This window comes from Pseudoxanthomonas sp. 68-E7, assembly GCF_057773145.1.
In genome coordinates this window covers 57,672-169,295 of record NZ_JBYMTI010000007.1, presented here as the reverse complement: position 1 = coordinate 169,295, position 111,624 = coordinate 57,672, and the positions used below count along the sequence as shown (strand labels likewise).

The following is a 111,624-nucleotide window of genomic DNA, read 5'->3' as shown; positions in this document are numbered from 1 at the left end:
GGTGCCGTAGGTCGGGGCGGTATCGATGACGCTCGCGCCGGCGGCGAAGAACCGTTTCAACACCTCGCGCAGCGGATCCCGTTCCGCAGTACCCGTGCCGACCTCGAAACTGCCGGACGTGCCCATGCCGATGACCGGAATGCGTTCCTGCGTGCGCGGGATGAGGCGGGTATTGAGGGGGCCGGGCGGCGTGGCATCGGCGGCGGGCGCCTTGCCCGGAGCCTCCTGCGACAGGCCGGCCCGGGCCGAATCGCGGCAGGCCGCCAGGCCAATACCCGCAGCGGCCGCGGCAGTGGAAGCAAGGAATTGGCGTCGTGTGTACACCGGGGGCTCCTCCGCACTGGGCAAGAGAGCGTTATCAGTGATTGGTGCCGGGCGTGTGTAAACGAAGCGTTCAACGCCGCCCCAACGAAAGACCTAGTGACGATGCTTCGGGCCTGAAATGTGAAACGGGACGGATTCCATGGAATCCGTCCCGTCCGGTGACGCCTGTACCCGCAACCGCTCAGGCCGCGGAGAGCAGGCCCTGCGGCAATTGCATGGTGATGCAGTGCAGGCTGCCGTTCTGCCAGATCAGCGCGCGGCAGGGCACCTGCACGATTTCGCGACCCGGATAGGCGGCCGCGAGCACGTCCGCTGCCTTGGCGTCGGCCGGATCACCATAAGCCGGCATCAGCACCGCGCCATTGAGGATCAGGTAGTTGGCATACGAAGCGGCCAGCCGACGGCCGTTGTCGAGCACCGGGCGCGCCCACGGCAACGGGAACTGGCGGTACGCCTCGCCCGCGCGGGTGCGCAGGGCGGCGATGTCCGCGGCCATGGCTTGCAGCGCATCGAAGTGGGAGTCAGCCGGATCGTCGCAGGCCTGGAACACGATGGCGTCGCCCGGCGCGAAGCGGGCGAGGGTGTCGATATGGGCGTCGGTGTCGTCGCCTTCCAGATAACCGTGGTCCAGCCACAGCACCCGGTCCTGCTTCAGCCATGCCGCCAGGCGGGTGGTCAGCTCTTCCCGGCTGGCCTGCGGATGGCGCTCGTGCAGGCACTGCCAGGTGGTCAGCAGGGTGCCTTCGCCGTCGGTTTCAATCGCACCACCTTCCAAAGCAAAATCAATGCTTTGGACGAAATAGTTATGAAACAGATTCATGCCGGACAATTCGCCGACCAGGCGATCGTCGCGGCTGGCCTCGAACTTGCCGCCCCAGCCGGTGAAGCGGAAATCCAGCAGCTTGAAGCGACCGCCATCGCGCAGGCTGATCGGACCCGAGTCGCGCAACCAGGTGTCGTCATACTCGGCCGGCACGAAGCGCACGCGCTCCATGTCCACCCGCGCCGAGCGCAGGCGCGCCTCCGCGTAGGTCTGCAGGTCATCGTCGGCCACGCAGATCACCACGTCCTGGAAACGGGTGATGGCCGCCACCAGCGCCACATAGGTTTCCTCGACATCGCCCAGGCGTTCGGCCCAGTCGGTATCGGCATGCGGCCAGGCAATCAGGATCGCGGACTGGGGTTCCCACTCGGCGGGAAAGCGAAAAGCGTCGGTCATCGTACCAATCAGTTGCAAGGGTCAGCGGATGGGGGGCTTGGGCCCGATTTCGTCGGCACCGGCCTGGTTGGCGACCACGTCGATCACGCGATCGCGCTCGAAGTACACGGTAAAGGCCGGGTAGACCCAGCGATGGATCGTCGGCCACTGGCGCTTCTGGCCGCCGCGGGGTTCCAGCTTCTGCTGGGGCTCGCCGAAGCGCGCCTGCACCTGCTGGCTGCTCCAGCCACGCACCGGCGCGGCCTGGGCGGCGGTTTCCTGCACGCGATCCACCAGCAGCGTGTCGCCGGCGGAGGCATTGGCGGCCAAGCCCAGCAGCACGGACATCGGGACGACGAGGATGCGACGGTTCATGGCGGATTTCCCCGGAAAGAGGCGGCCTTTATAGCAAATGCCAAGCAACAAAAAACCGCCCGAGGGCGGTTTTCCGGGAGCTCCGTGCGGGCTGGGCCGGAAGGCTGCCCGCGATGCGGAAACTCAGCGCTGGCGCGCCTTGAAACGCGGATTGGACTTGCAGATCACGAAGACCTTACCGCGGCGGCGGACCACCTTGCAGTCGCGGTGACGGGCCTTCGCCGACTTCAGGGAGGACAGGACCTTCATGATGAAACCTCGGCGTAAAAGAATATGGGGCGAAACGAAGCCCGATATTCTAAGGGTATTTCCCCAGCCGCATCAAGTGGTTGCTGGAATCGCGGGGAAAGCGTCGCGGGAGTGGTCCGCGCGGGGCGGCATAATAGGCGGAAAACCACAGGATTCCCCATGTCCGACACCATCCCCGTCCTCACCATCGATGGCCCTTCCGGCGCCGGCAAGGGTACGGTCAGCCGCATCGTCGCCGACCGCCTGCGCTGGCACTACCTGGATTCCGGCGCGCTCTACCGTGCGGTGGGAGTGGCGGCCAGCTGGGCGGATCTGGACATTTCGGACCCCGCGGCGCTGGTCCGCTGTACCTTCGATACCCGGGTCCGCTTCCAGGACGGCCCGCAGGGCCTGCGGGTCATCGTCGACGACGTGGACGCGACCGAGGAACTGCGGCTGGAGACCACCGGCGCGCTGGCTTCGGCCATCGCCGCGATTCCGGAGGTCCGATCGGCGCTGAAGGAGCGCCAGCGGGCTTTCCGGCAGGCCCCCGGGCTGGTCGCGGACGGCCGGGACATGGGCACGGTCATCTTCCCGGACGCCTCTTACAAGGTGTTCCTGACCGCCAGCGCCGAGGAGAGGGCGGAAAGGCGCTATAAGCAGTTGAAAGACAAAGGGGTTTCGGTTACCTTAGACGGTCTGCTACGCGAGATTCTCGCCCGCGACGCCCGTGACGCGCAGCGCACGGTGGCGCCCCTGCGGCCGGCCGACGACGCCGTCCACATCGACACCACCGGCCTGGGCATCGACGAAGTCGTGGCGCGCGTACTGGCCATCGTGAGCCGTTGATCGCAATCCATCGCGGCGACTCCGGGGCCGGCACGCCGCGTAAATCCGCCAGCAGAAACAAGCTCCGTTCTCCGGTGCCTGCACCGGGGCGACGGTTTTTCCACTTCCAACTACACACGGCACTTTTTCATCAGGCGCCGAAAGGGTGGACGGGGGAACGCCGCGAGGCGCGCACCCGTCCGTGTGTCCAACCGAGTAATCAACAATGACCGAATCATTTGCCGAACTGTTTGAACAGAGCCAGACCCAACTGGCCAAGCTGAAGCCTGGCGCCATCGTCACCGGCGTCGTCGTGGAAGTCCGCAACGACGTGGTGGTGATCAACGCCGGCCTGAAGTCCGAAGGCATCGTGCCGATCGAACAGTTCCGGAACGACGCCGGCGAGATCGACGTGGGCGTGGGCGATGAAGTGAAGGTGGCCCTCGACTCGATCGAGAACGGCTTTGGCGAAACCGTCCTGTCGCGCGAGAAGGCCAAGCGCGCCATGGTGTGGGACGAACTGGAGCAGGCGCTGGAGAAGAACGAGACCATCACCGGCCGCATCAGCGGCAAGGTCAAGGGTGGTTTCACCGTCGACATCAAGGACGTCCGCGCGTTCCTGCCGGGCTCGCTGGTCGACGTCCGTCCGGTCCGCGACCCGGGCTACCTGGAAGGCAAGGAACTGGAGTTCAAGCTCATCAAGCTGGATCGCAAGCGCAACAATGTGGTCGTCTCCCGCCGTGCGGTGGTCGAGAGCGAGCATTCGGAAGAGCGCGAGCAGCTGATGGACAAGTTGCAGGAAGGCGTGGTGCTGAAGGGTGTGGTCAAGAACCTCACCGACTACGGCGCGTTCGTCGACCTGGGCGGCATCGACGGCCTGCTGCACATCACCGACATGGCGTGGAAGCGCGTGCGTCATCCGTCCGAAGTGGTCGAAGTCGGCCAGGAACTGGATGTCCGCGTGCTCAAGTACGACCGTGAGCGCAACCGCGTCTCGCTGGGCCTGAAGCAGCTGGGCGAGGATCCGTGGGACAACATCGCCCGCCGTTACCCGGCCAACAGCCGCGTGTTCGGCAAGGTCTCCAACGTCACCGATTACGGCGCGTTCGTCGAAATCGAGCCGGGCGTGGAAGGCCTGGTGCACGTGTCCGAGATGGACTGGACCAACAAGAACGTCAACCCGTCCAAGGTCGTGCAGGTCGGCGACGAAGTCGAAGTGATGGTGCTGGACGTGGACGAAGAGCGTCGCCGCATCTCGCTGGGCATGAAGCAGGTTGCCGCCAATCCGTGGGAAACCTTCGCCGCCACCCACAAGAAGAACGACAAGGTGTCGGGCCAGATCAAGTCGATCACCGACTTCGGCATCTTCATCGGCCTGGACGGCGGCATCGACGGCCTGGTGCACCTGTCCGACATCAGCTGGAACACCACCGGCGAAGACATCGTGCGCAACTTCAAGAAGGGCGACACGCTGGAAGCCGTGGTGCTGGCGGTTGATCCGGAGCGCGAGCGCATCAGCCTGGGCGTCAAGCAGCTGGAGCAGGATCCGTTCGGCCAGTACATGGCGGCGCATCCGAAGGGCTCGAAGGTCGAAGGCGTGGTGAAGGAAGTCGACGCCAAGGGCGCCGTGATCGAACTGGCCGACGGCATCGAAGGCTACGTGTCGGCTCGCGACATCGCCAACGAGCGCATCGACGACGCCAGCCAGCACCTGAAGGTCGGCGACAAGATCGAAGCCAAGTTCATCGGCATGGATCGCAAGGGCCGCACCCTGCAGCTGTCGATCAAGGCGAAGGACGAAGCCGAAATGCGCGAAGTGCTGGAGGAATACCAGTCCGCGTCGGGCGGCACCACCACGCTGGGCGCGCTGCTGCGCGCGCAGCTGGACGGCAACAAGTCCGAGTAAGCCAAGCAACTCCGTTGTAAGCAACACAAGCTTCCGACCGGCCCGGGTTCTCCACCCGGGCCGGTGCGGAACGTATCCGCCCGACAGCCTGCGCGATGACCAAATCAGAACTCATCGAAATCCTGACCCGCCGCCAGCCGCACCTGAAGGCCGAAGACGTCGATCTGGCCGTGAAGGCATTGCTGGAGATGATGGCCGGGGCGTTGGCACAGGGCGATCGCATCGAAATCCGCGGTTTTGGCAGTTTCTCGCTGCACTATCGCCCGCCCCGCATGGGGCGCAATCCCAAGACCGGCGATTCGGTTGCGCTGCCGGCCAAGCATGTTCCCCATTTCAAGCCCGGCAAGGAGCTGCGCGAACGCGTCAGCGACGTCACCCCGATCGAGGAAAGCACGGACTGAACCGGCTCCTTCCGCGAAGCCGGGAGGGGGACCGAAACCGGGGCGGGAACGCATCCTACTGCGCGCGAGGTCGTTGCTCGGCTAAGCTAGCGCTTGACTGGCAAGCGCAGGGAGCCGCCCGATGAGTACCGTCCGCCTGGTTGTCGCATTGATTTTTCTCGCCGCCGGTCTGGTGATTGGCGTGCTCAATACCCAGCCGATCGTGCTGAAACTGCTGTTCACCGAGATCCCGACCTCGTCCGGCGTCGCGATCATCCTTTCGCTGTTGTTTGGCGTGCTCATCGGCGGCCTCATCGTCATGGCGACGATGGTGCTGCCGCTGTACGCGCGCCTGCGCAAGGCGAGCAAGGCCCAGACCTCCGCTCCCTCCGTCACGCCAACTCCCGGCACGGGCCCCTGATCGATGGAATTCCTCAACGAATGGTTCTGGTTCTTCCTGTTCCTGCCCCTGGCCGCGCTCAGCGGCTGGATTATCGGCCGGCGGGGAGGGCAGCGCCATGGCGACACCCAGGTCAGCCGCCTGTCCAGCACCTATTTCCGTGGCCTGAACTACCTGCTCAACGAACAGCCTGACAAGGCCATCGAGCTGTTCCTGCACATCGCCGAACTGGACAAGGAAACCTTCGAGACCCAGGTCGCGCTGGGCCACTTGTTCCGCCGCCGGGGCGAGGTGGATCGCGCCATCCGCCTGCACCAGGGGCTTGTGCAACGCCCCGATCTCAGCGACCAGCAGAAGGTCCAGGCGCTGCTGGCGCTCGGCGAGGACTACATGCGTTCCGGCCTGCTGGATCGGGCGGAGACCGTGTTCTCCGATCTTGCCCGCATCGATCAACGTGCGCCGCAGGCGTTGAAGCACCTGATCGGCATCTACCAGGCCGAGCGCGACTGGGAAAAGGCGATCGACAACGCCATGCGCTACGAGGAAGTGACCGGCGAGGCGATGGGCAAGCTGGTCGCACAGTTCGAGTGCGAACTCGCCGAGCGTTTCCGTACCGCCAATGACGTGGCGGCCGCGCGTTCGGCCATCGCCCGCGCCTACCAGGCCGACGCCGGCTGCGTGCGCGCCGGCATTCTCGAGGGGCGGCTGGAATCGGACGCAGGCAACCATGAGGCGGCAATCCGGGCCTACGAGCGCGCCGCGCGCCATGACCCCGATTACCTGCCCGAAGTCCTGCCGGGCCTGCTCGCCAACTACGAGAAGGTCGGCGACCTGTCCGGCGCGCGCGCGTTCCTGTCGGAAATGAGCGAGCACTACCGCGGCATCGCCCCGGTCCTGGCCCTGACCAAACTGGTGGAAGGACAGGACGGGGTTGCCGCCGCGCGCGCCTACCTGGCTCGTCAGCTAAAGGATCGACCCTCGGTGCGTGGTGAAGCCGCGCTGATCGACCTCACCCTCGCCGAGGGTGCCGATCCCGCCGCCACCCTGCAGGATCTCAAGCACATCACCGACCAATTGCTGGTCCGCAATCCGAGCTACCGCTGCACCCGCTGCGGCTTCGGCGCGCGCACCCATCACTGGCAATGCCCCAGCTGCAAGGAATGGGGCAGCATCAAGCCACTGCTGAACTACGCCGTCGTCTGATGCCCGGTTTCATTCCCTGGCTGTCGCTGCACTTCCTGGTGGCGGCGATGGGCACCTGGCTGGCACGCCGGTACGCGATCCGGAGGCAATTGGTCGACCAGCCCGGCGAGCGGCGCAGCCATTCCGTCGCCACGCCACGGGGAGGCGGCATCGCCATCGTCGGAGTGCTGCTGCTGGCCGCCATCGTGCTGGGCGCGCGCGTGCCGGCCGAACGCGAACTGTTCGCGGCGTTCGGCATTGGCCTGGTGATGGTTGCCGGCGTGGGCTGGTGGGATGACCATCGGCCGCTCCCGGCCTCCTGGCGCCTGCTGGTCCACCTGCTGGCGGCCCTGGTGTTTGCCCTGGCGCTGTACCGGCAGGGGGCACCGACCTGGCAGTTGCTGGTGGCGATTGTCGCCATCCTGGTGCTTGTCAATGTCTGGAACTTCATGGACGGCATTGACGGCCTGGCCGCCAGCCAGGCTTTGCTGGTCGCGGTGGCCGCCGCGTTTTTCCTCAAGGGACCCTGGTCCTGGCTGGCCGCCGCGCTGTTTGCGGCCTGCTGCGGTTTCCTGCCGTTCAATTTCCCGCGCGCGCGGATCTTCCTGGGGGACGTGGGCAGCGGAGCCCTAGGCTTCGCGCTGGCGGTCCTGTTGAGCCTCACCCCCGGCCTAGGCGAGGTCACGTTCTGGCTGTTCCTGTTACCGCCCGCCGCCTTTCTCGTAGACGCGGGCTTCACGCTCGCAACGCGCATTCTGCGTGGCGAGCGCTGGTGGACACCGCATGTCACGCATGTCTACCAGCGCGCCGCTCGGCGTTACGGTCACAAGACCGTCACATCTTTTTATGGTTTGTTCAGTGGTGTTACGCTCTTGTTAATGTGGATGCTGTCTAATGCCGGAGCTGGGGTCGGGCTGGTCGCCACGGTCGCTTGGTATGCATTCGCACTTGCGCTCTGGAGATGGTCGCGCAAGGGATTGTCATAGAAGATCAGGGAGGAGTTGCATGCAATCTTGGCGGGACCGGACAACGGCATTCCTACCGCGCCTGCTGGTGGCGGCCCATGACCTGTTGATGGTCTGGCTGTGTTGGCAGCTGCTGCACTTCGTGCGTTATGCGATGTTGCCGCAATCTCCCGGTTACCCGCTTTGGTCCAACGAGATCGCTATTGTCGTCGCTGGCCAAGGGCTTGTGTTCTGGTGGATGGGGCTCTATCGCGGCCTTTGGCGATTCGCCAGCCTGCCGGACCTGTGGAATATCGTGAAGGCCAGCGGGCTGGGGTTCCTTGCCATCGTCATCGGCCTGTTCTTCTACAACCGCTTCGGTTCATTGCCGCGGGCGGTCCTCGCGTTCTACCCCTTCGCGCTGGTCGCGTTCCTGGGACTGCCGCGTTTGTTGTACCGGGCCTGGAAGGATCTGCAGGCCAGTCGCTCCCACGAAAACGCTTCCCGCGTGGTCGTCCTGGGCGCGGGGCGGGCAGGTGAGGCCCTGGTGCGGGAACTCCGCCGTACCGGTGTCTATCACCCGATTGCCTTCCTGGACGATGCCGTCAAGCTGCACGGCTCCAAGCTACTGGGCGTGCCGGTGCTGGGCGGCCTGGACCAGGCGGCCAGCGTCGCGCGCGAGACGGCGGCGCGGATGCTGGTCATCGCGATGCCCTCGCTGGATGCGCCCAGCATGCAGAGAGTGGTCGCCATCTGCGAGAGTACTGGCTTGCCTTTCCGGATGGTGCCCCGCCTGATCAATGTGCTCGAAGGGCACGCGATGCCCGGCGACCTCAAGGAAGTGGCCATCGAGGACCTGCTTGGCCGGAAATCGGTGACGCCAGACTGGAAACTCATCCGCGGCTGGCTGGGAGCCCGAACCGTCCTGGTGACCGGCGCGGGTGGTTCGATCGGTTCCGAGTTGTGCCGGCAATGCGCGCGTCATGGCGCCCAGCGCATCGCCTTGCTCGAAATCGACGAACTGGCCCTGATTACCATCCAGGCGGATCTGCAGCGGGCATTCCCGGATCTGGAAATCCTGCCGGTGCTCGGCAACTGTGGCGACCCGGCGGTCATCGAGCACGCCTTGGCGCTCGCAGAACCGGACGCGGTCTTCCATGCGGCGGCCTACAAGCAGGTTCCCCTCCTGGAGCAGCATTTACGCGAGGCCGTCGGCAACAACGTGCTCGCGACCGAGATGGTGACCAAGGCCTGCCGCCGCAGCGGCGTGGGGACCTTCGTCCTGATTTCCACCGACAAGGCCGTCGACCCGGTCAACGTGCTGGGCGCGACCAAGCGACTGGCCGAGATGGTCTGCCAGGCGTCCGACGATGGCCATGCCGGGGCAACCCGTTTCGTGACCGTGCGTTTCGGCAATGTGCTGGATTCGGCGGGCAGCGTGGTCCCATTGTTCCGGGAACAGATCCGCAAGGGCGGACCCGTCACGGTGACCGACCCGGAAGTGACGCGCTACTTCATGACGATTCCGGAAGCCAGCCAGCTGATCCTGCAGGCGGCGGCCGGAGCCGCGCATGCTTCCATCTACACGCTGGACATGGGCGAAGCGGTACCGATCCGGCTGTTGGCCGAGCAGATGATCCGGTTGGCGGGCAAGCAGCCCGGCCGCGATATCGCCATTGTCTATACCGGCCTGCGCCCTGGCGAAAAGCTGCATGAGAACCTGTTCCATGCGGACGAGGCCTATCGGCCCACCTCCCACTCCAAGATCATGCAGGCCGAGGCGCGTACGGTATCTGCCGATTTCATCGAACTGGCCATCCAGCGCCTGCGGGCGGCGCACGGCCGCTATGACGTCGATGAGATGCAGGAAATCCTGCGTATCGCGGTGCCCGAGTTCTCGCCGCTTGAACAATCTGTTGAACCTGCATCGGCTAACATCGTGACCTTCCCCGCTCGAGAAGCCCGAAGGACCCGATGACTGGACGCATCCGCAAGGCCGTTTTCCCCGTCGCAGGCCTGGGAACCCGTTTCCTTCCCGCCACCAAGACCGTCCCCAAGGAGATGCTGCCGATCATCGATCGGCCGCTCATCCAGTACGCCGTCGATGAGGCGATTGAAGCCGGCTGCGACACCCTGATCTTCGTCACCAATCGCTACAAGCATGCGGTGGCCGACTATTTCGACAAGGCCTACGAACTCGAGCAGAAGCTGGAACGGGCCGGCAAGCAGGAACAGTTGGAACTGGTACGCAATGTGCTGCCCGAGGGCGTGCGCGCGGTGTTCGTCACCCAGGCCGAGGCGCTGGGACTGGGCCACGCGGTGCTGTGTGCCAAGCCCATCGTGGGCAATGAGCCGTTCGCGGTGCTGCTGCCCGACGATCTCATCTGGAACCGGGGGCCGGGCGCACTGAAGCAGATGGCCGATGCCGCGGAGGCGACGGGCGCCAGCATGATCGCGGTGCAGGACGTGGCCCGCGAACAGACCGGCAGCTACGGCATCGTCGCGACGGATGCCTTCTCCGGGCGTTCCGGCCGGATCAACGCCATCGTTGAAAAGCCCAAGCCCGACGTGGCGCCGAGCACCCTTGCGGTCGTGGGGCGTTACGTACTGGACGGCAGCATCTTCGACCTGCTCGAAAAGACCACGCCGGGAGCCGGTGGTGAAATCCAGTTGACCGACGCCATTGCGACGCTGCTTGGCCAGAAGCCGGTGCACGCGTATCGATTCCAGGGCACCCGTTTCGACTGCGGTACCCACATCGGCCTGATCGAGGCGACCATCCGCTATGCGCTGGATCACGAGAAGCTGAGCGACGCGGCCCGCAATATGATGCAGGATGCGCTGAGCGAGTTGGGCGTCACCGATCTGGAATAGCGCGTCGATGGAGCATGCGCTTACCTGGGCCGAGTTCGAAAAGGTGCACCTGTGCGCGGGCACCGTCGTGCGGGTGGAGCCATTCCCGGAAGCGCGCAAACCGGCCTGGAAGCTCTGGGTGGATTTCGGGCCCCATGGCGTGCGCAAGACCAGTGCGCAGGTCCGCGCGCTCTATGAAAAGGACGACCTCGTCGGCCGCCAGATCGTGGGGGTGATCAATTTTCCTCCCAAGCAGATCGGTCCCTTCGTCTCCGAATTCCTGTTGACGGGATTTCCCACGGAGGAAGGCGTGGTCATTACCACCCTGGAGCGCCCCGTTCCCAATGGCACCCGCTTGGCCTGAAAGTCCGGGGAGCTGGAGCAGGAATGGCGCCTTGCGGCGCCATTCCTGTTGTTTTCCGGGATGCCTGTGGCGGAGTCAAAGGGACTCGAAGATGCCGGCCGCACCCATGCCCGTGCCGATGCACATGGTCACCATGCCGTACTTCTGCTGCCGGCGGCGCAGGCCATGGACGATCGTGGCGGTGCGGACGGCGCCGGTCGCACCCAGCGGATGCCCCAGCGCGATGGCGCCGCCCAGCGGATTGACCTTGGACGGGTCCAGTTCGCTGTCACGGATCACCGCCAGGGCCTGCGCGGCAAAGGCTTCGTTGAGCTCGATCCAGTCCAGCTGATCCTTGCTCAGACCCGCCTGCTTGAGCGCCTTCGGGATGGCCGCGATGGGACCGATGCCCATCACCTCGGGGCGCACGCCCGCCACGGAGAAACTGACGAAACGTGCCAGCGGAGTGAGCCCGTAATCCTTGAGCGCCTGCTCGGACGCGAGCAGCACCGCACCGGCACCGTCACTCATCTGCGAGGAATTGCCGGCGGTCACGCTGCCGCCGAACTGGCCGTTGCGGAACACCGGGCGCAGCTTGCCCAGGCCTTCCAGCGAAGTGTCGGGGCGCGGACCTTCGTCGTTCTCGACCAGCAGCTTCTTCAGGCGGATGGTATTGCCGGCAAGGTCCGGCAGATGCGACAGCACTTCATAGGGTGAGATTTCGCCCTTGAATTCACCGGCGGCGATGGCGGCCAGTGCCTTCTGGTGCGAGGCGAGGGCGAACGCATCCTGCTCCTCGCGCGAAACCTTCCATTCCTCGGCGACCTTCTCGGCGGTGATGCCCATGCCGTAGGCGATGGCGACATGGTCGTCCTTGAATACCGACGGCGACAGCGCGACCTTGTTGCCCATCATCGGCACCATGGACATCGATTCGGTACCGCCGGCCAACATCAGGTCCGCGTTGCCGAGGCGAATCTGGTCGGCGGCCATCGCGACGGCCTGCAGGCCGGACGAACAGAAGCGGTTGATGGTCTGTGCGGCAATGGTATTGGGCAGGCCGGCCAGCAGCACGCCGATGCGGGCCACGTTCATGCCTTGCTCGCCTTCCGGCATCGCACAGCCGATGATCGCGTCGTCGATGCGATTGACGTCAACGCCCGGCGCCTGCGCAATGACCGATTTCAGCACGTGCGCGAGCATGTCGTCGGGACGGGTATTTCGGAACACGCCCTTCGGGGCCTTGCCAACCGGCGTGCGGGTGGCGGCAACGATGTAGGCGTCCTGGATCTGTTTGCTCATTTGGCTTTCTCCGAAAGCCGGGAATGGGGAATCGAGAATCGGGAATCGTGAAATGGGTTTCCACGTATTCCCGTCATTCCCCTCTGCCGGCAATGTAGGTGAAGGTCCGGAGATGGGAACCGCTTTCACGATTCCCCATTCTCCATTCCCGATTCTCAGTTCCTAAGCGGCTTTCCGGTCTTCAGCATGTGCGCGATACGGGCCTGGGTCTTTTCCTGCTGGGCCAGTTCTACGAAATGCTTGCGTTCCAGGGCCAGCAGCCATTCCTCGTCGACCAGCGCGCCGCGATCCACCTCGCCGCCGCAGAGCACGGTGGCGATGCGGGTCGCGATTTCGTAGTCGTACTCGCTGATGAAGCGGCCTTCCAGCATGTTGACCAGCAGCATCTTGAAGGTCGCGATGCCGACGTCGCCGGCGACCTGTATGCGGCGTGCCGGCAGCGGTGGACGGTAGCCGCTCTCGGCCAGGGCCAGGACCTGCTGTTTGGCGATGTAGAGCTGCTCGTAGGCGTTGAATACAACCAGATCGTTCGCACGCATCAGGCCCAGTTCCTTGGCCTCGACGGCGGAAGCGGAGACCTTGGCCATGGCCACCGTCTCGAAGGTCCGCTTGAGCTCGGCGAAGACATCTCCACCCGGGCCGGCCGCCTGCGATGCGCGCACCGCGATTTCCTTGAGACCGCCACCTGCCGGCAGCAGGCCGACACCCGCCTCTACCAGGCCGATGTAGCTCTCCAGCGAGGCCACCGTGCGGGCGCTGTGCATCTGGAACTCACAGCCGCCACCCAGGGCCAGCCCGCGTACGGCCGCGACGACCGGGACCAGCGAATATTTGATGCGCTGGCTGGTGGCCTGGAAACTGGCGACCATGGCTTCGAACTCGGCGATCTTGCCGGCCTGCAGTGCGCCCAGGGCGCCAGCGAGGTCCGCGCCGGCGGAGAAGGGTTCCTTCGGTTGCCAGATCACCAGACCCTTGAACTTCTGCTCGGCGATCGCCACCGCCTGTTGCACGCCGGCCAGGACGGCATCTGAAACGGTGTTCATCTTGGTCTTGAAGCTGACCACGCCCACGCCATCGCCGTCGGTCCACAGGCGCACGCCGTCGTTCTCGAACACGGTCTCGCCCAGCGGGAAGCTCTCGCCCAGCAGCGGATCCGGGAAACGCTGGCGGCGATAGACCGGCAGGGCGGAGCGGGGCAGCTTGGCATTGCGGGCCGGGCTGTAGCTACCATCGGCGGCGTGTACGCCCTCGCGGCCGTCGAATACCCAGTCCGGCAGGGGCGCGTTGCTCATGCTATTGCCGGCGAGGATGTCGTCGGCAATCCACTGCGCAACCTGCTTCCACCCTGCCGCCTGCCAGGTCTCGAAGGGACCCAGCGACCAGCCATAGCCCCAGCGGATCGCCAGATCCACATCACGCGCGGTCTCTGCAATGTCGGCAAGGTGGACCGCGCTGTAGTGGAACAGGTCGCGGAACACGGCCCAGAGGAACCGGGCCTGCGGATGCTCGCTTTCGCGCAGGCGGGCGAACTTCTCGGCGGGGTTCTTCAGCTTGAGGATTTCGACGACTTCCGGCGCGGCCGTGCGATCGGCGGGGCGGTAGTCCTGCTTCTGCAGGTCCAGCACGACGATGTCCTTGCCGACCTTGCGGAAGATGCCGGCGCCGGCCTTCTGACCGAGGGCGCCCTTGGCTATCAACGCGTCCAGCCAGTCCGGCGACTTGAAGTAGCCATGCCACGGGTCATCCGGCAGGGTGTCGGCCATGGTCTTGATGACATGGGCCATGGTGTCCAAGCCGACCACGTCGGAAGTACGGTAGGTCGCCGACTTGGGACGGCCCACCAGCGGCCCGGTCAGGCCGTCGACCTCGTCGAAGCCCAGCCCGAACTGCTGGGTGTGGTGGATGGTGGCCAGGATCGAGAACACGCCGATGCGGTTGCCGATGAAGTTCGGGGTGTCCTTGGCGTAGACCACGCCCTTGCCCAGGGTGGAGGTCAGGAAGCTCTCCAGGCCCTCCAGCACCGCCGCATCGGTGGCCCGGGCGGGAATCAGCTCGGCCAGGTGCATGTAGCGCGGCGGATTGAAGAAATGCACGCCGCAGAAACGGTGGCGGAGCTGCTCCGGCAGCACTTCGGCCAGTTTGTTGATGCCCAGGCCGGAGGTGTTGCTGGCCAGCACCGCATGGTCGGCGACGAAGGGGGCGATCTTCTTGTACAGGTCCTGCTTCCAGTCCATCCGCTCGGCGATGGCCTCGATGATCAGGTCGCAGCCCTTCAGCTGCGCCAGCCCGGTGTCGTAGTTGGCCGGGGTGATGGCTTCGGCCAGCGCCTTGCTGGCGAGCGGGGCCGGGCTGAGCTTGCCCAGGTTGGCGATGGCTTTCAGCACGACGCCGTCGGGATGGCCGTCCTTCGCGGGCAGGTCGAACAGCACGGTGTCGACACCGGCGTTGGTCAGGTGCGCGGCGATCTGCGCACCCATCACGCCGGCACCCAGCACGGCTGCCTTGCGTACAAGCAATGGATTGGACATTTCGGGAATCCTTGGATGTCAGGGGGTTATTTGACGTGGTCGGCGCGCAGGCCGGCCTCGGCGAAACGGATGAGTTCACGGGCGGCCCGCTCACGGTGCACTGCCTCGGTGACACCATGGGGACGCTTGATCAGGCCGAAGTCCGCCATCGCGTAGGTGAGCGCGCCGGACAGGAAATCCAGCCGCCAGTACAGCTCTTCCTTGCTCAGGCCGGGAACGCAGGCGGCGATGGCCTTGCCGAACTCGCGCAGGACGTGGCCGTAGTGGTCGGACAGGAACTTGCGCAGGCCGTCGTTCTTTTCCGCATAGGCGCGGGCGATGACCCGGACGAAGGCCCCACCGCCGTGGCGATCCTGGGCCAGGGCCAGGGCGGGCTCGACGAAGGCCGCCAGGATCGGCTCCAGTTCGCCCGGATGCTGCTCCAGGGCGGCCCGCAGCTGGCCCAGCCGTTGGCCGCTCATGTCGTCCATCCGGCGCCGGAACACTTCGTTGACCAGGTTTTCCTTGGACCCGAAGTGGTAATTGACGGCGGCGATGTTGACGTCGGCCCGACTGGTGACCTGGCGCAGGGAGGTGCCGGCGAAGCCGTACTGGGCGAACAATTCCTCGGCGGCGCCGAGGATGCGTTCCTTGGTGGAGAAGTGGGGAGTGTTGCCCATGGCCGGAATCCGCTAATCAAACGCTTGTTTGATTGTCCATCCGCTTACGTATGGTTGTCATGCTGCCCTGCAGCAATTTTCGGCCGGGCAGATGCGCAATTGCCGGCGATACGTTAGAATCTCGCTACGCAATTCAGGCTAAGCCCGTGTTTCGACGCGGGTTTTTTCATGTTAACCTTGGGTCAGAAGTGGCCCGCCCAACGGAGAAATCCCCATGGCGCTGGAGCGCACCCTGTCGATCGTCAAGCCCGATGCCGTTGCCAAGAACGTCGTCGGCGAAATCTATGCCCGTTTCGAAAAGGCCGGCCTCAAGATCGTCGCCGCCAAGATGAAGCACCTGTCGCGTCGCGAAGCGGAAGGTTTCTATGCCGTCCACCGCGAGCGTCCGTTCTTCAACGCGCTGGTCGAATTCATGATCTCCGGCCCGGTTGCAATCCAGGTGCTGGAAGGCGAGAACGCAGTGCTCAAGCATCGCGAGATCCTCGGCGCCACCAACCCGAAGGAAGCCGCGCCGGGCACGATCCGCGCCGACTTCGCCGACTCCATCGACGCCAATGCGGCGCATGGTTCGGATTCGGTCGAGAACGCGAACATCGAGATCGCATACTTCTTCGCCGCCACCGAAGTGTTCTCGCGCTGAGCGGCAATGAGCAGTCACGAGCTGGCGCCGATTGAATTGAAACTGGCCGCGGACGCACAGCCCGCGGCCATCGGCGTTGGCGTGCCTGCAAGACAGAACCTGCTGGATCTGGACCGGGAGGGCATGGAACGTTTCTTCGTCGAGCAACTCGGCGAGCAGAAGTTCCGTGCCCACCAGGTGATGAAGTGGATCCATCATCGCTATGTCACCGACTTCGATCAGATGACCGATCTCGGCAAGGGCCTGCGCGCGAAGCTGCAGGAACATGCCGAGGTGGTCGTCCCCGGCGTCGTGTTCGACAAACCCTCCGCCGACGGTACCCACAAGTGGTTGCTGGGCATGGGCGTGGACGGCAAGAACGCGGTGGAAACCGTCTATATCCCGGACAAGAACCGCGGCACGCTGTGCGTGTCCTCGCAGGTTGGCTGCGGCCTCAACTGCGCGTTCTGCTCGACCGCCACCCAGGGCTTCAACCGCAACCTGACCACCGCCGAGATCATCGGCCAGGTCTGGATCACCGCGCGTCACCTGGGCAATGTGCCCGCGCAGAACCGCCGCCTCACCAATGTCGTGATGATGGGCATGGGCGAGCCTCTGCTCAATTTCGACAACGTCGTGCGCGCGATGAACATCATGCGTGACGATCTGGGCTACGGCCTGGCCAGCAAGCGGGTGACGCTGTCCACCTCGGGCCTGGTACCGATGATTGATCGGCTTTCGACCGAGACCGACGTGTCGCTGGCTGTCTCGCTGCATGCGCCGAACGACGCGCTGCGCGAACAGTTGGTGCCGCTGAACCGGAAATACCCCATCGCGGAACTGATGGCCTCCTGCGCGCGTTACCTGCGCGCCAACAAGAAGCGCGACTCGGTGACCTTCGAGTACACGCTGATGAAGGGCGTCAACGATCAGCCCGAGCATGCCCGCCAGCTGGCGCAGTTGATGCGCAAGTTCAGCAACGCGACCCAGCTCAAGGATGCCGGCAAGGTCAACCTGATTCCGTTCAATCCGTTCCCGGGCACGCGCTACGAGCGTTCCGGGGAGGAAGAGATCCGCGCGTTCCAGAAGCTGTTGCTGGACGCCCACGTGCTGACCATGGTCAGGCGCACCCGCGGCGACGATATCGACGCCGCCTGCGGCCAGCTCAAGGGGCAGGTCCTGGATCGGACCCGCCGCCAGGCCGAGTTCCGACGCCAACTGCAGGAACAGGGCATCGGCGATGCGGCGGCATAAGTCCTGGCTGCTGCTGATGGTGCTGGTGCTGGCCGCGACCGGCTGCAGCCGCCTGACTTTCATCAAACCGAAGATGGAGCGCAAGAACGGCGAGGAGATCGCGCCGACTTACCAGGTCAACGACAGTCCCGAGACCAAGCGCCGGATGGAAGCCGAGCGCACCCTGGCGCTGGCGACCCAACGCCTGCAGTCCGGCGATCTGGACGGGGCCGAGCGCGCGGTGCGGGTTGCCCAGAAAAGCGCTCCCCAGTCCGCCGATGTGCAGACCCTGCTGGCCGTGCTTGCGGACCAGCGCGGCCAGGCCAAGCTGGCCGGCGAGCACTACCGACGTGCCGCCGAACTGGCGCCCGGGCGGGGTGCCGAGCAGAACAACTACGGCGTCTGGCTCTGCGCCAACGGGTTCCCTGCCGAAGCGCTGGTGTGGTTCGACCGCGCCCTGCAGGATTCCAGCTACGAGACGCCGGCTGCGGCGCTGGCCAACGCGGGCGGTTGCGCCGCGCAAGCGGGGCAGCACGAACGGGCCGAGCGGGATCTGCGCCAGGCCCTGACCCTTGATCCCGGCAATGCCTACGCGCTGGGTTCGATGGCCGAAAGCGAGTATCGCGCCGGACGCTACTTCGAGGCCCGCGCGTTCGTCGAACGCCGGCTGGCGGCTGCACCCGCCACCGCCGACGTGCTAAAACTTGCATCACAAATCGAAGAAAGACTCGGCGACAGGGCTGCTGCCGGTCGATATGTTCAGCAACTTCGGGCGGAGTTCCCCGACGCTTCAGACGCTCAAACTGGGGGAAAGGCAGAACAATGACGGGTTCCAACTCGATTGATACGCAGCACCTGCAGGGCTGCGGCGCGTTCCTGCGGGACGCGCGTGAGAAGGCGGGTCTCAGTCTGCAGGACGTGGGAAGCCGGCTGAAAATGCCGCTCAAGGTGCTGCAGGCCCTGGAAGGGGAACAGTGGTCGCAGCTGGGGGCTCCGGTGTTCGTCCGTGGGCAGTTGCGCAGCTATGCGCGCCTGCTGAAGGTCGACATCGACCCGTTCCTGGCCCAGGCGGACCTGGCAACCGTGCGGCCGGCGGAGCTGGTCAGCCACAGCTACACGCCGCGCGCGCAGCGGATTTTCGAAAGCGCCAAGCGACGCGCCGTGTACGTGGTGATCACCGCAGTCATCGCCACGCCGATCTGGATGGCCACCCGTCCGCATCTGGCGGGCAACGGCAACCAGACCACGGCGTCCCTGGACGTGATGCCGAACAAGCCCGCCAAGGCCGGTACGCCCGGTACGGCGGCAGCCCCTGCCGAACGCGTCCCCGCGGCCCCCTATGTGGCGTCGTTGACCCCACCCATCAGCCGGGCGCCCGAAGCCGCGCTCAGCCTGGTGTTCAAGGGGGACAGCTGGGTCCAGATCGTGGCGCCGGATGGCAGCAGCGTCGAGCAGGCGCTGCTCAAGGCCGGGGACCAGCGCAGCTACCAGCCGGGCCAGGTCGGGCGGATCGTCCTGGGCAATGCGGCGGCGGTCGAGGTTCAGCAAGCCGGTAGTACGGTGGACCTGACGCCATACCGGCGCGCGAATGTTGCGCGCTTTACGGTATCCTCTGACGGTTCCCTCGTGCCGGTCGCCGACTGACCCGCCCGCGGGTTTGTCCAACCAAGATCAAGACCCCGGTCGGACGGGGCAAGAGTACGCATGGCGATTGATGATCTGCTCGACGAGCACGAACAGGGCGAACGCGTCCGCAGTTGGCTCAGGAACAATGGTGCTGGCCTGATTGGCGGCGTTGCCTTGGGCCTGGCGGTGATTTTTGGCTGGCAGTGGTGGCAGAAGAACCGCCAGCAGCAGGACGAGCAGGCCAACCTGAACTATGAGAAGGCGGTGGACGGCATTGCCGCCAACGATCTCAAGAAGGCTGAAGCCGCGGTCGCCTCGCTAGGCGGCCAGGATGGCGTCTATGCCGACCTGGCGGCGTTGCAACTGGCCAAGGCGCAGGTCGAAGCCGGGCAGCGCGACGCTGCCATCACCACGTTGCGCGCGATAAAGGCCGATTCCAGCCTGCACGCCATCGTCCAGCAACGGCTCGCGCGGCTGTTGATCGATGCCGGCAAGCAGGATGACGCACTGAAGCTGCTCGCCGATGCCAAGGACTCAACCAGTCTGGAAATCCGCGGCGATGCACTGGTCGCCGGCGGCAAGCTGGCCGAGGCCCGCGACGCCTATACCAAGGCCTTGACCGGCCTGGACGTGGCGTCGCCGCAACGGCGCCTGGTGGAACTGAAACTGACCGATGCGGGCGGTACTCCGCCGAAGAGCGGGGAGTCCGCGTGATGGCAGGGAATGCAATGAGCAAGCGGCTGCTGGCCGTGGCCGTGTTGGCGCTGGTCCTGTCGGGCTGCAGCACCATCAAGGGCTGGTTCGGCGGCAACAAGAAGGACGAGAAACCGACCGAGCCGGCCGAACTGGTCGATTTCACTCCGTCAGCGGAAGTCGCGAAGTTGTGGAGCGCCAACGCCGGCAAGGGCGAAGGTCGCCTGGGCCTGCAACAGGGGCCGGTCGTGGCCGATGGTCGCGTGTACGCGGCGGCGGTCGAAGGTGGCGTACGTGCGTTCGACCTGCAGACCGGCAAGGAAGTCTGGCACTACAAGCCCGAGAAGATGCGGGCCGGTGACGAGGCCCAACCCGATCAGGTGGCTGAGGCGCCAGCGGCCGGCGAAGAGGAAACCAAGGCAGCCAAGCGCGCCCGCAAGGAAGCCGCGAAGCTGGCCAAGAAAGCGGCCAAGCGCAAGATTGAATGGCGATTCTCCGGTGGTCCCGGCGCCGGCGACGGCCTGGTCGTGATCGGTACGCTGGACGGCCGCGTGATTGCGCTCGATGCCAGCAATGGCACCGAGAAGTGGCGCGCCAAGGTGCCCAACGAGGTCATCACGGCTCCCGCCGTCGGCCAGGGGTATGTACTGGTGCGGACCAATGATGGCCGGGTGAGCGCGTTCGATTCGGCCAGCGGTGAGCGCCGCTGGTTCTGGAACAGTGAACTGCCCAGCCTGACCGTGCGCGGCAATGCGCCGGTGACCCTGGGGCCGGGCGTGGCGTTCGTCGGCAACGACGATGGTACGGTGGCCGCGCTGTCGCTGCGCGACGGCCGCCAGGTCTGGAGCCAGACCGTGGGCGGTGGTGATGGTCGCAGCGAACTGGATCGCATGGCCGACGTCGACGGCCCGCCCGTGCTGGATGGCACGACCCTGTTCGCGACCAGCTACAAGAAGGAAACGGTCGCCATCGAGGGGCCGAGCGGACGTCCATTGTGGCAGCGCGACAACGGTGGTCCGGGTGGACTGGGCGTGACCAGCAGCTACGTCGTGGTCGCCGACCAGGGCGGCACCGTCTGGGGCCTGGATCGTTACAGCGGCAACGCCAGCTGGTCCAATCCGAAGATGCTGCGCCGTTCGCTGACCGCGCCGTCCATCCACGGCGACTACGCCGTGGTGGGTGACTTCGACGGCTACGTGCATTGGCTGAAGGTGGACAATGGCGAAGAAGCCGCGCGCGCCCGCGCCGGCGGCAAAGCCATCCGCGCCAAGCCGGTCGTGGCCGACGGCATCCTCGTCATCCAGAATGTCGAAGGCGAACTGACCGCGTTCCGCTTCAAGTAAGCGGCTGGGATGCGGCAGGGCGGCCCGGGGCGAATGCGCGCCGGGCCGTTTCCGTTTTCAATTTCCCTTTTCCGGGCCGGCTCGGCATCATGCGGGCCTGTCTGATCGGCATCGGCAAGCTGCCCGTTTGCGGGAATGACCCGCGGGCGGGACGGCCGGCTTCCCGGCTTCGATTACTGTTTCCCTTCCTCTTCCGGTTCAATCCATGCTTCCGCTCGTCGCCCTGGTGGGCCGTCCCAATGTCGGCAAATCGACGCTGTTCAACGCGCTGACCCGCAGCCGCGACGCCCTGGTCCATGACCAGCCGGGCGTGACCCGTGATCGCCACTATGGCGTGTGCCGGCCGGACGCCGACCAGTCCTTCGTGGTGGTAGATACCGGCGGTATCGCCGGGGAGGAAGAGGGACTGGCGGGCGCCACCGCCCGACAGGCGCGGGCGGCCGCCGAGGAGGCGGACCTGGTGCTGTTCATCGTCGACGGCCGGGAAGGCCCGTCGGCACTGGACGACGATATCCTGCGCTGGCTGCGCAAGGCGGCCCGGCCGACCCTGCTGGTGATCAACAAGATCGATGGCGTGGACGAGGCCGGCGCGCTGGCCGAGTTCGCCCGCTACGGCTTCGACGGCGTGATGACGATTTCCGCCGCGCACCGGCAGGGCATCGACGATCTGCTCGAACAGGTGCTGGAGCGCCTGCCGGAGGAGGGTGAGGCGGAAACGCTGGACAATGATCCCGACCGGATGCGGGTGGCGTTCGTCGGCCGGCCGAACGTGGGCAAGTCGACCCTGGTCAACCGCCTGCTGGGCGAGGAGCGCATGATTGCCTCCGAGGTACCCGGTACCACCCGTGATTCCATCGCGGTGGATCTGGAGCGCGACGGCCGCCAGTATCGGTTGGTGGACACGGCCGGCCTGCGCCGCAAGTCGCGCGTCGATGAGGCGGTCGAGAAGTTCAGCGTGGTCAAGACGCTGCAGGCGATCGAACAATGCCAGGTCGCGGTGTTGCTGCTGGATGCGACCGAGGGCGTCACCGATCAGGACGCCAGCGTGCTGGGCGCGATCCTCGACGCCGGCCGCGCGCTGGTCGTGGCGATCAACAAGTGGGACGGCCTGACCACCTATCAGCGCGACCAGGCCGAAGCGCTGCTGTCGCGCAAGCTCAGCTTCGTCGAATGGGCCGAGGCGGTGAGGATTTCGGCCAAGCACGGCTCCGGCCTGCGCGAACTGTTCCGCGCCATCCATCGCGCGCATGCCTCGGCCACCCGCGAATTCACCACCAGCGAGATCAACAAGGCGCTGGAAGTCGCCTACGAGGCCAATCCGCCGCCGAGCATCCGCGGACACGTGTCCAAGCTGCGCTACGTGCACCCAGGCGGCAGCAATCCACCGACCTTCGTCGTTCATGGCACCCGCCTGCGGGTACTGCCGGAGTCGTACAAGCGCTACCTGGAGAATTTCTTCCGCAAGCGTTTCAAGCTGGTCGGCACGCCCGTGCGGTTCGTCTTCAAGGAAGGCGCCAATCCGTACGAAGGCAAGAAGAACGAGCTCAGCGATCGCCAGATCGCGCGCAAGCGCCGGCTGATCCGGCACGTGAAGCGCAACAAGTAGGCGACCGGGGAATGCACGCGGAGATTCCCGGCCGGATCGCGATCGACGAGGCGCTGGCGATCATCCGCGCGGTAGCCGCGGAGCGTGCGCCCGCGCCCGAGCGCATCGCCCTGCGACGCGCCGAAGGCCGGATCCTGGCGGAGGACATCATCGCGCCGATCGCGTTGCCGCCGTTCGACAACAGCCGGATGGACGGATTCGCGTTGCGGCATGCCGATCTGGCGGCGTGTCCCTGGCCGCCGCGCATGCGCATCGCGGGTGCGCAGTACGCGGGCATGGATCCCGGCCGGCCGCTGGAATCGGGGTGCTGCGTCCGCATCACCACCGGCGCTGCCTTGCCGACGGGCGCGGATACGGTGGTCATCAAGGAGGATGTGCGCGAGGACGACGGCTGGATCGAACCGGGCCACCTCCCGGAGCCCGGCGCGGACATCCGCCGCGCGGGCGAGGATGTCATGGCGGGGGAGCGATTGCTCGGGGCCGGACAGGTCCTGACGCCGGCCCGCGTCAGCCTGCTGGCCGCGTTGGGCATTGCCGGAATCGCGGTCGCGCCACGTCCGACCGTCGCGGTCTTCACTACCGGTGATGAGCTTGTCGAACCCGGCATGCCGTTGCCACCGGGCCGCATCTACAACAGCAACCGTGATCTGCTGATGGGACTGCTGCGCCAGCATGGCCTGGAGCCGACGGCGTGGCCGACGCTGCCCGACGAGACCGAGCGCATCCGCAACCAACTGGAAGACGCCGCGGCGGCCTTCGACCTGGTCCTGACCTGCGGTGGCGTTTCGGCGGGAGAGAAGGACTTCCTGCCGGATTTCCTCGCCGCCCACGGCAAGGTGCATTTCTGGAAGGTGCGAATGAAGCCCGGCATGCCGGTGTTGTTCGGCCAGCGGGAGCGGGCGCTGTTCCTGTCCTTGCCCGGCAATCCAGTGTCGGTGCTGGCGACGTTCCTGGCGCTGGGCGTGCCGTTGCTGGATGGATTGCAGGGGCGGCGCGAGCCGAGGCTGCGCTGGCATGCGCGCCTGGCCGGTCCGTGGCGCAAGACCCATGGCCGCCACGAGTTCCTGCGCGGCCGCCTGCAGCCGGGCGCAGACGGCATCCTGCGGGTCGCGCCGAATGCGACGGATGCCTCCCATCGACTGCGCGGTGCCGCCGAGAGCGATGCGCTGATCGTGCTGCCGGAAGGCGAGCGCGCGTACGCTGCCGACGAAGTGGTGGAAATCCTGCCTTACTGAGGCGGCATCGGCGCCGCCAGCCGCGCCGAACTGCGCGATAATCGGCGCATGGACATCCGTGAAATCAGTCCGGCGCAGGTGCGCGAGCACCTCGCCCAGGGGGCCGTCTTCATCGACGTGCGCGAGGAACACGAACGGGTAGGCGGGCAGGCCGAAGGCGCCATCGGGCTGGCCAAGGCCGAACTACTGGCCGACCCCTCACGCCATCTTCCCGATCCGCGCCGCGCGGTCGTCCTGATCTGCCAGCGCGGGGGCCGCTCGATGGATGCGGCGAAGGCATTGCAGGCCGCCGGCTATACGGAACTGCTGTCGGTGGCCGGCGGCACCAGCCGCTGGATGGAGGAGGGACTGCCGGTGGTCAAGCCGCAGTTGGATGCGGATGCCGCCGACTTCTACGACCGTTATTCACGCCACCTGCTGCTGCCGGAAGTCGGCGTGGAAGGCCAGAAGAAGCTGCGCGCGGCACGGGTGCTGATGATTGGCGCCGGCGGCCTCGGATCGCCGGCAGGCTTTTACCTGGCTGCCGCCGGCATTGGCCACCTGCGTATCGCCGACGATGACATCGTCGATCGCAGCAACCTGCAGCGGCAGATCCTGCATACCGACGCGCGCATCGGCCTGGCCAAGGTCGATTCGGCCCGGGCCACGCTCAACGCGCTCAATCCGGGAACCCATGTGGAGACCGTGCAGGAGCGGGTGACCTCGGCCAATGTCGAGCGCCTGCTGGAAGGCGTCGACGTGGTGCTGGACGGCGCCGACAACTTTCCCGTGCGCTACCTGCTCAACGATGCCTGCGTGAAGCTGGGCAAGCCGCTGGTGTACGGGGCGGTGCAGCGATTCGAAGGGCAGGTGAGCGTGTTCGATGCGGGGCGCCATCGCGGCCAGGCGCCGTGCTACCGCTGCCTGTTCCCGGAGCCGCCCCCGCCGGAGTTCGCGCCGAACTGCGCCGAGGCCGGCGTGCTGGGCGTCCTGCCGGGCGTAGTTGGCCTGCTCCAGGCCACCGAGGTCATCAAGCTGCTGCTCGGGGCTGGAGAGCCGTTGAGCGGGCGCCTGCTGCATTTCGACGCCCTCGGCATGCGCTTCCGCGAGACCCGTTTGCGGGCCGATCCGCATTGCCCGATCTGCGCGCCGGGCGTGCCGTTTCCCGGCTACATCGACTACGCCCGGTTCTGCGGCGTCGGCGGATAGCACCCGGGTCGCAACCAGGCTGCGCGTCCAACCCGGCGGCCGCCACGACCCGTGGCGCGTCGCTGGCCCTTCGGTTATGTTCGCCCGCACATGCCCCGAGTGATCCAGGGGTGTGGCGATGGCGGCAATGCTCCCTTCCCGAGATGGAGGAACCGGATGCGTACGTTGATCCTGATTGCGGTGGGACTGGTACTGGCGGCAGCGACCCTGCATTTCGCGCCCGCTGGCAGGCGCGGCTGGCTGGCGGGTGGTTTCGCGCTCGCCTGGCTCGCGGTGGTGGCGTGGAACCTGCGCACCGGACTCTCACACGGCTATTCGTTGTCCGAGGAGTTGCCGATCCAGTTGCTGATCTACGCGGTGCCGGTCGCCCTGGCCGTGGGCTGGTGGCTGCGCACCCGGCCTCGCTGACTCCGCGCCAATGGCTGGCGGGAGCCGGCATCCGTAAAACAGGCATCGCACACAGGAGTATCCATGGAGCATCCATCGTGGCTGCGTTCCCGCGGCCAGCGGGACAGTGGCAAGGTCTCGATGACCGAACTGTTCTTCGATCTGGTGTTCGTCTTCGCGGTGACCCAGTTGTCGCATACGCTGCTGGCGCACTTGGGACTGACGGGTTTCCTGCAGACGTCGGTGCTGTTCCTGGCCATCTGGTGGTTGTGGATCTTCACGTCCTGGTGCACCAACTGGCTGGATCCGGACGCCACAGCGGTCCGCGTGCTGCTGTTCGCGCTGATGCTCGGGGGACTGGTGGTGTCATCGTCGATACCCAAGGCCTTCGGCGAAGGCGGGCTGGTTTTCGGCACGTTGTTCGCGGCGATGCAGGTCGGGCGCTCGCTGTTCATGGTGCGCGCGTTTCGCGGGCATCCGGAGCAGCGGGACAACTTCCTGCGGATCGCGCTGTGGATGCTGCTGTCCGGTGCGTTCTGGTTTTCCGGCGGCCTGCTGGAAGGGCAGCAACGGCTGACCTGCTGGCTCATCGCGCTGGGCATCGAGTACGCCGCGCCCGCGCTGTATTTCCGGGTGCCCGGCCTGGGCCGGTCCCGGAACAGCGACTGGGATGTGGACGGCGCGCACCTGGCCGAACGCTGCATGCTTTTCGTGATCATCGCGCTGGGCGAATCGCTGCTGGTCACCGGCGCGGCCTTCGCCGGCCTGGCCTGGACGCCGGTCACCCTTGCGGGTTTCCTGGCCGCGTTCCTGGGCAGCGTCGCGATGTGGTGGGTGTACTTCGATTCCGGGGCCGAACATGGCAGCCACCGCATCACCCATTCCGATGATCCCGGACGCCTGGCGCGGGTGGCCTACACCTACGCGCATCTGCTTATCGTGGCGGGGATCATCGTCTGCGCCGTGGCCGACGAACTGGTGCTGGTGCATCCGGACCACGCTTCGACGGCGGGCATGATTGCCATCCTGGGTGGCCCCGCGCTCTACCTGGCCGGCAACGCGCTGTTCAAATGGCTCATCTGGGAGCGCCGGTTCCCGCCGCTCTCGCACTTGGCCGGACTGGTCGCGCTGGCGCTGATGAGCGGGTGGATGGCGCTGGCCCATCCTTCAGCGCTTGCGCTGGGCATCGGCACGACGCTGGTGATGATCGGCGTGGCGGTGTGGGAAACGCGGGCGCTGCGCCGGGGCGGGGCGCCCGCACACGGCACGGGCGCCTGATACCGGCGATCCGGAGGGACGCGGCGTGATCCGGGCGTCGGATCGCGGCCGGTGACGCTAGACTGGCGGCATGTCCGTCGAATCCACCACCAGCGACCTGGTCAAGGTCGTCGCCCTGCTGGGCGCGGCCGTCGTCGCCGTGCCGATCTTCCGTCGCCTCGGCCTGGGCTCCGTGCTGGGCTACCTCGCCGCGGGCCTGGTCATTGGGCCGTTCGGCCTGGGCTGGTTCTCCGATGCGCAGGCCATCCTCCACGTGGCCGAGCTGGGCGTGGTGATGTTCCTGTTCGTGATCGGGCTGGAAATGCGGCCTTCGCACCTGTGGAGCCTGCGTGGCGAGATCTTCGGCCTGGGGACGCTGCAGATCCTGGCCTGCGCGGCCGCCCTGACCGGCGTGGGGCTGGCGTTCGGCTACCCGCTGCCCGTTTCCTTCATCGGCGCGATGGGATTCGTGCTGACCTCCACCGCGGTGGTCATGCAATTGCTGGGCGAGCGTGGCGACATCGCGCTGCCGCGCGGCCAGCGCATCGTCTCCATCCTGCTGTTCGAGGATCTGCTGATCGTCCCGCTGCTGGCGGTGGTCGCGCTGATGTCGCCGGACGTGGCCGCGCGTGGCGGCGAGTCGCGCTGGGTCGGCATCGGCATTGCCACGGCCTCGGTCGCGGGCCTGGTGGCCGCCGGCATCTGGCTGCTCAATCCGCTGTTCCGGATCCTGGCGGCCGCGCGTGCGCGCGAAGTGATGACCGCGGCGGCCCTGCTGGTGGTGCTCGGCGCGGCATTGCTGATGCAACTGGGCGGGCTGTCGATGGCGATGGGCGCGTTCCTGGCGGGCGTGCTGCTGTCCGAGTCCACCTTCCGCCACCAGATCGAAGCGGACATCGAACCCTTCCGCGGGATCCTGCTCGGCCTGTTCTTCCTGGGCGTGGGCATGGCCCTGGACCTGGGCGTGGTGTGGGGCCATTGGCCGCTGATCCTGAGCGCGGTGCTGGCGATGATGCTGGTGAAGGCGATCGCCATCTACGTGGTCGCCCGGGTGACCCGCACCTGCCACGCCGAGGCGCTGGATCGCGCGGTGGTCATGGCACAGGGCGGCGAATTCGCCTTCGTCCTGTTCGGCGCGGCGGCGGCGGCGCACGTCATCAATGCGGAAATCGCCGCCAACCTCACCGCCATCGTGGTGCTGTCGATGGCGCTGACGCCGCTGTTCGCCACGCTGTTCCGCCGCTTCGCGCCCAAGACCCAAGCCAACCTGGAAGGCGTGGACAAGGCCGAGGGCCTGAGCGGCAGCGTGCTGATCATCGGCTTCGGCCGTTTCGGCCAGGTGATGAGCCAATCGCTGCTGGCACGCGACGTCGACGTGACCATCATCGACAACGACATCGAGATGATCCGCAGCGCCGAGGAGTTCGGTTTCAAGATCTACTACGGCGACGGCACCCGGCTGGATGTGCTGCATGCTTCGGGCGCCGACAGCGCGCGCGCCATCGCGGTCTGCATCGATCGGCGGGAATCGGCGAGCCGGATCGTGGAACTGGCCAGGCAGGAGTTCCCGCAGGCCAAGCTGCTGGTGCGCTCCTTCGATCGCGAGCACTCGCTGGCGCTGGTTGCCGCCGGGGTCGATTTCCAGATCCGCGAAACCTTCGAGTCGGCGGTGGAGTTCGGTCAGGCCGCGCTGATCCAGCTTGGCGTGGCGGAAGACGAGGCCGCCGAGATCGCCGCGGAAGTGCGCAGGCTGGACGCGGAGCGGTTCGAACTGGAGCTCGCCGCCGGTGACGTGCGCGCCGGCATCCCGCTGATGCGTGGCAACCAGCCGTTCAAGCCGACGCCGACGCCGTTCACCCCGCCGCGCCGGGAGGCGAGGGCACTCAACGACGAGGCCGCCGAGGCCATCGGCGAGGAAGAGGAGTGAGCTTTCAGCGCCCGGATGCCGCAGGCGCTTGCAGGAACTCCGCCATCGCCGACCAGTAGCGCGGCGACAACGACAGGTCGTCATGGCCCGCCTCGGGGAAGTCGACCACCCGCGGCGGTACCGGTGCGGTCGCGATCAGGCGGTCGGTATGGCGCGGCGGCACCACCCGGTCGCGCCCAGCGCGCAGGACCAGCCATTCGCCCTGGCGTGCCCGCAGGTGGCGCGTCGACTCGTAGCGATCACGCAGCAGCCAGCGCACCGGCAACCAGGGATAGTGGGTGGATGCAACCTCGCCCAGGCTGTCGAACGGGGTGACCAGCACCAGGCGATCGACCGGACGGCGGGCGGCGACCTGCACCGCGACGCCGCTGCCGAGGCTGCGTCCCACCACCGCGATGCGGCCCTGCGGGTGGCGCCTGCGGACGTCGTCGTACAGGGCCAGCGCGTCGGCCACCAGCGAGGCTTCGTTGGGCGCACCGGGGTTCGGGCCATACCCGCGATACGGCAGCAGGTAGATGCTCCAGCCCGGCAGACTGCGGTCGAAATCGACCGCGTTGTCCTGCACACGTTCGGCATTGCCGCCGAAATAGATCAGCGCGTCCGTGCGCTGCGGGTGCAACTGCCATCCGCGCAGCATGAATCCGTCACGCCCAAGTTCGAAGTTGGTGCCCTCGGCACTGGTCCGCGTGGCCTGCGGGAAGTAGATGAAATGGCGCTGCTGCAGGTACATGCCGACGCACAGCACCAGCCAAAGCAGAAGTGGCAGCGCGGCCAGCGTCAGCCAGGGCCACATGCGCCGCCGCCCGCGCGGCTCAGCCATGCCGTTTCCGCGCGGCCTCGAAGGCGGCCAGTTGTTCGGGCGTGGCGTCTTGCTGGTGACGCGCCTTCCACTCGGCGAAGGGCATGCCGTAGATGCGTTCGCGGGCCTGCTCCCTGTCCATTGCGATGCCCTGTTCGGCGGCCGCTTCGCGGTACCAGTCGGCCAGGCAGTTGCGGCAGAAGCCGGCCAGGATCATCAGGTCGATGTTCTGTACGTCGGGACGCTGCTGGTTCAGGTGCTGGAGCAGGCGGCGGAAGGCGGCGGCCTCGAGGGCGGTGGTGTCGTTCATGGGGATACCGTGGGTGGGGTTCTTGCGGCGCAATCCACACAGGATTGCCCGAATCGGGGACAATGGCGGGACTTTACACCGCTCCGTTCCCCTCAGATCCCCGATGACTGCCCGAATCCTGGACGGCCGCCGCGTTGCCGAAAACCTGCTCGACGAACTGAAGGCGCGGGTCGACGCGCGCCTGGCCGCGGGCGGAGACCGGCCGGGCCTGGCGGTGGTGCTGGTGGGGGGCGATCCGGCATCGACGGTATACGTGCGCAACAAGCGCCGGGCCGCGGAGAAGGTCGGCATCCACGCCTATGACTACGATCTGCCGGCGGGCACCAGCGAAGCGCAACTGCTGGCGTTGATCGACCAGCTTAACGCGGATCCCAAGATCCACGGCATCCTCGTGCAATTGCCGCTGCCCGGCATCCCCGATGCCAGCCGGTTGATCGAGCGGATCGACCCGCGCAAGGACGTCGACGGCTTCCATCCCGCCAACGTCGGCCACCTGGCCCTGCGCCAGTTCGGCCTGCGCCCGTGCACGCCGCGCGGCATCACCACGCTGCTGGCCTACACCGACCGCCCGGTACGCGGCCAGAACGCCACCATCGTGGGCGTCAGCAACCATGTCGGCCGGCCAATGGCGCTGGAACTGCTGATCGCCGGCTGTACCGTGACCAGTTGCCACAAGTTCACGCCGGCCGAGGTATTGGAGGCGCGGGTCCGCGATGCCGACATCCTGGTGGTGGCGGTCGGGCGCCCGGGCCTGATTCCGGGCAACTGGGTCAAGCCGGGAGCCGTGGTCATCGACGTGGGCATCAACCGCCTGGACGACGGCCGGCTGGTCGGCGACGTGGGTTTCGACGAGGCCGCCGGGCGCGCCAGCTGGATCACGCCGGTGCCGGGCGGGGTAGGGCCGATGACCGTGGCCACGCTGATGCAGAACACCCTGGAAGCCGCGGAAGCGGCGCTGGCGGCACGCTGAATCCCGCTGGCCGCTGACATTCGGGGCCGTAACGGGCTACAATATCGCGCTTCCCCACACTCCGGGTCCGCCGATGCTGCGCATCCAGGCTGAAGCACTGACTTACGACGACGTCTCGCTCGTCCCCGCCCACTCCATCGTCCTGCCGAAAGACGTCAGCCTGGAGACGCGCCTCACGCGCGACCTCCGCCTGAACCTGCCGATTGTCTCGGCCGCCATGGATACCGTCACCGAAGCCCGCCTGGCCATCGCGATGGCGCAGCTGGGCGGCATCGGCATCATCCACAAGAACCTGACCGTCGAACAGCAGGCCGCGGAAGTGGCCAAGGTCAAGAAGTTCGAAGCCGGCGTCATCAAGGAACCTTTCACGGTCGGTCCGGAAACGACGATCGCCGAAGTGCTGAAACTGACCCGCGCCCGCAACATCTCCGGCGTGCCGGTGGTCGACGGTGGCCAACTGGTCGGCATCGTCACCAGCCGCGACATGCGCTTCGAGACCAAGCTCGACGATCCGGTCCGCCACATCATGACCAAGAAGGATCGCCTGATCACGGTGCGCGAAGGCGCCAGCGACGCCGAAGTCCTGCAGCTGTTGCACAAGCACCGCATCGAGAAGGTGCTGGTGGTCAATGATGGTTTCGAGCTGCGCGGCCTGATCACCGTCAAGGACATCCAGAAGAAGACCGACAACCCCAACGCCGCCAAGGACAGCGCTAGCCGCCTGGTCGTCGGCGCCGCGGTGGGTGTGGGCGGCGATACCGACCAGCGCGTGGAAGCGCTGGTAGCGGCCGGCGTGGACGTGGTCATCGTCGACACCGCGCATGGCCACTCGCAGGGGGTGCTGGATCGCGTGTCCTGGGTCAAGAAGCGCTTCCCGTCGCTGCAGGTGATCGGCGGCAACATCGTCACCGGCGACGCCGCGCTGGCGCTGATGGACGCCGGTGCCGACGCGGTCAAGGTCGGCGTGGGCCCGGGCTCGATCTGCACCACCCGCATGGTGGCGGGCGTGGGCGTGCCGCAGATCACCGCGGTGGACATGGTCGCCGAGGCGCTGCAGGACCGTATCCCGCTGATCGCCGATGGCGGCATCCGCTATTCCGGCGACATCGGCAAGGCGATCGCCGCCGGCGCTTCCACGGTGATGATCGGCGGCCTGTTCGCCGGCACCGAGGAAGCCCCGGGCGAAGTCGAACTGTTCCAGGGCCGCAGCTACAAGAGCTATCGTGGCATGGGCAGCCTGGGCGCTATGGAGAAGGGTTCCAAGGATCGCTATTTCCAGGATGCCTCCGACGCCGACAAGCTGGTGCCGGAAGGCATCGAGGGACGCGTGCCGTATCGCGGCCCGGTCGGCGGCATCATCCACCAACTGGTGGGCGGCCTGCGCGCGACCATGGGCTACGTGGGCTGCGCGACCATCGCGGACATGCGCAGCAAGCCGAAGTTCGTGGTGATCACCGGCGCAGGCCAGCGCGAAAGCCACGTCCACGACGTGCAGATCACCAAGGAACCGCCGAACTATCGAATGGGGTGAACCCATTCGACGGGATGTGGTGATTCGGGATTCGAGATTCGATAAAAACAGGTATCACAGCGAGGAAGTATGTCCGGCGTTTCCGAATCCCCACTCTCCGACACCCCATCCAGGCTCCACGACGACAAGATCCTCATCCTCGATTTCGGCGCGCAGTACACCCAGCTGATTGCCCGCCGCATCCGGGAGATCGGTGTCTACTGCGAGATCTGGGCCTGGGATCATGATCCCGGGGAGATCGCGAAATTCGGTGCCAAGGGCATCATCCTTTCCGGCGGCCCGGAATCCACCACGCTGCCGGGCGCGCCGAAGGCGCCGCAGCAGGTATTCGACGCCGGCCTGCCGATCCTCGGCATCTGCTACGGCATGCAGACCCTGGCCGCGCAGCTGGGCGGCGCCACCGAAGCCGCCGATGCCCGCGAGTTCGGCCATGCCGAGGTCGAACTGGTGGCACACGACGCACTGCTGGGCGGCCTGACCGACCACGATGGCGATCCGCGGATCGACGTGTGGATGAGCCACGGCGATCACGTTGCCAAGGCGCCGCCGGGCTGGACCGTCACCGCCGTCACCGACCGCATCCCGGTCGCCGCGATGGCGCTGGAGGAAAAGCGCTGGTACGGCGTGCAGTTCCATCCGGAAGTAACCCACACCAAGCAGGGCCAGACCCTGCTGCGCCGCTTCGTCGCCGAGATCTGCGGCTGCAGGACCCTGTGGACCGCTGCCAACATCATCGACGACCAGATTGCCCGCGTGCGCGAGCAGGTCGGCTCGGACGAGGTCATCCTCGGCCTGTCCGGCGGCGTGGATTCCTCGGTGGTCGCCGCGCTGCTGCACAAGGCGATCGGCGAGCAGCTGACCTGCGTGTTCGTCGATACCGGCCTGCTGCGCTGGCAGGAAGGCGACCAGGTGATGGCGATGTTCGCCGAGCACATGGGCGTGAAGATCGTGCGGGTCAACGCCGCAGAGCGCTACTTCAAGGCGCTGGAAGGCGTCAGCGATCCGGAAGCCAAACGCAAGATCATCGGCAACCTGTTCGTCGAGATCTTCGAGGAAGAGTCGAACAAGCTGAAGAACGCCAAGTGGTTGGCGCAGGGCACCATCTACCCGGACGTGATCGAGTCGGCCGGCAGCAAGACCGGCAAGGCCCATGTCATCAAGAGCCACCACAACGTCGGCGGCCTGCCCGAGCACATGAAGCTGGGCCTGGTCGAACCGCTGCGCGAGCTGTTCAAGGATGAAGTGCGCCGCCTCGGCGTCGAACTGGGGCTGCCGCGCACGATGGTCTACCGCCATCCGTTCCCGGGCCCCGGCCTGGGCGTGCGCATCCTGGGCGAGGTCAAGGCCGAATATGCGGACCTGCTGGCGCGCGCCGACGCCATCTTCATCGATGAACTGCGCAAGGCCGACTGGTACGACAAGGTCAGCCAGGCGTTCGCGGTGTTCCTGCCGGTCAAGTCGGTAGGCGTGGTCGGCGACGCCCGTGCCTACGAATGGGTCATCGCCCTGCGCGCGGTGGAAACCATCGACTTCATGACCGCCCACTGGGCGCACTTGCCTTATGACCTGTTGGGCACGGTTTCCAACAGGATTATCAATGAGTTGCGTGGTGTTTCTCGTGTTGTTTATGACATCAGCGGGAAGCCGCCCGCCACCATCGAGTGGGAATAAGGCGTTGTCTGAAGGAAGTCTTTTGAAACAATAATTTGCTGATTGTTGTTGAGAATCTTTCGAGCGGCGTCGATTGCCGCTCCGCCGGCTCGTCGTCCACATGAGACGCCAATTGGGGCGGACTTCATCAGGAGACAGACATGCGCGTACTCGTGTTCGTGAAAGCCATCGAAGGTGGCGACAAGATCGGCGAGCCCACCCCCGAGGCGCTGGAGGCCTTCGCGGCAATGGATCGGTTCACCGAGGAACTGGTCCAGGCCGGCGTCTTCGTGGCCGCCGCCGGCCTCAAGAACAACGCTGAAGCCAAGCGGCTGAGCTACGACGGCTCACGCCTGACGGTCACCGACGGACCGTTCGCCGACACCAAGGAACTGATCGCCGGCTTCTCGATCTGGGAGGTCAAGGACATGGACGAAGCCATGGCCTGGGCCAGGCGCGCGCCGATGTCCGGCCCCAGCGAGGTCGAAATCCGGCCGTTCTACGAAGCGGCGGATCTGGCCGAATTCGTGAGCCCCGAGGAACTCGCCACGCCCCGCGAGGGAGAGCGCGGGAAGCTCGGCGTGGCCTGACAGGGATTTCTTCCCCGACATGCGGGAAGTTGGCGCGCGGCGCCGGATGAGAAAAGGCAATGCCCAGGACCGCGAAAGATTCCTTCCCCCGCTCGCGGGGGAAGGTGCCGAAGCGAATGGGGGCCAGGCGGACATGTCTCTGGCAAAAAGTTTCCCCTCCCTTCTCCCGTGGACGGGAGAGGGAACCACACGTCGAATACTTCCGGCCGGCGGAGCAGGGACGTACTGCGACCGACGCCGGATGAGAAAGAGCAATGCCTGGAACCGCGAAAGATTCCTTCCCCCGCTTGCGGGGGGAAGGTGCCGAAGGCGGATGGGGGCCCGGCGGATACGCTTCCGGCGAAAAAATGCTCCTCACTACATGCAGGGGAAAGGCGATTCCAGCGAGCCGGATGGTGTCAGGACGCCTGCAGACGGTCGTACATCCGTACCAGATCAACCAGCGTCTTCGCCTGCATCTTGCGCATGATCTGGGCACGCCGCACCTTCACGGTGATCTCGCTGACCCCCAGATCCGCCGCGATCTGCTTGTTGAGCCGGCCACGCACCACGCCCCGAATCACCGCCTGTTCGCCCGTGTTGAGCGATGCCCAACGCTGGTGCAGTTCACCGATGGCGTCTTCTTCCTTGCGGCGCGCGCGGTCCTGTTCGACGCCTCGCTGGATGGCGTCCAGCAGATCCTGATCGCGGAAGGGCTTGGTCAGGAATTCGAGCGCGCCGTTCTTCATCGCCTCCACCCCCATGGCGATATCGCCGTGGCCGGTGATGAAGATCACCGGTAACGGGATGCCCAGTTCGCCCATCTGCCGGTGGAAGTCCATGCCGCTCTGGCCCGGCATGCGCACGTCCAGGATCAGGCAGCCGGGCGCGTCCTCGCGAGGGGCGGCAAGAAACTCGCCGACCGAACCGAAGGCGCGGACCCGCAAGCCGACGGACGCCAGCAGGTCTTCCACCGCGGCACGCACGGAACGGTCGTCGTCGATCAGATGGACGAGCGGCGTGGGCCCGGCAGGTGCGGAGGGACGCCGCTGGCTCACGCGCGGGACTCCGGTGGGGAAGGCAGGTCGAACTGGACGCAAGCGCCGCCTTCGTCGCGGTTGCGTGCCTGGATCCGGCCCCCGTTGGCCTCGATGATGTTCCGGCTGATGCTCAGCCCCAGGCCAAGGCCCTCGGCCTTGGTGGTCCAGAACGCCTCGAAGATCTGCCCGGCGCTCGCCGTCGCGGGTAGGCCGTTGCCGGTATCGGATACCCCGACGCGCACCTGTCCGTGATCACCGCGCGCGCTTATCACGTGCAGCCTGCGTTGGCCGGCGGGCATGTCCGACATCGCCTCGATCGCATTCAGGACCAGGTTGCCGAGTACCTGTTGAACCTGCACGCGGTCGGCGAACACCGGCGGCAGGTCATCGGCCAGATCGAGCACGACATCCACTTCGTGGCGCTCAAGTTCGGTTCGCGAGAGCGTAAGGATTTCCTCGATGGCCGGATTGATCGCGAAGGCCTGTGGCTGCAGCGATTGCCCGCGGGTCATGCCACGGACGCGGACGATGACCTCGCTGGCGCGTTGAGCGTCGTCCAGCATGCGGTCGACCGCCTGCCGGGCCTTGTCGAGATTGGGCGGCGCCTGGGCGAGCCAGCGCTGGCAGGCGTTGCCGCTGGTGACGATGGCCGCCAGCGGCTGGTTGAGCTCGTGGGCGATGGAGGCCGTGAGTTCGCCCAGGGTGGACGCGCGCGCCACCCGCAACAGCCGCGCCTGTGCCTCCTGCGCGGCCGCGCGCGCAGCCTCCATCTTCAGCGCCAGATAAGTGGTGACGACGATGGTGACGATGCCGATGGCGGAGTTGACCAGGCCGACCTGGTAGTTGCCGAAGCCGGACAGGAGGAAGCTGAGGATGGTCAGGCCGATGCAGATGCCGGCGAGCGACATCAACTGGCCGGCCGACAGTCGATGGGCGACCGCAAGAATGACCACGGTGTAGAAGCCCGCCGCCGCTACCGCATAATCGGTGGAAGTATCGGCGATGAAGATGGCCGCCATGATCGCCAGTGCGATGGCGATGCTCAGGCTCAGGCGGGATGAGGGGGGGCGCATGATCCTTGGATGTCCAGTGTCCCGGAGGCGGCGCCACGGGCGCTGCCGGCAGCGCAGGATAGCACCGTGGACCGCATGCCGATGGCCCGGTCATTCTTCGGCGCTGGCATTCCAGAACGCCTGCGATACGCCGTTCAAACGTGAGATTTCGGACATCACGACGTCCAGTTCGTCCGCCTCCACCGCGGTCGCATACAGCACCGCTTCGAGCTCGACCTCGTGGGTGCCGAAGGGCTGCTGATCGAGCGAGCGGACGGGGTAGTGCGCGGCTTCCAGCAATTCGGTGGTTCGTTGCAGCACCTCGGCCTGGACCGCGCGTCCGCAGATGACGTGGATGGCATAGGTGGCTTCGCTGAACTCCTCCTGCAGGGGACGCCGGTTGATGCGGTTGACCACCGGCCGCAGCACGGTGTTGGTGGTCAGTACGAACAGCGCCGCCATCAGCGCTTCCGGCAACAGCTTGGCACCGGCGCAGGCGCCCACCGCCGCCGAGCCCCAGAGGGTCGCCGCGGTGTTGAGGCCGGACACCTGCGCGCCTTCCTTCATGATCGCGCCCGCGCCGAGGAAACCGATCCCGGAGATGACATAGGCCATCACCTGCAGCGGTCCCGGGGTGCCGCCATGCAGCGCGTGGAAGCGTACCGCCAGGTCGACGAACACCGCCGCGCCCACCGCCACCAGGGTATTGGTGCGCAGGCCCGCGGTGCGTTGCCGCACCTGCCGTTCGAAGCCGATCACCGAGCCCAGCAGGAAGGCCGTTCCCAGGCTGATGAACGAGCTCAGGGTCGCCCCTGGGTCGAACGGGGGCAGGTTCAGGTCGAGGTTCATGAGGTTCTTCCTCGTGGACGCCGCGGGCGTCCGCTCATTGCCAGCCGAAGCGGCGGATGTAGAAACGCTTCAGCAGCGTGGTCAGGATCGCGTAGCCCAGCAGGATCGCGACCAGGAACGGCCAGTAGCCGGCGGGCAATGCCTGCAGCTTGAAGTAGCCGGCCAACGGGCTCATGGGCAGCAGCACGCCGATGAGCATGATCACGCCGGTCATCACCAGCAGCGCCGGCGCCGCCAGACTCTGCACGAACGGCAGGCGCGGCGTGCGGATCATGTGCACGATCAGGGTCTGGGTGAGCAGGCCGACCACGAACCAGCCGGACTGGAATAGGCCTTGTTCGGCCACGGTATCGGCACCGAACACGTACCACATCACCGCGAAGCAGGTGATGTCGAAGATCGAGCTGATCGGGCCGAAGAACACCATGAAGCGACCGATGTCCGCCGGATTCCATTTCAACGGCCTGCGCACGAGCTCTTCGTCCACGTTGTCGAACGGGATGGCGATCTGCGACACGTCGTACAGCAGGTTCTGCACCAGCAATTGCAGCGGCAGCATCGGCAGGAACGGCAGGAAGGCCGAGGCCACCAGTACCGAGAACACGTTGCCGAAGTTGGAACTGGCGGTCATGCGGATGTACTTGAGCATGTTGGAGAAGGTCCGGCGGCCCTGGATCACGCCTTCCTCCAGCACCATCAGGCTCTTCTCCAGCAGGATGATGTCGGCCGCTTCCTTGGCGATGTCGACCGCGCCGTCCACGCTGATGCCGATGTCGGCCGCGCGCAGCGCCGGGGCGTCGTTGATGCCGTCGCCGAGGAAGCCGACCACCTTGCCCTGGCCACGCAATGCGCGCACCAGCCGTTCCTTGTGCAGCGGGGTCAGCCGGGCGAACACGCGGTAGCGCTGGACCGCGGCGACCAGGCTGGCATCGCTCATCCGATCCAGCTGGGGTCCGGTAATCACCGCATCGCCTTCCAGGCCGACCTGCGAGCACACCCGCGCGGCCACCAGTTCGTTGTCGCCGGTCAGGACTTTCACCTCGACACCGTGATCGGCCAGCGCCCGCAGCGCCGGCGCCGCCGATTCCTTGGGCGGATCCAGGAAGGCGACATAGCCGACCAGGGTCAGATCGCATTCGTCGGCGATGGAATAGGCATCACGCGCGGGCGGGGTCTCCTTCATCGCGACCGCGACCACCCGCAGGCCCTCTTCGTTGAGTTCCTGGGTGACGCGGCGGACCCGCGCCAGCATCCTTGCATCCAGCGGCACCACGGTTTCGCCCTCGCGCACCCGGGTGCAGACCGCCAGCATCTCCTCGACGGCGCCCTTGCAGATGAGTTCGTGGTGATCCTCGCGTTCGGAGACCACTACCGACATCCGCCGGCGCTCGAAATCGAACGGGATTTCGTCGACCTTGCGATAGTCCTGCGCCAGCCGGAGTTCGGTCTGCAGTTCGACGTGTTCGAGCACCGCGCGATCCAGCAGGTTCTTCAGTCCGGTCTGGTAATGACTGTTGAGGTAGGCGAACTTGAGCACGTCCTCCGAGTCGTGCCCGAATACATCGGTATGCCGCTCCAGCGCGATCCGATCCTGGGTCAGTGTGCCGGTCTTGTCGGTGCACAGCACGTCCATCGCACCGAAGTTCTGGATTGCGTCCAGGCGCTTGACGATCACCTTGCGCCGCGCCAGCAGCACCGCGCCCTTGGCGAGGGTGGAGGTGACGATCATCGGCAGCATTTCCGGGGTCAGGCCGACCGCGACGGACAGCGCGAACAGGAAGGCTTCCATCCAGTCGCCCTTGGTGATGCCGTTGATCAACAGCACGAACGGGACCATCACCAGGGCGAACCGGATCAGCAGCCAGCTGACGCTGTTGACGCCCGCCTGGAACGCGGTGGGGGTGTGATCGCTGGCGGTGACGCGATGCGCAACCGCGCCGAAACAGGTTTCCTGGCCGGTCGCCACCACCAGCGCGGTAGCCGTGCCGGAAACGACATTCGTGCCCATGAACAGCAGGTTCGGCTGCGCGAGCAGATCGCCGTCGCCCGCCCGCGATTCGCAGAACTTCTCCACCGGCAGCGATTCGCCGGTCATCGCCGCCTGGGCGACGAACAGATCCTTGGCGGCCAGGACCCGGCAGTCGGCCGGGATCATGTCGCCGGCGGAGAGCACGATGTGATCGCCGGGCACCAGATCGCGGATGGGCACTTCCTGGTGGCTGGGCGGGCGCCGCGAATGCAGTTGCGTGCCGAAGTAGCGCTCGGCGACATCCGCCGCTTCCGTGCCCAGATCGCGGCGGATGACGGTGGCGGTATTGCCGACCAGCGCTTTCAGGCGTTCGGCCGCGCGATTTGAACGGCCCTCCTGGACGAACCGGATCAGCGTGGACAGCACCACCATGGTGCCGATGACCACGGTCGCCTTGGCATCCTCGGTGAGATAGGACACCGCGGCCAGCACGGTCAACAGCAGATTGAACGGATTGCGGTAGCACTGCCACAGGTGGCGCCACCACGGCAGCGGCTTCTCGTGATCGACCTCGTTGGGTCCGAAGCGGCCGCGGCGCGCCTCGGCTTCGGCCTGGCTCAGTCCGTCCTCGTGCGATTCCAGCCGCGCCAGCGCACCGGGCACGTCGTCCTGCGCGGCCTGCAGCAGCAGCCGGGAAGGCAGCAAGGTCGGCACGCGCGCGTCGCCACGGCCGAAGCCTGCCTCGGGCATCGCCCGGCGACCGAACAGGCCGGCTGCGCGACGGCTGCGCAGAAAGGTATCGAACCAGGTCTTGAGCAGGTTCATCGAAAACTCCTGGAGGGGCGGCGCACGGAGGGGCGCCGGAAGGCCATGCGCACGTGGCGCTCAGGCGAACGGGGCGAAGGCGTCTGCGGTGGTCGGCACGACTTCCCAGCGCACGGCGCGCACGCCGGGATGCCGGTTGAGCCGCCGGACCAGACGGGCGACCTCGGCCCGGGCGTGGTGGGGTGCCTGGATTCCGAACACGGCGCGATCGCGGCGGCGATGCACGAACAGCAGGCGCAGGTCGCATCGGGTGGCGTCACGGACGCGGGTCACCACCGTGTCGGTGGCACCAGCGGCCATGTGCAGGCTCAGGCGGAAATAAGGACGCGCCACCCGCACCGCCGTCGCACCCGCTTGCACCGCCATCACGCGGAACATCCGGCCAGATGGGGCCGTGCCCGCTCTTCGACCGCGGGGGCGGCGCGATAGAGCGGACGCACCTGCGCGCGCAGAACGGTCGGCAGGTACGGATGCACGCGCAGGCGATCCGGCATCGGCAACAGCGACAGGACGTCGGCGGCGACGCGGGGGGAACATGAAGACAACGCGCCCGCGAACGCGGTGGCGCCATGTGCGCGCAGCAGGTGCCGGAGCCCGGGAATGTCGCGGGCCAGCACACGGGCGCGCAACGCGGGATAGAGACGGAGAGGGCGGTGCATGGGGGAAGCCTCCGGTGATGACACCCGCGAGGCTCCCGGCGATCAGGCGTGGGAAAGCCTCGGCGAAGGCGCCGGGAAAGAGCGGAACATGGCGGGGAAGCGGGACGCGGGGCGTCCGGCAGGGTCGGGGTCCATGGGACCTCCTGTCGTCGGGAAGAGGATGGTGCGATCAGGGGCCGCCTGGGCCCGGTGCGCGAAGTGGATTATTCGCGTTGACGGCACGCACGCCTAGTCTCTCGTGGGGTGCCCGCGATATACCTGGGTATAGGATCCATCGTGGATATCACGGCACTCGCGCACGGCGCGGCTGGTCGCGGTTCCCCTTTCCGATTCGCATTCAGGCCCGCGTGCGGCTTCGCCCAGGGTCTCCAGGCGCGCCAGCACCAGATGGGGCAGCGATAGATGGGCCAACAGCAGGCGCATCAGGCGATGCGCCTGTTCCGGGGAGCCGGGAAATTCGCCGCTCAACTGGTAGCGGAGTGGAGCCTGCGCCAGTGGTTCCTGGCGGATTGGGCCCAGGGGAACGCGCAGGTCGTGGATGGCGCGCGCGATCAGCTTGCGCACCGGCCGCAACGCTTCGGCGGTGACGATGAGGGTCAGCCGGTGGTTCAGACCGCGCGCTGGCGTGAAGCGCGCGGGAGGCGTTCCAAAAGGCGGCAAGACGCGATGCATCGCGGTCTCCTCCGTCACAGTCGCGGGCGCTGGCCGATCGCCAGCTGGAGCGCCACCGTGGCCATCACCAGATCGTATTCGGCCTGGAGACAATCCAGTTGGGCCTCGTCGGCCGAGCGTTGCGCGTCGAGCAGTTCGAGCAGTGAGGAGGCACCATTGCGGTACGAGAGGCGGATCCCATCCAGCGCATGCTGGGCATCGGCGAGGACGCCATCGCGATAGCGGCCAACGCTTTCGCGTGCGGCAAGGAAACGGCGGTGCGCCGAGCGGACTTCCGTATCGGCCACGCGCTCGGCCTGGCGCAGCGCCAGCGCGGCCTGGGCGCGTTCGGCCTCCGCCTGCACCCGATCGCCATGGTTGCGGCGCGATAGCGGGATCGGTACGGCGATCGATATCGTCAGTTCGCGCGAACGCGGAACGGCGTCGATGGCGCCCCCTTCCGCATCGACGCCAGCGGGGAAACCGCGGGTGGAGGAGACGCCCACCGACAGCGTCGGATCCAGCCAACGATTGGCGCGGGTGAGCGCGGCGCTGTCCTCGGCCCGTTGCAGTTCGGCGCGCGCCGCGCGGATCTCGTCCCGGCCCTGCAAGGCCGCGGGCAGCAGGGTGGCCAGATCCTCGCCCTGGATGAAAGGGACGAACTCGCAGTCGTATCCGGCATCACCGAGCAGTGCGTCCACGTCGTCGCCCAGCGGAATCGACAGCGCCAGTCGCGCGGCATCGGCTTCGGCACTGGCCTGGGTCACCTCGGCCCGGAAACGGTCGCGTTCGACCCGCGATTGCAGCAGCTCGACGCCGCCGATGTCGCCGAGCCGATGGCGCGTCGTATTGGCGCGGACGGTGTCTTCCAGTGCCTGCAGGGTCTGCTCCTTGCGTGCCAGGACCGCGCGGCTGTGACAGGCATCGGCGAAGGCGGTGGCGGCATCGGCATACACCTGGTGCAACACCGTCTGCTGTTGCGCCGAGGCCACCGCGAGTTCGCTATGGGCCAGCCGCAGTCGCGCACGGCGCTTGCCGCCGGTTTCCAGCGTCCAGGCCAGCGTGGGACCGCGGCTGAGCGGGCGCGGGTGATGGGCGCGGACCTGTTCGCGGCTCATTTCCCAGGTCAGCTCCGGATCCGGACGCAGGCCGGCCATGCCGATACCGGCCTGTGCGGCTTTCATGGCCTCCTGCTGGCCGGCCAGTTCGAGGTTGTGCCGCTCGACGGCATCCAGGTACACCTCGAACCGGAGCGGCATGGCGGCGCCGGCCACGCCCGGCGCGAGCAGGCAGGCGATGGCGCCATGGGCCAGCCAGCGACGGGCAGGGCGGCGGCGAAGGGCGCATTTCATGGAGACTGCTCCGTCGGAATGGAAGGCAGGTGCGGGGAGGACGCGGAGCGTTTCCGGCGGCGCTGTCGGGCCCGTGCCTCCGCGCGCGATTCGATCCAGTGGTAGAGCGCGGGCAGCAACAGCAGGGTGAGCGCGGTGGCGGTGAGCAGGCCGCATACCACCACGGTTGCCAACGGACGCTGCACGTCGCTGCCAAGGCCGGTGGCGAGCATGGCCGGCGCCAGGCCGAACGCGGCGACGCTGGCCGTCATCAGGACCGGCCGCATCCGGCTCGACGCGCCTTCGCGAACGGCCTGGTCCAGCGGCAGGCCTTCTTCCCGGCGCAGCCGGTTGATCTGCGCCACCATCAGCACGCCGCCGAGCACGGCGACGCCGAACAGGGCGATGAAACCGACCGCGCTGGAGACATTGAGGGTCATCCCGCGCAGGTGCAGGCCCGCGAAGCCACCGATCATCGCCAGCGGCACCACGCACAGGACCAGCAGTGGCTGGCGCAGGTTGCCGAACTCGGCGAACAGGAGCAGCAGCATCAGCCCCAGCGTGAGCGGCAGGATCACCATCAACCGGGTCTCGGCGCGTTGCAGGTTCTCGAACTGGCCGCCCCATTCGATGCGGACGCGGCGTGGATCGAACTTCACGTCCCGCTCGATGGCCGGTCGCGCTTCGGCGAGGAAACCGGCGAGGTCGCGGCCGCGTGTATTGAGCCGCACGATGATGTGGCGTTCGCCCATTTCGCGCACGATCACGCTCTCTCCGGACGTGGTGGAAATCCTGGCGACATCGGCCAGCGGAATCCGCGCCCCGTTGGCCGCGCTCAGGCGCAGGTCGGCGATGGCCTGCGGATTGGCGCGGGCTTCCGGTGCGAAACGCACGGTCATGTCGTAGCTGCGCTCGCCGACATAGAGTTGGCCGATGGCGCCACCGCCGATGCCGGTGGCGATGAGTTGGGCCACGTCGGCCGCATTGATGCCGTGGCGCGCGGCGGCGGCGCGATCCAGCTCGATGCGCAGGTTGGGCAGCGGCGGCTCCACGTCGACCGCGACGTCGGCCGCGCCGGGCAATCCGCGCAGGAGCGTGGCCACGTCGCTGGCGACGCGCCGGGTTTCGTCCAGGTCCTGGCCGAAGATCTTGACCACCAGATCGCTGTGCGCCCCCGACAGCTTGTCCTGCACGCCGTCGATCATCGGTTGCATGAAACCCACGTCGTAGCCCGGCATGCGCGCATAGCGCGCGCCCAGCCGGTGAATCAGTTCCTGCTTGTCGATGCCCGACTTCCAACGGGAATAGGGGTGCAGGCCGACGCTGGCTTCGATGTGCGAAGGCGTCCAGTAGTCGGTGCCGTCGTCGTTGCGTCCGGTCTGGGTCACCACATGGGCGACTTCGGGAAACTCCAGGGTCGCCCGGCGCAGCTCGTCGGCCATCGCGCCAGCCTTGTCCAGGGTGATGCCCGGCGGCATCTGCACCTGCAGCCAGATGGATCCCTCGTCCAGGTAGGGCAGGAAATCCCGGCCGATGCCGCCGGCCAGCGCACCCAGCGCCAGCAAGGAAACCAGCACGCTGCCCGCCAGCCAGCGGGTACGGCCCAGGTTGCGCAGCAGGAAGGCGTCGTAGTGCCGGCCCAGCCAGGCCAGGACGGGATTGTGGAAGACCTTGCGCGGACGCCGGAAGGCCAGCCAGGCCAGCGCCGGGGTCAGGGTCAGCGCCACCGCCAGCGCCGCCACCAGCGCGGCGCCGATGGCGTAGGCCATGGGGGAAAACAGTTTGTACTCGATGCGCTCGAAGGCGAACAGCGGCAGATAGGCCGCGGCGATGACGCTCATGCCGAAGAAGATCGGGCGTGCGACCTGCAAGGTGGCGGCGATCGCGTCCCGTGGCGACAGCGGGCGCCGCTCCCTGGCCTCGCGCCTGCGCAGGATGTTCTCCACGACCACCACGGCGCCATCGACCAGGATGCCGAAATCGATGGCGCCCAGCGAGAGCAGGTTGGCCGGGATCCGGAAGTGGTGCATGAACACGAACGCGAGCAGGAGCGCGAGCGGGATGGTCAGCGCGACGATCAGGGCCGCGCGCGGACTGCCCAGGAACAGCAGCAGCACCAGCGAAACCACCAGCAGGCCTTCGGCCAGCGTTTTTCCCACCGTGTGCGTGGTCTGCGCGATCAGGTGGCTGCGATCCAGGTAGGGAACCAGCTTCACGTCGGCAGGCAACAGGTTCTGGTTGAGATCCTCCACGGCCGCATGGATGTGAGCCAGCGCAATCGAAGGATTGGTTTCCTTCAGCAGCAGGACGATGCCGGAGACCGTATCCGGGTTGGCGTCCTTGCCGAGGATGCCGCGGCGTTCGACATTGCCATGGGTGAGTTTGCCCAGGTTCCTGACAAGGATGGGCACGCCACCCACGCTCTTGACCACCACGTTGCCCATGTCGTCGAGCGAACGCAGCAGGCCGACGCCGCGGACCACGTAGGAGATCTCGCCGCGGTCGATCACGCTGCCGCCGCCACTCTCGTTGTTGGCGTTGAGCGCGTCGATCACCTCGGCCAGGGTCAATCCATACTGGGTCAGCCGATCGGGTTCCAGCTCCAGCATGAACTGCGTGGTCAGGCCTCCGAAATTGGTGACGTCGGCGACGCCCTGGGCCTTGCGCAGGCGGGGGATGACCGTCCAGAACTGCAGTTCGGACAACTCGCGCAGGTCGCGGGTGGAACTCTCCAGGGTGTAGCGGTAGATCTCGCCAGTCGGGGAGGTATACGGATCCAGGCCCGTGGCGGCGCCATAGGGCAAGTCCACCTCGTCGAGCCGTTCCTGCAGGCGTTGGCGCGACCAGTAGCCATCGACGCCATCCTGGAACACCACCGTAATCAGCGACAGGCCGAACAGGCTGCGGGTGCGCAGCACGTGCATCCCGGGCGTGCCCAACAGGGCGCGCTCCAGCGGGATGGTGATCTGCTGTTCGATTTCCTCGGCGGCCAGGCCCGGCACCTGGGTGACGATCTGGGACGTGGTGTCGGCGATATCCGGATAGGCTTCCACCGGCAACTGCTTCCAGCAGAAAAGCCCGTACAGCGCCGCGAAGGCGAACACCAGCCAGACGACGCCGCGGCGGCGGAAACAGATGCTGACGATGCGGTCAATCATTGAGCAGCACCCCGTTGCGGGTGACGATCCGCTCGCCCGGCTTGAGCCCGGAAACGATCTCGACGCGTTCGCCCTGCTGGAAACCGACCGTCACCGTGCGCGGTTCGAACCGGAACGGGGCCCGCTCCACGAACACCCGGGAACTCATGCCTTCCTGGATGACGGAAGTTGCCGGAACCATGAGCGAGGATTCGGCGCGTCCCTGCAACACCATCCGGCCGAACATGCCCGGACGGAGGCGGCCATCGGGATTGGCCAGGGCCACGCGCACCCGCACGCTGCGGGTTTCCGGGTCGAGCAATTCGTCGATGTAGCGCACCTGGCCGGCGAGCACCTGGCCCGGCAGCGCATCCAGGACGATGTTCGCCGGCTGGCCGACGAACAGCCGGCCAACCTCGCGCTCGGGGACGCTGGCCGTCATCCAGACCGTGGACAAATCCGCGATCGTCATCAGTGCGGCATTGATGTCGTTCCAATAGCCTCCCTGCGCGCCTTGCATCTCCACGACACGTCCGCTGATCGGCGAATGCAGGACGTAAGTCCGGCCGCTGCCGCGGTCCGCACCCAGTTGGGCAAGATGCGCGGCGGCCACCCGCGCGTCGGCTTCGGCGCTGGCCAGGCCGAGCCGCGCGGCCTCGAAGTCCTTGCGGGCCGTGACGTCGGCATCGAACAGCCGCCGTTCGCGCTCGAAATCCCGTCGCGCCTGGGCGGCGGCGGCGGCCGTCCTGGCATGTTCGGCGCGTGCGCTGGCGGCTTCGGCCGAATCCAGGGTGAAGAGCGCGTCTCCCGCCCGCACCTCGTCGCCCAGCACGCGATGGATTCGCAGCACGCGGCCTGCGACCGGAGGCGTGATGCTGACGCGCATCTCCGGTGCCGCCTCGATGGCCCCGGGCGCATTCAGTGGCCGGGAGATTTCCGACGGCTGGAAGGCCATGACGTCCAGGCGGCCCCGCAAGGGCGAGGAGGCGGGTACCTCGATGACGCCGACGTCGTGGCGGATCGGCGTGGCGGGCGTGTCGGTCGAGTTCGCGGCGCGACCGTCGCATGCGGTCTGCAATACGCAGGCGAGCAGCACGAGGGCGGGGCAGGTCCAATGGGACATGGGGATTCTCGGAGGAAAGAGGGGGAAAGGCGGCTGATCGCCTACACGGGAACCGATTCCCAGCACAGCCGGCAAACGCCGGGGCGACGTCGCAGACGACGCAGCCAATGGAGCAGTTCGCCATGACGATGGGCGGGGACATCGAGGTAGAGCACCCAGGGCACCTGCGTGCGGCGCCGACGGCAGGCATGCAGGCGCAGGCAGCGTCGATGGCTCGTCGAGCCCAACCAGCGGTCCATGATCGGCTGCAGATGGGGCTGGATGCTGAGGCTGACCCGTATCTGCCGGTATCCCCCCGCAGATGAGGGGGGCAGGCCGAAGGCGTCGGGGACAAGGGTCTTCATGTCGCCTCTCCCGTGCCTAGGACCGTTGTGCCGTCCTGCGCGGTCGAGGCCGGGGTCGACGACGATGGAGAAGCGGGGCGTCGGCGCAGCCGCCTGCGCGCGGCGAGCGGCAGGGCGAGATTGACCTGATGGCTGGATCCGACGGGCAGCCGTGCCAGGGTTTCGGCGATGAGTTGCGGCGGGCATTCGCCCAAGGAGCCGGCAAAGGCATCAACGCCATGCGCGATGAGCAGGCGCCGCAGGCGGCAGGTGCGCTGGAAGAAAATCGCCGCGCGCAGTGCGGCGTGGAAACGTGCATAGTCCATGACATGACCCCGGGGAACGCGCCCGCCGTGGCCTGTCAGGGTTCAGGCGGAGGATGGGGCGCGATGGATGGATGCGGAGATGGGGAGGCAAGGCGATTGACGAGGGCGTGGCTCAGGGTCCATGTCCGTGTCCTGGGTTCTGGAAGCTGCGATGATCGGCCGTGGATGCCGATGACGATGGGATGCCGCAAGTGGCGGAGAAATTATCGGTAGCGCGGGATCGCGAAAACAGCCTGCCTTGGCATCCGTGCCATGACTGTTGGTGTTCCCGTGCTATACACGGGGATAGGTGATCGTCCGCCCGCGTTGACGCTGGTGCGTGCCATCGCCCACGATGACGCTCCTTTCAGTCGCTGTTCCCGCCCGCCATGACAACGCCCGAAGACGACATCCGCTGGATGCAGCACGCGCTCGCACTGGCCGAGCGGGCGGAGCGCGAGGAGGACGAAATCCCGGTGGGCGCGGTGCTGGTTGGCGCCGACGGCGAGTTGCTGGGCGAAGGCTGGAACCGCAACCTGGCCGAACATGATCCCAGCGCGCACGCGGAAATCGTCGCGATGCGGCATGCCGGGAAGGCACGGGGCAATCATCGGCTGATCGGAACCACGCTGTACGTCACCCTCGAGCCATGCGCGATGTGCGCGATGGCGCTGGTGCACGCGCGGGTCGCGCGGGTGGTCTATGGCGCTTCCGATCCGAAGACCGGCGCCTGCGGCAGCGTGTTCGATTTGCTCGCCGATCCGCGTCACAACCATCGGGTCGAAGTGCAGGGCGGCGTGCTGGGGGACGAGGCGGGCCGCCGCCTGACCAATTACTTCCGCGCCAAGCGCGGGCGCCCGCTGCTGTAGAGCGGAGTCCGCTCCACGACCGCCGGCTTGCGGGAGATGGCGGTGTATCCGCAAGCAGAGCACCTTCCGCCCCGCATCCTGTCGATGGTCCCGACTGCGGCGGGCCGTTACGAACCGGCCGGGCGGCGCCGGGCGTGGCGGTGGTCCATTTCCTCGTTGATGGCGGTCACCGCCAGGGTGGATTCACGCGCCAGCAACAGGCTGGCGGCGAGCATCGCCAGGACCCCCACCGCGGCCAGCCAGGTGGGCAGGCTGCCGAGCCGGTGGTCGACGAAGGTGTCCACCGCCACCGCCAGGCTGGTGCCGACGAAACAGCTGATGGCCGCGTACAGCAGCTGGCCGGCGCGCAGGATGATCAGGCTGCGGCGGCGCTGCAGGCGGATGCGCATTTCGTAGAGCTGGCGCTCGTGCGCGTCCTCGATGTCGACCAGCTCGCGCAGCAGGGTCCGGGCACGGTCGATGATGCGGGCCAGGCGGTTGTTGGCCGACAGCAGCAGGGAGGCCGTCGCGGTCAGGAAGAACGCGGGGGCCAGCATCGCGGTCAGGACGGCGTAGTGCGCGAAATTGTTCATGGGCCGGTCGTGGTGGGCGTCTGCGTTATGATGACATCACGCGGATATCCCGCAACGCGCCGGAGATTTCCGGTTTCATCCTTCCGACGGACAGGTGCATGGCAGCCAGCAACGCGAACAACGACCGACTCATCTGGATCGACCTGGAAATGACCGGGTTGGATACGGGCCAGGACTCCATCCTGGAGATCGCCACGGTGGTCACCGATTCGCAGTTGAACGTGCTGGCCGAGGGGCCGGAACTGGCCATCGCCCATCCACTGGAGGCGCTGGAAGGCATGGACGACTGGAATCGCAACCAGCACCGCAAGTCCGGGCTGTGGCAGCGCGTCCTGGACAGCCAGGTGACGCTGGGGCAGGCCGAGGCCATGACCGTGGCCTTCCTGATCGAGTGGGTGCCGGCCAACGCCTCGCCGATGTGCGGCAATTCCATCTGCCAGGACCGGCGCTTCCTGCACCGCCTGATGCCCCGGCTGGAGAAGTATTTCCACTACCGGAATCTCGACGTCAGCACCCTGAAGGAACTGGCCCGGCGCTGGGCCCCGCCGGTACTGGAAGGCGTGCGCAAGCAGGCCGCGCACACCGCGCTCAGCGACGTGCGCGACTCGATCGAGGAACTGCGCCACTACCGCAGGCATCTGGCTGAACTGGCGGGCTGAGGCGGCGACCACCCGTCTTTTTCCATGCGGGAGCGACGTCAGTCGCGATCCGACAGATTTTCAGCGACCGACCGATCCTCGCCAGGTAGGCAATGGCGACTGACGTCGCTCCTACAGGATCGTGGGCAGGATCAGGGCGCGGGCGTCGCCGGCGGCGGCGCCACGTCACCATCGTCGGCGACGGCGCGGGTGATGAGCTGGGTCAGCGGGGTGCCGTCGGCGTTGTGGTGGTAGACGTGCAGGTCGCGCTGCGGATACGGGATGTTGAGGCCGTGGCCGATGATGTCGGTGCGCACGGCTTCGGTCAGCTGGCTGCGGGCGTCGCCGAAATCCTTGGTCTTCACCCATGCCTGCAGGGTCAGATCCACGCTGCTTTCGCTCAGCTTGCTGACCATGACCGCCGGCGCGGGATCGGCCAGCACCAGCGGATTGGCGTGGGCCAACGCCAGCAGGATGTCCTTGGCCTGCTTCAGGTCATCGTCGTAGCCCACACCGACCAGGATATCGATGCGGCGACGCGGCTTGGCGGTGAAATTGATGATCGGCGCGGTGGTGATCATGCTGTTGGGCAGCACGATCAGGCGGTTGTCGAAGGTGCGCAAGCGGGTCTGGAAGATGCGCACTTCCTCGATCACGCCCTCCAGGCCGGCGGCCTGCACGTGGTCGCCATCGCGGAACGGGCGCAACACGATCAGCATCACCCCCGAGGCGATGTTGGACAGCGAATCCTTGAGCGCCAGGCCCACGGCCAGGCCGGCGGCGCCGACCACCGCCAGCACCGAGGTGGTCGGCACGCCGATCTTCTGCAGCGCGGCGATCAGCACCACCACCATCATCACTGCGTAGCAGACATTGCGCAGGAAGCCGGCGAGGGTGGCTTCGACGCCACCCCGGGTCAGGGCGCGGTACACGATCCGGCTGATCCATTTGGACAGCCAGTAGCCCACCAGCACGATGGCGGCGGCGATGGCCCAGTTGGCGAGCACCGCCCCCCAGTCGATCGAACTCCAGTCGAACGCGCGGGGGGCGGAGGGCGTGGACGCCGCGGCGGGTGTCTTGGTCGGAAGGGTGATCAGGGCCATGCGGCCCGGATTATGACGCTTTTCGCTTTGCCAGACGCAGCCAGGTATCGACCACGGTGTCCGGATTCAGCGACACCGACTCGATGCCTTCCTGCATCAGCCATTCGGCCAGATCCGGGTGGTCGGAGGGACCCTGGCCGCAGATGCCGACGTACTTGCCCTTGGCGCGCGCGGTCTGGATGGCCATCGACAGCAGTTTCTTGACCGCCGGATTCCGCTCGTCGAACAGGTTGGCGACGATGCTGGAGTCGCGATCCAGGCCCAGGGTCAGCTGGGTCAGGTCGTTGGAGCCAATCGAGAAGCCGTCGAAGATGTCCAGGAACTCGTCGGCCAGCAGGGCATTCGAGGGAACCTCGCACATCATGATGATCTTGAGTCCGTTCTCGCCCTGCTTCAGGCCATGGCGGGCCAGCACCTCGACCACCTTGCGGCCTTCTTCCAGGGTGCGCACGAACGGAATCATCACCCACAGGTTGTCCAGGCCCATGTCGTCGCGGACCTTGCGCACCGCGCGGCATTCCAGCGCGAAGGCGGGTTCGAACGAGGGATCGACATAGCGGCTGGCGCCGCGGAAGCCGATCATCGGGTTCTCTTCGTGCGGTTCGTAGCGGGTGCCGCCGATCAGGTTGGCGTACTCGTTGGACTTGAAGTCCGACAGGCGCACGATGACCGGGTTGGGCGCGACCGAGGCGGTGATGGTGGCGATACCCTCGGCCAGGCGGTCGACGTAGAAGCTGACGGGATCGGCGTAGCCGGCCATCTTGGCGTCGATCTTGCGGCGGGTATCCAGGTCCTGGCGGTCGTATTCCAGCAGGGCCAGCGGATGCACGCCGATGTGGCTGGCGATGATCATTTCCAGGCGGGCCAGGCCGATGCCGGCGTTGGGCAACTGGCCGAAGTCGAACGCGCGCTCCGGGTTGGCCACGTTCATCATGATCTTCAGCGGCGCCGGCGGCATGTTGTCCAAGTCGGTCGTGGTGCGCTCGAAGGACAGGGCGCCGTCATAGATGAAACCGGTGTCGCCTTCGGCGCAACTGACCGTCACTTCGACGCCGTCGGCGATGCTGTCCAGCGCGTTGCCGGTGCCGACCACCGCCGGCACGCCGAGTTCGCGGGCGATGATCGCCGCGTGGCAGGTGCGGCCGCCGCGGTTGGTGACGATGGCCGAGGCACGCTTCATCACCGGTTCCCAATCCGGGTCGGTCATGTCGGCGACCAGCACGTCACCGGGCTGCACGCGGTTCATGTCGTCCAGCGAACGCACCACGCGGGCCACGCCGCTGCCGATCTTCTGGCCGATGGCGCGGCCTTCGGCGATCACTGCGCCGCGCTTCTCCAGCGCATAGCGCTCGATCTGGGTCGCCTTGGCGCGCGACTTCACGGTTTCCGGACGCGCCTGGACGATGAACAACTTGCCGCTGACGCCGTCCTTTGCCCACTCGATGTCCATCGGGCGGCCGTAATGCTGCTCGATGACCAGGGCCTGCTTGGACAGCTCCTGCACGTCGGCATCGCTGATAGAGAACCTGCCGCGCAGTTCCGTGGGCGTGTCCTCGTTGCGCACGCGCTCGCCCGGCTTGTCCGAATACACCATCCGAATCTGCTTGCTGCCCAGGGCGCGGCGCAGGATCGCCGGCTTGCCCTGCGCGAGCGTGGGCTTGTAGACGTAGAACTCGTCGGGATTCACCGCGCCCTGCACGACGTTCTCGCCCAGGCCATAGCTGGCGGTGACGAACACCACGTCGCGGAAACCGGATTCGGTGTCCAGGGTGAACAGCACGCCGGAAGAACCCACGTCCGAGCGCACCATCAGCTGCACGCCCGCCGACAGGAACACGTCCTCGTGCTTGAAGCCGTGGTGCACGCGGTAGGCGATGGCGCGGTCGTTGTACAGCGAGGCGAAGACTTCCTTCACCTTGTGGACCACGTCATCGGCACCGGTGACGTTGAGGAAGGTTTCCTGCTGGCCGGCGAAGCTAGCATCGGGCAGATCCTCGGCGGTGGCCGAGGAACGCACCGCCACCGCGACTTCTCCGCCGCCGTTTTCCGCGCACAGCTGCGCGTAGGCGGTACGGATGTCCTGGTCCAGGTCCGGCTGGAGCGGGGCGTCGATGACCCAGCCGCGGATTTCGCGACCGGCGGCGGTCAGCGCCGGCACGTCCTCGACGTCCAGGGTGGCGAGCTTGTCGAAGATCCGCTTGGACAGGTCGTTGTGGGCGATGAACGCCTTGAACGCCTCGGCGGTGGTCGCGTAACCGCCGGGGACGGAGACGCCCAGGCCGGCCAGGTGGCCGATCATTTCACCAAGCGAGGAGTTCTTGCCGCCGACGCGGGCAAGATCGGACAGGCGCAACGCATGCAGCCAGAGGATGTTCTCGTTCAAGCGTTAAGCTCCAAAGCTGACCGTGCGCCGCGCCGAGACCACCGGCCGGGCCGTGTCCGTGGGGAAAGAGGCGATATGATGCTATGCAATACCAATTGCAGACAAGCTTGATCTGAAGGGGGTTTCGTGGTGAATCCGGACCAGGGCGGCCTGGTGACCAGGCCGGTTTTCTATGTTTCCGACGGTACCGGCATCACCGCCGAAACCATCGGCCACAGCCTGCTGACCCAGTTCAGCGGGTTCCGCTTCCAGACCGACCGCATTTCCTTCGTGGATGACGAGGAAAAGGCGCGGGACGCGGCCGACCGCATCCGCCGCGCCGGGGTGGCCCTGGGCAGCCGGCCGATCGTGGTCAATTCCTGCGTGGACCCGGCGCTGAGCGTGCTGCTGGCCGAGAGCGGGGCGCTGATGCTGGACGTGTTCGCGCCGTTCATCGAGCCGCTGGAACGCGAATTGGGCACCCCCAGGCAGTCGCGGGTCGGCCAAGCGCACGGCCTGGTGGATTTCGAGACCTATCACCGCCGCATCAACGCGATGAACTTCGCGCTCACCCACGACGACGGCATCGCGCTGGAATACGAGGAGGCGGACGTCATCCTGGTCGCGGTCTCGCGCGCGGGCAAGACGCCGACCTGCGTCTACCTGGCGCTGCATTACGGCGTGCGCGCGGCCAACTATCCGCTGACCGACCAGGACCTGGAAACGGATCGGTTGCCGCCACGGCTGCGTCAGTACCGCCGCAAACTGTTCGGCCTGACCATCGATCCGGATCGCCTGCACCAGATCCGGCAGGAACGACGCCCCAATTCCCGCTACGCGCAGATGGAAACCTGCAAGCGCGAAGTCGCCGCGGCGGAGGCGATGTTCCAGGTCGAGCGCATTCCCACCCTCAGCACGACCAACAAGTCGATCGAGGAAATCTCCAGCAAGGTGCTGTCCACGCTGGGACTGCAGCGCGAGATGTTCTGAGGCAGGGAGGGGGCCGGAAGCGGCCAGGAAATCCCGTGACGGGAAACCTTAACTTAGGCTTCCCGGACGGTGCCGTCAATGCTGCCGCCGGCGCCGGCCAGCGTGTAGCATCGGACCCATGCAACCTCCCGCCACCGACCGCCAGGCCCGCATTCCCAAGCTCAGCCGCTTCGGCTGGCTGATGGCGCTGTATGCGGAAAACCATGCGCGGTTGATGCGCCTGTTCGCACCGGATCACCTGGGTGCCGGCACCTACATTTCCTCGGTCGGCGACGGCCTGGACGTACGCCTGGAAGTGATCGAGACCCACCGCTACACGGTCGAACTGCGGCTCACCTACGACCTGCGCGATCCGCTGACCGGCGAACCGGATCCATCCGCCTTCGTGCGCCTGTATCGCGACGCGCACCAGGCCGAGGCCACGCACTGCTACGTGGGCCGTCGCTGGCAGGACGTGATTGGCTTGTATCCGCCGCCGGCGGAAGTGATCAGCCATCGCATGCGGATGAATACCTTCCTCGGCAAATGGCTGGAATACCTGGCCGAGCAGGGACACGGCGTGGCGACACTGAAGGCCGTGGAGACGGCGGCGCTCGACGCAGCGTGACGATGAGGCCGATCATCCCGGCGTTCACCGGGATGATCGGGCAGGTTGCTCAGGGCAATGGCTGCGGGACGCATTGGGGCGACCAGATGTCGCGCGTGTAGCTGCGGACGCTTTGGGTATAAGTCTGTCCGTTATCCGTCTGATAGGTGTAGGTGGTAACGACGACGCGCGAACAAGGCATCGGCCCCGGGCCGAGAATCGTCGTGGTGGTGTTGATCAACATGTCTGCCTGCGCCAGAGGACTGGCAGCCAGCAGCAGGACGGCGAGCAATGGTTTCCACATGAGCGTTGGACTCCTGAGCGTTTCGGTGAAAACTCCGGACAACGGGTGAGTCAGGCTGGGGATAGTCGAACCTTGCTCCAGGCAGCCTGATCCGGAGCCGCCTCAGCACAGCATGCGGCTGCGATTCTTTTCAGTAGGAAAATACCGTGAAGAGCCGTGGGAAAATCCCTACGGCTGCTGGAGGCAAAAACAAACAGGGCCCGGTTTCCCGAGCCCTGTTTGCTTCAATCAAATTGGCGTCCCCACGGGGATTCGAACCCCGGTCGCCACCGTGAAAGGGTGGTAATTTGACTCCTCGGGTATCCGCTCCAGTTCGCGACTATCCGGCCGTATGCCTTGCTGTTGTTGACTTTTGCGTCCGCAGGTGTACGGTGGCGTCCTGAGGAGTTCGCCCCGGTATATTCCGGAAAACTCCGGAATTGAGGGCGTCGCTACCGTGGCAAGGAATCCCCGAGACCATCGTTTGGAGACCCGCGAGGCGCGACTGCGCCTGCAGCCGCGGAAGGAGCCTTATTGGCGCCAAATCGTGCCGGGGACCTTTCTGGGCTACTACCGGGGCAAGCGGGAGGCGGCCTGGATAGTCCGCCAGCGCGAGGGTGATGGGTACAGGCATCAGCGCATCGGTACCCCGGACGACCATGCCGCCGCAGACGGCCAGGTGGTCCTCAGTTACGCGCAGGCGGTGCCCCTGGCCACCACCCTGCAGGTCCAGGAGCGAGCGCCCAGGCCGCGGCACTACCGCGACGGGCTCACGCTGGACGCGGTGGTCACGGCGTACTTTGACGAGCACCTGGCCGGCAAGGGTTCGGAGACGGTCTCGCGTCAGTCCTGGGCGCGGCATGGGAGCGAGATTGGGGCGAAGCTGATCATGAGCCTGGATGCGCCGGCGCTGCGGAAGTGGCACAAGGGGCTGGCAATGAAGGCGCCGACCATCCGCGGCAAGGTCCAGCCCTTTGACCCGGCCGACCCGGAGCAGGTCCGCCGGCGCAAGGCCACGGCCAATCGCATCCTGACCATCGTGAAGGCAGCGCTCAATTACGCCTGGACCAATGACCGGCTACCGTCTGATTTGCCGACTTGGTGGGCCAAGGTGGCACCTTTCGAGTTGGGCGAAGACCCGCCCCCACGGATGCTGGAACGCGACGAAATCACCCGCCTGTTGAACGCCGCGCCCGTCGACCTGCGCGACCTGCTGACCGGCGCACTGATGACTGGCGGGCGCCGGGGAGAGTTGGTCGCGCTCCAGGTGCGCGACTACAGCCCGGACCACGGCACGGTACGCCTGTACCAGTCCAAGACGGGCAAGACGCTTCTTCAGCCCCTGACGCCTGAGGGCGCGGCGTTCTTTGACCGGGTGACGGCCGGGAAGGCGCCGACAGACGCCATCTTCACCCGGGCGGACGGCCGGGGATGGAGTCGGGATGACGTCACCAAGCCCATGGCCGCCGCGGTTGAGGCCGCCAAGCTGGAAGGCGTGAGCTTCAAGACCACGCGCGCGACCTACGGGAAGCTGCTGCTGGTGGCGACCAAGGACATTGAGATGGTGGCCCGGGCGCTCGGGCACAGCGATAGCCGCATTACGCGTAAGCACTACGCACAGTATTTGCCGAATGAGGTAGCCCAGGCTGTAGCCAAGATGCCGCGCTTGGGGGTCTTCACCGGCGACAACGTTTCCCGAATCTCGGGAAAGAAGTGGCACGCCGAGTGATTGAGGCACTCGGCGCGCCTTCCACAACCGTCAATTGAGGTGACGATCATGGCAAGCGAAATCGTACAGCAGTCCGGCTATACCCAAGGCGACATCCTGGGAAACCTTCACGCGGCCAATGGCGCAGAAGCAGCCGTTTGGTCGAACAATCGCAGCAACCGCACGAGGAACGGAATTATGGAAAATTGCGTCTATGTTCTTCCCCCCAATGGTGAGCTCGTTTTTCCCGGGAGCAAAGAGCACGAACTCCTAGCTGCCGCGCAAGGGCTAACCCGGTCTCAGCAGCGCAAGTTGCTGACATCCGCCCAGATGTTGCTTTCAGGTGAGCTCCGCGCGGCACAGATTCTGGGGTGGACCGACCAGCAGCGGCGTGAGTTCGTCGAAGGTCTGCCAGAGAGCATTGATTGAAAGTCGAGCGCCTTTCCCTAGGGATTTCGCGTCAGGATATGGAGTCCTCGAAAGAGACTCCAGACGAGCCACGCGCGCGCCAGCAGCATGAGGCCAACGTGGCGCTGCACTATCTGCTGGGGAGTGTGAGCCTCGTAGTTAGTGGGGACCTCTCAATTTCCGGTCTCAAGGACGAATTGCGAGTCTTGTTGCAAGGTGCGGGCGATTATGGCGACGAAGTGTGGAAGGAGGCCGAGCGACTTCTTTCCGATATCCAGGAAGGTTCACGTCGTCGTGGCAGGCCTAAAATTCATGGGGATTCGACCCGCTTTCGGGTTTGCATGCTCGTGCGCCACTTCTATGGCCTTGGCGTTAGCGCAGATAGTCGCGGTTCGGATGACGAGATCGCACCAATTTTTCATGCAGCGGCTACTCACATAAACAGCCACGGCCTGGGGCCGTTCTCTGCAGGAATGGTGAAAGGCATATGGGACAAAGCCAGGAAGGAAGGCTACTTCATGGCTAAGCTCACATAGCAGGGATTTTTACTCCCGTGCGCTCCCCCACCGCACCCCCGGAAGATTGACCCATCTAGCGTCCGCCCGGTTCGCTAGATGGGTGAGGCCAATCCCGGCGCACCCGAGCAATTGAGGGTGCGTCGATGCAAATCTCAAACCTTCCGCTGCGCGAGGAATGGCTCCGCGCGAAAGAGGTCCTGGCCGTACTACCTATCGGTAAGACGGCCTTTTACGCCGGCATCAAAGACGGCCTGTACCCGGCCCCGACCAAGTTCGGCACCGCCAGCCGCTGGCGGCGACAGGACATCCAGAAGATTCTGGATGAGGGTGCGCCCCGGGTGGCCGCATGAGGCCCGCCTACGATGCCCAAGCCCTTACCGGTCCGGAGAGGTTCGCCCAGAAAAGCGAAAGCCGCGGGGGCAACCGCGGCTCTCTGAGGACTGCTGTCGAGCAAGGTCCGTCTCAACAGGCTAGCGCGGCGCCTGGCGAATCACAAGAGGTGCAGGCGATTGTCCGGTGTCGACCAGGGGCTGTCCGCTGGTTCAACCTGCAGCAACGCCACATCACCTCTCAGGGCCCCACGGCAATGGCTGCCGCGCTCGCCGAGGCCTTCGGCAAGGCGGGTGGGAGATGAGTGATTCCGCAATTTCGTCAGGACAGCTCCAAGAGGTAAACCATCTCCTGGAGGTTCTTTATCAGAGCTTGGGCGAGCTCACGAAGATTGCTGATTTCCTGATTGCTGTGAATGGTGCCGTCTTGCAAGGGCGGCCGCTTACTAGCGATGAGGTTACGCGTCTTCACTTGGCAGCTGCGCGCTTGGAGGCGATGGATCTTGCTGTCGCTCCGGAGCAGCAGCCATGAGGCCGGCCCGCTACTCCCAGTCCGAGTTGCGCGCGCGGATGCGTGTCCTTGATGGACAAACCGGAAACGTAGGTAAGCCAAGGACCACAAAGGCGGCATTGAAGGTCCTGGAGGAAGAGGCCTACATCGTGCTGCAGGCCGCGCGCCAGCTAGGCGCTGGTGTGGCCTTTGGCGAGAAAGAGAGGGCTCGTCTGCGAGTGGCTCAACTGCGTCTGAGTGATGCGTGTCGGGAGATCTATGGCCGCGCGTGACGCCATCTTGCATGTTCCGGGATTCGATGAGCCCATCGAGCCGAGCACGCCAATTCTCTGTTTGCCCTTGGACGTGTTCATGGGCGTCGACTTCCCGCCCAGACGTGAGTTGCTAGCCCCTTGGTTGTTGAGTAGCTCTATCAACATGCTCACGGCATACCGAGGCGTCGGTAAGACTTGGGCCTCCCTCTCTATTGCCTTGGCCGTGGCCAGTGGAGGTCAGTTCCTTCGCTGGCGTGCCAAAGAACCGGCAAGGGTGCTCTACATCGATGGCGAAATGCCAGCCACCCAACTGCAAGGGCGTATCCGAACACTTCTGCCCATGTTTCCGCAGTTCAATCATGACAATTTCAGCCTTATCACGCCTGACATTCAGGAATGCGCGCTCCCCGACCTAGGTGATTTGAAAGGGCAAGCTGATATCACGCCTTGGACAGACAAGGCTGATCTCATCTTCGTGGACAATCTCTCGGCTTTAGTTCGCACGGGCGTTGAGAACGAGGCCGAATCCTGGACCGTAGTGGCTACATGGGCGCTGCGCATGCGCCGAGAAGGGCGGTCCGTGATGTTTGTCCACCATGCTGGAAAGAACGGGCAGCAGCGAGGCACTAGCAAACGAGAAGACCTGCTGGACACCAGCATCGTATTGACACGACCAGAAGACGCTCAGAACGGCGCCTGCTTCACTTGGGAATGGAGCAAGGCTCGAGGCCTGCACGGCAATGACCTGGACCCTCTACAGGCAGAGCTAATAACGAACGGACACGGACATCTTTCGTGGTCCTGCCGGTCCGCCGGTGACATTCGCCTGGATCAGGTGCGCCTCTTGGTCGGCGAAGGATTGACGACCAACCAAATCGCCGCGGACCTCGGCATTTCACGCTCAGCGGCCGGTCGGCTCGCCAAGCGAGCCCGGGAGACCTCTCAGGCATCCCAGCGCTACGAGGAAGAAAGCCGTGGATTCTGACCAGAAAAACCGGGGCGTCCCAGCGTCCCACCCCTTAAGGGGTGGTGGGACGTGGGACGGCAGCCATCCCGGCGTCCCGATGGGTTGGTGGGATGACGTGGGACGAATGGGAAGTGATGGAACACCTCATGAGCAACTGCCTGCAAACAACAACCAAGAACAGGAGAAGTACAGATGAATAGCTTTGCAAAACTCTTCCGCAAGACCCCGCCTACCGTCGAGGAGGCCGAGAGCGCTCTGGCGGCGGCACAGGCCGAGTACGACCAAGCCACGGCCGACGTCAACGAGGCGCTGGCCAGCTTCGGCGACCGGCTGGCCCAGACCGGCGATGGAGAAGCCCGGAAACAACTCGGTGCGGAACTGGAGGCTAAGCGTCGTGCCCAGGAACGCGCCTATGCCGTCCGGGAGTCCGTCGAGGGGCGCCTACGCGCCGCCAGGCAAGCCGAGGAGCGCTCTTTCCTGACCCAGCAGTGGGACGCCTGCGAGACCGCGCTGGCGGCCCGTGACGACGCACTGGCCCGCGTGCAGTCGCTGGCTGAGAAGCTGGCCGCGGCCATCACCGAGGCGGACGAGAAGGGCGTGGCGGTATGGAACGCCATCCCGGACGCGCTGAAGGGAAAGCACTGGCAGACCCAGCTTCCGGCGTTCACCAACAACATGCCCGCCGTCTTGGTCGAATTGGACGTGGCACACCGCCCGATGGACCCGACTTCCGACCGCAAGACGTTGCATCAGCAGGCGCAGGAATCGACGCGCGAGCTCCTGGCCTTGCGCAATCCCGCCAAGCTGGCGGCTTAAGGAGAACGACATGGCAGACCGCTACTACTCCGGCAATCTCGGCGCCGACCTCCCGCTGGATGTCACCGAAAGCGCCACCGCAACGCCCGCCGCCTTCGTGGACGTGCGGGTCACCTACACGGCCACCGGCGCGAACAAGCTCGAAGTGGCCAAGCTCCTGGACGCGGTGAAGAACCGCATCCTGGAAAGGAACTGGCCGCCCGTATGAGTATCGAGACCGTGCCGCCGCCAGTGGATGCACCCGCGTCACCGCTGGTCTTGGAAACGCCGTCGGTGGCAGGGGAGACCGTCACCGCGAGCACCGACGCCACTCCGACTTGGCCGGATTGGGCGCCTCCGCTGCCGGAGAACCTGGGCGAGCAACTGCGTCCAAACCGGCCGCCCACGTTCGAAGAGACCGTGGGCGCCATCGACACGCCGGCGCACTCGCCGCATGACTACCTGTTTCCGCCTCTGCAGGTGAAGGACGCGGACGGCATGCCAGATGGCGCCGAGATGCAAGCCATCGCCGGCATTCGGTCCGTCCTCTGGCACTCCGGCCTGCCCAAGGTGGAGGGGGATGGTTTGATGCAAGCCATCGCCGACGAGTCGGGGCGCCTGGGCGAACACATGGACCAGGCGGCGTTCGAGATGCACGAGCGCCAGTCTGACGCGGCCCTGCGCGGCATCTGGGGCGATCGTTACGACGAGTTGCGCGGGAAGCTGGAGGACCTGTTCGACGACCTGGGGCGCAAGACGCCGGGCGGCATCGAGCCGCTGCTGGAGGCCAATTGGCACGTGCTCATTTCGCCGCTGGTGATGAACCGCTTGCTGCAGCACGTGGACCGCCTGGAGCATCGGAGGCGCAAGTGAGCCGGTTTCAACCAGGCCAGAGTGGCAATCCGGACGGGCGGAAGAAGGGGACGCGCAACAAGACCAGCGCCGCGCTGGACGGGCTCATTCCGGAGGAGTCGCGCAAGGTCATTGTGGAGAAGCTGCTGGAGAAGGCGAAGGCTGGTGACGTCACCGCCGCCACCGCCATCCTGGACCGCTGCTGGCCACGCCTACGGCCAGAGGCACGCGCCATCCCCATCAATCTGGGCGACGCGGCCACGTTGGCTCAGAAGGCCGAGGCGGTCGTTGATTCCATCGCAGCAGGAGCGCTGCCGGCGGATATCGGAGGCGACATCCTGCGCGCCCTGGCGGCGATTGCGGAGCTGCACAAACTCAACGAGCTGGAACGGCGCTTGACGGCGCTGGAAGGAGACGAGAATGAAAAACCTTGAACCCCTGTTCCGGCGTGTGGAGCGCTTGGAGGAACAGCATCGAACGAAGACCGCCGACGCTCAACGCCGCAGCTTTGGCATCAGTCCGGTAGTGAACTTCTCCCGCAGCCCGGAAGAGGCCGCAGATTTCGAGCGCCGTGTCGCTGAGTGTCCGCCACATCTGCGTCCGCGGAACATCCTGCACGTGAAGATTTGGCCGGGTTCCTGGCGGCTGGCCAAGGCCAAGCCCGAGGAGACCAACCCGTGAGCAAGTCCACATGCCATCTGCTCATCGAGCAGGCGGCTGGCCGCTCCTTTACTGAACGCGAGGTGCGCACCCTCATCAAGCGCATGGACCGTCGAGCGGCACGCATCCGTGAGCGAGATCCGGCACTGGCATACAACGACTCCCTTGCGCGAGCGGCGCAAGAGTTCGCAGAGGAGGCGGAGCTACAGGCGGTGCTGAGGCAGCGCAATGTGCTGGTGGACCAGAATCGCCGGGAGGATGCCGTGGAGTACCTGCACGGCGTCTGGAAAGACGACCCCGGCCAAGGCTTGAAGGCACTCCTTGTGGGCACGCAGGATGCGCGCAAGGGCAGCCGGCAGAGCATCGGCACCAACATGAATGCCATGACCGACCAGATGTTGGGCGGCCTCATTGCCGATGTGGCCAAAGTCGACGATGCGGCCATGAAGGCGTTTTCCAGCGGCATGGAGGACGAAGGCGTTGCCCGGGTGCTCTGGGCCTTGTCCAACGATGAAGACGTGAGCCCATTCTCCGACTTGGCGGTCGGCATCGCCAAAGCCGTGCGCAAATGGCAGGAGTACAGCCGGGTGTTGGCCAACGACGCCGGTGCGTGGATTGGCAAGACGAAGGGCTACATCGTCACCACCTTCCACGACAGTCACCGCATCGCGCGGGACAGGGAGGGCTGGATGGCGGCGGCACACACCCATTTCGACCTGCAACGGATGGCCGACGAAATGGAAGTGGACATGTCAGAGATGCAGAACATGCTGTCCGGCATCTGGCAGGACTTCGCCGATGGCGTCCACATGAAACTGTGGCAGCCGCCCAAGCAGGGCCCCAAGCCCTGGGGCAACCGGGACGCCGGCCAGGACGTGTCCTGGGAGCGCGTCATCCACTTCAAGAGCGCCGACAGCTGGACGGCCTACAACCAGCGCTTCGGGGCTGGAAACCTTCGCGAGGCGGCTATCTGGGGCCTGCGGCAGCGAGCCCGAGCCACGGCGCTCCTGCAGGCTCTGGGGCCGCACTACGAAGCCAACTACGATCGGCTGGGCAAGGACATGCTAGCCCGGCTCAAGCGCAGCAAGGCGCCACCGGCGACCATCAGCCAGTTTCAACGAGACCTGGACCGCTACAAGCGTGTGTACCTGGCCGAGTTGGATGGCAGCCTGGACGCACCGGCCAATGACACGCTGGCCACCGTGAGCGGGACGATTCGCGCCATCCAGTCCATGAGCAGCCTGGGCAGCTCCACGCTGTCTTCGGTGTCGGACCTGGGCGTGATGGCCCTGGGCGCCAAGTACAACGGTCTGAATGCCTTCCAGTTCGTCCTAAGGGGCATCGGGCAATTGTTCGAGGGGATTCCCAGTGCCGAGCGGCTGGAACTGCAGGCCGACCTCGGGCTGGCGCTGAACTCCCTGACCGGGAAGCTGGCGCATGGGCGCTTCACGCCGGAGGACGATGTCCGCGGCCAGATAGGCGCCCTGCAGCACAAGTTCTTCACCTGGAACCTTCAGAACCGGTGGACGGACGCTTTCCGGGAGTCCATCGCCGAAATGCTCTCGGCGAATCTGGCTCGTCGGGTCGCGGACGGCTGGGACGCTTTGCCGGAACGCCTACGCACCACGTTGGGCTTGTATGGTTTGGACGCCGACCGCTGGGACCTGGTGCGCCAGGCGGAACTGGGCGAGGTAGAAGGCACAAAATTCCTGTCCCCCCGTGCCATCGACGGACTCTCCGATGAATCGCTCAAGGCGTATCTGGCGTCCCAGGAGCGCGGCACCAGCGCGGCGGCGGTAAAGGGGCTACGCCGCGACCTGCAGCGCCAACTGCGCGCGTACTACGCGGACCAGCGCGACTACATGATGCTGACGCCCGACGCTGGAACGCTGGGCCTGATGAAGCAGGGAACCCGAAAGGGCACCGGCCTGGGTGAGGCGGTTCGCTTCATCATGCAGTTCAAGTCTTTTCCCTTGGCCTACACTCAGAAAATCATCGGCCGTGAGTTGGCGCAGGGCGGAATCGCGGGCATCGCCCAGATGCTGGCGCTCACCACCATCACCGGCTACGCGGCCATGGCGCTCAAGGACGCCAGCCGGCTAAAGACGCAGCGCGACCCGTTGGACTTCCGCACGATCATGGCAGCGCTCCAGCAAGGTGGAGGACTGGGCCTCTACAGCGACGTGCTGTTCTCACAGATGTTGGACCGCCGATTCAAGGACGCCGCTATCTCTCTCCTGGGCCCCACCGCGTCGGACGTGAATGCCGCCTTCGGCATCATCGCCCGGGCCGCACAAGGAAAGGACGCTGGAGCGGCCTCGCTGAGATTTGTTCAGGACAACACGCCGCTGCTCAACCTCTTCTATACCAAGGTGGCCTTGGACTACCTAGTCTTCTATCAGCTCCAGGAATGGCTCAATCCGGGGAGCCTGGGGCGCATGGAGCACGAAATGCAGCAACGTACGGGGCAATCCTTCATTGCTCCGCCCTCTCAATTCGTCGACTAGGAGTTCACTATGGCTTGGGCACAGATGGTTCAGGGCATTTTCAATGGCGTGACGCAGCTCATTCAGGGCCGGCAGCAGGCTAACGAACTGCGCACGCAGGCGGACATCGAACAGTTCAACATCGATAACCAGCGCCTCAATGCGCAGCGCGTAGCCACCCAGACCAGTGCTCGCGAGGAGCAGATTCGCAGGCAGGCGCGGGTGGCTCTCGGCGCTCAGCGTGCTGCCATCGCCCAGTCCGGGACAGGGATGGGCGGGACCAATGCCGCGGTCATGGCCCAGTCCACCGCCAACGCAGAGCTGGACGCCCTCAACGTTCGCTATGCGGGAGAGCTGGACCGCCTCGGAATCCAGAACGATATCCTGATGCGAACCTTCAACAAGCAGGTCCTCCGTAAAGGCGCGAAGACCGCTATGCGCTTGCGTTGGCACAACGCTGGCGCGGCAGTGTTCGGTGCCGCGACCGCCAACGGACAGCCCAGTCCAGGGCCGACCGGCGGCTATGGGCAGGGCAGCGTGTACAGCTTCGGCAACAACCTGGACAACTTCCAGAGCATGCCGGGCGGGGCAGGGCTGGCGACGCCGTATCGAGGGTTGTCGCAGTACTCGCTCGTCAAACGCTGAGCGTTGCCTGCTTGAACTAATGGTCGGTAAGGAGAAAAATACGCCCTGGGGATGCTGAGTGATTAGCTTAAGGAGAGGCTATGGGGAAGTTTCTTTCTAGAATCGGACTGGCGCTTACGGCACTGTACGGGCTGCTGCTTTGGTTCATCTTCAATGGGCGGCTGACCGAAATACTCATCATGGCCCCGAACAATATCGGCGATTTGCTCGCCGGCGTGTTCGGGCCCCTGGCAATCCTGTGGCTCATTCTCGGCTATTTTCAGCAGGGGATTGAGTTGCGACAAAACACGGAAGCGCTGAGGCTTCAGGCTGAAGAGCTAAAGAAAAGTACGGATGCTCTGGAGTTGCAAGTAGAGGAAATGCGTCGTTCAGCGGAGCAGCAAACGCGTATGGCGCAGCTGGCAGCCGAGCAACTAGAGATGCAGAATTCTAAGAGTAAGCGGGAGGCTGCTGAAAAGGCTGCGTCTGTCTCCCCAAGATTTGAGGTCGTTAACGAACAGAAGTTCGCTCCAACGGCACCGGGAATCGGTCAGGTCGAAATCGTCAATAGTGGGGCAGGCGTAGTCGTCACCGGCGTCAAATCGAGCTTTAGGCGAGATATATTGCCAAAAATCACTGATTGGAAGACGGGAGCTGTCTTTAGGTTTGTCCCCTTTAGGGAAGATCGCCCGGCTAACTTGCCTGTTTCGATCTCCATTAGATTCACGCAGTCAAATGGCCTGTCCAAGCGACTCGTCATTTCGATGGATGACATGGGGTCGGGGAGGTTCACCACCGCGGAACTTCGCGTTGAAGAGGACTAAAAAGCTGGCTTGAGTCAGGCTAAAGACATGAATGCTCGCGCTGCGAGAAAGGCTCCTGCAGCAAATGCACTGCAGCTGACTATCCAAGCGGAAAGTGCGCCGATGTGGGCGGATACTGCAGTGCGCTTTTTCCACCTGATCTCGTCCTGCTGGTAGCCCCATTGACTCAGATAAGTCAGTCCACTGGTCAGTACTGCAGCGACTACTCCGGTAACGAATGCGGTTATGGATGGGATAAATCCTGGGATTGCGGATACATTTGAGGACGAAACGAAGTGACCAAACAGCGCCAGGATGGCAACGGACGCGCCACCATTTATCCAGAGAATGTCCTTTCGGGCGATGGTGCCCGCAGCAATGGTTGACCTAAATGCCTCTAGCGCTGATTCATGATTTAACGCCTGAGTAGATAGTGCGGCTGCATGGTCAGCTTTGTAGATTTCAATTTCCAGTTGGCCGAGGATGTTTTTTCTTGCTAGTTCCGTTTCTGGATCATGGCGGTCAGGGAGCGCTAGTAGTTCATCAAGAACTTGCAGCAGGATATCGAGCTGCATCGATTGAGAGCCATCATCCTTCGCCTTTGCAACGGTGTCACGTAGAACCTGTAGTCCATCACGGCTATCCATATGACATCCTTTAAATTTCGAGTTGGCTAAATATTAAAGGGAAGGTCTTTTTGGAGCGGGACTTGGCATACCCTTTCCTAGCTTCCCTGAAGGTTAGTAAGCCGTATATCACACTCGGATATTTGCACTAGACGCCACTGATATGAGCACCGGCGGCGCAGGCTGCGCTGACCGATGGAGTCGTCTACAATCGACCATCGGGGGCAAGGAAGGCCATGAGCGGGAAGCAGTCGCCTGGTGGGCGTTGGCAGCAAATGCGCGTCGTAGCACGTCGTGAACAGCGACGATTGGCCCGTCGTGGCCGTCGATATCATGGGGTCGACATCGACGAATTGCTCGCCAAGCACTATCCGGTGCCGAATCCGGCCTACAAGCCGGCCAAGCGGACAAAGGTCCGTGGCCGGATCATGCTAGATATGCCAGCGTGTCTGGATTGCATTACAGATGCCGATTGGTCGGAGTTGGCCCGTATCCTGGCAACGATACGCCACGAAGCGCTCAGGGGTTCCCATAGGCGCATTGTCCTGAATTTCTTTGAGGTCAAGTCCATGGCGCCGGAAGCGGCTGTCGCACTGGTGGCTGAGATTCAGCGATGCCGGGCGTTCAGTGATCCCCGGACCGTCATAACTGGTACATATCCTCAGTCGCATGATGTAGCCGCGCTCCTTTGCGACGTCGGATTCTTCAAGGCCCTCCAGGTGAGGGAACCGGCGCGCCCAAAGACCTTTACGCCTCGGACCTACGTACAAATCAGTCGTAAGAACGCAAATATTCCCAGCATTGCTGACGACCTCTTGGAGTGCTTCGAGCAGGTTTTTGACTTTGACCCCGCTGACCGGAAGCGTCTATACGTGGCGTTACAGGAGTCGATCGACAATGTTTTTGAGCACGCTTATCCGGCGGACTCAAAGGCTCCCCATTTCATAAAGGAATGGTGGCTGTTGGGTTACGCTGACCGTGACCTTGGGACAATCAGCTTCACGTTCTATGACCAAGGTGCCGGCATCCCAGCAACCATTAAGGGCCGACAACCGGATAGAATAAGGGCTGCCCTGGCCAGATGGACAGACGGTCATTGGATTAGACGGGCTATTGAACGTGGAGTGTCTCGCCACAATTCTAAGCGCCGCGGCCATGGGCTTCAGAGGCTTCGAGAGTTCGTCAATGAAATTGACGTGGAAGGTTCATTACGAGTTGTGGCAAATCGCGGCTTAACTAAGTTCACGCGAGATGGTGGATCGGTGGTTGGGACGATCACGGAGGAACTAAATGGAACGCTTGTTGTCTGGCAACTCTGTGGTATCGACGTCACCGTCCCAAATGAGTTCGATGGAGACATCCAAAATGCTGCCTAGCATTCGCTACATGGTTGCTAAGCAATTCTCCCGTACTCCAGGAGGGCGAAAGCGAGCGAATGGCGAATACTCCGGTGAGGAGTTTCGTGAGGATGTTGCGCGCGTATTGTTGGAGAAGCATTCGTTTGTAGTGTTTGATCTGTCCGGTAGCGCAGGCTACTCATCAGGCTTCCTCGATGAAGCTTTCGGTGGGCTTGTGCAGTACTTCACAGCGGATGATCTAAGGAAGCGCATGGATATTGAAGCCTCGGACGATCCTGGCGCGGTAGAGACCGCTTGGGCAAGAATTGAGGACGCTGCACGCGAAGCCGCACTTCACTGACGGGGTAAAAGTATGGCAGACGGAGGAACTCCGCTATGGCTTACTCTTGCCCTTCAAGCTGCAACGCTTGCTGGTACCCACTTTCTTACGCGAAGCCGTGAAAAGACTAAGCGGCAGGATGACATCTTGCGTGAGTGGCGAAAAAGTCAGCAAGATTTGCTCCGAGACTGTGTGGACCTTGCTCGAGACCACTACGTGAATCCCGCAATGGTTGCCGGTACACCTGTGTCAGCTGCGAAGATCATAGCTCGTCTACGGCGCTTCAGGGCGCGTTTCGGAGATGTGGACGTGGTGGATAATTCGGACATGGTGGAAGCGAATAAGCTCTTTATCCAACTGAATACTTTGATTACAGGGCCAGCTGACTTCCAAGATGCCGCACGCACGCCTAGGCACCTAGATGACGAGTTGTTTGATCGCATAGCCAGCTGCGAAGATGATCTCGTGCGCAATATGAAGAAAGCACGTAAAGCAAAACCATAGGCTCATTCCTATTGATGAGCGGTATGCGGTGGCTGGCTTTCCTCCTTCAATCGATAACAATTCCGGAAAGACTCCGGAAAAACACTTAGGGCCGCCTCTCGGCAGCCCTAAGTGCTTGATCAAATTGGCGTCCCCACGGGGATTCGAACCCCGGTCGCCACCGTGAAAGGGTGATGTCCTAGGCCTCTAGACGATGGGGACGCGTTTGAAACTTTGCCGCCTGATTTTTTCTTTCCAGACGGCCTAATGCCTGGAAAGTTGGTGGAGCCAGCCGGGATCGAACCGGCGACCTCTTGCATGCCATGCAAGCGCTCTCCCAGCTGAGCTATGGCCCCACGCGGCGGGAGAAGCGAAATTGTAGGGAGAGCGTCGGCGACTTGCAAGCATCCGTGAAAAAAAAATTTCACGGTGGCGGATTCGGGGCGCATCCGGTGGAATAGGGTGCTCGCAGAATACGGGCGGTACGCAGCATCGTGAATATTCAGTTCACCATCGCCGAGTGGGCCGCCTGGGCGCCCGGTCTGGAAACGGCCGAGGCCTGGCAGGCGTGGGCGCGCGAGCCCTTCGTTCCCATGGGCGATGGTACGCCGGCATTGAGTGAAGTCCCCGCCATGCAGCGGCGGCGCATCGACCGTTTGGGCCGGATGGCCATCCAGGCCGCTTATTGGTGCCAGCGCGCCGAGGCCGAAGGCATCCCGTTCGTGTTCGCCTCGCGACATGGCGACGTGGCGTGCTCGGTGCAACTGCTGGAAGCGCTGAGCCGGCGCGAAGCGCTGTCGCCCACCAGTTTCGGCCTGTCCGTGCACAATGCGATCGCCGCGCTGTATTCGATCGTGCGGGGGGAGCGCGGCAACTACCTGGCGCTGGCGGCGGGACAGGCCACCCCGGAAGCGGCACTGGTGGAGGCGGCCGGATTGCTCGGGGATGGGGCACCGGAAGTGCTGGTGGTGGTCTATGACGCGGCGCTGCCCGAGGTCTATGCGGATTTCGGGGACGAGCCCGACCCTTTCCATGCGTGGTGCTGGCGGGTGGCGCCGGTGGACCGGGAGGGCTTCCGGGTGTCCCTGACCTGCGGCGCGGCCTCGGAATCCGCACCCGGGGCCGTGACGGGCCTGCCGCACGGGCTGGAGGTCCTGCGTTTCCTGCTGGCCGCTGGCGGACCCCTGCGCCACCACGAGGATGCCCGGCAGTGGGAGTGGCGCCACGGTGGCTGAACGCCTGAACCACCTCTGGCGGATATTCGGGACCGGCTTGAGTTTCCTGGCCTTCGGCCTGGGCGGGCTGGCCCTGAGGCTGCTGGTGTTCCCACCCCTGCAATGGTGCGTGCGCGACCCGCGCCACCGGCGCCGGTTGGTCCGGCGAACCGTGCAGCGCAGTTTTGCCGCGCACGTGGAGCTGATGCGCCGGTTGGGCCTGCTGACCTATGAAATCCGCCACCGGGAGCGCCTGCAGCGTGACGGGCTGCTGATCCTGGCCAACCATCCCACCCTGATCGACGTCGTGTTCCTGGTCTCGCTGCTGCCGAACGCGGACTGCGTGGTGAAATCGGCGGTGGCGCGGAATCCGTTCATGCGCGGGCCGGTCCGGGCCGCGGGTTACGTATCCAACGACGATGGCGCCGGACTGGTGGAGGACTGCATCGCGGCGGTGAAGGCGGGCGGCAACCTGGTGATCTTTCCGGAGGGCACGCGGACCGTCCGCGGGCAGCCGCCGAAGCTCCAGCGCGGGGCGGCCAACATCGCCGTGCGGGGCCGTCTGGACGTAACGCCGGTAAGGTTGAGCTGTACGCCGATGACGCTGGGGAAAGGGGAGAAATGGTATCGTGTGCCCACGCGCCGATTCCATGTGGTGGTGGACGTTCAGGAAGACCTGCCAATCGCACGGTTCCTGGATGCCGCCGAACCCGGAACCGGAGGGGACGCGGCAGCCGCCAGGCGGCTCAACGACTATTTGACGAACTTTCTTTTTGTTTGACGAACTTTTCCGGAGAGAGGAAACGCGTGCAGGCACTTGAGCACGAGATCAAGGAATTGATCATCACCGCCCTGTCCCTCGAGGACATCGGCCCCGATGATATCGACACGGCGGCGCCGCTGTTCGTCGAAGGACTGGGGCTGGATTCGATCGATGCGCTCGAACTGGGCCTGGCGCTGCAGAAGCGCTATGGCGTCAGCCTGTCGGCCGACTCGCAGGAGACCCGCCGGCATTTCGCCAGCGTGCGCGCGCTGGCCGAGTTCGTGGCATCGCAGCGGGCGGCGTGACGCACGGCGCGGGGGGACAGACATGACCAAGAACGAACTATTCGATCGGATCGCCACGATCCTGCACGACACCTTCGAAATCGATACGGCGAAAATCACGCCGGAATCGCGCCTGTACGACGACCTGGACATCGACAGCATCGACGCGGTCGATCTGATCGTCCAGCTCAAGCCGTTGCTGGGTCGCAACCTTCAGCCGGACGCGTTCAAGGCCGTTCGCACGGTGCAGGACGTGGTCGACGTGCTGTATGGCCTGATCCGCGATCAAGCCGCCTGACCAAGGCGCGGCGCGCTCATGGCGAACCGGGTCCGCGCGGCAATGTTCATCGCGCTGTCGCTGGCCTATCCGCTGGTGGTCTACCTGGCGCTGGGCCGGTTCGAGCCGCGCTGGCTGGCCCTGCTGCTGATGGCGCTGGCGTTGCTGCGCGCGCTGGCCACCCGCCAGGCGGTCTGGCTGGCGGCGGCGGGCGGTGCGGCGATCCTGGCCGGCCTGACCACGGTGTTCAACGACGCCCTGCCGCTGAAGCTGTATCCGGCGCTGGTCAACGCGGTGATGCTGGTGGTGTTCGCGGTGAGCCTGCGCTTCCCGCCGCCGGTGGTGGAGCGGATCGCCCGGCTGACCGAGCCGGATCTGCCGCCGCGCGCGGTCGCCTACACCCGCCGGGTGACCCAGGTGTGGTGCGTGTTCTTCATCTTCAATGGCGCGCTGGCGCTGGCAACGGCTTTATGGACCACCGACCGCACCTGGGCCCTCTACAACGGCGGTATCGCCTATCTGCTGATGGGTGCCTTGTTCGCGGGCGAATGGCTGGTGCGCCAGCGCGTGCGGGCGGCGCACCGGCATGAATGAGTGGTTGCCGCTGGATCGCGTCGCGGTCCATGCCCACGCGGGCCGCCAGGTCGCGCCCGGGTGCGGGCATGCGGATTTCCGCGCGCGGGTGCTGGCTTGGCAGGCGGCGTTCGCCGGGGCGGACGGACGCGACTGGGCCCTCTATTTCGATGACGCGCCGGCGTTTGCCGCGGCCGTGTTCGGGGCCTGGCATGCCGGCAAGCGGGTATTCCTGTGCGCCGACAATCTGCCGGCCACGCGCGAGCGCCTCGCCGGCCAGGTGGATGGGTTCGCCGGGGACTTTCCGCAGGGCGGCCTGACGGCGGCCGCGCCGGGCACGACCCGGGCGCCGCAGCCGCTGGATGAAGCGGCCACCCGGCTGGTGGTGTTCACTTCCGGCAGTACCGGCGAACCGGTGGCGATCGAGAAGCGCCTGGACCAGCTGGCGCGGGAAGTGGAAGCACTGGAGGCGGCATTCGGCGCGGAGGCGGGTACCGCCACCGTGCACGGCACGGTTTCGCACCAGCACATCTACGGCTTGCTGTTCCGGGTGCTCTGGCCGCTGGCGTCCGGACGGCCGATCGCGCCCCGGACCTTCTTCCACGAAGACCTGCTGGCGGCCCTGGCCGGGCAACCGTCGCTGCTGGTGGCCAGTCCGGCGCATCTGAAGCGGTTGCCGCAGCAACTGGATTGGGAGGCGGCGCGGGGACCACTGCGCGCGGTGTTTTCCTCCGGCGGCGCGCTGGCGGCCGAGGCCGCGCTGGAGGCGCGCGATCGGCTGGGCGTGGCGCCGACCGAGATTTACGGCAGCAGCGAGACCGGCGGCATCGCGTGGCGACGCTGGGAAGGCGAGCAGCCGGCATGGCGTGCCTTGCCGGGCGTGGCGTGGCGCATCGAGGACGGACGCCTGCAGGTGCGCTCCCCGCATCTGGCGCGGTCCGAAGATTGGTGGACCAGCGAGGATCAGGTCATGGCCGATGGCGACGGGTTCCGTCTGCTCGGGCGCGCGGACCGGATCGTCAAGATCGAGGAGCGCCGGGTATCGCTGGATGCGCTGGAGCGCGACATCGCCAGCCACGCCGGGGTCGCCGAAGTGCGGGTCTGCGTGCTGCCCGGCGCGCGCGATGCGCTGGTGGCGGTGGTGGTACCCAACGAGGCCGGCTGGGAATTGCTGCGCGGGCAGGGACGGCGCGCGTTCTCGCAAGGCCTGTCCCAGCATCTGTCCGGCCGTCATGACGCGGTGACCCGTCCGCGGCGCTGGCGGTATGCGGCGACGCTGCCGGTCAATGCGCAGGGCAAGGTCACCGAGCGTGCGCTGACCGCCTTGTTCCGGCCGGAACGCCCGGAGCCGCATTGGCGCGTGCGCGAGGCCACGGCCGCGGAACTGGAGCTGGATCTGGAACCGGATCTGGCGGTGTTCGACGGCCACTTCCCGCAGGCGACGATCCTGCCGGGCGTGGCGCAGTTGGACTGGGCGATCCGGTTCGGCCGCGAGGCCTTCGCGCTGCCGCCGCGATTCCTGCGCATGGAAGCGCTGAAATTCCAGCGGGTGGCGCGTCCGGGCGATCGCATCCGGCTTCACCTGCAATGGGCGGTCGACAAGAACACGCTGGCGTTTCAGTACACCTCGGCGCACGGGCCGCATGCCAGCGGCCGGGTCGTGTTCGGCCCGCAGGACAGGAACTGAACGATGCCGGGCGAACGCTTGCTGGTGATCATCCCGGTGTTCGATCACGAACACGCGATCGGCGCGATGGTCGAAGGCGTGCTCGCATCCGGCCTGGATTGCCTGCTGGTGGACGACGGTTCCGGTGCCGCCTGCGCGCGGGTGCTGGATGAACTCGAAACGGCGCACGCGCCGCGGCTGCGCCTGCTGCGGCTGGCGCGAAACCAGGGCAAGGGCGGGGCGGTGATGGCGGGCTTCCAGGAAGCCGCGCGCCTGGACGTCACCCACGTCCTGCAGATCGACGCCGACGGCCAGCACGATCCGGGCGACATCCCGCGTTTCGCCGCGGCTTCGCGCCAGCATCCGGATGCGATCATCTGCGGGGTGCCCGAATACGACGAGAGCGTCCCGAAAGGGCGCCTGTATGGCCGTTACCTGACCCACCTCTGGGTCTGGATCAACACGCTGTCGTTCGCCATCCGCGATTCCATGTGCGGTTTCCGCATCTATCCGCTGGCGCCGGTGCTGGCGCTGATGGCGCAGGAGCCGATCGGACGGCGGATGGACTTCGACGTCGAGATCATCGTGCGGTTGTTCTGGCGCGGGGTGGCGGTGATCAACCTGCCGACCCGGGTGACCTATCCCAGCGACGGTGTCTCGCATTTCGATGTCTGGCGCGACAACGTGCGCATCAGCCGCATGCATGCGCGGCTGTTCTTCGGCATGTTGCGGCGCCTGCCGCGCTGGCTGCTGCGCGGCCGGACGGTGCCGGCGTGAGCGCGGCCGGACAGCCGCACTGGGCCGACATCGCCGAGTCCACCTCGGTGGCCGGCGTACGCTTCCTGTGCGGCGTGCACCGCTGGCTGGGGCGCTGGCCGTTCCGACTGTGCGCCTATCCGGTGGTGTTCTTCCACTGGCTGGGCAACGCGACCGCGCGGGGCGCCTCGCGACAGTATCTGGCCCGGCTGCATGCGCACGATCGCGGCGTGTTCGGACGCGAACCGGGCACCTGGCACAGCCTGCGTCATTTCTTCATGTTCGCCGACACCCTGCTGGACAAAATCCTGGCGATGGGCCGCCGCTATCCGGAGCAGCGGGTCATCACCCATCGCGACGTGATGATGGCGATGGTCGCGCAGCGGCGGGGTGGACTGATCATCACCGCCCATATCGGTTGCCTGGAACTGTGCCAGGCGCTGGCCGATCGGGTGCCGGGATTCCGCCTGACCGCACTCGTGCACACCGCGCACGCCGCGCGCTTCAACCGCCTGCTGGATCGGCTGGATCCGGCCAACGGCGTGCGCCTGATGCAGGTCACCGAACTCGGACCGGCGACGGCGACCGTGCTGGCCGAACGGATCGCCGACGGCGAGTTCGTCGCCATTGCCGGCGATCGCGTGCCGCTGCAGGGCGGGCGCAGCGTGCGGGTGCCGTTCCTGGGACACATGGCGCCATTTCCGATTGGCGCCTACGCGCTGGCCTCCGCGCTGGGCTGCCCGGTGTTCACGATGGCTTGCACCCATGCCGGCGATGGTTACGAGGTCCGGTTCGAGCCGTTCGCCGAATCCGTGCGCCTGCCGCGCGGCTCGCGCGATGCGGCGCTGGCGGAACACGCCGGCCGGTTCGCACAATGGCTGGAGCGCCAGTTGGCCCGCGCTCCCTACGACTGGTTCAATTTTTTTCCGTTCTGGGATCAGGTTACGCATGACGCTTCCCCCCGAGAGTGACGCCGGCGCGGTCCGGTTCGGCGATGCCCCGCTGCGCATCGAGGACGTGGGGGCGCTGGCGCGCCGCCAGCGCCAGACGCGCCTGTCCGACGACGCCGGTTTCCGCGCGCGTATCGCGCGGGGCGCCGACTTCCTGGATCGCGTGCTGCGCGAGGATGGCGTCATCTACGGTGTGACCACCGGCTACGGCGATTCCTGCACGGTCAACATTCCGCCGGAGCTGGTCGCCGAGTTGCCGCACCATCTCTACACCTATCACGGTTGCGGCCTGGGCCGTTTCCTCGATGCCGAGGAAACCCGCGCGGTGCTGGCCGCGCGGCTGGCGTCGCTGGCGCGCGGCATGTCGGGCGTCAGCCAGGGCCTGCTGGACGGTCTGGAGAACCTGTTGCGGCACGACGTGCTGCCGCTGATTCCGGCCGAAGGCTCGGTCGGCGCCAGCGGCGACCTGACGCCACTGTCCTACGTGGCGGCGGTGCTGTGCGGCGAACGCGAGGTCATCCACGCCGGCGTGCGCCGTCCGGCCGCCGAGGCGCTGGCGGAGATCGGCATGGCGCCGCTGAAGCTGCGGCCGAAGGAAGGCCTGGCCATCATGAACGGCACCGCGGTGATGACCGCGCTGGCCTGCCTGGCCTGGGAGCGGGCCGATTACCTGGGGCGGGTGGCGACCCGCCTGACCGCGTTCAATGTGCTCGCCAGCGACGGCAACGCGCACCACTTCGATGAAGTACTGTTCGACGCCAAGCCGCATCCGGGCCAGTCGCGGGTGGCGGCCCGCCTGCGCCAGGACCTGCACAGCGATCGCCCGCCCCGCAACGAGCAGCGCCTGCAGGATCGCTATTCATTGCGTTGCGCGCCGCACGTCATCGGGGTGCTGGAGGACGCGCTGCCGTTTTTCCGCCAGCTCATCGAAACCGAGCTCAACAGCGCCAACGACAACCCGCTGATCGATCCCGAGCGCGGCCAGATCCTGCATGGCGGGCATTTCTACGGCGGCCATATCGCCTTCGCGATGGACGCGATGAAGAACGCGGTCGCCAACCTGGCAGATCTGCTGGATCGGCAGCTGGCGCTGCTGGTGGATACCCGTTTCAACCATGGCCTGCCGTCGAACCTGTCCGCCGCGATCGGTCCGCGCGCGGCCATCAACCATGGCCTGAAGGCCCTGCAGATCAGCGTGTCCGCCTGGACCGCCGAAGCGTTGAAGCTGACCATGCCGGCTTCGGTGTTCTCGCGTTCGACCGAATGCCACAACCAGGACAAGGTCAGCATGGGCACGATCGCCGCGCGCGACTGCCTGCGCGTGATCACCCTGACCGAGCAGGTGGTCGCGGCGATGCTGATCGCCGCGCGCCAGGCGGTGGAACTGCGGGCGCGCGCCGGCGGCTCGGCGGCGTTCGGCGAACAGGCCGCGGCGATGTACGCGGACCTGCGCGGGCGCATCGCCCTGGTCGAGGAGGATCGCGCGCTGGATACCGAACTGCGCGCACTGTGCGACGACCTGCGCGAGCGGCGCTGGAGCCTGTATGACGGCGCCTGATCTGTCCTGCGAAGTCGCGCTGTCGCCGGCCTTCCACGACTGCGATCCCATGCAGGTGGTCTGGCATGGCAATTACTTCAAGTATCTGGAAATCGCCCGCTGCGCCCTGTTGCAGCGGCATGACTACGACTACCCGCAGATGAAGGCGTCCGGCTTCCTGTGGCCGGTGGTGGACGCGCGGGTGAAATACATCCGCCCGCTGCGCTATGCGCAGCCGCTGGTGGTGCGCGCGGAAATCATGGAGTGGGAAAACCGGCTGAAGCTGGATTACGTCATCCGCGATGCCGGGTCCGGACAGATCCTGACCCGCGCCCACACCATCCAGGTGGCGGTGGACGCGGCTTCAGGCGAGATGCTTTATGTGTGTCCTCCGGTGTTGTGGGAACGGCTGGGAGTGCGGGTCGAATGACGCGATGGTCGAGGTTCCTGTTGTTCCCCTTGCTCGCCCTGGCCGGCTGGGCCGGAATGCCGACCGCGCGCGCGGCCGACGATCTGGCGATGGTCCAGCAGCGGGTGGCGCAGGTCGAGGTGCTGCGGGGCCGGTTCGAGCAGGAGAAGCGCATCACCGGGTTCAAGAATCTGCTGCGTTCGCAGGGGAGGTTCGTGGTATCGCGCAAGCAGGGCGTGATCTGGACCACGGACAAGCCGTTCCCGTCGGAAGTGGTGATCACCCGTGATCGCATCCTCAGCCGCCAGCGCGACGGTAGCCAGCGGGTCGAAGTGGATGGACGGGAGCAGCCGGCGCTGCGTTCGGTCAACGCGATGATGTTCGCGCTGGTCAGCGGCGATGTCGGCGCGCTGTCCCCGCGCTTCGAAACCCAGGCGCAGGCGCTGCCGGACAACGGCTGGCGGTTGAGCCTGAAACCGCGTTCGGCGGCTCTGGCAAAGGCGTTCGCGCGGATCGTGCTGAGCGGGGACCGCTACGTGCGCGAGGTGCGGATCGAAGAAGCCAATGGCGACAGCACCCAACTGCGGTTTTCCGAACTGAAGGACGTCCCGGCCACGCTGAGTACGGACGAGGCGCGCCGTTTTGATTGAAGGCCTGGACGCGCGCGATCGCCGCTGGCGTTCCGGTTGGCGCTGGCTGGCGCTACTGTGGTTGCTGGTGGTGGCCGCGGTCGCGGCGCATCAATGGCGGTTCTGGCAGCATCCGCCGATCGACAGCGACATCCTCGCGTTGCTGCCGCGCGACGCCGGCGACCGCGTGCTGGCCGACGCCACCGAGCGCATCGCTGATGCCGGCGCGCGCCAGATCGTGGTGATGCTGGGCGCGGCCGGGCCGGCGCAGGCGCAGCGGGCCGAGGCGGCGTTCCGGCGCTCGCTGGCGGGTGAAGACGCCGCGCGCCTGCCGTTCGCGCCGGCCGACACCGCCGCGGACTGGTTCCCGCAGGCGCAGGCGTTCTACGCGCCTTACCGGGATCGCCTGTTGACGCCCGCGCAGCGCACGCAACTGGCGGCGACCGACCCTGGCGCGCTGGCGGAGCAGGCCCTGGCGGCCTTGTACGGACCGATGGGCGCACCGCGCCTGACCGAGTGGCGGCAGGATCCGCTCGGCCTCTGGCCGCAGTGGTGGCAGGCGCGTGCGCAGGCCTCGGGCCTGCGTGTCGGCGAGGACGGTCTGCTGGAGAAGGACGGGCGGCATTGGAGCGTGCTGACCTTCCAGACCCGCGCCTCGGCGTTCCGGCTGGATGGCGAACGCATCATCCAGGATGCGCTGGACCGCGCCGGCGCCGCCGCGCGCGCGGCGGTGCCCCCGGTGCAGGTGCTGCGCGCGGGCGTGCCGCTGCATGCCGAGGCGGCGGCGGTGCAGGCCAATCGGGAGATCAACACCATCGGCTGGGGGTCGCTGGCGGCGGTGCTGCTGCTGGTGTGGCTGGCCTTCCGTTCGCTGCGGCCGATCCTGCTGGTGGCCGCCTCGCTGCTGGTCGGCTGCGCGACCGCGCTGTCGGTGACCGCGCTGGTGTTCGGCCAGGTCCATCTGCTGACCCTGATTTTCGGCGCCAGCCTGGTCGGCGTCGCCGAGGACTACGGCATCCATTGGTTCGCCTCGCGCCAGGGCGTGGCCGCGGAACGGCGCTGGACGCTGCTGCGCCATCTGCTGCCCGGCCTGTGGCTGGCGCTGGCGACCAGCGCGCTGGCCTACCTGGCGCTGGGCCTGGCGCCATTCCCGGGCCTGCGGCAGATGGCGCTGTTCTCGGTGGTGGGACTGGCGGCGGCATTCCTGACCGTGATCTGCCTGTTCCCCTGGCTGGATGGCGGCCAGGTGCGCGCGACCCGCTTCTCGCAGGCGATTGGAAACTCGCTGGAGCGCTGGCCGCGTGTGACGCGTGGTCGCGGCGGGATCGTGGCCGGCGTGCTGCTGGCAGTGGTGCTGGTCGCGGGCCTGCTGCGCGTGCGTGGCGATGACGACCTGCGCAGCCTGCAATCCTCGCCGCCGGCGGTGATCGCCCAGCAGATCGAAGTAGGGCGCCTGCTGGGCATGCCGAGTCCGGCCCAGTTCTTCCTGATCCGCGCGGATGACGCGGAAACACTGTTGCGGCACGAGGAAGCCCTGACCGAACGGTTGCGCGTGCTCACGGCCGAAGGCCGCATCGGCGGCTATCGCGCGATCAGCGATTGGCTGCCATCGCAACAACGGCAACGGGCGGACGCCGAATTGACCGGACGCATCGAAGGCGCGGTGATGGCGCAGGTCGGACAGGTTTTGGGCGAGTCCCTGCCACGCCCCGGTTTCAACACCGCCGCATTGCAGGCCGATGCATGGCTGGCCTCGCCGGTGTCCGCGCCGTTCCGCCATCAGTGGCTGGGGCAGGTGGGTGGGCAACTGGCCAGCGTGGTGCTGATCGACGATCTGGGACGCGACGGCGCGCTGGCGTTGCTCGAACAGCAGGCCGCGCGGGTGCCGGGTGTGCGCTGGGTCGATCGCACCGCCGACTTCTCGCGCCTGTTGCGCCACTATCGCCACCTGATGAGCGGGTTGCTGCTGGCCGGCGCGGTGCTGGTGTACGCGCTGCTGTGGTGGCGCTATCGAGCGGGCGCCTGGCGGGTGATGCTGCCGACCCTGCTGGCCGGTGTGTCGACCGTGGCGTTGCTGGGCCTGGCCGGGCAGCCGCTGCAGCTGTTCAACGTGTTGGCCCTGTTGCTGTTGCTGGGCATGGGCATCGACTACGGCATCTTCCTGACCGAACACCGCGGCGACGCCAGCGCCTGGATGGCGGTCTGCATCGGCGCGGCCAGCACCTGGCTGTCGTTCGGCCTGCTGGCGCTGTCGGCCACGCCGGCACTGCGCGCCTTCGGCCTCACCCTGTTGCTGGGCATCGGCCTGGTCTGGCTGGTTTCACCGTTGTTCCGCCCACCGGCCCGCCCGTCGGCGAGCCCCCGACCCTCCACGAGCACGAGACACACGGAATGAAAGTCGAACAAACGGAAATCCTCATCATTGGCGCGGGTCCCGCGGGCTCGGTGGCGGCGGCGATGCTGCGCCAGCAGGGGCGCCGCGTCCTGATCCTGGAACGCGAGCAGTTCCCGCGCTTTTCCATCGGCGAGAGCCTGCTGCCCCAGAGCATGGAATACATCGAGGCGGCCGGCCTGCTGCAGGACGTGGTGGAAGCCGGTTTCCAGTTCAAGAACGGCGCCGCCTTCGTGCGCGGCGAGCGCACCACCCAGTTCGATTTCCGCGACAAGTTCTCGCCGGGTTGGGGCACCACCTACCAGGTTCAGCGCGCCGATTTCGACCACGTGCTGGCCAAGGGCGCGGAGCGGATGGGCGCGGAAGTGCGCTACCGGCACGAGGTGCTGGCGGCCGAACCGGGCGAGCGCCCGCGGGTGACCGTGCGTTCGCCGGAAGGCGAGACCTACCAGGTCGAGGCGGACTTCATGCTGGACGCCAGCGGCTTTGGTCGCCTGCTGCCCAAACTGCTGAAGCTGGAGTCGCCATCGAACTTCCCGGTGCGCGGCGCCATCTTCACGCACGTTCGCGACCACATCGCGCAGGATGCAGGCTTCGATCGCAACAAGATCCTGATCACCACCCATCCCGAGCACGTCGACGTATGGTACTGGACCATCCCGTTCTCCAATGGCTGCTGCTCGCTGGGCGTGGTCGCGGAGATGGAGTTCCTCAATCGCTATCCGGGTACGGAACTGGAGCGCCTGCAGGCGATCGTCGGCGAAGACCCCAACCTGACCCGACTGCTGAGGGACGCGGAATGGGCGGTGCTGCCGGTGCGCCAGATCACCGGCTATTCGGCCAACGTCAACTCGCTGTGGGGCGCGGGGTACGCGTTGCTGGGCAATGCCGGCGAGTTCCTGGACCCGGTGTTCTCCTCCGGCGTCACCATCGCTTTCAAGTCCGCGCAACTGGCGGCCGAATGCCTGCGCCGACGCCATGCCGGTGAACACGTGGACTGGGAACAGGACTATTCGGTGCCGCTGCGCGCCGGCGTGCAGACCTTCCGCCGTTTCGTGGAGGCGTGGTATGCCGGTGGCTTCCAGAAGATCATCTTCCACGCCGACCAGCAGCCGGAGATTCGCCGCATGATCTGTTCGATCCTGGCCGGCTACGCCTGGGACACCCAGAACCCCTACGTCGCCGACACCGGCCGCCGCCTGCGCGTGCTGGAGGAACTGTGCGCCGGCTGATGGCCCTGCTGGGAATGCTGTGCCTGCTGGCCGCCTGCGCGCATCGCGCACCGGCGCCGGCGATCGCGCTGCCGCCATTGCGGTTGGCGCCGGCCGCGCTGGGCGCGTCGCTGGCGGTGCAGCAGCGACTGCATTTCGAGTTCGGCGCGCAGCAACGCGATCTGGACGCCTTGCTGGAAGTGGACGCACGGGAAGTGCGGTTGGCCGTGCAGGCGCTGGGCCAGTCCGGCGTGCGCCTGCAATGGGACGGGCGGGAACTGCAACAGCAGCGCGCCCCGTGGTTGCCCGCCGCAGTGCGCGGCGAGCGTGTACTGGACGATCTGCAATTCGCGCTGTGGCCGGTGGAAGCGGTGCGCAGCGCCTTGCCGGCGAACTGGCGGGTCGAGGACGATGGCCACGAGCGCAGCCTGTCGCGAGAGGGCACGCCCTGGCTGGTGTTGACCCGCGAAGCACCCGATCGCCTGCGGCTGCGCAACCTGGCAGAAGGCTACGCGCTGGAGATCCGGACCGTGGGGGGAGAACCGCCACCGTGAGCGCCCCATTGGTGTTCCTCAACGAACTCGGCATCACCTGCGCGCTCGGCATGGGAGGCGACGCGGTGGCCGCGGCGCTGTTCGCCAGCGACGCGCCCGCCGGCGCGCGGGTCAGCGAAGCGCTCACGCCCGGTCGTCCGCTGGTGCTGGGCGCGGTGACCGCGCCGCTGCCGGATCTGTCCGATTGCCCGCTGCAACTGCGGGGACGCAACAACGCGCTGCTGCGCAGTGCCTACGCACAGATCGCGCCAGCAGTGGCCGCCGCGATCGCACGCCACGGTTCGGATCGCGTCGCGGTGGTGCTGGGAACCAGCACCTCCGGCATCGGCGAATCCGAGCAGGCGCTGCCGTTCAAACACGCGCACGGCCATTGGCCGGTGGGCTTCCACTACGCCCAGCAGGAAATCGGCACGCCGGCGCGCTTCATCGCCACCGAGGCCGGCGTGCATGGCCCGGCCTGGACCATTTCCACCGCCTGTTCCTCCAGCGCCAAGGCGCTGGCCTCGGGCGCCCGCCTGCTGCGCGCGGGCATCGTCGACGCGGTGATCGCCGGTGGCGCGGATTCGCTGTGCCGCTTCACCATCGACGGTTTCAGCGCGCTGGAATCGGTATCGGCCGCCCGCTGCAATCCCTTCTCGCGCCACCGCAACGGCATCAACATCGGCGAGGGCGCGACGCTGTTCCTGATGACCCGCGAGCCAGGGCCGGTGCGGTTGGCCGGCTGGGGCGAGACCGCCGACGCCCACCACATCTCCGCGCCCGAACCGCAGGGCGTGGGCGCGATCGCGGCGATCCAACAGGCGCTGGCGCGCGCGGGCCTGCACGCCGACGACATCGACTACGTCAACCTGCACGGTACCGCCACGCCGCAGAACGACGCGATGGAAAGCCGCGCGCTCGCCGCGACGATGCCGGCCGGCACGCCGGTGAGTTCGACCAAGCCGCTGACCGGACACACCCTGGGCGCGGCCGGCGCCATCGAGGCGGGCCTGTCCTGGCTGGCATTGGCGAACAATCCGCGCCATCGCCTGCCGCCGCACTGGTGGGACGGCGAGGCCGACCCCGAACTGCCGCCGCTGCATTTCGCCGCGCCCGGCGAACATGCCGCGCGCCCCTTGCGCCACGTGCTCAGCCATTCGTTCGCCTTTGGCGGCAGCAATGCCGTCCTGTTGCTGGGAGCCGGGTAATGCACGCCGGGAACGTCGACGCCGCGAGGCCGCTGTACGACATCGAGCGGGTGATTCCGCACCGCGGCACCCTGCGCCTGATCGACCGGTTGCTGGACTGGGACGAGGAACGCGTGGCGGTCGAGGTCCGGGTACCCGCGGACGGACCGTTCAGCGAGGAGGCCGGGGTGCCGGCGTGGGTCGGAGTGGAGTACATGGCCCAGGCCATCGCCGCCTGGGCCGGCTGCCGCGCCCGCCAGGCCGGTGGCGAGCCGAACATCGGCTTCCTGCTGGGCACGCGCCGCTACCAGTCCGCCTGGCCGCATTTCCCGGCCGGCACCCTGCTGCGGGTGGAGGCGATCCGCGAACTGTTGGGCGACAATGGCCTGGGGATGTTCGCCTGCCGGATCCTGGCGGGTGGGGATGAAATCGCAAGCGCCAACGTGTCGGTGTTCGAACCACCAGACCCGATGGCCTATCTGGAGAACGAGCAAGCATGAGTGGAGACTCGACGGTCCTGGTCACCGGGGCCAGCCGCGGCATCGGGCGCGCGATCGCGCTGCGCGCCGCGCAGGACGGGTTCGATGTGGTGGTGCATTACCGCAGCCGGGTGGAGGAAGCCGAAGCCGTGGCCGCGGAGATCCGCGCGCTTGGCCGGCAGGCGCGGGTGATGGGATTCGACGTGGGTGATCGCGCCGCAGCCGCGCAGGCGCTGGAAGCCGACGTGGCCGGGCACGGCGCGTATTACGGCGTGGTCTGCAATGCCGGCATCGCCCGCGACAACGCCTTCCCGGCGATGAGCGGCGAGGACTGGGACGCGGTGATCCACACCAACCTGGATGCGTTCTACAACGTACTCAATCCGCTCACCATGCCGATGGTACGCCGGCGCAAGCCCGGCCGCATCGTCACCCTGTCGTCGGTGTCCGGCCTGGTCGGCAATCGCGGGCAGGCCAACTACAGCGCCGCCAAGGCCGGGATCATCGGCGCGACCAAGGCGCTGGCGCTGGAACTGGCCAGCCGCGAGATCACCGTCAACTGCGTCGCGCCCGGCCTGATCAACACCGAGATGGTGGCGAGCGAGGTGGCCGAGGAAGCGCTCAAGCTGATTCCGATGCGTCGCATGGGCCAGCCGGAGGAAGTCGCCGCGGTGGTGGCCTTCCTGCTGTCGCCGGCGGCGGCCTACGTGACCCGCCAGGTCATCTCGGTCAACGGAGGGCTGATCGGATGAGCAGCCCAGCGAACAGCGCGCTCAAGCGCGTGGTGGTCACCGGCGGCGGCACCATCAGCCCGCTCGGCAACGACTGGCCCAGCGTGCACCTACGCCTGCGCGAATGCCGCAACGCCGTGCGGCACATGCAGGAGTGGGACATCTACGAGGGGCTGAACACCAAGCTGGCCGCGCCCGCCGCCGGGTTCGAACTGCCCGCGCACTACAACCGCAAGACCACCCGCAGCATGGGGCGGGTCGCGCTGATGGCGGTGCGCGCCACCGAACTGGCGCTGGAGCAGGCCGGCCTGCTGGGCGATCCGCTGCTGCGCAGCGGCCGGGTCGGCGTGTCCTACGGCTCCTCGGCCGGTACCCACAGCGCAATCGGCGACTTCGGCCGCATGCTCAACGAGCACACCACCGAAGGCATCAACGCCACCACCTACCTGAAGATGATGAGCCACACCGCGCCGGTGAACATCGGCGTGTTCTTCGGCCTGACCGGCCGCGTCATCACCACCTCCAGCGCCTGCACCTCGGGCAGCCAGGGCGTGGGCTCGGCCTACGAGGCGATCCGCTTCGGCAAGCAGGTCGCGATGGTCGCCGGCGGCGCCGAGCAGCTGGACGCCACCGCGGCGGCGGTGTTCGACACCCTGTTCGCCACCAGCGTGCGCAACGACGACCCGCAGAGCACGCCGCGCCCGTTCGACGCCGGTCGCGACGGCCTGGTGCTGGGCGAGGGCGCCTGCACCCTGATCCTTGAAGAACTGGAACACGCCCGCGCGCGTGGTGCCCACATCCTGGCCGAAGTGGTGGGCTACGGCACCAACAGCGACGGCCAGCACGTCACCCAGCCCAGCGCCGACACCATGGCCGAGGCGATGCGACTGGCGCTGGACGACGCCGGCCTGACGCCGGACGCCATCGACTACGTCAATGCGCACGGCACCGCCACCGATCACGGCGACATCGCCGAGACCACCGCGACCGCGCAGGTATTCGGCCCGCGCATCCCGATCAGTTCGCTCAAGAGCTACGTCGGCCACACCCTGGGCGCGTGTGGCGCCTACGAGGCCTGGGCGACCCTGCAGATGATGCGCGAGGGCTGGTTCGCCCCCACGCTCAACCTCGACAGCCGCGATCCCCGCTGCGCCGACCTGGACTACATCACCGGCGAGGGCCGCGAACTGCCGGCCGAGCATGTGATGAGCAACAACTTCGCCTTCGGCGGCATCAACACCTCGCTGATTTTCCGCCGCTGGCAGGACTGACACCCGTCTTCTCTCACTACAAGGAGTACCGACATGAAACGACTGCTGACCGCCGCCATGCTCACGCTGGCCATCGCCGCTCCGAACGCCTTCGCCGGCGACACCCGCCTGGAGCTGCCGCTGCAGGAACTGATCGACTCCCCGCAGGCCAAGGAAGCCGGCATCGACGGCAGCGTGCGCTTCTACCTGGCCGGCCAGGCCCATCCCGCCGTGGTCTCGCGCATGGGCGAGGACGTCTCCAACAAGAAGACCAACGGCGTCGGCAAGAATGACGTCGAATCCTGCCGCTGGGTCACCCTGTCGGTGTTGAAGGCCTTCCAGGAAAGCGCCAAGGCACGCGGCGCCAACGCGGTGATCGACATCACCAGCTACTTCAAGAAGAACGAATTCAAGAGCCCGACCAACTATGAGTGCTACGCCGGCAACATCATGTCGGGCGTGGCGTTGAAGGGGACTTACGCGAAGGTGAAGTGAGGGTTGCGGGATCTGGATGACATGAGAAGCCCGGCAGGTGCCGGTTTTTTCAGGAAATCTCAATGCAAAGCGGCAAGTGGTATCCCATTCGTGGATTTGAGACGCCATCGGAGTATCGATGCTTCGTGCAGTACATCGAGGCCCGTATCCACGATGGCACAGTTGTCGAGATGGCGGTGGATCCTGCCTACGGCGTTGAAGGGATCTACGGAGGGCGATGGTTCCGGGAGATCGCAACTCGAAGGACCTGGCGGCTCGTGGAGCCGGATTTCCCTTTTCGTGGACTATGGGAGCCGGTCGGTACGGCCGGTGGCGGTTGACGGCATCCCGCAATGAGAGCAAGGAGACGCCCATGATTCACGAGGGTCCTTCCGCATCTGCGGAGCCGCACGAAGAACCCGTCCCGCCGGAACAGGTGTCGGGGCTTTCCTGTACCGAGGCCGTGCGAGCCGTTGCACGCGGGTTTGGCGGAATCGTATGGGCAAGCGAATCGGCTACCCGCGATGGCGAGTACGGTCATATCTACCGATACGATGTCGATACGGTGGTGGACGACGAGGCCGGTGGTGTATGGATGTCGCGGGGTAGGGTCGTCATATCAGTACTGGATTCGAAGCGGATAAGCTTGTCCTATCACTCACTCTTTGAACTGCCGTAGAAAAGCAGGGGGTGCTGGGTGGGGCGTGCGTTCCGATGAGGGCTTTCGCGCAGCGGGCGTGAATGCAGCCCAGGCTGGCAGCGCGCGTCTTGATGCGCGTTGCAGGTGGCTTCGTCAGTTGCTTGTTCGTGGTCGCCGTAGTGATGGCGCAAGTCAGGCTGCATCTCGTTGCGTTGCGCGGCAATGAGGGGGTACGCACGAATGGGCATTGCTGGATAGTTCGAGCTCCCTGCGATCTTCTGCCCCTTCCCCCGCAAGCGAGGGCGGGGCGTGCGTGGGTAAACTTTTCCGGTATCACTGAGGTTTTGTTGTACTTCGGGCGAAAAAATTCGGTAAATGGCAGACGCATGGATGCGCATCGCGTGATGGCATGATGCGGGCCGGACTATCGAACATCTCGCGTATGAGCGAAAGGAGCCAGGGCCCCGTGAGTGACCGCGTCAAGCAACAGGCCGCATCGGCCATCGTCAATCTGGCGCGGCGAACCGCCGCGCGGGTGGAAGGCAACGGAGCGACCCGACACGAGCGCCTGCGTGAGGCCGAGGGGCTGTACGCCATCGCACTGGATCTGTTTCCCGATCAGACCTGGGCGCATTGGCGGGGCCTGGTGCTGATGGATCTGGAGGATTACGCCGCGGCGGAAGAGGCCTTCAATCAGGCGGCATCCTTGGACAGGACATGGGAACGCAATGGCCTGAAGGAATCGGTCTATGGCGACTTCGCGCGTCGCGCCCGCGCACTGCGGAATGGCCGGCACGAGGGAGCGACCGGGCGGGTTGATGAATTGACCGGCCTGCCGAAGGATATCGACGCGACCCTGCCCGACAGCTTGGCCTCGATGATGAACGCCGCGGGTCTGATGCAGGATTTGCAGCAGGAACTGATGGCGTTGCTGCAGACCAATGCGGCCATGGGCGAGCAGGCTGATGACGAGGATTCGGAAGTCGAAGCGGGACGTGAACCGTTGACCGTCGAGGAGGAAGAAGCGGTCATCGAAGCGGGGGAGCGGTTCGCCTGCCATCTGGTCGATGGTCGATTCGAGATGGCCCATCAAATGTTGACTGTCGAGCTGAAGGCCACCTACACGCCTGCCGGGCTGAAGCAATGCTACGAAGAAATGATTGGCTACCTGGAGGCACCAATCGATACCGTGGCGAGCGAGCCGCCTGATCGCTGGGAGGGTCGCAGCCACATCTATGTGGGGCTTTGCAGCGACGGTGGTAGTGAAGCGGTGTTCCTGGGATTGGAGCAAGTCGGGCGGGAACTGCGCGTCGCGAGCATCGAGTGGGGGCGACCCTGAGAGGTCATGGCCCGGGATTTTTCCGCTCGCCCCCACCCCAACCCTCCCCCGCGAGCGGGGGAGGGGGCTGTTTCCATGAACGGTGCGATAGGGGGACATACATGACGTCGCCGATCGTGTTCGACGATGATGAGGATGTTGCCCCCGCGCCGCTATGCTCCGCCCCTTCCCCCGCTTGCGGGGGAAGGCTGGGATGGGGGCGCTTTCCGCAGTGGATCCTGTTGACCGCAGCGATCCAGGACCGTGCCTGACGTTGCTGGTCATGGCGAGGGATTTTTCCGCTTGCCACCACCCCAACCATCTCCCCCAGGCGGGGGCGGGGGGCTCTTCGCGAGAGCTGCGACTTCACCGAGGTCTTGTCGAGTACTGGAAGGAATCCGTTCACGTCCTGCCCTGCATCGACTACGAACGCAAACGCGACACCAGCGACGCGAATCCGCCATACATCATCCGCTTGGGATCGAAGGGCATCTGATCCGGTCCGATGTCGGCGATGCGTGGATCGGCCATGGCCCTGGCGTTGACCCGATCGCGATGGGCGCGGGAGCGGTAGCGGATCCAGGAGAAGATCACGACTTCGCCGGGCCTGAGTTTCACGCTGCGGGCGAACGAGGTGGTCTTGCCATCGGGCACGTCATCGCCCACGCATTCCAGTATTCGACCGCGCCATGATCCATCCAGACCTGTCCGGCCTGGCGGGCGAGCCGGCGATACTCGGCCAGTCGGGTCTTCGGCACCGCCAGCAGGAAACCATCCACATACGCCATCGTCGTGAAGCCCTTGGGGAAAATCCGGATGGTCGGGTGGAGAGCGTTAAGACCCAGGCAAAGCGCCGGCGTCAGGCAGGCGAGGCCGATCGCGCGCGGCGCTCGATGAGATTGAGCAGCGGGCCCGTCATCGCCGTGGTCACCAGCGCCATGATCACCAGCACCGCGAACAGGCGATCGCCGATCAGGCCCATCTCGTAGCCCAGGTTGAGCACGATCAGTTCCATCAACCCGCGCGTGTTCATCAGAGCGCCCAGCCGCAGCGCGTCCGTCTGGGGCATGCCGGCGCTGCGCGCGGCCAGCCAGGTGCCCAGGCCCTTGCCGAGGCTGGCGATGAGAATCACCACCCCGCACAGCAGCAGGTCGCCGGGCCGCCAGCCTTCCACGCGCAGGCGCAGGCCGGTCATGGCGAAGAACAATGGCAGCAGCAGCGAGATGGCGAAGGGTTCGACCTTCTGGATCAGCAGTTCGCGCAGGCGTGCATTGCCGGAGACGGCGATGCCGGCCAGGAACGCGCCGAACAGGGCGTGGATGCCCAGCAGTTCGGTCACCAGCGCGGCGGCCAGCGCCATCAGCAGCAGGCCAATCAGATGGTGGCCCTCGCGTTCGGGCGCGACTTCGTGTCGCGACAGCCACGGCCGCACCAGCACGATCATCACCCCCGCGAACACCAGCGTGCCCAGCAGGCTGGTGAGCGCGGAAGCCCAGCCGGTCGCCTGCGCCGAAGCGACGATGGCGGCGAGCAGGCACCAGGCGGTGGCGTCTCCCAACGCGGCGCAGGCCACCGCGATGTGGCCGAGCGGCGTGTGGGTGATGCCGCGGTCGGACAGGATGCGCAGCAATACCGGGAAGGCGGTGACGCTGAGCGAAATGCCCATGAACAGGGCGAAGTTGGCGAAGCCGACGCCGGCGGGCGCGTGCGCGTTGAACAGCGCGAAGGCCAGCAGCACGCCGCACAGGAACGGCAGCGCGATGCCGCTGTGGCTGACCAGCAGGGCGAAGGCGCGGCGACCGTGCAGGCTGGACAGTTCCAGTTCGGCACCGGCCACGAACAGGAACATCAGCACGCCCAACTGGCTGATCAGGCCGAGCGCGCCGAGCGATGCCGGTGCGAACAGCCAGGCCTGGGTTGCCGGCATCACCGCGCCGAACAGCAGCGGACCCAGCAGCAGGCCGGCTGCCATCTCGCCGATGACCGCCGGTTGGCCGAAGCGGCGCAGCAGCCAACCGGCGCCCTTGGCGGCGGACAGCACCACCAGCAGTTGCAACAGGAACAGGGCGAGCGGGGTGGCCGCGCCGGCATGCGCGGCGCTGTTGCCGGCCGTCGGCGTCGGCGCGGAGACCGGCAGTGGCCAGCGGGAGAGCAACAGCGCCACCAGCAACGGCACGGCCACCAGCAGCAGATAGCGCCAAGGAGACGCGGTGCCGAGCCGGTGTTGCGAATCTTCCATGCCGCCGGGTCCCGTGGATGAGTGGGGTGCGCCGCATTCTAGCGGCGCACCCGTTCCACGGGAGCGACGGGATCAGGCGGCCATCGGCAGCGACTGGCGGCGCAGGCGCAGCGCGTTGGCGACCACCGAGGCCGAGCTCAGGCTCATCGCCAGCGCGGCCAGCATCGGCGACAGCAGCGGACCGCCGAACAGGTACAGCAGACCGGCGGCGACCGGCACGCCCAGCGCGTTGTAGAAGAACGCGAAGCCCAGGTTCTGGCGCATGTTGCGCACGGTGGCTTCCGACAATGCCTTGGCGCGGACGATGCCGCCCAGATCGCCCTTGACCAGGGTGACCTGCGCGCTGGACATCGCCACGTCGGTGCCGGTGCCCATGGCGATGCCGACATCGGCCGAGGCCAGCGCCGGCGCATCGTTGATGCCGTCGCCGGCCATCGCCACGACGCGGCCCTCGGCCTTCAGGCGGGCGACCAGCGCGGCCTTGTCGGCCGGGCGGACTTCGCCATGCACTTCGTCGATGCCGACCTGCGAAGCCACCGCCTGCGCGGTGCGTTCGCCGTCACCGGTCGCCATCACGATGCGCACGCCGATGGCCTGCAGGGCGCGCAGCGCGGACGGGGTGGTGACCTTGATCGGATCGGCCACCGCGATCAGGCCGGCGGCGCGGCCGTCCACGGCCAGGAACATCACGCTGGCACCTTCGGCACGCAGGCGGCGGGCGTCGGCGTCCAGCGGCGACACGTCGACGCCGGTTTCCTGCATCAGCGCGGTGTTGCCCAGCGCCAGCGCCTTGCCATCCACCTGGCCGCGCACGCCGATGCCGCTGGAGGATTCGAAATCCTGCGCGGGAGCGAGGACGATCCCGCGTTCGCGTGCCTCGGCGACGATGGCGTGCGCCAGCGGATGCTCGCTGCCGGCGTCCAGGCTGGCGGCCAGCCGCAGCGCTTCGGTTTCCTCGACGCCGCCGGCCGGGATCAGCGTGCGGAACGCGGGACGGCCCTCGGTGAGGGTGCCGGTCTTGTCGACGATGAGCGTATCGACTTTGCGCAGGGTCTCGATCGCCTCGGCATCGCGGAACAGCACGCCCAGCTGCGCGGCGCGGCCGGTGGAGACCATGATCGACATCGGCGTGGCCAGGCCCAGCGCACAGGGACAGGCGATGATCAGCACCGAGACCGCGTTGAGCACCGCGTAGGTCCACGACGGCTCCGGACCGAACAGGCCCCAGCCCAGGAAGGTCAGTACCGCCGAGGCCAGCACCGCCAGCACGAACCAGAACGAGACCTTGTCGGCCAGCCGCTGCATCGGCGCGCGCGAGCGTTGCGCCTGCGCGACCAGTTGCACGATCTGGGCGAGCACGCTGTCGCTGCCGACGCGCTCGGCGCGGATGATCAGGCTGCCGGACCCGTTGATGGTGGCGCCGATGACGCTGTCGCCGTCGGCCTTGGACACCGGCACCGGTTCGCCGGTCAGCATGGATTCGTCGATGTGCGAGCGGCCTTCCAGCACCACGCCGTCCACCGGCACCTTTTCGCCGGGGCGCACGCGCAGGCGATCGCCCACGTGCACATGGGACAGCTCGATGTCCTCTTCCTGGCCATCCTCGCGCAGGCGGCGGGCGGTCTTGGGAGCGAGACCGAGCAGCGCCTTGATCGCGGCCGAGGTCTGCGAGCGCGCCTTCAGTTCCAGCAACTGGCCCAGCAGGGTCAGCGAGACGATGACCGCGGCGGCCTCGAAGTAGACGCCGACCCGGCCGTGTTCGTGGAAGGAAGCCGGGAACAGGTCAGGCGCGACGGTCGCCACCACACTGTAGCCGTAGGCCGCGCCCACGCCGGTGCCGATCAGCGTCCACATGTTGGGGCTGCGGTTGCGGATGGACTGCGCCCAGCGCTGGAAGAACGGCCACGCCGCCCACAACACCACCGGCGTGCTGAGCACCAGTTCAGTCCAGGTGCGCGTGGCCGGCGGCATCGCGTGGAAGTATTGGCCGAACATCGCCAGCACCAGCGTCGCCACGCTCAGCGGCAGGGTCCACCAGAAGCGGCGGCGGAAATCGGTGAGCTCCGGATTCTCGCCGTCGTCCAGCGAGGGCATCATCGGTTCCAGCGCCATGCCGCAGATGGGGCAGGTGCCGGGGCCATCGCGGACGATCTCCGGATGCATCGGGCAGGTGTATTGCGCGCCGGGCACGGCGGCTTCGGGCTCGCGTTTCGGCGCCAGCCAGCGCGGCGGGTCGGCAACGAACTTGTTGCGGCAGGCGGCCGAGCAGAAGTGGTAGGCGTGGCCGGCGTGCTCGGCGTGGTGCGCGGTGGTGGCCGGATCCACGCGCATGCCGCAGACCGGGTCGATTACGGTGTCGGCAGTGTGCGCGTGGTGTTGACCATGGCCGTGATGGGCATGATCGTGGCCGGCATGCGCGTGGTCATGTTCCTGCGCATGGCGGGTCTTGTTGCCGGAGCAGCAGGCGCCGGTCGCCTTCGCATCCGCAGCGTCGTTCTTCGCCGGGTCGCAGCCGGACGAAGGCTCGTTGTCGTCTTTCGAACGGGCGAAGCGCGCGGGATCGGCGATGAACTTTTCGCGGCAACCCGCGGAGCAGAAGTGATAGGCCTGTCCGTCGTGTTCGGCATGGTGCGCGGTGGTGGCGGGATCCACGTTCATGCCGCAGACCGGATCCTGGGTGGAGCCCTTGTCTTGCCGACCATCGCCATCGCCATTGCTGCTGCAACAGGACGCGCCGCCGGCTTTCTCCGCGCCGGCTTTGCCGTGCGTGTGGCGGGAGCCGCTCATTTCGGTTCCTCGGCGAGTGCGGCCACGATCGGGCATTCGCTCAGATCGCCGTGGCCGGGGCAGGCCTCGACCAGGCCACGCAGCGCGTCGCGCATGCGGGTCATTTCGGCCAGGCGCTCTTCCACCACCGCCAGCTTGGCGGCGGCGGCGGCCTTCATCTGCGCCATGTCCTCGCGCCCGGCGCTGATTTCCAGCAGGTCGCGGATTTCATCCAGGGTGAAACCCAGCGCCTTGGCGCGACGGATGAAGGTCAGGCGGATGACGTCCGCGCCCTCGTAGCGGCGGTAACCGGCCGGGCTGCGGCTGGGCGGCGGCAGCAGCTGCTGGCGCTCGTAATAGCGGACGGTATCGATGGGCACGCCCGCCAGGCGTGCCAATTGGCCGATGTTCATGGCGTTCTCCGGTGCGGGATGGCGCCATTCTGCACCCTTGACCTTGGTCAAGAGTCAAGGGTTTTGTCACGGTAGCGGGCTCAGCCGCGGATGGCGTGCGCCGCGCGGTGGACCAGGCGGGCGGCGACCCGGGCGGTGCCGTTGTCACGGTCGAACGGCGGCGACAGTTCCGCCACGTCCATCAGCGCGACCTTGCCGGTGGCGGCGATGGTCTCCAGCAGCGGTTCCAGCACTTCCAGCGGCACGCCGCGGGCGCTGGGCGCGCTGACGCCGGGCGCCATCGCATGCGGCAGCACGTCCAGGCAGACGGTCAGGTAGATCAGATCGATGTCGCGCAGCCAGTCGGCCACGCGCTGCTGGCACAGGTCCAGCCGGCGCATGTCCATCTCGTCGTCCAGCAGGTAGCGCACGCCGCGCTGGCGCGCGGTCTCGAACAATTGGCGGGTATTGGCCGATGCGCTGATGCCCAGGCACAGGTACTGCAGATCCAGACCGATGCCGGCGGCATGATCCAGCGCCTGCAGGAAAGGCGTGCCGGAGCTGCCAACGGCCTGCTGGCGCAGATCGAAGTGGGCATCGAAGTTGACGATGCCCACGCGCGGCCGGCGTTCGCCCAGGTGCCCGATCAGGCCCTGGTAGCTGGCGAAGGCGATTTCATGCCCGCCACCCAGGCCGATCGGCAGGTGGCCGGCATCGAGCAGGGAGGCGACGCGGGCGCCGAACGCGGCCTGCGCGCCTTCCAGATCCTCGCCCTCGCAGACCACGTCGCCGGCGTCGTACAGGGGGGCGTCGTCGCGGACCGGCAGGTTGGACAGCGCCGCGCGCAGCACCATCGGGCCCTGCGCCGCGCCGGTGCGGCCATTGTTGCGGCGGATGCCTTCGTCACAGGCGAATCCCACCAGTGCCACGCCGGCGGGCGCGCCCGCCTGGGGCGTGGCGACGATCTGGTGCCAGCGGCGGGTGTCGCCGTCGCCGGGCGGATCGATGCGGCCTTTCCAGCCTGGAATCACGCGGATACTCCGAGCGGCATGTCGACGAAGGCGGTCAATGTACCGCTGGCGACCAGCGCTTCCAATGCCTGCATTTCCGGCGCCAGGTAGCGGTCCTCGCCGTAGTGCGGGACTTCCGCGCGCACGCGGGCGTGGGCGGCTTCCAGCAGCCCGGAGGATTTCAGCGGACGACGGAAATCGATGCCCTGGGCGGCGGCGAGCAGTTCGATCGCGACGATCCGGCGCACGTTGGTCGCCACGTCACCGGCCTTGCGCGCGGCAAAGGTCGCCATGCTGACGTGATCCTCCTGGTTGGCGGAGGTCGGCAGCGAATCGACGCTGGCCGGGTGGGCGAGGGTCTTGTTCTCGCTGGCCAGCGCGGCGGCGGTGACGTGGGCGATCATGAAGCCGGAGTTGATGCCCGGCTCGGCCACCAGGAACGCCGGCAGGCCGGAGATGCTGGCATCGATCAGCAGGGCGATGCGGCGTTCGGACAGCGCGCCGACTTCGGAGACGGCGATGGTGATCTGGTCGGCGGCGAAGGCCACCGGTTCGGCATGGAAGTTGCCACCGGAGATCACGTCACCGGTGTCGGTGAACACCAGCGGGTTGTCGGACACCGCGTTGGCCTCGATCCACAGCGTGCGCGCGGCCTGCTGCAACTGGTCGCGGCAGGCGCCCATGACCTGCGGCTGGCAGCGCAGGCTGTAGGGATCCTGCACGCGGGTGTCGTTGTGGCGGTGCGATTCGCGGATGGCGCTGCCCTGGAGCAGGCGCAGGTATTCGGCCGCGACCTCGATCTGGCCGGGCTGGCCGCGCACGGCGTGGATGCGCGGGTCGAACGGCGCATCCGAACCGCAGGCGGCGTCCACGCTCAACGCGCCGGCCAGCACCGCCGCCGAATAGACCTGCTCGGCGGCGAACAGGGCGCGCAGGGCAATGCCGGTGGAGACCTGGGTGCCATTGAGCAGGGCCAGGCCCTCCTTGGCGGCGAGCTTGATCGGGGTGATGCCGGCCGCGCGCAGGGCTTCACCCGCGTCGCGCAGCTCGCCATCGACGCGGACCTGGCCTTCGCCCATCGCGGCCAGGCTCAGGTGCGACAGCGGCGCCAGATCGCCGGAAGCACCGACCGAACCCTGCGAGGGAATGCACGGCCAGATCCGCGCGTTGTACATCGCGATCAGTGCCTGCAGGGTCTGTTCGCGCACGCCGGAGAAGCCGCGCGCCAGCGAGGCAATCTTGAGCGCCAGGATCAGGCGGACGGTGTCGTCGTCCAGCAGCGGCCCCATGCCGACCGCGTGCGAGCGCACCAGGTTGGTCTGCAGTTGTTCCAACTGGTCCACCGGAATGTGCACCTTGGCGAGCTTGCCGAAACCGGTATTGATGCCGTAGGCGGGCGCACCGGCGGCGACGATCGACTGCACCGTTTCGGCGGAGGCGCGTACCGCCGGCAGGCAGGCGGGATCCAGCTGGATCGGCTCGAACGTGGTGGCGATGGCGCGGATCTGGGCCAGCGACAGCTGGCCGGGAACGAGGGTCAACATGGAGGTTTATCCGGTGATGGCAGGCAGGTGCAGGTGGTGTTCGCGGGCGCAGGCGAGGGCGTCCTTGTAGCCGGCGTCGGCATGGCGCATGACGCCCATCGCCGGGTCATTGAACAGGACGCGTGACAGGCGCTGGTCGGCGGCCTCGCTGCCGTCGCAGACGATGACCACGCCGGAGTGCTGCGAAAAGCCCATGCCGACGCCGCCGCCGTGGTGCAGGCTGACCCAGGTGGCGCCGCCACCGGTGGCCAGCAGCGCGTTCAGCAGCGGCCAGTCGGAGACCGCGTCGGAACCGTCGCGCATGCCTTCGGTTTCGCGGTTGGGGCTGGCGACCGAGCCGCAGTCCAGGTGATCGCGGCCAATCACGATCGGCGCCTTCAGTTCGCCGTTGCGGACCATCTCGTTGAATGCCAGCGCGGCGCGATGGCGCTCGCCCAGGCCGAGCCAGCAGATGCGCGCGGGCAGGCCCTGGAAGGCGATGCGCTCGCGCGCCTGATCCAGCCAGCGATGCAGGTGGACGTTGTCGGGGAACAGTTCCTTGATCTTGGCGTCGGTCTTGTAGATGTCTTCCGGATCCCCGCTCAGCGCCACCCAGCGGAAGGGACCCATGCCGCGGCAGAACAGCGGACGGATGCAGGCCGGCACGAAGCCCGGGAAATCGAAGGCGTTGGCGACGCCGCGATCCTTGGCGACCTGGCGGATGTTGTTGCCGTAGTCGATCGTGGGCACGCCCATGTGGTGGAAATCAAGCATCGCGCGCACGTGGGTCGCGCAGGAATCGGCGGCGGCGTCGGTCAGCGCGGCGCGTTCGGTGTCGCCGCCATTGCGCGCGGCGATCCACTGTTCGACCGTCCAGCCGGCGGGCAGGTAGCCGTTGATCAGGTCATGCGCCGAGGTCTGGTCGGTGACTGCGTCCGGCCGGGCGACGCCCTGGCGGGCCAGTTCGACGAACTTCGGCAGCAGCTCCGCGGCGTTGCCGAGCAGGCCGACCGAGACCGGGCGATCGGTGGTGCGGATGATCTCCAGCGCCTCGTCGATGCTCCTGGCCTTGAAGTCGACGTAGCGGGTGCGCATGCGGAAGTCGATACGCGATTCCTGGCATTCGATGACGATGCTGCTGGCCCCGGCCAGCGTCGCCGCCAGCGCCTGCGCGCCGCCCATGCCGCCGAGGCCGGCGGTCAGGATCCACTTGCCGGACCAGTCGCCGTCGTAATGCTGGCGGCCGAGTTCGACGAAGGTTTCGTAGGTGCCCTGGACGATGCCCTGGCTGCCGATGTAGATCCAGCTGCCGGCGGTCATCTGGCCGTACATCATCAGGCCCTTTTTATCGAGCTCGTTGAAGTGGTCCCAGGTGGCCCAGTGCGGGACCAGGTTGGAATTGGCGAGCAGCACGCGCGGCGCGTCGGCGTGGGTGCGGAACACGCCGACCGGCTTGCCGGACTGGATCAGCAGGGTTTCGTCGTCGCCGAGCGTGCGCAGGGTCTCGAGGATCTTGTCGAAGCAGGCCCAGTTGCGCGCGGCGCGGCCGATGCCGCCGTACACCACCAACTCCTCGGGACGTTCGGCCACGTCCGGATCCAGGTTGTTCTGCAGCATGCGATAGGCGGCTTCGGTCAGCCAGCTGCGGCAGTGCAGGTCGGTGCCGCGCGGCGCGCGGACGGGACGGGCACCGGCGGTGCGCGAGGGCTCGATGGCGGTCATGGTTATCCTCCTGGAGTGATGGTGCCGCCGACCTGGAAGGTGCCGACGAACCGGTAACGTGAAGCGGGGTAGGTGAGGCGGACCCAGGTGACGACCTGGCCACGCGACCAGGTGCGCCGGGTCAGCACCAGCACGGGATCGCCGTCGGCGATCTCCAGTTGCGCGGCGAGCCGCTTGTTGGCGGTCTCGGCCTCGATGACGTGTTCGGTGCGCTCCAGTGGCGCGACCCGCATCAGGTACTGGTGCGGAATCTCGGTTTGGAAGTCGATGCCCAGGTAATCCGGCGCGCTGGCCGGATTGACGAAGCGATCCTCCAGCTGCAGCGGCTTGCCGTTGGCCTTGTGCAGCAGGCGCGAATGGAACAGCTCGGCGCCGGATTCCAGGCCGAACTGGCTGGTGACGTTGGGGCGGGCCACCACCGTTTCGCCGATCAGTACCTGCACGCTGTGGATCTGCCCGCGCGCGACGATTTCCTCGCGGATGCTGCGCACTTCGAACATGGCCGATTCGGCCTTGGGGCCGGCGACGAAGGTGCCGACGCCCTGCACGCGGGTGAGCACGCCGGAGTCGCTGAGTTCGCGCAACGCCCGGTTGACGGTCATCCGCGAAACGCCGAACTTCACCACCAGATCGTTCTCGCTGGGCACGCGGCTCAACGGCGGCCAATCGCCATTGGTGATGTGGCGGAGGATGTACTGCTTCAGCTTGAGGTAGTGCGGCTTGGGCGTCTCCATGGAAAAAGCATGTCATGTCTATACAACTGGTGCCACAAATTTCGATGCGGCAATGCACAAACGGTTGACACCCGATTTCGCGAAGTGATATGTCTCTCGTATAGACAACCTGGTGCCCTCTTTTCCGATGTCGATTCGCCTGCTCCTGCGGCTGGTCCTGATTACCGTCCTTTGCCTGGACGGTGCGGCCAGCGCGTGGGCGGCGACCCGGATGGCGGTCGATGATCTGGCCGCGCTCGGCGAGGGTGAAAGGGAAGGCGGGCGTCATGGCCAGCATGACGAACAGGCCCGACCGGATCGCGGCGCGCCAGCCTGCATGGCCGATTCCGGCTGGCTGAACGGCGATCCGACGAACGGCAATCACCACGATGACTGCGATTGCGGCAGCGCGACCACCTGCGCGTGCAGTTGCGTGCTCACCTTCTATCCGGGACGCACGGCGCCGCTGTTCGCCGCCCAGCACGTCCTCGACGTGCCCTATCTGAGTCCCCCGCTGTTGCCGGAGGTGCGCAGCGGCGTTTCCCGCGTCTTCCGACCTCCGATCGGCTGAGCTTGTCACGGCCGCGCTCGCGGCCCGTTCGTCCTGCCGGACATTTGCCGGGGGACACCATCCGAACAGACAAGCACCCGACACGGGGAGAGAGCCCATGTTTTTCAAACCCAATCCGCTGGCCGCAGCCGTCGGCGCACTGCTGTGCGCGGGCTTCGCCCACACCCTGCACGCGCAGGACAACACCGCCACCTCCGAGCAGGAACAGGCCACCACGCTGGACACCGTCCAGGTCACCGGCAGCCATATCAAGCGCCTGCAGATTTCCGGCGTCGGTCCGGTGAGCGTGGTCGATGCCGAGGCCATCGAGCGCTCCGGCGCGACCTCGGTGGAAACGCTGCTGCAACGCCTGCCGGCCTCCGCCGGTTTCGCCGGCAGCCAGACCAATGCCTACTGGGCCGAGAACGGCTATGGCACCACCCAGGTCAACCTGCGCGGCCTGGGCATCAACCGTACCCTGGTGCTGCTCAACGGCCGCCGCGTGGTCAATGGCGGCACCGGCGCCAACAGTTCGGTCGACCTCAACATGATCCCGGTGGCGCTGATCGAGCGCATCGAAGTACTGAAGGACGGCGCATCGGCCATCTATGGCGCCGACGCCGTGGCCGGCGTGGTCAACATCATCACCAAGAAAAACTTCGAGGGCGCCGAACTGGCGATGCGCTACGGCCAGACCTTCGAAAGCGACGGCGAAGACGGATCCTTCGATCTGGTCTGGGGTACCACCAGCGATCGCGGTTCGCTGATGGCCGGCCTGAGCTATTCGGAAAGCGGCAGCGTCAACATGGCCACGCGCGCACCCTGCGGTTTGGCGGTGGACGAGGACACCGGCGGCCTGGTCTGTTCGGGCAGTTCCACCACCATCGGCGGCCGCGCGTTGCTGGCCGACGGCAGCCGCGTCAACTTCAATCAGGATCCGAACGGCGATGGCGACTTCTACGAGCCTTATTCGGCCGCCAAGCACAACTACAACGGCAATCCGACCCTCAACGCGGTCAATCCGATCAAGCGCCTGAGCTTCAGCCTGTTCGGCGATACCCAGCTCAGCGACACCACGCGCCTGTTCACCGAATTGATGTACACCAACCGGCAGTCGCACCAGTTGGCGACCCCCGGCGGCCTGGGCGTGTACCGCCCGATCAACATCGCCGCCGACCACCCGACCAATCCGACCGGCCAGGATCTGCTGTTGCAGCGCCGCCGCCTGGAGGAAGCGGGTACCCGCCGGTTCTTCCAGGACACCAATACCTTCCGCGCCGTGGTCGGACTGGAAGGGCAACTGGGCATGAACTGGGATTGGTCGGCCGCGCTGAACTGGGGCCGCAACACGGGCCTGGACGGTTCCACCAAGGTCGCCAACCTGGACCGCGTGGACCAGACCCTCAATACCGCGATCTGCAGCAACGCGCCAGGCGCGGCGATTCCCTGCGCCGACTACCTGGGGTATGGCGACGTCACCCAGGAAGTGCTGGACTACATCCTGTTTACCACCCGCGATCACGGCGGCAACGAGCAGAAGAGCTTCACCGCCAACATCAGCGGCCAGCTGTTCGAGATGCCGGCGGGCTGGGTGGGCTTCGCCTCCGGCGTCGAGGTCCGCAAGGAGCGCGGCTGGCGCGATCCGGATCCGCTGACGGTGATGGGCATCGCCAACACCAACCAGCAGGACCCGATTGCCGGCGAGTACACCGCCAAGGAAGCCTTCGTCGAATTCGCCGTGCCGCTGTTGATGGACAGCGCCATCGCGGACTCGTTGATCCTCAACGCCGCGGTCCGCTATTCGGACTACGACCTGTTCGGCGAGGACATCAACTACAAGGTCGGCCTGGACTGGCAGGTGATGCCGTCGCTGAAGATCCGCGCCAACTACGCGACCGCCTTCCGCATCCCGAACATCCCCGAACTGTTCGGCGGCGTCGCCGAGGGCAACCTGACCACGACCGATCCCTGCAGCGGCTGGAGCACCAGCACCACCATCGATCCGACCGTGCGCCAGAACTGCCAGGCCTACGGCGTGCCGGCCGGCTACGTGCAGCCGGGCAACACCATCCTGACCACCTCCGGCGGCAACCCGGATCTGGAACCGGAGGATGCCAAGTCGCTGACCGTCGGCGCGGTATGGACACCGGGTTTCCTGCCCGGCCTGACCCTGACCGTGGACTACTTCAACATCCGCATCGACAACGCGATCCAGCGCATCGACGGATCGACCAAGCTGTCCATCTGCTACACCACCCCGGGCCTGGCGCATCCGTTCTGCGGCAGCGAGAACTTCACCCGCAACCCGATCACCGGCGAAGTGGATTTCCTGTCCTCGCAGCCGGTCAACGCGGCCAACGAGCGGATCTCCGGCATCGACCTGGGCGGCCTGTACGAGTTCGAGGCGATGGGTTTCGACTCGACCTTCAGCATGGACGTGTCCTACCTGGACAAGTACGACGTGCGGCCGTTCCCGGGCGCCGACCTGATCGAGTACGCCGGCAAGATCACCGGCGGACGCGGCAGCTACGCGCACTGGCGGGCATTCACCTCGCTGACCGCCAAGCGCGATGCCTGGTCGGGTTCCTACAGCGTCCAGTACATCGGCAAGACGGACGACATCACCGCGACCCGGGGATTCACCGGTGATCATGCGCCGAGCCTGACCTACCACAACGTGCAGGTGAAGTTCGCACCGGTGAGCCAGTCGTTCGACGTCTCGTTCGGCATCGACAACCTGTGGGACAAGAAGGCGCCGTTCATCCAGAGCTACACGGATGGCAATACCGACACGATGACCTACGACCTGCTGGGCCGGCGCTGGTACGCGCGCTTCGGCTACCGCTGGTGAACCGTGACCCGTCCGCCGGCTTGCCGGCGGACGGGAAGATCGCGGCCACGCCGCAACCAACAGGAACCCACGAATGAAACCCGCTTTCTGGGCGCGACGCGCCCATAAATGGATCGGGCTGGTCGTCGGCGTGCAGGCGCTGCTGTGGATGATCAGCGGCGTCTACATGACCGTCGTGCCACTCGACATCATCCACGGCGACCACCTGGCGCACAGCCACAGCGAACCGCTGGCGGCGGCCGCGCCGCGGCTGGCGCAGGACGAACTGATGGCCCGCCATCCCGGCATCACCGCGCTGAAGATCAAGCGCCTGCTGGACAGGGAAGTCTATGAAATCCGCCAGGATGGCGGTGCCGCCCTGATCGATACCGGCACCGGCGAGCGCATCACCCCGCTGGAACGCACCACCGTGGTCGCGCTGGCCAAGGCGGTCTACCAGGGCGAGGCCGAGGTGACCGGCGCCGAATGGATCACCCGCGCGCCGCGCGAAGTGCAGACCCGGCCGGTGCCGATGTGGGCGGTGCGGTTCGACGACCGTGGCCAGACCACACTGTATTTCTCGCCCGACACCGGTGAACTGCTGGCGCGCCGGCACAGCCTGTGGCGCTGGTTCGATTTCCTGTGGATGTTCCACATCATGGATTACGAGAAGCGCACGGACGTCAACAACACCCTGCTGCGGGTGGCGACCGCGAGCGGATTGATCTTCGCGTTGAGCGGCGCCTGGCTGCTGTTCTACAACTTCACCCGGAGGCGCAGCGCATGACGCCGTGGATGCGGAAGATTCACAAGTGGCTCGGCCTGATCATCGCCGTGCAGTTCGTGCTGTGGATGGCCAGCGGCCTGGTGATGGCATGGCTGGAGCACGACAAGGTGCAGGGGCACGAATTCCGCGCGCATGCCGCCGCGCCGCGCGCGTGGCCGGCGGATGTGCGGCCGGCCACGATCGCGCTGGCGGTGGTGGGCGACCAGGCGCAGACGGTCGCCAGTGGCTGGTTGCTGGAGCGGCCGGTGTACCAGGTATTCGATGGCACGGCGGTCCATCTGGTCGATGCGCGATCGGGAACACGCCTGGGCATCGACGCCGTGCTGGCCGGACAACTGGCGCGCGCTTCGTACACCGGGCCCGGCCGGGCGGCATCGGCGCGATTGCTGGAACGCACGCTGGAAGTGCGTGATCACCCGGGGCGGCTGTGGCGGGTGGATTTCGACGACGCCGAGGACACCACCGTGTACCTGGCCGCGGATACCGGCCAGGTGCTGGAGCACCGCAATCGCACCTGGCGGCTGTTCGATGTGTTCTGGATGCTGCACATCATGGACTACAGCGGGCGGGTCGATTTCAACAACCCGCTGGTGGTGTCTGCCGGCATCGGCGGGCTGTGGATCGCGCTGACCGGCGTCTGGCTGCTGTTCGCCAGCTTCCGCCTGAGCGAGTTCGTACCGCGCCGCTGGCGGGGCGGACACGAACTCGCGGTGCACGATCCGGACGGCACCTGCCTGCGCACGGTGACCGCCGCCGATGGCGACAATGTCTATCTGGCGCTCGCGCGCAACGGCCTGCAATTGCCATCCAACTGCGGCGGGGGACAGAGCTGCGGCCTGTGCGAGGTGCGTTTCCGCGGCACGCCGCCACCGGCGACCGCGGCCGATCGCGCGCACCTGCCGGAATCACGCCTGAAACTCGGTTATCGCCTGGCCTGCAACCTGCATGTCGACAAGGACACCCATGTCGAGGTCTCCGGCGGCAGCCGCCTGTGGACCGAACACGAAGCGGTGGTCGAGCGGGTGGAGCCGGTGACGCCGTTCCTGCGCGAAATCGTGTTGAAGGCGGACGGCGCGCTGGGGCCGGAATACCAGCCGGGCGCCTACCTGCAGGTGCATGTGCCGGACTACCGCCTGCGGCCACACGACCTGTCGCATCCGGAGCATCACCGCGATGACTGGCGTGCGCTGGAACTGCCCACCGACCTGGTCAACAAGGAAGCGGTGCGGCGTTCCTATTCGCTGTCGCTGCCGGTGGCGAACACGGATGGACGCCTGAGCCTGCTGGCGCGTTTCAATCCGGGGGCGCAGGGCAAGAAGCGGGTGCCGACCGGAAAGGGTTCGACGTACCTGTACTCGCTCAAGGCCGGCGACCGGGTGCGCTTCAGCGGACCGTTCGGCGACTTCGCCATCAAGCCGGGCAATCGCGAGAAAGTGTTCATCGGCGGCGGCGCGGGCATGGCGCCGCTGCGCGCCATGATCCATGCCTGCCTGGACAGCGGCGCCAGCGAGCGCATGCACTTCTGGTATGGCGCCCGCAGCCTGCGGGACGCACCCTACATCGAAGAGATGGCGGCGCTGGCGAAACGGCACGGCAACTTCAGCTGGCACCTGGTGCTGTCGGATGAGGCGGCGTGCGGCGACGGGCTGTTGCGCGGTCTGGTGCACGAAGTCGCCGAGCACACGCTGTTGCGTGCGCATCCGGACCTGCATGCCTGCGACTTCTACCTGTGCGGTCCGCCGGCGATGCTGATGGCGACCCGCCAGTTGCTGAAGCGCCTGGGCGTGGACGAGGCGCGCATCGCCTACGACGATTTCAAGATCTAGGGTGACGCGTGAATCGGCCCCGGCGGACGCTGCATCCGCCGGGGCCGATGGTTTCAGGGATGGCGCGAGAAGGTTTCGCTGGAACCATTATCCCCGACCAACGCGACCTCGTAAGGCTGCGTGCGGCCGTCCGGCATCTCCATGCCCGGGGAACCCATCGGCATGCCGGGCACCGCGATGCCACGCGCCCTGGGCCTGTCGGCGAGCAGGCGCTTGATGTCCTCGGCCGGCACATGGCCTTCGACGAAGTAGCCGTCCACCTCGGCCGTGTGGCAGGACATCATCGGCTCGGGCACGCCGAGGCGATCCTTCACGGTCATCATGTCTTCAGTGTCATGGACCTCGACCGGAAAGCCCGCGGCGCGGATGTGATCGACCCAGACGCCGCAGCAACCGCAACTGGCGCTCTTGTGCACGCGGATCAACGGCAGCGTGGCGGGGGTCGAAGCGAGCGGCATGGCCGGGTTCGCAACCGCCTGGAGGGAGACCGGCGCCGACGCGGCGGCGGCCACGCGATCATTGGCCGATGCCGCACCGGGCGCGGCGCCACAGGCCACCAGCAATGCGCCGGAACCGGCGAGGAACAGGGTGGAGGCGGCGTGTTTGAACAGGGGATTCATCGTTGTGCTTCTCCGTGGGCCCGGCGGAATCCGAGGGATTCCGCCGGGCAGGGTTTTTACAGCATCGCCATGACGCTGGCGAATTCCTTGCGATCCAGCTTGCCGTCGCGATTCTTGTCGCCCATGCCGAAATGCGGCAACAGCGGATGGCGCTCGGGCAATTCGGCCTTGCTGACGAAACCGTCGCGGTTCTTGTCGAGGCGGTCGAACGCCTGCTCGGTGTTGGCGTCGGTTTTCTTCGCCGCAGGCTGGGCGCCGTGTCCGGCATGGCTGCCATGATCCTGCGCGAAGGCGGGGGCGGCCAGCAGCGACAGGGCGAGCAGGGTGGCGGTACGGATGGTTTTCATCGAATCATTCTCCAATCGGGATGGGGCGACGGCGTTGCCGCCGCCGGGGAACCAGAACCAGGACATGCCGGCTCAAAACCAGAAGCGGACACCGGCGACGAAACGGGTGTCGGTGACATCACCACCTTCGCCACGGCGATAGTCGGCGGTGTCGCCGAACAGGCGCTCATGCACCACGCCCACGTAGGGCGCGAAGCGCCTTGTGATCTCGTAGCGCAGGCGCAGCCCTGCTTCCACCTTGTTGAGGCCGGTGCCTTCGCCGTACTCGGGGACATCCTTGGACGAGAAGCTGGCTTCGACCAGCGGTTGCAGGATCAGCCGGTTGGTCAGCAACAGCTCGTATTCCGCTTCCACGGTCGCCATGACCTGCCCGGATTCACCCAGGTAGGCGGTGGCGGAGACTTCGAATTTGTACGGCGCCAGGCCCTGCACGCCCAACGCCGCCCAGGTGCGCGAGTCGACCGGGCGGAAATCCTGCTTCACGCCGACGACCACGTCCCACCAGGGCGAGACGCTGCGTCCGTACAGCACCTCCAGTTCGGAGGATTCGGTGCGCGAACCTTCGCGCTCGCCCTCGCTGCGCAGCCAAAGCCGGTTGAGATCGCTGCCGAACCAGGCGCTGCCTTCCCAGGCCTGGCCGGTGCCGTGGTCGGCGTCCCAGGCTTCCAGCCGATTGATCATCACCAGTGACTGGAAGGTGGAGGCGTGCTCCATGGCATGCGGCTTGAGCGACGGGAACGCGGCGGCGCGATCCGCGTCGCTGATCGGGGGGATCGGCTCGCGCGGTTCGGTGGGTGCCTGGCTCGCCGGACCGTAATCCATCTTCGAATGGTCCATTTGCGAATGGTCCATCGTGGAATGGTCCATCTTCGAATGATCCATCTGCGACGAATCCGACTGCGGATGGTCCATCTTCGAATGGTCAACCTCGGCGGGTTGCACCGGTGGGGTGGTCGGCTTCTGCTGCCCGGTCGCGGGCGCGGCGTGGGCACCGTGATCGTGCTGTTGGGCCTGGGCGTGGCCGGCGAGGGCGAGCGACAGTGCGGCGGCCAGCAGGCCAAGGGGGAAATGGATGCGCATGCTCATTCCTCCACCCGCACTTCCCGCATCATGCCGGCTTCCATGTGGTACAGCAGGTGGCAGTGGAACGCCCAGCGGCCCAGCGCGTCGGCGCGTACCCGATAGGTGCGGCGGGTGCCGGGCGGCATGTCGACGGTGTGCTTGCGCAGGTGGAAGTTGCCCTGATCGTCTTCCAGATCGCTCCACAGGCCATGCAGGTGGATCGGGTGCTGCATCATGGTGTCGTTGACCAGCACGATGCGCATGCGCTCGCCGTAGTTAAGCCGCAACGGTTCGGCGCCGGCGAAGGGAATGCCGTTGAACGACCAGGCGAACTTCTCCATGTGGCCGGTGAGATGCAGCTCGATCTCGCGGCCGGGATCGCGTCCGTCGGGATCATCGAACAGGCTCTTCATGTCGGCATAGGTCAGCACCTTGCGGCCGTTGTCGCGCAGGCCGATGCCGGGATCGTCCAGCTTCGGCGAAGTCGCCGCCGTCTGCATGTCGATCAGCGGATTGCCGGCCTCGCTGGGCGCGTGCACGGGTGCCTTGCCACCGGTGCTGCCGTGGCCAGCGTGGCCCATGCTCGCGCCGCAACCGCCCTCCATGCCCTTCTGCCCGGACATGCTCGCGCCGCAGCCGCCTTCCATGCCCTTCATGTCGTGGCCGCCGCCGCCCATGTCATGGCCCATGTCCGACATGGTCAGCAGCGGGCGCGGATCGCGCGCGGGGATCGGCGCTTCCAGGCCCTGGCGCACGGCCAGCGTGCCGCGCGCGTAGCCGGTGCGGCCCATGTCCTGGGCGAAGATGGTGAAGGCATCCTGGCCGCTGGGTTCGACCAGCACGTCGAAGGTCTCGGCCACGGCGATGCGGAACTCATCGACGGTGACCGGATGGATGTACAGGCCGTCGGCGGCGACCACGGTCATCTTCAGGCCGGGAATGCGCACGTCGAAGTAGGTCATCGCCGAGCCGTTGATGAAGCGCAGCAACACCTTCTCGCCGGAACGGAACAGGCCGGTCCAGTTGCCGGCCGGCGCATTGCCATTCATCAGGTAGGTGTAGGTGTGCGCGTTGATGTCGGAGATGTCCGACGGCGTCATCCGCATGCGGCCCCACATGCCGCGATCGGACAGCGTCGCCGACCAGCCGTCGCGGCGGACGTCGCGGGCGAAGTCGCCGACCGTGCGCTGGTAGGTGTTGTCGTGCATCGGCATTTTCTTCATGCGCCGGTACAGCGCGGCCGGATCCAGATCCGTCCAGTCCGACAGCAGCACGACGTGCTCGCGATCGGCGCGGTAGGGCGGCGGCTCGGCCGGATCGATCACCAGCGCGCCATACAGGCCGGCCTGTTCCTGGAACAGGGAGTGGCTGTGGTACCAGTAGGTGCCCGACTGTTTGAGCTGGAAGCGGTACTGGTAGGTTTCGCCGGGCGCGATGCCATCGAAACTCAGGCCGGGCACGCCGTCCATGTTGGCCGGCAGCAGGATGCCGTGCCAATGGATCGAGCTGTGCGCATCGGGCAGGCGGTTGGCCACGCGCAGGGTGACGGTATCGCCCTCGCGCCAGCGCAGGATCGGTGCCGGCAGGCTGCCGTTGACGGTGATGGCCGGGCGGGTGCGGCCGGTGAAGTTGACCGGCGAGCTGCCGATGGCCAGATCGAAATCGGTGCCGCTCAGCACCGGGGCCTGGTACATCGCTTGGGCGGTACCCGCCCACGCGGGCAGGCGGGCGAGGCCGAAACCGGCGGCCACGCCGCCGACGGCCAGGCCAGTGACGAAGCGGCGCCGTGAAAGCTGGAATCCGGAACCGGATCCCGCGCCGAAAGAATCGGAAGACATGCAAACTCCTGAAGATATTCAGAGGCAGCCCGGGGTCGGGACTGCGGGAAAGACGCGCGGCGCGACGGAAGGTCGCGGCGGCGCGGAATATCCGCGGCCGTGGGGCCGGACTCAGGCGATGGGAGGTCGTTGCGGAGAGGGCAGCGGCGGCGCGGGATGGCCGGCGGGGAGGTGACCGGCGAGATCGGCGTGGGCGCGCGGCCCGTTACCGGCCCAGACGGACGGCACCGTGGCGGGCGCCTGCTGGGCGCAGAAACCGTCGCAGTGGCCGGCGGCGCAGCAATCGGGCTGGCAATGGCCGTTGGCGTGCAGGGGGGCGGGGGAAAGGTCTGTTCCGGCCCCGTCATGGCAGGGGGCGGACGTGGCCGGTTCGGGCTGGGCGGCCGAGGCGCAGTCCCCGTCGTCCATGGCATGTCCGTGATGCGGCAGGCTGGCCTGGGCCAGGTGCATCTGCAACGCGGCCACGGCGTTGCCCGTCCCCGAGACCAGCAGGGTGACGCTCAACAGGATCCGCAGCAGCAGCGAAGGAAGGGACATGGCTGCCGGTACTTTAACCGGGCGGCCGGTGAATGTGCAGCGGCGGCCCGTGCCGTACACGGTGGAATAAGCATTGGAGGCGGGTCCAGCCCGGCTGCGAAGCGTTGGCGGTGCCTGTTAAAGTGAACGGGTGTTTTTCCGAGCGCCCGTGGAGTACGCCCCGGTATGGATCCGGCATCTTTCCAAACGCCTTGCGATGCCACAGAATCCACCCGCTTGAATCGATCCAAATCAGGGCTAATGCGTGAACGTTGCGGTACCGTACCCGGCCAATCCTGAAGTGCCGCAGATGACTCCATCCCCGCACGCGCCGCCCGGCCGGGAACTGATCGTCGCCGATGTCGGTGGCACGTTCGCCCGTGTGGCCCGGGTAGTGGTGGCGGCAGGCCGCGCACCGCAGATCCTTGCCTACCAGAAGTACGCCTGCGCGGATCATCCCGATCTGGCGTCTATCCTGAGCACCTTCGCCCGCGACGAGCATGCCGGCACCGAGGCCGCGGTGGTGGCGATCGCCGGATTGCTGGATGGCGACACCCTGGTCAACGCCAACCTGCCGTGGCCGGTCTCGCTGGAGCGTACCCGGCAGGCGTCCGGGCTCGGCTCGCTGGCGCTGATCAACGATTTCGAGGCGGTCGCCTACGCGGTTCCCTACCTGCATGCCGACGGCCTGTCGCCGTTGAGCGGCGATCATCCGCATACCTTCCACTGGCCGGCGCTGGTGCTGGGTCCCGGTACCGGGCTGGGCGCGGCGCTGCGCTTCGAGGGCGGCACCCGGCCGGTGCTGGCCAGCGAATTCGGCCATGCGGCGCTGGCGCCCGGCAACGCGCTGGAAATGGAAGTGCTGGGCCTGCTGATGAAGCGCTGGCCGCACGTGGACAACGAACGCGTGCTGTCCGGCAGCGGGCTGATGAACCTGTACCCGTGCCTGTGCGAAATCCGCGGCGCGACGCCGCGCTGGCAGACCCCCGAACAACTGATCGCCGCCGCGCAGGCGGGCGACGATGCGCTGGCGGTGGAAACCCTGGAGGTGTTCTGCGGCTGGCTCGGCAGCCTGACCGGCGATCTGGCGATCGCCTTCGGCGCCAGGGCGGTGTACCTGGCCGGCGGAATCTCCGGTCACATCGAACAGTTCCTGCGCAAGGGCGCGTTCCGCGAGCGCTATCTCAACAAGGGCGTGCTCGGCCATGTGCTGCGGCATGTTCCGGTCTGGCGCGTGGACCACGGCCAGCTCGGCGTGATGGGCGCCGCGGCCTGGTATGCCTCGCATCATCTGGATTGATTGACCGACACCACGGCGCCATCTTGCGCCGCATCCCGAGGAGGTTCCGATGACTGATCGCAGGCAGTTCCTGCAGGCCGGCCTGCTGGCCGCCGGTGCCCTGTCGCTGCCCGCCGTGCGCGCTCGCGCCGCGGGCGCCACCGGCGCGCGCGTGGTGTCCACCTGGGATTTCGGCGTGCCGGCCAACCAGGCCGCATGGCCGGTGCTGGCCCGTGGCGGCAACGCGCTGGATGCGGTGGAAACGGGCGCCCGCTGGGCCGAAAGCGAGCTATGCAATCCGACCGTGGGCCACTGCGGCAACCCGGATCGCGACGGCGTGCTGACCCTGGACGCGAGCATCATGGATGGCGACGGCCGCTGCGGTTCCGTCGCCGCGCTCGAGGACATCCTGCATCCGATTTCGGTCGCGCGCCGGGTGATGGAAAAGACCCCGCACGTGATGCTGGTGGGCGAGGGCGCCCAGCAGTTCGCGGTGGCGGAAGGCTTCGAGAAAAAGCGCCTGCTCACGCCGCAGGCCGAGAAGGCCTGGCGCGAGTGGCTGAAGACCGCCGACTACAAGCCGGAGATCAACGCCGAGCGACGCGGCCAGCCGGGCAACAAGGACAACCACGACACCATCGGCATGCTCGCCATCGATGCGCAGGGCCGCCTGGCCGGCGCCTGCACCACCAGCGGCATGGCCTGGAAAATGCACGGGCGGGTCGGCGACAGCCCGATCATCGGCGCCGGCCTGTACGTCGACAACGACGTCGGCGCCGCCACCGCCTCGGGCGTGGGCGAGGAAATGATCCGCAACGCCGCCAGCTTCCTGGTGGTGGAACTGATGCGGCAGGGACGTTCGCCGATGGATGCCTGCCGCGAGGCCATCGACCGGGTGATCCGCAAGCGCCCGGAAGCGAGCAGGAACCTGCAGGTCTGCTTCCTCGCGCTCAACAAGCACGGCGAGGTCGGCGCGTTCGCGTTGCATCGCGGTTTCGTCTACGCCGTCTGCGACGGCGGCCGGCAGGATGATCTGCGCGAGTCCGGCTCGGTCTACACCACCACCCAGTCATGAGCCCTTCCGCGCGCGGCACCGTGCTGGAGATCGCGGCCAACTCGCACCTGTCCGCGCTGGCGGCGCAGGCGGGCGGGGCCGATCGCATCGAACTGTGCGAGAACCTGGGCGAGGGCGGTACCACGCCGTCCTACGGTACCCTGGCGATGACCCGGGAACGCCTGTCGATTCCGATCTTCGTGCTGATCCGGCCGCGTGCCGGCGATTTCCTCTACGACGCGCGCGAAGCCGAAGTGATGCTGCACGACATCGCCGCGTGCCGGCAGCTGGGTTGCGACGGCGTGGTCATCGGCGCGCTGGATTCCGTCGGAAACATCGATCTGCCGCTGTGCCGTGAACTGGTGGCGGCGGCGTCCGGCATGCAGGTGACCTTCCACCGCGCCTTCGACGCGGTCCGCGACTCCGTGCAGGCGCTGGAGGACATCGTGGCGCTCGGCTGCCACCGGGTGCTGACCTCCGGCGGACAGGCCGACGCAGTGCGGGGTGCGACCGCCA

The 111,624-nt window shown here is 66.5% G+C and carries 112 protein-coding genes, 3 tRNA genes and 1 pseudogene (2 of these 116 running past the window's edge); 74 read left to right on the top strand and 42 right to left on the bottom strand.

Translation table 11 applies throughout. From position 1 onward, the window contains the following. From AC3DE2_RS17320 to ykgO, 4 genes are all read right to left on the bottom strand, one after another. On the bottom strand, positions 1-324 hold the 5' portion of the coding sequence (locus tag AC3DE2_RS17320) for an aldo/keto reductase (protein WP_488427195.1). It extends 645 nt beyond the left edge of the window; 324 of the gene's 969 nt are visible here — the first part of the coding sequence; its start codon is at positions 322-324; its stop codon lies beyond the left edge, outside the window. 181 nt (positions 325-505) lie between these two features. After that, on the bottom strand, positions 506-1,543 hold the full coding sequence (locus AC3DE2_RS17315; RefSeq protein ID WP_295379662.1) for an agmatine deiminase family protein: 1,038 nt from the start codon (positions 1,541-1,543) through the stop codon (positions 506-508). A gap of 21 nt (positions 1,544-1,564) precedes the next feature. Further along, the gene (locus AC3DE2_RS17310; protein ID WP_488427194.1) at positions 1,565-1,897 is read right to left on the bottom strand and encodes a hypothetical protein; all 333 of its coding nucleotides are present in this window, start codon (positions 1,895-1,897) and stop codon (positions 1,565-1,567) included. 123 nt (positions 1,898-2,020) lie between these two features. Then, positions 2,021-2,146 (bottom strand): type B 50S ribosomal protein L36, encoded by a 126-nt coding sequence (gene ykgO / locus AC3DE2_RS17305; RefSeq protein ID WP_010342887.1) that lies wholly within the window; start codon positions 2,144-2,146, stop codon positions 2,021-2,023. A gap of 159 nt (positions 2,147-2,305) precedes the next feature. Here ykgO and cmk point away from each other — a divergent pair, with 159 nt between their 5' ends. The 9 genes from cmk (at position 2,306) to AC3DE2_RS17260 (ending at position 10,982) form a co-directional block, all read left to right on the top strand. Further along, positions 2,306-2,974, top strand: coding sequence for a (d)CMP kinase (cmk, locus tag AC3DE2_RS17300; RefSeq protein WP_488427193.1), 669 nt, complete (start codon positions 2,306-2,308; stop codon positions 2,972-2,974). Positions 2,975-3,179: 205 nt separating this feature from the next. Beyond that, positions 3,180-4,859 carry a 30S ribosomal protein S1 gene (gene rpsA / locus AC3DE2_RS17295; RefSeq protein ID WP_183636756.1) on the top strand — a complete coding sequence of 560 codons (1,680 nt, stop codon included), beginning with the start codon at positions 3,180-3,182 and terminating at the stop codon, positions 4,857-4,859. Positions 4,860-4,954: 95 nt separating this feature from the next. Continuing rightward, positions 4,955-5,260 carry an integration host factor subunit beta gene (locus tag AC3DE2_RS17290; RefSeq protein WP_295379706.1) on the top strand — a complete coding sequence of 102 codons (306 nt, stop codon included), beginning with the start codon at positions 4,955-4,957 and terminating at the stop codon, positions 5,258-5,260. A gap of 121 nt (positions 5,261-5,381) precedes the next feature. Further along, positions 5,382-5,660, top strand: a complete 279-nt coding sequence (locus tag AC3DE2_RS17285; RefSeq protein WP_488427192.1) for a LapA family protein — start codon at positions 5,382-5,384, stop codon at positions 5,658-5,660. A gap of 3 nt (positions 5,661-5,663) precedes the next feature. Further along, positions 5,664-6,842: a lipopolysaccharide assembly protein LapB gene (lapB, locus tag AC3DE2_RS17280; protein ID WP_295379711.1), complete on the top strand. Its 1,179-nt coding sequence runs from the start codon at positions 5,664-5,666 to the stop codon at positions 6,840-6,842. Then, positions 6,842-7,807: an MraY family glycosyltransferase gene (locus tag AC3DE2_RS17275; RefSeq protein WP_488427191.1), complete on the top strand. Its 966-nt coding sequence runs from the start codon at positions 6,842-6,844 to the stop codon at positions 7,805-7,807. Before lapB ends, AC3DE2_RS17275 begins: the two co-directional genes overlap by 1 nt. Positions 7,808-7,826: 19 nt before the next feature. Beyond that, complete coding sequence (locus AC3DE2_RS17270; protein WP_488427248.1) at positions 7,827-9,743, top strand: polysaccharide biosynthesis protein; 1,917 nt, start codon at positions 7,827-7,829, stop codon at positions 9,741-9,743. Beyond that, positions 9,740-10,639 carry a UTP--glucose-1-phosphate uridylyltransferase GalU gene (gene galU, locus AC3DE2_RS17265; protein WP_295379715.1) on the top strand — a complete coding sequence of 300 codons (900 nt, stop codon included), beginning with the start codon at positions 9,740-9,742 and terminating at the stop codon, positions 10,637-10,639. Before AC3DE2_RS17270 ends, galU begins: the two co-directional genes overlap by 4 nt. Before the next feature lie 7 nt (positions 10,640-10,646). Continuing rightward, positions 10,647-10,982 carry a tRNA-binding protein gene (locus AC3DE2_RS17260; RefSeq protein WP_488427190.1) on the top strand — a complete coding sequence of 112 codons (336 nt, stop codon included), beginning with the start codon at positions 10,647-10,649 and terminating at the stop codon, positions 10,980-10,982. Positions 10,983-11,057: 75 nt separating this feature from the next. Here AC3DE2_RS17260 and AC3DE2_RS17255 read toward each other — a convergent pair whose 3' ends face one another. The 3 genes from AC3DE2_RS17255 to AC3DE2_RS17245 all read right to left on the bottom strand — a co-directional run bounded on the left by AC3DE2_RS17255 (position 11,058) and on the right by AC3DE2_RS17245 (position 15,450). Beyond that, a complete protein-coding gene (locus AC3DE2_RS17255) occupies positions 11,058-12,263 on the bottom strand; it encodes an acetyl-CoA C-acyltransferase (RefSeq protein ID WP_295379716.1) in 1,206 nt (401 codons plus the stop codon). Between the two features lie 155 nt (positions 12,264-12,418). Then, complete coding sequence (locus tag AC3DE2_RS17250; protein ID WP_488427189.1) at positions 12,419-14,791, bottom strand: 3-hydroxyacyl-CoA dehydrogenase/enoyl-CoA hydratase family protein; 2,373 nt, start codon at positions 14,789-14,791, stop codon at positions 12,419-12,421. A gap of 26 nt (positions 14,792-14,817) precedes the next feature. Continuing rightward, the gene (locus AC3DE2_RS17245; protein WP_295375966.1) at positions 14,818-15,450 is read right to left on the bottom strand and encodes a TetR/AcrR family transcriptional regulator; all 633 of its coding nucleotides are present in this window, start codon (positions 15,448-15,450) and stop codon (positions 14,818-14,820) included. A gap of 214 nt (positions 15,451-15,664) precedes the next feature. On the opposite strand from AC3DE2_RS17245, the gene ndk reads away from it, so the two are divergent. From ndk to AC3DE2_RS17185, 12 genes are all read left to right on the top strand, one after another. Then, on the top strand, positions 15,665-16,090 hold the full coding sequence (gene ndk / locus AC3DE2_RS17240; protein ID WP_141452680.1) for a nucleoside-diphosphate kinase: 426 nt from the start codon (positions 15,665-15,667) through the stop codon (positions 16,088-16,090). Positions 16,091-16,096: 6 nt separating this feature from the next. Then, positions 16,097-17,323: a dual-specificity RNA methyltransferase RlmN gene (gene rlmN / locus AC3DE2_RS17235; RefSeq protein WP_488427188.1), complete on the top strand. Its 1,227-nt coding sequence runs from the start codon at positions 16,097-16,099 to the stop codon at positions 17,321-17,323. Next, a complete protein-coding gene (gene pilW / locus AC3DE2_RS17230) occupies positions 17,310-18,128 on the top strand; it encodes a type IV pilus biogenesis/stability protein PilW (RefSeq protein ID WP_488427187.1) in 819 nt (272 codons plus the stop codon). The genes rlmN and pilW overlap by 14 nt, the downstream gene beginning before the upstream one ends. After that, complete coding sequence (locus tag AC3DE2_RS17225; RefSeq protein ID WP_295375970.1) at positions 18,125-18,946, top strand: helix-turn-helix domain-containing protein; 822 nt, start codon at positions 18,125-18,127, stop codon at positions 18,944-18,946. Before pilW ends, AC3DE2_RS17225 begins: the two co-directional genes overlap by 4 nt. Before the next feature lie 60 nt (positions 18,947-19,006). Next, entirely contained in the window at positions 19,007-19,642 is a 636-nt protein-coding gene (locus tag AC3DE2_RS17220; RefSeq protein WP_295375972.1) for a tetratricopeptide repeat protein, read from the top strand. Further along, positions 19,642-20,964 (top strand): outer membrane protein assembly factor BamB, encoded by a 1,323-nt coding sequence (bamB, locus tag AC3DE2_RS17215; protein ID WP_488427186.1) that lies wholly within the window; start codon positions 19,642-19,644, stop codon positions 20,962-20,964. The genes AC3DE2_RS17220 and bamB overlap by 1 nt, the downstream gene beginning before the upstream one ends. Positions 20,965-21,169: 205 nt before the next feature. Continuing rightward, a complete protein-coding gene (der, locus tag AC3DE2_RS17210; protein WP_488427185.1) occupies positions 21,170-22,570 on the top strand; it encodes a ribosome biogenesis GTPase Der in 1,401 nt (466 codons plus the stop codon). Between the two features lie 11 nt (positions 22,571-22,581). Then, on the top strand, positions 22,582-23,805 hold the full coding sequence (locus tag AC3DE2_RS17205; protein ID WP_488427184.1) for a molybdopterin molybdotransferase MoeA: 1,224 nt from the start codon (positions 22,582-22,584) through the stop codon (positions 23,803-23,805). A gap of 30 nt (positions 23,806-23,835) precedes the next feature. Then, entirely contained in the window at positions 23,836-24,993 is a 1,158-nt protein-coding gene (gene moeB / locus AC3DE2_RS17200; RefSeq protein WP_488427247.1) for a molybdopterin-synthase adenylyltransferase MoeB, read from the top strand. Between the two features lie 156 nt (positions 24,994-25,149). Beyond that, entirely contained in the window at positions 25,150-25,401 is a 252-nt protein-coding gene (locus AC3DE2_RS17195; RefSeq protein WP_488427183.1) for a hypothetical protein, read from the top strand. A 63-nt stretch (positions 25,402-25,464) separates the two neighbouring features. Then, complete coding sequence (locus AC3DE2_RS17190) at positions 25,465-26,658, top strand: low temperature requirement protein A (RefSeq protein WP_488427182.1); 1,194 nt, start codon at positions 25,465-25,467, stop codon at positions 26,656-26,658. 70 nt (positions 26,659-26,728) lie between these two features. Next, complete coding sequence (locus AC3DE2_RS17185) at positions 26,729-28,564, top strand: monovalent cation:proton antiporter-2 (CPA2) family protein (protein WP_488427181.1); 1,836 nt, start codon at positions 26,729-26,731, stop codon at positions 28,562-28,564. Between the two features lie 4 nt (positions 28,565-28,568). On the opposite strand, the gene AC3DE2_RS17180 is transcribed toward AC3DE2_RS17185, so the two are convergent. Both AC3DE2_RS17180 and AC3DE2_RS17175 read right to left on the bottom strand, forming a co-directional pair. Then, complete coding sequence (locus AC3DE2_RS17180; protein ID WP_295375984.1) at positions 28,569-29,384, bottom strand: alpha/beta hydrolase; 816 nt, start codon at positions 29,382-29,384, stop codon at positions 28,569-28,571. Next, positions 29,377-29,673, bottom strand: coding sequence for a DUF1244 domain-containing protein (locus AC3DE2_RS17175; protein WP_295375985.1), 297 nt, complete (start codon positions 29,671-29,673; stop codon positions 29,377-29,379). The genes AC3DE2_RS17180 and AC3DE2_RS17175 overlap by 8 nt, the downstream gene beginning before the upstream one ends. A 103-nt stretch (positions 29,674-29,776) precedes the next feature. Between AC3DE2_RS17175 and folD the strand changes: the two genes are divergently transcribed. The 4 genes from folD (at position 29,777) to AC3DE2_RS17155 (ending at position 34,414) form a co-directional block, all read left to right on the top strand. Next, on the top strand, positions 29,777-30,643 hold the full coding sequence (gene folD, locus AC3DE2_RS17170) for a bifunctional methylenetetrahydrofolate dehydrogenase/methenyltetrahydrofolate cyclohydrolase FolD (RefSeq protein ID WP_295375987.1): 867 nt from the start codon (positions 29,777-29,779) through the stop codon (positions 30,641-30,643). Between the two features lie 73 nt (positions 30,644-30,716). Further along, on the top strand, positions 30,717-32,174 hold the full coding sequence (gene guaB, locus AC3DE2_RS17165) for an IMP dehydrogenase (RefSeq protein WP_295375989.1): 1,458 nt from the start codon (positions 30,717-30,719) through the stop codon (positions 32,172-32,174). 69 nt (positions 32,175-32,243) lie between these two features. Then, positions 32,244-33,845, top strand: a complete 1,602-nt coding sequence (gene guaA / locus AC3DE2_RS17160) for a glutamine-hydrolyzing GMP synthase (protein ID WP_488427180.1) — start codon at positions 32,244-32,246, stop codon at positions 33,843-33,845. Between the two features lie 140 nt (positions 33,846-33,985). Next, positions 33,986-34,414 carry a YciI family protein gene (locus tag AC3DE2_RS17155; RefSeq protein WP_488427179.1) on the top strand — a complete coding sequence of 143 codons (429 nt, stop codon included), beginning with the start codon at positions 33,986-33,988 and terminating at the stop codon, positions 34,412-34,414. Between the two features lie 398 nt (positions 34,415-34,812). Here AC3DE2_RS17155 and AC3DE2_RS17150 read toward each other — a convergent pair whose 3' ends face one another. The 12 genes from AC3DE2_RS17150 to AC3DE2_RS17095 all read right to left on the bottom strand — a co-directional run bounded on the left by AC3DE2_RS17150 (position 34,813) and on the right by AC3DE2_RS17095 (position 47,678). Next, the gene (locus AC3DE2_RS17150) at positions 34,813-35,451 is read right to left on the bottom strand and encodes a response regulator transcription factor (RefSeq protein WP_295375703.1); all 639 of its coding nucleotides are present in this window, start codon (positions 35,449-35,451) and stop codon (positions 34,813-34,815) included. Beyond that, positions 35,448-36,506: a sensor histidine kinase gene (locus tag AC3DE2_RS17145; protein ID WP_488427178.1), complete on the bottom strand. Its 1,059-nt coding sequence runs from the start codon at positions 36,504-36,506 to the stop codon at positions 35,448-35,450. The genes AC3DE2_RS17150 and AC3DE2_RS17145 overlap by 4 nt, the downstream gene beginning before the upstream one ends. A 90-nt stretch (positions 36,507-36,596) precedes the next feature. Beyond that, complete coding sequence (locus AC3DE2_RS17140) at positions 36,597-37,334, bottom strand: MgtC/SapB family protein (RefSeq protein ID WP_295375699.1); 738 nt, start codon at positions 37,332-37,334, stop codon at positions 36,597-36,599. A 34-nt stretch (positions 37,335-37,368) separates the two neighbouring features. Then, a complete protein-coding gene (mgtA, locus tag AC3DE2_RS17135) occupies positions 37,369-40,128 on the bottom strand; it encodes a magnesium-translocating P-type ATPase (protein WP_488427177.1) in 2,760 nt (919 codons plus the stop codon). Between the two features lie 60 nt (positions 40,129-40,188). After that, on the bottom strand, positions 40,189-40,494 hold the full coding sequence (locus AC3DE2_RS17130) for a hypothetical protein (RefSeq protein WP_488427176.1): 306 nt from the start codon (positions 40,492-40,494) through the stop codon (positions 40,189-40,191). Next, the gene (locus tag AC3DE2_RS17125; RefSeq protein ID WP_488427175.1) at positions 40,494-40,787 is read right to left on the bottom strand and encodes a hypothetical protein; all 294 of its coding nucleotides are present in this window, start codon (positions 40,785-40,787) and stop codon (positions 40,494-40,496) included. Before AC3DE2_RS17125 ends, AC3DE2_RS17130 begins: the two co-directional genes overlap by 1 nt. A gap of 228 nt (positions 40,788-41,015) precedes the next feature. Further along, on the bottom strand, positions 41,016-41,459 hold the full coding sequence (locus AC3DE2_RS17120) for a hypothetical protein (RefSeq protein WP_488427174.1): 444 nt from the start codon (positions 41,457-41,459) through the stop codon (positions 41,016-41,018). Positions 41,460-41,473: 14 nt separating this feature from the next. After that, positions 41,474-42,790: a TolC family protein gene (locus tag AC3DE2_RS17115; RefSeq protein ID WP_488427173.1), complete on the bottom strand. Its 1,317-nt coding sequence runs from the start codon at positions 42,788-42,790 to the stop codon at positions 41,474-41,476. Then, positions 42,787-45,927: an efflux RND transporter permease subunit gene (locus AC3DE2_RS17110; RefSeq protein ID WP_488427172.1), complete on the bottom strand. Its 3,141-nt coding sequence runs from the start codon at positions 45,925-45,927 to the stop codon at positions 42,787-42,789. The genes AC3DE2_RS17115 and AC3DE2_RS17110 overlap by 4 nt, the downstream gene beginning before the upstream one ends. After that, positions 45,920-47,029: an efflux RND transporter periplasmic adaptor subunit gene (locus tag AC3DE2_RS17105; protein WP_488427171.1), complete on the bottom strand. Its 1,110-nt coding sequence runs from the start codon at positions 47,027-47,029 to the stop codon at positions 45,920-45,922. Before AC3DE2_RS17105 ends, AC3DE2_RS17110 begins: the two co-directional genes overlap by 8 nt. A 41-nt stretch (positions 47,030-47,070) precedes the next feature. Then, a complete protein-coding gene (locus tag AC3DE2_RS17100; protein WP_488427170.1) occupies positions 47,071-47,373 on the bottom strand; it encodes a hypothetical protein in 303 nt (100 codons plus the stop codon). Continuing rightward, on the bottom strand, positions 47,370-47,678 hold the full coding sequence (locus AC3DE2_RS17095) for a hypothetical protein (RefSeq protein ID WP_488427169.1): 309 nt from the start codon (positions 47,676-47,678) through the stop codon (positions 47,370-47,372). The genes AC3DE2_RS17100 and AC3DE2_RS17095 overlap by 4 nt, the downstream gene beginning before the upstream one ends. Before the next feature lie 368 nt (positions 47,679-48,046). Between AC3DE2_RS17095 and tadA the strand changes: the two genes are divergently transcribed. After that, a complete protein-coding gene (tadA, locus tag AC3DE2_RS17090) occupies positions 48,047-48,526 on the top strand; it encodes a tRNA adenosine(34) deaminase TadA (protein ID WP_488427168.1) in 480 nt (159 codons plus the stop codon). 107 nt (positions 48,527-48,633) lie between these two features. Here the strand turns inward: tadA and AC3DE2_RS17085 are convergent, their stop codons facing one another. Further along, complete coding sequence (locus AC3DE2_RS17085; protein WP_295375690.1) at positions 48,634-49,098, bottom strand: DUF2721 domain-containing protein; 465 nt, start codon at positions 49,096-49,098, stop codon at positions 48,634-48,636. A gap of 98 nt (positions 49,099-49,196) precedes the next feature. Between AC3DE2_RS17085 and orn the strand changes: the two genes are divergently transcribed. After that, the gene (orn, locus tag AC3DE2_RS17080; protein ID WP_488427167.1) at positions 49,197-49,757 is read left to right on the top strand and encodes an oligoribonuclease; all 561 of its coding nucleotides are present in this window, start codon (positions 49,197-49,199) and stop codon (positions 49,755-49,757) included. 131 nt (positions 49,758-49,888) lie between these two features. Here orn and AC3DE2_RS17075 read toward each other — a convergent pair whose 3' ends face one another. After that, on the bottom strand, positions 49,889-50,839 hold the full coding sequence (locus tag AC3DE2_RS17075; RefSeq protein WP_488427166.1) for a mechanosensitive ion channel family protein: 951 nt from the start codon (positions 50,837-50,839) through the stop codon (positions 49,889-49,891). Between the two features lie 10 nt (positions 50,840-50,849). Continuing rightward, positions 50,850-53,222, bottom strand: coding sequence for a phosphoenolpyruvate synthase (gene ppsA / locus AC3DE2_RS17070; protein ID WP_488427165.1), 2,373 nt, complete (start codon positions 53,220-53,222; stop codon positions 50,850-50,852). A gap of 150 nt (positions 53,223-53,372) precedes the next feature. Here ppsA and ppsR point away from each other — a divergent pair, with 150 nt between their 5' ends. Then, entirely contained in the window at positions 53,373-54,191 is an 819-nt protein-coding gene (gene ppsR, locus AC3DE2_RS17065) for a posphoenolpyruvate synthetase regulatory kinase/phosphorylase PpsR (RefSeq protein ID WP_295378127.1), read from the top strand. Between the two features lie 118 nt (positions 54,192-54,309). Then, positions 54,310-54,798, top strand: coding sequence for a DUF1249 domain-containing protein (locus tag AC3DE2_RS17060; RefSeq protein ID WP_488427164.1), 489 nt, complete (start codon positions 54,310-54,312; stop codon positions 54,796-54,798). Positions 54,799-54,847: 49 nt separating this feature from the next. On the opposite strand, the gene AC3DE2_RS17055 is transcribed toward AC3DE2_RS17060, so the two are convergent. Both AC3DE2_RS17055 and AC3DE2_RS17050 read right to left on the bottom strand, forming a co-directional pair. After that, positions 54,848-55,081: a hypothetical protein gene (locus AC3DE2_RS17055; RefSeq protein ID WP_295378118.1), complete on the bottom strand. Its 234-nt coding sequence runs from the start codon at positions 55,079-55,081 to the stop codon at positions 54,848-54,850. Positions 55,082-55,315: 234 nt separating this feature from the next. Then, positions 55,316-55,384, bottom strand: a tRNA-OTHER gene (locus tag AC3DE2_RS17050). Positions 55,385-55,544: 160 nt separating this feature from the next. Here AC3DE2_RS17050 and AC3DE2_RS17045 point away from each other — a divergent pair. The 14 genes from AC3DE2_RS17045 (at position 55,545) to AC3DE2_RS16980 (ending at position 65,996) form a co-directional block, all read left to right on the top strand. Then, positions 55,545-56,789: a tyrosine-type recombinase/integrase gene (locus AC3DE2_RS17045; RefSeq protein WP_488427163.1), complete on the top strand. Its 1,245-nt coding sequence runs from the start codon at positions 55,545-55,547 to the stop codon at positions 56,787-56,789. A 48-nt stretch (positions 56,790-56,837) separates the two neighbouring features. Further along, entirely contained in the window at positions 56,838-57,197 is a 360-nt protein-coding gene (locus AC3DE2_RS17040) for a hypothetical protein (RefSeq protein ID WP_488427162.1), read from the top strand. Beyond that, positions 57,194-57,712 (top strand): hypothetical protein, encoded by a 519-nt coding sequence (locus tag AC3DE2_RS17035; protein WP_488427161.1) that lies wholly within the window; start codon positions 57,194-57,196, stop codon positions 57,710-57,712. Before AC3DE2_RS17040 ends, AC3DE2_RS17035 begins: the two co-directional genes overlap by 4 nt. A gap of 125 nt (positions 57,713-57,837) precedes the next feature. Next, positions 57,838-58,044 carry a helix-turn-helix transcriptional regulator gene (locus tag AC3DE2_RS17030; RefSeq protein ID WP_488427160.1) on the top strand — a complete coding sequence of 69 codons (207 nt, stop codon included), beginning with the start codon at positions 57,838-57,840 and terminating at the stop codon, positions 58,042-58,044. Positions 58,045-58,324: 280 nt separating this feature from the next. Next, entirely contained in the window at positions 58,325-58,555 is a 231-nt protein-coding gene (locus tag AC3DE2_RS17025; RefSeq protein ID WP_488427159.1) for a hypothetical protein, read from the top strand. Between the two features lie 237 nt (positions 58,556-58,792). Next, the gene (locus tag AC3DE2_RS17020) at positions 58,793-59,773 is read left to right on the top strand and encodes an AAA family ATPase (RefSeq protein WP_488427158.1); all 981 of its coding nucleotides are present in this window, start codon (positions 58,793-58,795) and stop codon (positions 59,771-59,773) included. A gap of 174 nt (positions 59,774-59,947) precedes the next feature. Further along, complete coding sequence (locus AC3DE2_RS17015) at positions 59,948-60,571, top strand: hypothetical protein (protein WP_488427157.1); 624 nt, start codon at positions 59,948-59,950, stop codon at positions 60,569-60,571. A gap of 10 nt (positions 60,572-60,581) precedes the next feature. Beyond that, positions 60,582-60,779: a hypothetical protein gene (locus AC3DE2_RS17010; RefSeq protein ID WP_488427156.1), complete on the top strand. Its 198-nt coding sequence runs from the start codon at positions 60,582-60,584 to the stop codon at positions 60,777-60,779. Then, entirely contained in the window at positions 60,776-61,423 is a 648-nt protein-coding gene (locus AC3DE2_RS17005; protein WP_488427155.1) for a hypothetical protein, read from the top strand. Before AC3DE2_RS17010 ends, AC3DE2_RS17005 begins: the two co-directional genes overlap by 4 nt. Further along, entirely contained in the window at positions 61,420-61,836 is a 417-nt protein-coding gene (locus AC3DE2_RS17000; protein WP_488427154.1) for a DUF5681 domain-containing protein, read from the top strand. The genes AC3DE2_RS17005 and AC3DE2_RS17000 overlap by 4 nt, the downstream gene beginning before the upstream one ends. Then, complete coding sequence (locus tag AC3DE2_RS16995) at positions 61,823-62,083, top strand: hypothetical protein (RefSeq protein ID WP_488427153.1); 261 nt, start codon at positions 61,823-61,825, stop codon at positions 62,081-62,083. The genes AC3DE2_RS17000 and AC3DE2_RS16995 overlap by 14 nt, the downstream gene beginning before the upstream one ends. Beyond that, the gene (locus tag AC3DE2_RS16990) at positions 62,080-64,569 is read left to right on the top strand and encodes a hypothetical protein (RefSeq protein WP_488427152.1); all 2,490 of its coding nucleotides are present in this window, start codon (positions 62,080-62,082) and stop codon (positions 64,567-64,569) included. The genes AC3DE2_RS16995 and AC3DE2_RS16990 overlap by 4 nt, the downstream gene beginning before the upstream one ends. A 9-nt stretch (positions 64,570-64,578) precedes the next feature. Then, positions 64,579-65,193 (top strand): virion core protein, T7 gp14 family, encoded by a 615-nt coding sequence (locus AC3DE2_RS16985; protein WP_488427151.1) that lies wholly within the window; start codon positions 64,579-64,581, stop codon positions 65,191-65,193. A gap of 80 nt (positions 65,194-65,273) precedes the next feature. After that, positions 65,274-65,996, top strand: a complete 723-nt coding sequence (locus AC3DE2_RS16980; protein ID WP_488427150.1) for a hypothetical protein — start codon at positions 65,274-65,276, stop codon at positions 65,994-65,996. 14 nt (positions 65,997-66,010) lie between these two features. On the opposite strand, the gene AC3DE2_RS16975 is transcribed toward AC3DE2_RS16980, so the two are convergent. After that, positions 66,011-66,622, bottom strand: a complete 612-nt coding sequence (locus tag AC3DE2_RS16975; RefSeq protein ID WP_488427149.1) for a hypothetical protein — start codon at positions 66,620-66,622, stop codon at positions 66,011-66,013. Positions 66,623-66,837: 215 nt separating this feature from the next. Between AC3DE2_RS16975 and AC3DE2_RS16970 the strand changes: the two genes are divergently transcribed. The 3 genes from AC3DE2_RS16970 (at position 66,838) to AC3DE2_RS16960 (ending at position 68,782) form a co-directional block, all read left to right on the top strand. Then, positions 66,838-67,977, top strand: a complete 1,140-nt coding sequence (locus AC3DE2_RS16970; protein ID WP_488427148.1) for an ATP-binding protein — start codon at positions 66,838-66,840, stop codon at positions 67,975-67,977. Positions 67,978-67,987: 10 nt separating this feature from the next. Continuing rightward, positions 67,988-68,299, top strand: coding sequence for an STAS-like domain-containing protein (locus AC3DE2_RS16965; RefSeq protein WP_488427147.1), 312 nt, complete (start codon positions 67,988-67,990; stop codon positions 68,297-68,299). Between the two features lie 195 nt (positions 68,300-68,494). After that, complete coding sequence (locus AC3DE2_RS16960) at positions 68,495-68,782, top strand: hypothetical protein (RefSeq protein WP_488427146.1); 288 nt, start codon at positions 68,495-68,497, stop codon at positions 68,780-68,782. 125 nt (positions 68,783-68,907) lie between these two features. Here the strand turns inward: AC3DE2_RS16960 and AC3DE2_RS16955 are convergent. Together AC3DE2_RS16955 and AC3DE2_RS16950 are read right to left on the bottom strand one after the other, a co-directional pair. Further along, a tRNA-Glu gene (locus AC3DE2_RS16955) sits at positions 68,908-68,983 on the bottom strand. A gap of 58 nt (positions 68,984-69,041) precedes the next feature. Then, positions 69,042-69,117, bottom strand: a tRNA-Ala gene (locus AC3DE2_RS16950). Between the two features lie 138 nt (positions 69,118-69,255). Here AC3DE2_RS16950 and AC3DE2_RS16945 point away from each other — a divergent pair. The 21 genes from AC3DE2_RS16945 (at position 69,256) to AC3DE2_RS16845 (ending at position 88,055) form a co-directional block, all read left to right on the top strand. Then, positions 69,256-69,996 carry a beta-ketoacyl synthase chain length factor gene (locus AC3DE2_RS16945; protein ID WP_488427145.1) on the top strand — a complete coding sequence of 247 codons (741 nt, stop codon included), beginning with the start codon at positions 69,256-69,258 and terminating at the stop codon, positions 69,994-69,996. Next, positions 69,989-70,756, top strand: coding sequence for a lysophospholipid acyltransferase family protein (locus tag AC3DE2_RS16940; RefSeq protein ID WP_488427144.1), 768 nt, complete (start codon positions 69,989-69,991; stop codon positions 70,754-70,756). The genes AC3DE2_RS16945 and AC3DE2_RS16940 overlap by 8 nt, the downstream gene beginning before the upstream one ends. Before the next feature lie 26 nt (positions 70,757-70,782). After that, positions 70,783-71,043: a phosphopantetheine-binding protein gene (locus tag AC3DE2_RS16935; RefSeq protein WP_447102307.1), complete on the top strand. Its 261-nt coding sequence runs from the start codon at positions 70,783-70,785 to the stop codon at positions 71,041-71,043. Positions 71,044-71,065: 22 nt separating this feature from the next. Further along, positions 71,066-71,320, top strand: a complete 255-nt coding sequence (locus tag AC3DE2_RS16930; protein WP_295374603.1) for an acyl carrier protein — start codon at positions 71,066-71,068, stop codon at positions 71,318-71,320. 18 nt (positions 71,321-71,338) lie between these two features. Continuing rightward, positions 71,339-71,893 carry a COG4648 family protein gene (locus AC3DE2_RS16925; RefSeq protein ID WP_488427143.1) on the top strand — a complete coding sequence of 185 codons (555 nt, stop codon included), beginning with the start codon at positions 71,339-71,341 and terminating at the stop codon, positions 71,891-71,893. After that, on the top strand, positions 71,886-73,559 hold the full coding sequence (locus AC3DE2_RS16920) for an ApeI family dehydratase (protein WP_488427142.1): 1,674 nt from the start codon (positions 71,886-71,888) through the stop codon (positions 73,557-73,559). The genes AC3DE2_RS16925 and AC3DE2_RS16920 overlap by 8 nt, the downstream gene beginning before the upstream one ends. A gap of 3 nt (positions 73,560-73,562) precedes the next feature. Beyond that, a complete protein-coding gene (locus tag AC3DE2_RS16915) occupies positions 73,563-74,315 on the top strand; it encodes a glycosyltransferase family 2 protein (RefSeq protein WP_488427141.1) in 753 nt (250 codons plus the stop codon). Next, on the top strand, positions 74,312-75,265 hold the full coding sequence (locus AC3DE2_RS16910; protein WP_488427140.1) for a lysophospholipid acyltransferase family protein: 954 nt from the start codon (positions 74,312-74,314) through the stop codon (positions 75,263-75,265). Before AC3DE2_RS16915 ends, AC3DE2_RS16910 begins: the two co-directional genes overlap by 4 nt. Beyond that, positions 75,243-76,802, top strand: coding sequence for an HAL/PAL/TAL family ammonia-lyase (locus AC3DE2_RS16905; RefSeq protein ID WP_488427139.1), 1,560 nt, complete (start codon positions 75,243-75,245; stop codon positions 76,800-76,802). Before AC3DE2_RS16910 ends, AC3DE2_RS16905 begins: the two co-directional genes overlap by 23 nt. Continuing rightward, positions 76,789-77,211, top strand: coding sequence for an acyl-CoA thioesterase (locus AC3DE2_RS16900; RefSeq protein WP_488427138.1), 423 nt, complete (start codon positions 76,789-76,791; stop codon positions 77,209-77,211). Before AC3DE2_RS16905 ends, AC3DE2_RS16900 begins: the two co-directional genes overlap by 14 nt. Beyond that, the gene (locus tag AC3DE2_RS16895) at positions 77,208-77,840 is read left to right on the top strand and encodes an outer membrane lipoprotein carrier protein LolA (RefSeq protein WP_488427137.1); all 633 of its coding nucleotides are present in this window, start codon (positions 77,208-77,210) and stop codon (positions 77,838-77,840) included. The genes AC3DE2_RS16900 and AC3DE2_RS16895 overlap by 4 nt, the downstream gene beginning before the upstream one ends. After that, on the top strand, positions 77,833-80,214 hold the full coding sequence (locus AC3DE2_RS16890; RefSeq protein WP_488427136.1) for an MMPL family transporter: 2,382 nt from the start codon (positions 77,833-77,835) through the stop codon (positions 80,212-80,214). The genes AC3DE2_RS16895 and AC3DE2_RS16890 overlap by 8 nt, the downstream gene beginning before the upstream one ends. Beyond that, positions 80,211-81,443 (top strand): NAD(P)/FAD-dependent oxidoreductase, encoded by a 1,233-nt coding sequence (locus AC3DE2_RS16885; protein WP_488427135.1) that lies wholly within the window; start codon positions 80,211-80,213, stop codon positions 81,441-81,443. The genes AC3DE2_RS16890 and AC3DE2_RS16885 overlap by 4 nt, the downstream gene beginning before the upstream one ends. Continuing rightward, positions 81,431-81,976 carry a DUF3261 domain-containing protein gene (locus AC3DE2_RS16880; RefSeq protein WP_488427134.1) on the top strand — a complete coding sequence of 182 codons (546 nt, stop codon included), beginning with the start codon at positions 81,431-81,433 and terminating at the stop codon, positions 81,974-81,976. Before AC3DE2_RS16885 ends, AC3DE2_RS16880 begins: the two co-directional genes overlap by 13 nt. Beyond that, positions 81,973-83,163, top strand: coding sequence for a beta-ketoacyl-ACP synthase (locus tag AC3DE2_RS16875; RefSeq protein WP_295376032.1), 1,191 nt, complete (start codon positions 81,973-81,975; stop codon positions 83,161-83,163). The genes AC3DE2_RS16880 and AC3DE2_RS16875 overlap by 4 nt, the downstream gene beginning before the upstream one ends. Beyond that, a complete protein-coding gene (locus AC3DE2_RS16870; protein WP_295376030.1) occupies positions 83,163-83,642 on the top strand; it encodes a hotdog family protein in 480 nt (159 codons plus the stop codon). The genes AC3DE2_RS16875 and AC3DE2_RS16870 overlap by 1 nt, the downstream gene beginning before the upstream one ends. Further along, entirely contained in the window at positions 83,639-84,373 is a 735-nt protein-coding gene (locus AC3DE2_RS16865; RefSeq protein ID WP_488427133.1) for a 3-ketoacyl-ACP reductase FabG2, read from the top strand. The genes AC3DE2_RS16870 and AC3DE2_RS16865 overlap by 4 nt, the downstream gene beginning before the upstream one ends. Further along, a complete protein-coding gene (locus AC3DE2_RS16860) occupies positions 84,370-85,623 on the top strand; it encodes a beta-ketoacyl-ACP synthase (RefSeq protein ID WP_295378423.1) in 1,254 nt (417 codons plus the stop codon). Before AC3DE2_RS16865 ends, AC3DE2_RS16860 begins: the two co-directional genes overlap by 4 nt. Before the next feature lie 33 nt (positions 85,624-85,656). Further along, on the top strand, positions 85,657-86,097 hold the full coding sequence (locus AC3DE2_RS16855; RefSeq protein ID WP_295378425.1) for an excinuclease ATPase subunit: 441 nt from the start codon (positions 85,657-85,659) through the stop codon (positions 86,095-86,097). A gap of 62 nt (positions 86,098-86,159) precedes the next feature. Beyond that, positions 86,160-86,417 (top strand): hypothetical protein, encoded by a 258-nt coding sequence (locus AC3DE2_RS16850; protein ID WP_488427132.1) that lies wholly within the window; start codon positions 86,160-86,162, stop codon positions 86,415-86,417. 765 nt (positions 86,418-87,182) lie between these two features. Continuing rightward, on the top strand, positions 87,183-88,055 hold the full coding sequence (locus AC3DE2_RS16845) for a hypothetical protein (RefSeq protein ID WP_488427131.1): 873 nt from the start codon (positions 87,183-87,185) through the stop codon (positions 88,053-88,055). 402 nt (positions 88,056-88,457) lie between these two features. Here the strand turns inward: AC3DE2_RS16845 and AC3DE2_RS16840 are convergent. The 8 genes and pseudogenes from AC3DE2_RS16840 to hutC form a co-directional block, all read right to left on the bottom strand. Then, a pseudogene (locus AC3DE2_RS16840) lies at positions 88,458-88,822 on the bottom strand (DUF1428 domain-containing protein). Positions 88,823-88,893: 71 nt separating this feature from the next. Further along, on the bottom strand, positions 88,894-90,273 hold the full coding sequence (locus tag AC3DE2_RS16835) for a cation:proton antiporter domain-containing protein (RefSeq protein ID WP_488427130.1): 1,380 nt from the start codon (positions 90,271-90,273) through the stop codon (positions 88,894-88,896). A gap of 72 nt (positions 90,274-90,345) precedes the next feature. Beyond that, a complete protein-coding gene (locus AC3DE2_RS16830; RefSeq protein ID WP_295377354.1) occupies positions 90,346-93,060 on the bottom strand; it encodes a heavy metal translocating P-type ATPase in 2,715 nt (904 codons plus the stop codon). Next, positions 93,057-93,452, bottom strand: coding sequence for a heavy metal-responsive transcriptional regulator (locus tag AC3DE2_RS16825; RefSeq protein WP_295377352.1), 396 nt, complete (start codon positions 93,450-93,452; stop codon positions 93,057-93,059). Before AC3DE2_RS16825 ends, AC3DE2_RS16830 begins: the two co-directional genes overlap by 4 nt. Before the next feature lie 80 nt (positions 93,453-93,532). Beyond that, on the bottom strand, positions 93,533-94,462 hold the full coding sequence (hutG, locus tag AC3DE2_RS16820) for a formimidoylglutamase (RefSeq protein ID WP_295377349.1): 930 nt from the start codon (positions 94,460-94,462) through the stop codon (positions 93,533-93,535). Continuing rightward, positions 94,459-95,985, bottom strand: coding sequence for a histidine ammonia-lyase (gene hutH, locus AC3DE2_RS16815; RefSeq protein ID WP_488427129.1), 1,527 nt, complete (start codon positions 95,983-95,985; stop codon positions 94,459-94,461). The genes hutG and hutH overlap by 4 nt, the downstream gene beginning before the upstream one ends. Positions 95,986-95,991: 6 nt before the next feature. After that, positions 95,992-97,686, bottom strand: a complete 1,695-nt coding sequence (hutU, locus tag AC3DE2_RS16810; RefSeq protein ID WP_488427128.1) for a urocanate hydratase — start codon at positions 97,684-97,686, stop codon at positions 95,992-95,994. A gap of 2 nt (positions 97,687-97,688) precedes the next feature. Then, positions 97,689-98,420: a histidine utilization transcriptional repressor HutC gene (gene hutC, locus AC3DE2_RS16805; protein ID WP_295378557.1), complete on the bottom strand. Its 732-nt coding sequence runs from the start codon at positions 98,418-98,420 to the stop codon at positions 97,689-97,691. Between the two features lie 127 nt (positions 98,421-98,547). Here hutC and AC3DE2_RS16800 point away from each other — a divergent pair, with 127 nt between their 5' ends. The 4 genes from AC3DE2_RS16800 to AC3DE2_RS16785 all read left to right on the top strand — a co-directional run bounded on the left by AC3DE2_RS16800 (position 98,548) and on the right by AC3DE2_RS16785 (position 104,392). After that, positions 98,548-98,970, top strand: a complete 423-nt coding sequence (locus tag AC3DE2_RS16800) for a CopL family metal-binding regulatory protein (protein WP_295378555.1) — start codon at positions 98,548-98,550, stop codon at positions 98,968-98,970. A gap of 97 nt (positions 98,971-99,067) precedes the next feature. Beyond that, positions 99,068-101,800 (top strand): TonB-dependent receptor, encoded by a 2,733-nt coding sequence (locus AC3DE2_RS16795; protein WP_488427127.1) that lies wholly within the window; start codon positions 99,068-99,070, stop codon positions 101,798-101,800. A 73-nt stretch (positions 101,801-101,873) separates the two neighbouring features. After that, on the top strand, positions 101,874-102,566 hold the full coding sequence (locus AC3DE2_RS16790) for a PepSY domain-containing protein (RefSeq protein WP_488427126.1): 693 nt from the start codon (positions 101,874-101,876) through the stop codon (positions 102,564-102,566). Between the two features lie 8 nt (positions 102,567-102,574). Further along, complete coding sequence (locus AC3DE2_RS16785) at positions 102,575-104,392, top strand: 2Fe-2S iron-sulfur cluster-binding protein (RefSeq protein WP_488427125.1); 1,818 nt, start codon at positions 102,575-102,577, stop codon at positions 104,390-104,392. Between the two features lie 53 nt (positions 104,393-104,445). On the opposite strand, the gene AC3DE2_RS16780 is transcribed toward AC3DE2_RS16785, so the two are convergent. From AC3DE2_RS16780 to AC3DE2_RS16760, 5 genes are all read right to left on the bottom strand, one after another. Further along, positions 104,446-105,012, bottom strand: a complete 567-nt coding sequence (locus AC3DE2_RS16780) for a DUF411 domain-containing protein (RefSeq protein ID WP_488427124.1) — start codon at positions 105,010-105,012, stop codon at positions 104,446-104,448. A gap of 56 nt (positions 105,013-105,068) precedes the next feature. Beyond that, the gene (locus AC3DE2_RS16775) at positions 105,069-105,359 is read right to left on the bottom strand and encodes an EF-hand domain-containing protein (RefSeq protein WP_295378544.1); all 291 of its coding nucleotides are present in this window, start codon (positions 105,357-105,359) and stop codon (positions 105,069-105,071) included. A 72-nt stretch (positions 105,360-105,431) separates the two neighbouring features. After that, positions 105,432-106,439 (bottom strand): copper resistance protein B, encoded by a 1,008-nt coding sequence (locus AC3DE2_RS16770; RefSeq protein WP_488427123.1) that lies wholly within the window; start codon positions 106,437-106,439, stop codon positions 105,432-105,434. Positions 106,440-106,441: 2 nt separating this feature from the next. Continuing rightward, complete coding sequence (locus tag AC3DE2_RS16765) at positions 106,442-108,259, bottom strand: copper resistance system multicopper oxidase (protein WP_295378540.1); 1,818 nt, start codon at positions 108,257-108,259, stop codon at positions 106,442-106,444. 111 nt (positions 108,260-108,370) lie between these two features. Beyond that, positions 108,371-108,796, bottom strand: a complete 426-nt coding sequence (locus AC3DE2_RS16760; protein WP_488427122.1) for a CopL family metal-binding regulatory protein — start codon at positions 108,794-108,796, stop codon at positions 108,371-108,373. Between the two features lie 289 nt (positions 108,797-109,085). Between AC3DE2_RS16760 and AC3DE2_RS16755 the strand changes: the two genes are divergently transcribed. The 3 genes in view from AC3DE2_RS16755 to AC3DE2_RS16745 are tightly spaced (at most 49 nt apart) and all read left to right on the top strand, a layout consistent with a single transcriptional unit that may run on beyond the window. Continuing rightward, on the top strand, positions 109,086-110,075 hold the full coding sequence (locus AC3DE2_RS16755) for a glucokinase (protein ID WP_488427121.1): 990 nt from the start codon (positions 109,086-109,088) through the stop codon (positions 110,073-110,075). A 49-nt stretch (positions 110,076-110,124) separates the two neighbouring features. After that, the gene (locus AC3DE2_RS16750; RefSeq protein ID WP_488427120.1) at positions 110,125-111,129 is read left to right on the top strand and encodes a glycosylasparaginase; all 1,005 of its coding nucleotides are present in this window, start codon (positions 110,125-110,127) and stop codon (positions 111,127-111,129) included. After that, positions 111,126-111,624, top strand: the 5' portion of a protein-coding gene (locus AC3DE2_RS16745; protein ID WP_488427119.1) for a copper homeostasis protein CutC. 245 nt of this gene lie beyond the right edge of the window; 499 of the gene's 744 nt are visible here — the first part of the coding sequence; its start codon is at positions 111,126-111,128; its stop codon lies off the right edge, out of view. Before AC3DE2_RS16750 ends, AC3DE2_RS16745 begins: the two co-directional genes overlap by 4 nt.

Bases quoted from the DNA above. Each gene is read 5' to 3' on its own strand.
- AC3DE2_RS17125 (WP_488427175.1), bottom strand. From the start codon at position 40,787: ATGCACCGCCCTCTCCGTCTCTATCCCGCGTTGCGCGCCCGTGTGCTG.
- AC3DE2_RS16895 (WP_488427137.1), top strand. From the start codon at position 77,208: ATGACGCGATGGTCGAGGTTCCTGTTGTTCCCCTTGCTCGCCCTGGCC.
- AC3DE2_RS17290 (WP_295379706.1), top strand. From the start codon at position 4,955: ATGACCAAATCAGAACTCATCGAAATCCTGACCCGCCGCCAGCCGCAC.
- AC3DE2_RS16850 (WP_488427132.1), top strand. From the start codon at position 86,160: ATGCAAAGCGGCAAGTGGTATCCCATTCGTGGATTTGAGACGCCATCG.
- AC3DE2_RS16900 (WP_488427138.1), top strand. From the start codon at position 76,789: ATGACGGCGCCTGATCTGTCCTGCGAAGTCGCGCTGTCGCCGGCCTTC.
- AC3DE2_RS16920 (WP_488427142.1), top strand. From the start codon at position 71,886: ATGAATGAGTGGTTGCCGCTGGATCGCGTCGCGGTCCATGCCCACGCG.
- AC3DE2_RS17010 (WP_488427156.1), top strand. From the start codon at position 60,582: ATGGCAGACCGCTACTACTCCGGCAATCTCGGCGCCGACCTCCCGCTG.
- galU (WP_295379715.1), top strand. From the start codon at position 9,740: ATGACTGGACGCATCCGCAAGGCCGTTTTCCCCGTCGCAGGCCTGGGA.
- AC3DE2_RS17085 (WP_295375690.1), bottom strand. From the start codon at position 49,098: ATGAACAATTTCGCGCACTACGCCGTCCTGACCGCGATGCTGGCCCCC.
- AC3DE2_RS16870 (WP_295376030.1), top strand. From the start codon at position 83,163: ATGCACGCCGGGAACGTCGACGCCGCGAGGCCGCTGTACGACATCGAG.
- AC3DE2_RS17315 (WP_295379662.1), bottom strand. From the start codon at position 1,543: ATGACCGACGCTTTTCGCTTTCCCGCCGAGTGGGAACCCCAGTCCGCG.
- AC3DE2_RS16860 (WP_295378423.1), top strand. From the start codon at position 84,370: ATGAGCAGCCCAGCGAACAGCGCGCTCAAGCGCGTGGTGGTCACCGGC.
- AC3DE2_RS17025 (WP_488427159.1), top strand. From the start codon at position 58,325: ATGAGTGATTCCGCAATTTCGTCAGGACAGCTCCAAGAGGTAAACCAT.
- der (WP_488427185.1), top strand. From the start codon at position 21,170: ATGCTTCCGCTCGTCGCCCTGGTGGGCCGTCCCAATGTCGGCAAATCG.
- AC3DE2_RS16825 (WP_295377352.1), bottom strand. From the start codon at position 93,452: ATGAACATCGGCCAATTGGCACGCCTGGCGGGCGTGCCCATCGATACC.
- AC3DE2_RS16795 (WP_488427127.1), top strand. From the start codon at position 99,068: ATGTTTTTCAAACCCAATCCGCTGGCCGCAGCCGTCGGCGCACTGCTG.
- AC3DE2_RS16985 (WP_488427151.1), top strand. From the start codon at position 64,579: ATGGCTTGGGCACAGATGGTTCAGGGCATTTTCAATGGCGTGACGCAG.
- AC3DE2_RS17040 (WP_488427162.1), top strand. From the start codon at position 56,838: ATGGCAAGCGAAATCGTACAGCAGTCCGGCTATACCCAAGGCGACATC.
- folD (WP_295375987.1), top strand. From the start codon at position 29,777: ATGACTGCCCGAATCCTGGACGGCCGCCGCGTTGCCGAAAACCTGCTC.
- AC3DE2_RS17130 (WP_488427176.1), bottom strand. From the start codon at position 40,494: ATGGCGGTGCAAGCGGGTGCGACGGCGGTGCGGGTGGCGCGTCCTTAT.
- AC3DE2_RS17260 (WP_488427190.1), top strand. From the start codon at position 10,647: ATGGAGCATGCGCTTACCTGGGCCGAGTTCGAAAAGGTGCACCTGTGC.
- hutU (WP_488427128.1), bottom strand. From the start codon at position 97,686: ATGACCGCCATCGAGCCCTCGCGCACCGCCGGTGCCCGTCCCGTCCGC.
- rpsA (WP_183636756.1), top strand. From the start codon at position 3,180: ATGACCGAATCATTTGCCGAACTGTTTGAACAGAGCCAGACCCAACTG.
- AC3DE2_RS17030 (WP_488427160.1), top strand. From the start codon at position 57,838: ATGCAAATCTCAAACCTTCCGCTGCGCGAGGAATGGCTCCGCGCGAAA.
- AC3DE2_RS16780 (WP_488427124.1), bottom strand. From the start codon at position 105,012: ATGAATCCCCTGTTCAAACACGCCGCCTCCACCCTGTTCCTCGCCGGT.
- AC3DE2_RS16980 (WP_488427150.1), top strand. From the start codon at position 65,274: ATGGGGAAGTTTCTTTCTAGAATCGGACTGGCGCTTACGGCACTGTAC.
- AC3DE2_RS17185 (WP_488427181.1), top strand. From the start codon at position 26,729: ATGTCCGTCGAATCCACCACCAGCGACCTGGTCAAGGTCGTCGCCCTG.
- AC3DE2_RS16755 (WP_488427121.1), top strand. From the start codon at position 109,086: ATGACTCCATCCCCGCACGCGCCGCCCGGCCGGGAACTGATCGTCGCC.
- lapB (WP_295379711.1), top strand. From the start codon at position 5,664: ATGGAATTCCTCAACGAATGGTTCTGGTTCTTCCTGTTCCTGCCCCTG.
- ykgO (WP_010342887.1), bottom strand. From the start codon at position 2,146: ATGAAGGTCCTGTCCTCCCTGAAGTCGGCGAAGGCCCGTCACCGCGAC.
- AC3DE2_RS17105 (WP_488427171.1), bottom strand. From the start codon at position 47,029: ATGTCCCATTGGACCTGCCCCGCCCTCGTGCTGCTCGCCTGCGTATTG.
- AC3DE2_RS16770 (WP_488427123.1), bottom strand. From the start codon at position 106,439: ATGCGCATCCATTTCCCCCTTGGCCTGCTGGCCGCCGCACTGTCGCTC.
- AC3DE2_RS16750 (WP_488427120.1), top strand. From the start codon at position 110,125: ATGACTGATCGCAGGCAGTTCCTGCAGGCCGGCCTGCTGGCCGCCGGT.
- AC3DE2_RS17120 (WP_488427174.1), bottom strand. From the start codon at position 41,459: ATGCATCGCGTCTTGCCGCCTTTTGGAACGCCTCCCGCGCGCTTCACG.
- AC3DE2_RS16830 (WP_295377354.1), bottom strand. From the start codon at position 93,060: ATGAGCGGCTCCCGCCACACGCACGGCAAAGCCGGCGCGGAGAAAGCC.
- pilW (WP_488427187.1), top strand. From the start codon at position 17,310: ATGCGGCGGCATAAGTCCTGGCTGCTGCTGATGGTGCTGGTGCTGGCC.
- AC3DE2_RS17205 (WP_488427184.1), top strand. From the start codon at position 22,582: ATGCACGCGGAGATTCCCGGCCGGATCGCGATCGACGAGGCGCTGGCG.
- AC3DE2_RS17060 (WP_488427164.1), top strand. From the start codon at position 54,310: ATGCAACCTCCCGCCACCGACCGCCAGGCCCGCATTCCCAAGCTCAGC.
- guaA (WP_488427180.1), top strand. From the start codon at position 32,244: ATGTCCGGCGTTTCCGAATCCCCACTCTCCGACACCCCATCCAGGCTC.
- ndk (WP_141452680.1), top strand. From the start codon at position 15,665: ATGGCGCTGGAGCGCACCCTGTCGATCGTCAAGCCCGATGCCGTTGCC.
- AC3DE2_RS16905 (WP_488427139.1), top strand. From the start codon at position 75,243: ATGACGCTTCCCCCCGAGAGTGACGCCGGCGCGGTCCGGTTCGGCGAT.
- AC3DE2_RS17180 (WP_295375984.1), bottom strand. From the start codon at position 29,384: ATGGCTGAGCCGCGCGGGCGGCGGCGCATGTGGCCCTGGCTGACGCTG.
- AC3DE2_RS17055 (WP_295378118.1), bottom strand. From the start codon at position 55,081: ATGTGGAAACCATTGCTCGCCGTCCTGCTGCTGGCTGCCAGTCCTCTG.
- AC3DE2_RS17225 (WP_295375970.1), top strand. From the start codon at position 18,125: ATGACGGGTTCCAACTCGATTGATACGCAGCACCTGCAGGGCTGCGGC.
- AC3DE2_RS17175 (WP_295375985.1), bottom strand. From the start codon at position 29,673: ATGAACGACACCACCGCCCTCGAGGCCGCCGCCTTCCGCCGCCTGCTC.
- AC3DE2_RS16885 (WP_488427135.1), top strand. From the start codon at position 80,211: ATGAAAGTCGAACAAACGGAAATCCTCATCATTGGCGCGGGTCCCGCG.
- AC3DE2_RS17255 (WP_295379716.1), bottom strand. From the start codon at position 12,263: ATGAGCAAACAGATCCAGGACGCCTACATCGTTGCCGCCACCCGCACG.
- AC3DE2_RS17220 (WP_295375972.1), top strand. From the start codon at position 19,007: ATGGCGATTGATGATCTGCTCGACGAGCACGAACAGGGCGAACGCGTC.
- AC3DE2_RS17190 (WP_488427182.1), top strand. From the start codon at position 25,465: ATGGAGCATCCATCGTGGCTGCGTTCCCGCGGCCAGCGGGACAGTGGC.
- AC3DE2_RS16865 (WP_488427133.1), top strand. From the start codon at position 83,639: ATGAGTGGAGACTCGACGGTCCTGGTCACCGGGGCCAGCCGCGGCATC.
- AC3DE2_RS16760 (WP_488427122.1), bottom strand. From the start codon at position 108,796: ATGTCCCTTCCTTCGCTGCTGCTGCGGATCCTGTTGAGCGTCACCCTG.
- AC3DE2_RS16765 (WP_295378540.1), bottom strand. From the start codon at position 108,259: ATGTCTTCCGATTCTTTCGGCGCGGGATCCGGTTCCGGATTCCAGCTT.
- AC3DE2_RS17275 (WP_488427191.1), top strand. From the start codon at position 6,842: ATGCCCGGTTTCATTCCCTGGCTGTCGCTGCACTTCCTGGTGGCGGCG.
- AC3DE2_RS17005 (WP_488427155.1), top strand. From the start codon at position 60,776: ATGAGTATCGAGACCGTGCCGCCGCCAGTGGATGCACCCGCGTCACCG.
- hutH (WP_488427129.1), bottom strand. From the start codon at position 95,985: ATGTTGACCCTCGTTCCCGGCCAGCTGTCGCTGGCCCAGATCCGCGCC.
- rlmN (WP_488427188.1), top strand. From the start codon at position 16,097: ATGAGCAGTCACGAGCTGGCGCCGATTGAATTGAAACTGGCCGCGGAC.
- AC3DE2_RS16965 (WP_488427147.1), top strand. From the start codon at position 67,988: ATGGTTGCTAAGCAATTCTCCCGTACTCCAGGAGGGCGAAAGCGAGCG.
- guaB (WP_295375989.1), top strand. From the start codon at position 30,717: ATGCTGCGCATCCAGGCTGAAGCACTGACTTACGACGACGTCTCGCTC.
- AC3DE2_RS16855 (WP_295378425.1), top strand. From the start codon at position 85,657: ATGAAACGACTGCTGACCGCCGCCATGCTCACGCTGGCCATCGCCGCT.
- AC3DE2_RS16800 (WP_295378555.1), top strand. From the start codon at position 98,548: ATGTCGATTCGCCTGCTCCTGCGGCTGGTCCTGATTACCGTCCTTTGC.
- AC3DE2_RS17285 (WP_488427192.1), top strand. From the start codon at position 5,382: ATGAGTACCGTCCGCCTGGTTGTCGCATTGATTTTTCTCGCCGCCGGT.
- AC3DE2_RS17115 (WP_488427173.1), bottom strand. From the start codon at position 42,790: ATGAAATGCGCCCTTCGCCGCCGCCCTGCCCGTCGCTGGCTGGCCCAT.
- AC3DE2_RS16835 (WP_488427130.1), bottom strand. From the start codon at position 90,273: ATGGAAGATTCGCAACACCGGCTCGGCACCGCGTCTCCTTGGCGCTAT.
- AC3DE2_RS17140 (WP_295375699.1), bottom strand. From the start codon at position 37,334: ATGAACCTCGACCTGAACCTGCCCCCGTTCGACCCAGGGGCGACCCTG.
- orn (WP_488427167.1), top strand. From the start codon at position 49,197: ATGGCAGCCAGCAACGCGAACAACGACCGACTCATCTGGATCGACCTG.
- AC3DE2_RS17095 (WP_488427169.1), bottom strand. From the start codon at position 47,678: ATGGACTATGCACGTTTCCACGCCGCACTGCGCGCGGCGATTTTCTTC.
- AC3DE2_RS17245 (WP_295375966.1), bottom strand. From the start codon at position 15,450: ATGGGCAACACTCCCCACTTCTCCACCAAGGAACGCATCCTCGGCGCC.
- mgtA (WP_488427177.1), bottom strand. From the start codon at position 40,128: ATGAACCTGCTCAAGACCTGGTTCGATACCTTTCTGCGCAGCCGTCGC.
- AC3DE2_RS17145 (WP_488427178.1), bottom strand. From the start codon at position 36,506: ATGCGCCCCCCCTCATCCCGCCTGAGCCTGAGCATCGCCATCGCACTG.
- AC3DE2_RS16915 (WP_488427141.1), top strand. From the start codon at position 73,563: ATGCCGGGCGAACGCTTGCTGGTGATCATCCCGGTGTTCGATCACGAA.
- AC3DE2_RS16970 (WP_488427148.1), top strand. From the start codon at position 66,838: ATGAGCGGGAAGCAGTCGCCTGGTGGGCGTTGGCAGCAAATGCGCGTC.
- AC3DE2_RS16995 (WP_488427153.1), top strand. From the start codon at position 61,823: ATGAAAAACCTTGAACCCCTGTTCCGGCGTGTGGAGCGCTTGGAGGAA.
- AC3DE2_RS17075 (WP_488427166.1), bottom strand. From the start codon at position 50,839: ATGGCCCTGATCACCCTTCCGACCAAGACACCCGCCGCGGCGTCCACG.
- AC3DE2_RS17310 (WP_488427194.1), bottom strand. From the start codon at position 1,897: ATGAACCGTCGCATCCTCGTCGTCCCGATGTCCGTGCTGCTGGGCTTG.
- AC3DE2_RS17195 (WP_488427183.1), top strand. From the start codon at position 25,150: ATGCGTACGTTGATCCTGATTGCGGTGGGACTGGTACTGGCGGCAGCG.
- AC3DE2_RS16925 (WP_488427143.1), top strand. From the start codon at position 71,339: ATGGCGAACCGGGTCCGCGCGGCAATGTTCATCGCGCTGTCGCTGGCC.
- cmk (WP_488427193.1), top strand. From the start codon at position 2,306: ATGTCCGACACCATCCCCGTCCTCACCATCGATGGCCCTTCCGGCGCC.
- AC3DE2_RS17155 (WP_488427179.1), top strand. From the start codon at position 33,986: ATGCGCGTACTCGTGTTCGTGAAAGCCATCGAAGGTGGCGACAAGATC.
- AC3DE2_RS16775 (WP_295378544.1), bottom strand. From the start codon at position 105,359: ATGAAAACCATCCGTACCGCCACCCTGCTCGCCCTGTCGCTGCTGGCC.
- bamB (WP_488427186.1), top strand. From the start codon at position 19,642: ATGGCAGGGAATGCAATGAGCAAGCGGCTGCTGGCCGTGGCCGTGTTG.
- tadA (WP_488427168.1), top strand. From the start codon at position 48,047: ATGACAACGCCCGAAGACGACATCCGCTGGATGCAGCACGCGCTCGCA.
- AC3DE2_RS17250 (WP_488427189.1), bottom strand. From the start codon at position 14,791: ATGTCCAATCCATTGCTTGTACGCAAGGCAGCCGTGCTGGGTGCCGGC.
- AC3DE2_RS17100 (WP_488427170.1), bottom strand. From the start codon at position 47,373: ATGAAGACCCTTGTCCCCGACGCCTTCGGCCTGCCCCCCTCATCTGCG.
- AC3DE2_RS17270 (WP_488427248.1), top strand. From the start codon at position 7,827: ATGCAATCTTGGCGGGACCGGACAACGGCATTCCTACCGCGCCTGCTG.
- AC3DE2_RS16975 (WP_488427149.1), bottom strand. From the start codon at position 66,622: ATGGATAGCCGTGATGGACTACAGGTTCTACGTGACACCGTTGCAAAG.
- hutC (WP_295378557.1), bottom strand. From the start codon at position 98,420: ATGGAGACGCCCAAGCCGCACTACCTCAAGCTGAAGCAGTACATCCTC.
- AC3DE2_RS17110 (WP_488427172.1), bottom strand. From the start codon at position 45,927: ATGATTGACCGCATCGTCAGCATCTGTTTCCGCCGCCGCGGCGTCGTC.
- AC3DE2_RS17020 (WP_488427158.1), top strand. From the start codon at position 58,793: ATGGCCGCGCGTGACGCCATCTTGCATGTTCCGGGATTCGATGAGCCC.
- AC3DE2_RS16930 (WP_295374603.1), top strand. From the start codon at position 71,066: ATGACCAAGAACGAACTATTCGATCGGATCGCCACGATCCTGCACGAC.
- AC3DE2_RS16790 (WP_488427126.1), top strand. From the start codon at position 101,874: ATGAAACCCGCTTTCTGGGCGCGACGCGCCCATAAATGGATCGGGCTG.
- AC3DE2_RS16785 (WP_488427125.1), top strand. From the start codon at position 102,575: ATGCGGAAGATTCACAAGTGGCTCGGCCTGATCATCGCCGTGCAGTTC.
- AC3DE2_RS17015 (WP_488427157.1), top strand. From the start codon at position 59,948: ATGAATAGCTTTGCAAAACTCTTCCGCAAGACCCCGCCTACCGTCGAG.